The 115,343-nt window shown below is 64.2% G+C and carries 100 protein-coding genes and 8 tRNA genes (2 of these 108 cut by a window edge); 29 read left to right on the top strand and 79 right to left on the bottom strand.

What is annotated here, in order from left to right:
* Positions 1-592 carry the beginning of a DNA repair protein RadA gene (radA, locus tag F4827_RS06775; RefSeq protein WP_183723077.1) on the bottom strand. The gene continues 785 nt to the left of window position 1, outside the view, so 592 of the gene's 1,377 nt are visible here — the first part of the coding sequence; it begins with the start codon at positions 590-592; its stop codon lies beyond the left edge, outside the window.
* A gap of 101 nt (positions 593-693) precedes the next feature.
* A complete protein-coding gene (gene alr / locus F4827_RS06770; protein ID WP_183723075.1) occupies positions 694-1,764 on the bottom strand; it encodes an alanine racemase in 1,071 nt (356 codons plus the stop codon).
* A 218-nt stretch (positions 1,765-1,982) separates the two neighbouring features.
* Between alr and lplT (F4827_RS06765) the strand changes: the two genes are divergently transcribed.
* Complete coding sequence (gene lplT / locus F4827_RS06765; RefSeq protein WP_183723073.1) at positions 1,983-3,293, top strand: lysophospholipid transporter LplT; 1,311 nt, start codon at positions 1,983-1,985, stop codon at positions 3,291-3,293.
* 133 nt (positions 3,294-3,426) lie between these two features.
* Positions 3,427-4,233 carry a bifunctional hydroxymethylpyrimidine kinase/phosphomethylpyrimidine kinase gene (thiD, locus tag F4827_RS06760; RefSeq protein WP_183723071.1) on the top strand — a complete coding sequence of 269 codons (807 nt, stop codon included), beginning with the start codon at positions 3,427-3,429 and terminating at the stop codon, positions 4,231-4,233.
* A gap of 10 nt (positions 4,234-4,243) precedes the next feature.
* Here thiD and F4827_RS06755 read toward each other — a convergent pair whose 3' ends face one another.
* From F4827_RS06755 to tsaB, 4 genes are read right to left on the bottom strand one after another with little or no spacing between them, the layout of a single operon-like run.
* Positions 4,244-5,311: a DUF1853 family protein gene (locus F4827_RS06755; protein ID WP_183723069.1), complete on the bottom strand. Its 1,068-nt coding sequence runs from the start codon at positions 5,309-5,311 to the stop codon at positions 4,244-4,246.
* Complete coding sequence (locus F4827_RS06750; RefSeq protein ID WP_183723067.1) at positions 5,308-6,294, bottom strand: uracil-DNA glycosylase family protein; 987 nt, start codon at positions 6,292-6,294, stop codon at positions 5,308-5,310. The genes F4827_RS06755 and F4827_RS06750 overlap by 4 nt, the downstream gene beginning before the upstream one ends.
* Positions 6,281-6,775, bottom strand: a complete 495-nt coding sequence (gene rimI / locus F4827_RS06745; RefSeq protein ID WP_183723065.1) for a ribosomal protein S18-alanine N-acetyltransferase — start codon at positions 6,773-6,775, stop codon at positions 6,281-6,283. The genes F4827_RS06750 and rimI overlap by 14 nt, the downstream gene beginning before the upstream one ends.
* Entirely contained in the window at positions 6,772-7,614 is an 843-nt protein-coding gene (tsaB, locus tag F4827_RS06740; RefSeq protein ID WP_183723063.1) for a tRNA (adenosine(37)-N6)-threonylcarbamoyltransferase complex dimerization subunit type 1 TsaB, read from the bottom strand. The genes rimI and tsaB overlap by 4 nt, the downstream gene beginning before the upstream one ends.
* Positions 7,615-7,799: 185 nt before the next feature.
* Here tsaB and F4827_RS06735 point away from each other — a divergent pair, with 185 nt between their 5' ends.
* The 3 genes from F4827_RS06735 to aceA all read left to right on the top strand — a co-directional run bounded on the left by F4827_RS06735 (position 7,800) and on the right by aceA (position 12,061).
* Positions 7,800-8,069, top strand: a complete 270-nt coding sequence (locus F4827_RS06735) for an acyl-CoA-binding protein (protein ID WP_183723061.1) — start codon at positions 7,800-7,802, stop codon at positions 8,067-8,069.
* A 457-nt stretch (positions 8,070-8,526) separates the two neighbouring features.
* The gene (locus F4827_RS06730) at positions 8,527-10,293 is read left to right on the top strand and encodes a DEAD/DEAH box helicase (protein ID WP_183723059.1); all 1,767 of its coding nucleotides are present in this window, start codon (positions 8,527-8,529) and stop codon (positions 10,291-10,293) included.
* 442 nt (positions 10,294-10,735) lie between these two features.
* Entirely contained in the window at positions 10,736-12,061 is a 1,326-nt protein-coding gene (gene aceA / locus F4827_RS06725) for an isocitrate lyase (RefSeq protein WP_183723057.1), read from the top strand.
* Positions 12,062-12,208: 147 nt separating this feature from the next.
* Here the strand turns inward: aceA and F4827_RS06720 are convergent, their stop codons facing one another.
* Positions 12,209-12,643 (bottom strand): universal stress protein, encoded by a 435-nt coding sequence (locus tag F4827_RS06720; protein WP_183723055.1) that lies wholly within the window; start codon positions 12,641-12,643, stop codon positions 12,209-12,211.
* A 127-nt stretch (positions 12,644-12,770) separates the two neighbouring features.
* Positions 12,771-13,679, bottom strand: coding sequence for a LysR family transcriptional regulator (locus F4827_RS06715; RefSeq protein ID WP_183723406.1), 909 nt, complete (start codon positions 13,677-13,679; stop codon positions 12,771-12,773).
* A 144-nt stretch (positions 13,680-13,823) separates the two neighbouring features.
* Between F4827_RS06715 and F4827_RS06710 the strand changes: the two genes are divergently transcribed.
* A complete protein-coding gene (locus F4827_RS06710) occupies positions 13,824-14,612 on the top strand; it encodes a haloacid dehalogenase type II (RefSeq protein ID WP_183723052.1) in 789 nt (262 codons plus the stop codon).
* A 71-nt stretch (positions 14,613-14,683) separates the two neighbouring features.
* Positions 14,684-16,276, top strand: coding sequence for a malate synthase A (aceB, locus tag F4827_RS06705; protein ID WP_183723050.1), 1,593 nt, complete (start codon positions 14,684-14,686; stop codon positions 16,274-16,276).
* Between the two features lie 92 nt (positions 16,277-16,368).
* Here the strand turns inward: aceB and F4827_RS06700 are convergent, their stop codons facing one another.
* The gene (locus tag F4827_RS06700; RefSeq protein WP_183723048.1) at positions 16,369-16,770 is read right to left on the bottom strand and encodes a gamma-glutamylcyclotransferase; all 402 of its coding nucleotides are present in this window, start codon (positions 16,768-16,770) and stop codon (positions 16,369-16,371) included.
* 146 nt (positions 16,771-16,916) lie between these two features.
* On the opposite strand from F4827_RS06700, the gene F4827_RS06695 reads away from it, so the two are divergent.
* Positions 16,917-17,804 carry a helix-turn-helix domain-containing protein gene (locus F4827_RS06695; RefSeq protein WP_183723046.1) on the top strand — a complete coding sequence of 296 codons (888 nt, stop codon included), beginning with the start codon at positions 16,917-16,919 and terminating at the stop codon, positions 17,802-17,804.
* Between the two features lie 34 nt (positions 17,805-17,838).
* Here F4827_RS06695 and F4827_RS06690 read toward each other — a convergent pair whose 3' ends face one another.
* The 9 genes from F4827_RS06690 to gltX form a co-directional block, all read right to left on the bottom strand.
* Positions 17,839-18,303 carry a GNAT family N-acetyltransferase gene (locus F4827_RS06690; RefSeq protein WP_183723044.1) on the bottom strand — a complete coding sequence of 155 codons (465 nt, stop codon included), beginning with the start codon at positions 18,301-18,303 and terminating at the stop codon, positions 17,839-17,841.
* Positions 18,304-18,490: 187 nt separating this feature from the next.
* A tRNA-Asp gene (locus F4827_RS06685) sits at positions 18,491-18,567 on the bottom strand.
* Between the two features lie 80 nt (positions 18,568-18,647).
* A tRNA-Glu gene (locus F4827_RS06680) sits at positions 18,648-18,723 on the bottom strand.
* Between the two features lie 56 nt (positions 18,724-18,779).
* Positions 18,780-18,856, bottom strand: a tRNA-Asp gene (locus tag F4827_RS06675).
* A 52-nt stretch (positions 18,857-18,908) separates the two neighbouring features.
* Positions 18,909-18,984, bottom strand: a tRNA-Glu gene (locus F4827_RS06670).
* Between the two features lie 75 nt (positions 18,985-19,059).
* Positions 19,060-19,136 (bottom strand) — tRNA-Asp (locus tag F4827_RS06665).
* A gap of 75 nt (positions 19,137-19,211) precedes the next feature.
* Positions 19,212-19,287 (bottom strand) — tRNA-Glu (locus tag F4827_RS06660).
* 55 nt (positions 19,288-19,342) lie between these two features.
* Positions 19,343-19,418: transfer RNA gene (locus F4827_RS06655), tRNA-Ala, on the bottom strand.
* A gap of 224 nt (positions 19,419-19,642) precedes the next feature.
* Positions 19,643-21,064 (bottom strand): glutamate--tRNA ligase, encoded by a 1,422-nt coding sequence (gltX, locus tag F4827_RS06650; protein WP_183723042.1) that lies wholly within the window; start codon positions 21,062-21,064, stop codon positions 19,643-19,645.
* Between the two features lie 561 nt (positions 21,065-21,625).
* On the opposite strand from gltX, the gene F4827_RS06645 reads away from it, so the two are divergent.
* Positions 21,626-22,540 carry a patatin-like phospholipase family protein gene (locus F4827_RS06645; RefSeq protein WP_233178467.1) on the top strand — a complete coding sequence of 305 codons (915 nt, stop codon included), beginning with the start codon at positions 21,626-21,628 and terminating at the stop codon, positions 22,538-22,540.
* A gap of 107 nt (positions 22,541-22,647) precedes the next feature.
* On the opposite strand, the gene F4827_RS06640 is transcribed toward F4827_RS06645, so the two are convergent.
* The 5 genes from F4827_RS06640 to F4827_RS06620 form a co-directional block, all read right to left on the bottom strand.
* Positions 22,648-23,367, bottom strand: a complete 720-nt coding sequence (locus tag F4827_RS06640; RefSeq protein WP_183723038.1) for a C40 family peptidase — start codon at positions 23,365-23,367, stop codon at positions 22,648-22,650.
* Positions 23,368-23,527: 160 nt separating this feature from the next.
* Complete coding sequence (locus F4827_RS06635) at positions 23,528-25,159, bottom strand: ABC transporter ATP-binding protein (RefSeq protein WP_183723036.1); 1,632 nt, start codon at positions 25,157-25,159, stop codon at positions 23,528-23,530.
* Positions 25,156-26,262 (bottom strand): ABC transporter permease, encoded by a 1,107-nt coding sequence (locus F4827_RS06630; protein ID WP_183723034.1) that lies wholly within the window; start codon positions 26,260-26,262, stop codon positions 25,156-25,158. The genes F4827_RS06635 and F4827_RS06630 overlap by 4 nt, the downstream gene beginning before the upstream one ends.
* A 1-nt stretch (position 26,263) precedes the next feature.
* Positions 26,264-27,301, bottom strand: coding sequence for a microcin C ABC transporter permease YejB (locus F4827_RS06625; RefSeq protein WP_183723032.1), 1,038 nt, complete (start codon positions 27,299-27,301; stop codon positions 26,264-26,266).
* A 25-nt stretch (positions 27,302-27,326) separates the two neighbouring features.
* Positions 27,327-29,273, bottom strand: a complete 1,947-nt coding sequence (locus tag F4827_RS06620) for an extracellular solute-binding protein (RefSeq protein ID WP_183723030.1) — start codon at positions 29,271-29,273, stop codon at positions 27,327-27,329.
* A gap of 126 nt (positions 29,274-29,399) precedes the next feature.
* Between F4827_RS06620 and fabI the strand changes: the two genes are divergently transcribed.
* Positions 29,400-30,191 carry an enoyl-ACP reductase FabI gene (fabI, locus tag F4827_RS06615; RefSeq protein ID WP_183723028.1) on the top strand — a complete coding sequence of 264 codons (792 nt, stop codon included), beginning with the start codon at positions 29,400-29,402 and terminating at the stop codon, positions 30,189-30,191.
* A gap of 156 nt (positions 30,192-30,347) precedes the next feature.
* Here fabI and F4827_RS06610 read toward each other — a convergent pair whose 3' ends face one another.
* From F4827_RS06610 to cysS, 7 genes are all read right to left on the bottom strand, one after another.
* Positions 30,348-30,701 (bottom strand): hypothetical protein, encoded by a 354-nt coding sequence (locus F4827_RS06610; RefSeq protein WP_183723026.1) that lies wholly within the window; start codon positions 30,699-30,701, stop codon positions 30,348-30,350.
* A gap of 599 nt (positions 30,702-31,300) precedes the next feature.
* A tRNA-Ser gene (locus F4827_RS06605) sits at positions 31,301-31,394 on the bottom strand.
* 180 nt (positions 31,395-31,574) lie between these two features.
* Positions 31,575-32,825, bottom strand: a complete 1,251-nt coding sequence (locus F4827_RS06600) for an aspartate kinase (RefSeq protein WP_167055995.1) — start codon at positions 32,823-32,825, stop codon at positions 31,575-31,577.
* 491 nt (positions 32,826-33,316) lie between these two features.
* Positions 33,317-34,789, bottom strand: a complete 1,473-nt coding sequence (tilS, locus tag F4827_RS06595; RefSeq protein ID WP_183723024.1) for a tRNA lysidine(34) synthetase TilS — start codon at positions 34,787-34,789, stop codon at positions 33,317-33,319.
* Between the two features lie 48 nt (positions 34,790-34,837).
* Positions 34,838-35,809, bottom strand: a complete 972-nt coding sequence (locus F4827_RS06590; RefSeq protein WP_183723022.1) for an acetyl-CoA carboxylase carboxyltransferase subunit alpha — start codon at positions 35,807-35,809, stop codon at positions 34,838-34,840.
* A 195-nt stretch (positions 35,810-36,004) separates the two neighbouring features.
* Positions 36,005-36,985 carry a DNA-3-methyladenine glycosylase gene (locus tag F4827_RS06585; RefSeq protein WP_183723020.1) on the bottom strand — a complete coding sequence of 327 codons (981 nt, stop codon included), beginning with the start codon at positions 36,983-36,985 and terminating at the stop codon, positions 36,005-36,007.
* 47 nt (positions 36,986-37,032) lie between these two features.
* Positions 37,033-38,433, bottom strand: a complete 1,401-nt coding sequence (cysS, locus tag F4827_RS06580) for a cysteine--tRNA ligase (RefSeq protein WP_183723018.1) — start codon at positions 38,431-38,433, stop codon at positions 37,033-37,035.
* A 293-nt stretch (positions 38,434-38,726) separates the two neighbouring features.
* Between cysS and F4827_RS06575 the strand changes: the two genes are divergently transcribed.
* The 4 genes from F4827_RS06575 (at position 38,727) to F4827_RS06560 (ending at position 41,603) form a co-directional block, all read left to right on the top strand.
* On the top strand, positions 38,727-39,428 hold the full coding sequence (locus F4827_RS06575) for a M48 family metallopeptidase (RefSeq protein WP_183723016.1): 702 nt from the start codon (positions 38,727-38,729) through the stop codon (positions 39,426-39,428).
* 99 nt (positions 39,429-39,527) lie between these two features.
* Positions 39,528-40,115, top strand: a complete 588-nt coding sequence (locus F4827_RS06570) for a peptidylprolyl isomerase (protein WP_183723014.1) — start codon at positions 39,528-39,530, stop codon at positions 40,113-40,115.
* 123 nt (positions 40,116-40,238) lie between these two features.
* Positions 40,239-40,733 (top strand): peptidylprolyl isomerase, encoded by a 495-nt coding sequence (locus F4827_RS06565; RefSeq protein WP_183723012.1) that lies wholly within the window; start codon positions 40,239-40,241, stop codon positions 40,731-40,733.
* 57 nt (positions 40,734-40,790) lie between these two features.
* On the top strand, positions 40,791-41,603 hold the full coding sequence (locus F4827_RS06560) for a UDP-2,3-diacylglucosamine diphosphatase (RefSeq protein WP_183723010.1): 813 nt from the start codon (positions 40,791-40,793) through the stop codon (positions 41,601-41,603).
* An 84-nt stretch (positions 41,604-41,687) separates the two neighbouring features.
* Here F4827_RS06560 and cysE read toward each other — a convergent pair whose 3' ends face one another.
* The gene (cysE, locus tag F4827_RS06555) at positions 41,688-42,509 is read right to left on the bottom strand and encodes a serine O-acetyltransferase (RefSeq protein ID WP_183723008.1); all 822 of its coding nucleotides are present in this window, start codon (positions 42,507-42,509) and stop codon (positions 41,688-41,690) included.
* Between the two features lie 205 nt (positions 42,510-42,714).
* Positions 42,715-43,584 carry an RNA methyltransferase gene (locus tag F4827_RS06550; RefSeq protein WP_409258774.1) on the bottom strand — a complete coding sequence of 290 codons (870 nt, stop codon included), beginning with the start codon at positions 43,582-43,584 and terminating at the stop codon, positions 42,715-42,717.
* Between the two features lie 374 nt (positions 43,585-43,958).
* Between F4827_RS06550 and F4827_RS06545 the strand changes: the two genes are divergently transcribed.
* The 4 genes from F4827_RS06545 (at position 43,959) to F4827_RS06530 (ending at position 50,529) form a co-directional block, all read left to right on the top strand.
* Complete coding sequence (locus F4827_RS06545; protein ID WP_183723004.1) at positions 43,959-44,768, top strand: inositol monophosphatase family protein; 810 nt, start codon at positions 43,959-43,961, stop codon at positions 44,766-44,768.
* Positions 44,769-44,983: 215 nt separating this feature from the next.
* Entirely contained in the window at positions 44,984-46,282 is a 1,299-nt protein-coding gene (lplT, locus tag F4827_RS06540; protein ID WP_183723002.1) for a lysophospholipid transporter LplT, read from the top strand.
* Positions 46,283-46,445: 163 nt separating this feature from the next.
* On the top strand, positions 46,446-49,142 hold the full coding sequence (mutS, locus tag F4827_RS06535) for a DNA mismatch repair protein MutS (protein ID WP_183723000.1): 2,697 nt from the start codon (positions 46,446-46,448) through the stop codon (positions 49,140-49,142).
* A 208-nt stretch (positions 49,143-49,350) separates the two neighbouring features.
* Positions 49,351-50,529: a hypothetical protein gene (locus tag F4827_RS06530; protein WP_184123781.1), complete on the top strand. Its 1,179-nt coding sequence runs from the start codon at positions 49,351-49,353 to the stop codon at positions 50,527-50,529.
* Positions 50,530-50,616: 87 nt separating this feature from the next.
* On the opposite strand, the gene F4827_RS06525 is transcribed toward F4827_RS06530, so the two are convergent.
* Positions 50,617-51,162, bottom strand: a complete 546-nt coding sequence (locus F4827_RS06525; protein ID WP_183722996.1) for a peptidylprolyl isomerase — start codon at positions 51,160-51,162, stop codon at positions 50,617-50,619.
* Between the two features lie 32 nt (positions 51,163-51,194).
* Here F4827_RS06525 and F4827_RS06520 point away from each other — a divergent pair, with 32 nt between their 5' ends.
* Positions 51,195-52,430 carry a cupin domain-containing protein gene (locus tag F4827_RS06520; RefSeq protein ID WP_183722994.1) on the top strand — a complete coding sequence of 412 codons (1,236 nt, stop codon included), beginning with the start codon at positions 51,195-51,197 and terminating at the stop codon, positions 52,428-52,430.
* 232 nt (positions 52,431-52,662) lie between these two features.
* The gene (locus F4827_RS35130) at positions 52,663-52,938 is read left to right on the top strand and encodes a hypothetical protein (RefSeq protein ID WP_103703960.1); all 276 of its coding nucleotides are present in this window, start codon (positions 52,663-52,665) and stop codon (positions 52,936-52,938) included.
* A 221-nt stretch (positions 52,939-53,159) separates the two neighbouring features.
* Here the strand turns inward: F4827_RS35130 and F4827_RS06510 are convergent, their stop codons facing one another.
* From F4827_RS06510 to F4827_RS06500, 3 genes are all read right to left on the bottom strand, one after another.
* The gene (locus F4827_RS06510) at positions 53,160-55,334 is read right to left on the bottom strand and encodes an ATP-dependent DNA helicase (protein WP_409258772.1); all 2,175 of its coding nucleotides are present in this window, start codon (positions 55,332-55,334) and stop codon (positions 53,160-53,162) included.
* Between the two features lie 159 nt (positions 55,335-55,493).
* Positions 55,494-55,727, bottom strand: a complete 234-nt coding sequence (locus F4827_RS06505) for a DUF465 domain-containing protein (RefSeq protein WP_027814891.1) — start codon at positions 55,725-55,727, stop codon at positions 55,494-55,496.
* Between the two features lie 117 nt (positions 55,728-55,844).
* Positions 55,845-56,834, bottom strand: a complete 990-nt coding sequence (locus F4827_RS06500) for a colicin transporter (protein ID WP_409258771.1) — start codon at positions 56,832-56,834, stop codon at positions 55,845-55,847.
* Between the two features lie 194 nt (positions 56,835-57,028).
* Here F4827_RS06500 and F4827_RS06495 point away from each other — a divergent pair, with 194 nt between their 5' ends.
* On the top strand, positions 57,029-59,380 hold the full coding sequence (locus F4827_RS06495; RefSeq protein WP_183722986.1) for a Tex family protein: 2,352 nt from the start codon (positions 57,029-57,031) through the stop codon (positions 59,378-59,380).
* A 133-nt stretch (positions 59,381-59,513) separates the two neighbouring features.
* Here F4827_RS06495 and F4827_RS06490 read toward each other — a convergent pair whose 3' ends face one another.
* The 17 genes from F4827_RS06490 to ndk all read right to left on the bottom strand — a co-directional run bounded on the left by F4827_RS06490 (position 59,514) and on the right by ndk (position 79,091).
* A complete protein-coding gene (locus F4827_RS06490; RefSeq protein ID WP_183722984.1) occupies positions 59,514-61,400 on the bottom strand; it encodes a potassium transporter Kup in 1,887 nt (628 codons plus the stop codon).
* Between the two features lie 262 nt (positions 61,401-61,662).
* Positions 61,663-62,235: a phosphoribosyltransferase gene (locus tag F4827_RS06485; RefSeq protein ID WP_183722982.1), complete on the bottom strand. Its 573-nt coding sequence runs from the start codon at positions 62,233-62,235 to the stop codon at positions 61,663-61,665.
* A 24-nt stretch (positions 62,236-62,259) separates the two neighbouring features.
* Positions 62,260-63,606, bottom strand: coding sequence for an adenylosuccinate synthase (locus tag F4827_RS06480; protein ID WP_183722980.1), 1,347 nt, complete (start codon positions 63,604-63,606; stop codon positions 62,260-62,262).
* Between the two features lie 168 nt (positions 63,607-63,774).
* Positions 63,775-64,929: an ATP phosphoribosyltransferase regulatory subunit gene (locus F4827_RS06475; RefSeq protein ID WP_183722978.1), complete on the bottom strand. Its 1,155-nt coding sequence runs from the start codon at positions 64,927-64,929 to the stop codon at positions 63,775-63,777.
* Positions 64,930-65,073: 144 nt separating this feature from the next.
* Positions 65,074-65,265: a DUF2065 domain-containing protein gene (locus tag F4827_RS06470; RefSeq protein WP_103703968.1), complete on the bottom strand. Its 192-nt coding sequence runs from the start codon at positions 65,263-65,265 to the stop codon at positions 65,074-65,076.
* Positions 65,266-65,309: 44 nt separating this feature from the next.
* On the bottom strand, positions 65,310-66,209 hold the full coding sequence (gene hflC / locus F4827_RS06465) for a protease modulator HflC (protein ID WP_183722976.1): 900 nt from the start codon (positions 66,207-66,209) through the stop codon (positions 65,310-65,312).
* An 11-nt stretch (positions 66,210-66,220) separates the two neighbouring features.
* A complete protein-coding gene (gene hflK, locus F4827_RS06460) occupies positions 66,221-67,681 on the bottom strand; it encodes an FtsH protease activity modulator HflK (RefSeq protein WP_183722974.1) in 1,461 nt (486 codons plus the stop codon).
* Positions 67,682-67,773: 92 nt separating this feature from the next.
* Positions 67,774-68,946, bottom strand: a complete 1,173-nt coding sequence (hflX, locus tag F4827_RS06455; protein WP_408585415.1) for a GTPase HflX — start codon at positions 68,944-68,946, stop codon at positions 67,774-67,776.
* 74 nt (positions 68,947-69,020) lie between these two features.
* Positions 69,021-69,257 (bottom strand): RNA chaperone Hfq, encoded by a 237-nt coding sequence (gene hfq, locus F4827_RS06450; protein WP_027814901.1) that lies wholly within the window; start codon positions 69,255-69,257, stop codon positions 69,021-69,023.
* A 173-nt stretch (positions 69,258-69,430) separates the two neighbouring features.
* On the bottom strand, positions 69,431-70,768 hold the full coding sequence (gene der, locus F4827_RS06445) for a ribosome biogenesis GTPase Der (protein ID WP_183722972.1): 1,338 nt from the start codon (positions 70,766-70,768) through the stop codon (positions 69,431-69,433).
* A 366-nt stretch (positions 70,769-71,134) separates the two neighbouring features.
* Complete coding sequence (gene bamB, locus F4827_RS06440; protein WP_183722970.1) at positions 71,135-72,280, bottom strand: outer membrane protein assembly factor BamB; 1,146 nt, start codon at positions 72,278-72,280, stop codon at positions 71,135-71,137.
* Between the two features lie 60 nt (positions 72,281-72,340).
* Entirely contained in the window at positions 72,341-72,970 is a 630-nt protein-coding gene (locus tag F4827_RS06435; RefSeq protein WP_183722968.1) for a tetratricopeptide repeat protein, read from the bottom strand.
* A gap of 126 nt (positions 72,971-73,096) precedes the next feature.
* Positions 73,097-74,434 (bottom strand): histidine--tRNA ligase, encoded by a 1,338-nt coding sequence (hisS, locus tag F4827_RS06430; RefSeq protein WP_183722966.1) that lies wholly within the window; start codon positions 74,432-74,434, stop codon positions 73,097-73,099.
* Between the two features lie 87 nt (positions 74,435-74,521).
* Positions 74,522-75,841 carry a flavodoxin-dependent (E)-4-hydroxy-3-methylbut-2-enyl-diphosphate synthase gene (ispG, locus tag F4827_RS06425; RefSeq protein WP_183722964.1) on the bottom strand — a complete coding sequence of 440 codons (1,320 nt, stop codon included), beginning with the start codon at positions 75,839-75,841 and terminating at the stop codon, positions 74,522-74,524.
* Positions 75,842-75,964: 123 nt separating this feature from the next.
* The gene (locus F4827_RS06420) at positions 75,965-77,131 is read right to left on the bottom strand and encodes a helix-turn-helix domain-containing protein (RefSeq protein WP_183722962.1); all 1,167 of its coding nucleotides are present in this window, start codon (positions 77,129-77,131) and stop codon (positions 75,965-75,967) included.
* A 232-nt stretch (positions 77,132-77,363) separates the two neighbouring features.
* The gene (gene rlmN, locus F4827_RS06415; RefSeq protein WP_183722960.1) at positions 77,364-78,524 is read right to left on the bottom strand and encodes a 23S rRNA (adenine(2503)-C(2))-methyltransferase RlmN; all 1,161 of its coding nucleotides are present in this window, start codon (positions 78,522-78,524) and stop codon (positions 77,364-77,366) included.
* A gap of 141 nt (positions 78,525-78,665) precedes the next feature.
* Entirely contained in the window at positions 78,666-79,091 is a 426-nt protein-coding gene (gene ndk / locus F4827_RS06410; RefSeq protein WP_183722958.1) for a nucleoside-diphosphate kinase, read from the bottom strand.
* Positions 79,092-79,407: 316 nt separating this feature from the next.
* Here ndk and F4827_RS06405 point away from each other — a divergent pair, with 316 nt between their 5' ends.
* Complete coding sequence (locus F4827_RS06405; protein ID WP_183722956.1) at positions 79,408-80,106, top strand: Bax inhibitor-1/YccA family protein; 699 nt, start codon at positions 79,408-79,410, stop codon at positions 80,104-80,106.
* Positions 80,107-80,234: 128 nt separating this feature from the next.
* Here the strand turns inward: F4827_RS06405 and F4827_RS06400 are convergent, their stop codons facing one another.
* From F4827_RS06400 to F4827_RS06355, 10 genes are all read right to left on the bottom strand, one after another.
* A complete protein-coding gene (locus F4827_RS06400; protein ID WP_183722954.1) occupies positions 80,235-81,011 on the bottom strand; it encodes an MBL fold metallo-hydrolase in 777 nt (258 codons plus the stop codon).
* A 7-nt stretch (positions 81,012-81,018) separates the two neighbouring features.
* Positions 81,019-82,161: an outer membrane protein assembly factor BamC gene (gene bamC, locus F4827_RS06395; protein ID WP_183722952.1), complete on the bottom strand. Its 1,143-nt coding sequence runs from the start codon at positions 82,159-82,161 to the stop codon at positions 81,019-81,021.
* A 97-nt stretch (positions 82,162-82,258) separates the two neighbouring features.
* Positions 82,259-83,164: a 4-hydroxy-tetrahydrodipicolinate synthase gene (gene dapA / locus F4827_RS06390; protein ID WP_183722950.1), complete on the bottom strand. Its 906-nt coding sequence runs from the start codon at positions 83,162-83,164 to the stop codon at positions 82,259-82,261.
* Between the two features lie 44 nt (positions 83,165-83,208).
* A complete protein-coding gene (locus tag F4827_RS06385) occupies positions 83,209-83,877 on the bottom strand; it encodes a class I SAM-dependent methyltransferase (protein WP_409258769.1) in 669 nt (222 codons plus the stop codon).
* A gap of 4 nt (positions 83,878-83,881) precedes the next feature.
* A complete protein-coding gene (locus tag F4827_RS06380) occupies positions 83,882-85,084 on the bottom strand; it encodes a tryptophan--tRNA ligase (RefSeq protein ID WP_183722948.1) in 1,203 nt (400 codons plus the stop codon).
* Between the two features lie 4 nt (positions 85,085-85,088).
* Complete coding sequence (locus tag F4827_RS06375) at positions 85,089-85,754, bottom strand: site-2 protease family protein (protein WP_183722946.1); 666 nt, start codon at positions 85,752-85,754, stop codon at positions 85,089-85,091.
* Positions 85,755-85,872: 118 nt separating this feature from the next.
* The gene (locus tag F4827_RS06370) at positions 85,873-86,508 is read right to left on the bottom strand and encodes an L-threonylcarbamoyladenylate synthase (RefSeq protein ID WP_183722943.1); all 636 of its coding nucleotides are present in this window, start codon (positions 86,506-86,508) and stop codon (positions 85,873-85,875) included.
* Positions 86,509-86,693: 185 nt separating this feature from the next.
* On the bottom strand, positions 86,694-87,524 hold the full coding sequence (locus F4827_RS06365; RefSeq protein WP_183722941.1) for a 3',5'-nucleoside bisphosphate phosphatase: 831 nt from the start codon (positions 87,522-87,524) through the stop codon (positions 86,694-86,696).
* A gap of 94 nt (positions 87,525-87,618) precedes the next feature.
* A complete protein-coding gene (locus F4827_RS06360) occupies positions 87,619-88,518 on the bottom strand; it encodes an alpha/beta fold hydrolase (RefSeq protein WP_183722939.1) in 900 nt (299 codons plus the stop codon).
* Positions 88,519-88,587: 69 nt separating this feature from the next.
* Entirely contained in the window at positions 88,588-89,460 is an 873-nt protein-coding gene (locus F4827_RS06355) for a ferritin-like domain-containing protein (protein WP_183722937.1), read from the bottom strand.
* A 172-nt stretch (positions 89,461-89,632) separates the two neighbouring features.
* Between F4827_RS06355 and F4827_RS06350 the strand changes: the two genes are divergently transcribed.
* The 3 genes from F4827_RS06350 (at position 89,633) to F4827_RS06340 (ending at position 91,645) form a co-directional block, all read left to right on the top strand.
* Complete coding sequence (locus F4827_RS06350; RefSeq protein WP_183722935.1) at positions 89,633-90,157, top strand: gamma carbonic anhydrase family protein; 525 nt, start codon at positions 89,633-89,635, stop codon at positions 90,155-90,157.
* A 65-nt stretch (positions 90,158-90,222) separates the two neighbouring features.
* Positions 90,223-91,185 (top strand): Hsp33 family molecular chaperone HslO, encoded by a 963-nt coding sequence (gene hslO / locus F4827_RS06345; RefSeq protein ID WP_183722933.1) that lies wholly within the window; start codon positions 90,223-90,225, stop codon positions 91,183-91,185.
* Positions 91,186-91,237: 52 nt separating this feature from the next.
* Positions 91,238-91,645: a hypothetical protein gene (locus F4827_RS06340; RefSeq protein WP_183722931.1), complete on the top strand. Its 408-nt coding sequence runs from the start codon at positions 91,238-91,240 to the stop codon at positions 91,643-91,645.
* 90 nt (positions 91,646-91,735) lie between these two features.
* Here the strand turns inward: F4827_RS06340 and ftsB are convergent, their stop codons facing one another.
* The 9 genes from ftsB to F4827_RS06295 form a co-directional block, all read right to left on the bottom strand.
* A complete protein-coding gene (ftsB, locus tag F4827_RS06335) occupies positions 91,736-92,155 on the bottom strand; it encodes a cell division protein FtsB (protein WP_183722929.1) in 420 nt (139 codons plus the stop codon).
* 100 nt (positions 92,156-92,255) lie between these two features.
* Complete coding sequence (gene eno / locus F4827_RS06330) at positions 92,256-93,539, bottom strand: phosphopyruvate hydratase (protein WP_027814923.1); 1,284 nt, start codon at positions 93,537-93,539, stop codon at positions 92,256-92,258.
* Between the two features lie 391 nt (positions 93,540-93,930).
* Positions 93,931-94,785, bottom strand: coding sequence for a 3-deoxy-8-phosphooctulonate synthase (gene kdsA, locus F4827_RS06325; protein ID WP_027814924.1), 855 nt, complete (start codon positions 94,783-94,785; stop codon positions 93,931-93,933).
* Positions 94,782-96,443 carry a CTP synthase gene (locus tag F4827_RS06320; protein WP_183722927.1) on the bottom strand — a complete coding sequence of 554 codons (1,662 nt, stop codon included), beginning with the start codon at positions 96,441-96,443 and terminating at the stop codon, positions 94,782-94,784. The genes kdsA and F4827_RS06320 overlap by 4 nt, the downstream gene beginning before the upstream one ends.
* A gap of 174 nt (positions 96,444-96,617) precedes the next feature.
* On the bottom strand, positions 96,618-97,421 hold the full coding sequence (locus F4827_RS06315; RefSeq protein ID WP_183722925.1) for an alpha/beta fold hydrolase: 804 nt from the start codon (positions 97,419-97,421) through the stop codon (positions 96,618-96,620).
* A gap of 102 nt (positions 97,422-97,523) precedes the next feature.
* Positions 97,524-100,088 (bottom strand): ComEC/Rec2 family competence protein, encoded by a 2,565-nt coding sequence (locus F4827_RS06310; RefSeq protein WP_183722923.1) that lies wholly within the window; start codon positions 100,086-100,088, stop codon positions 97,524-97,526.
* 102 nt (positions 100,089-100,190) lie between these two features.
* A complete protein-coding gene (locus F4827_RS06305; protein ID WP_183722921.1) occupies positions 100,191-100,979 on the bottom strand; it encodes a TatD family hydrolase in 789 nt (262 codons plus the stop codon).
* A gap of 30 nt (positions 100,980-101,009) precedes the next feature.
* Positions 101,010-101,741, bottom strand: coding sequence for a lipoprotein-releasing ABC transporter ATP-binding protein LolD (gene lolD, locus F4827_RS06300; RefSeq protein ID WP_183722919.1), 732 nt, complete (start codon positions 101,739-101,741; stop codon positions 101,010-101,012).
* Positions 101,734-102,987, bottom strand: coding sequence for a lipoprotein-releasing ABC transporter permease subunit (locus F4827_RS06295; protein ID WP_183722917.1), 1,254 nt, complete (start codon positions 102,985-102,987; stop codon positions 101,734-101,736). The genes lolD and F4827_RS06295 overlap by 8 nt, the downstream gene beginning before the upstream one ends.
* Before the next feature lie 1,500 nt (positions 102,988-104,487).
* Between F4827_RS06295 and recJ the strand changes: the two genes are divergently transcribed.
* The 4 genes from recJ to F4827_RS06270 all read left to right on the top strand — a co-directional run bounded on the left by recJ (position 104,488) and on the right by F4827_RS06270 (position 110,228).
* Positions 104,488-106,194 (top strand): single-stranded-DNA-specific exonuclease RecJ, encoded by a 1,707-nt coding sequence (gene recJ / locus F4827_RS06285; protein ID WP_183722913.1) that lies wholly within the window; start codon positions 104,488-104,490, stop codon positions 106,192-106,194.
* 140 nt (positions 106,195-106,334) lie between these two features.
* Positions 106,335-107,439 (top strand): peptide chain release factor 2 gene (prfB, locus tag F4827_RS06280; protein WP_183722911.1). Its coding sequence is split into 2 segments (ribosomal slippage): positions 106,335-106,415 and positions 106,417-107,439, totalling 1,104 coding nucleotides; the frame shifts between segments, so codons are not numbered across the junction.
* A gap of 132 nt (positions 107,440-107,571) precedes the next feature.
* On the top strand, positions 107,572-109,116 hold the full coding sequence (lysS, locus tag F4827_RS06275; protein ID WP_183722909.1) for a lysine--tRNA ligase: 1,545 nt from the start codon (positions 107,572-107,574) through the stop codon (positions 109,114-109,116).
* Between the two features lie 368 nt (positions 109,117-109,484).
* Positions 109,485-110,228, top strand: coding sequence for a glycine zipper 2TM domain-containing protein (locus tag F4827_RS06270; RefSeq protein ID WP_183722907.1), 744 nt, complete (start codon positions 109,485-109,487; stop codon positions 110,226-110,228).
* An 84-nt stretch (positions 110,229-110,312) separates the two neighbouring features.
* On the opposite strand, the gene iscX is transcribed toward F4827_RS06270, so the two are convergent.
* The 7 genes from iscX to F4827_RS06235 form a co-directional block, all read right to left on the bottom strand.
* The gene (gene iscX / locus F4827_RS06265; protein ID WP_167056143.1) at positions 110,313-110,510 is read right to left on the bottom strand and encodes a Fe-S cluster assembly protein IscX; all 198 of its coding nucleotides are present in this window, start codon (positions 110,508-110,510) and stop codon (positions 110,313-110,315) included.
* Positions 110,511-110,536: 26 nt separating this feature from the next.
* Positions 110,537-110,878 carry an ISC system 2Fe-2S type ferredoxin gene (gene fdx / locus F4827_RS06260; protein WP_027814937.1) on the bottom strand — a complete coding sequence of 114 codons (342 nt, stop codon included), beginning with the start codon at positions 110,876-110,878 and terminating at the stop codon, positions 110,537-110,539.
* Positions 110,879-111,046: 168 nt separating this feature from the next.
* Positions 111,047-112,918, bottom strand: a complete 1,872-nt coding sequence (gene hscA, locus F4827_RS06255; protein WP_183722905.1) for a Fe-S protein assembly chaperone HscA — start codon at positions 112,916-112,918, stop codon at positions 111,047-111,049.
* Positions 112,919-112,994: 76 nt separating this feature from the next.
* The gene (hscB, locus tag F4827_RS06250; protein ID WP_183722903.1) at positions 112,995-113,540 is read right to left on the bottom strand and encodes a Fe-S protein assembly co-chaperone HscB; all 546 of its coding nucleotides are present in this window, start codon (positions 113,538-113,540) and stop codon (positions 112,995-112,997) included.
* Positions 113,541-113,617: 77 nt separating this feature from the next.
* A complete protein-coding gene (iscA, locus tag F4827_RS06245) occupies positions 113,618-113,941 on the bottom strand; it encodes an iron-sulfur cluster assembly protein IscA (RefSeq protein WP_311672849.1) in 324 nt (107 codons plus the stop codon).
* 179 nt (positions 113,942-114,120) lie between these two features.
* Positions 114,121-114,522 carry a Fe-S cluster assembly scaffold IscU gene (gene iscU, locus F4827_RS06240; RefSeq protein WP_183722901.1) on the bottom strand — a complete coding sequence of 134 codons (402 nt, stop codon included), beginning with the start codon at positions 114,520-114,522 and terminating at the stop codon, positions 114,121-114,123.
* A gap of 97 nt (positions 114,523-114,619) precedes the next feature.
* Positions 114,620-115,343, bottom strand: partial view of an IscS subfamily cysteine desulfurase gene (locus tag F4827_RS06235; RefSeq protein WP_183722899.1) — the 3' portion only. The gene runs 500 nt beyond the window's last position; 724 of the gene's 1,224 nt are visible here — the last part of the coding sequence; its start codon lies beyond the right edge, outside the window — the gene reads right to left on this strand; it ends in the stop codon at positions 114,620-114,622.

Raw genomic sequence — 115,343 nt, 5'->3', positions numbered from 1 at the left:
CGCATTCGCGCACCTGCGCAACCGAGCCGGGCGCGGAAGTGAGCGCTTCGGAGTAGATCGTCTGGATCGAGTCGATCACGGCGACATCGGGCTTTTCGGCCTCGATGGTCGCCTGGATCTTCTCCAGCTGGATTTCGGCGAGCAACTGCAGATCGTTCATCTTCGAGCCCTGCTCCAGCAGCCCGAGACGTTGCGCGCGCAACGCAATCTGCGCGGCGGATTCTTCACCGCTCACATAGAGCGAGCGGCGCTCGGCGGCGATTTCCGCGAGCGATTGCAGCAGCAGCGTCGACTTGCCGATGCCGGGATCTCCGCCGATCAGCACCACGCCGCCGGCGACCAGACCGCCGCCCAGCACGCGGTCGAATTCACCGATCCCGGAGGTGAAGCGCGGCACATCGGAAGCTTCGATATCGGCCAGACGTCGAACCGGCGCGCTCTTGGCGAGCGCCTGAAAACGGTGATTGCCAGCCGGCTCGACAACGCTTTCCACCAAGGTGTTCCACGCATTGCACGCGGGGCATTGCCCTTGCCACTTATGCGTCTGTCCACCGCATTCGGTGCAGATATAGACCGTCTTCGCCTTCGCCATGCTTGTTGTCTTGTTGCGCCGTGACGCGCGTTTGTCTGGAGATTGATCCGGAAAAGCGAGCCGGAATATTGGGCCGGAATATTGTGCCGAAAGCGCCGCGCCTATTCCGCGCGCACCGGCACGCGCGGCGCAACCGCGCACATCAATTCGTAGCCGATGGTGCCGCAGGCCGCAGCCACGTCGTCGATCGGCAGTTTCGCGCCCCACAGTTCGACGCGCGTGCCGATGCCCGCTTGCGGAACCGGCGTGAGATCGACGGTGATCATGTCCATCGAGACGCGTCCGACGATGCGCGTGCGCACGCCGTCGACGATCACGGGCGTGCCTTCGGGCGCGACGCGCGGATAGCCGTCCGCGTAACCGCAGGCGACCACGCCGATACGCATGGTTTTGCGCGCCGTAAAGGTCGAGCCGTAGCCGACCGTCTGCCCTTCCGCCACCGTCTGCGTGCCGATGATTTCCGAGGCAAGCGTCATGGCCGGTTGCAGGCCGGTGCCATCGATCGCGGTGGCCACGCCCGAAGGCGACGCACCATACAGAATGATGCCGGGGCGCACCCAGTCGAAGTGCGATATCGGATGCCAAAGCGTGGCCGCCGAATTCGCGAGGCTGCGCGTACCCGCGATGCCTTGCGCGCCGCGCTCGAACGCCGCCATTTGTTCAGCGATGCCGCGCGGCGCGTCGGCGTCCGAAAAGTGCGTCATCAGCGTGATCTGGCCAATGCCGGGACAGGCGCGCGCGCGCTCCCAGGCCGCACGGTACTTCTCAGGCGAATAACCCAGCCGGTTCATGCCGCTATTCATCTTGAGATGCACATTGACCGGCTTCGACAGCCGCGCCATTTCGAGCATGCGCATCTGCTCGTCGCAATGCACGACCGTCGCGAGGCTGTAGCGGTCGATCACGTCGATGTCGGTGGGACGGAAAAAGCCTTCGAGCAGCAGGATCGGGCCGGCCCAGCCCAGTTCGCGCAGTTTCACCGCTTCTTCGAGATCGAGCAGACCGAAACCATCGGTCGCGCGCAGGCCCGGAAAAGCGCGCGCGAGCCCGTGGCCGTAGGCGTTGGCCTTGACCACTGCCCAGATTTTTGATTTTGGCGCGTATTTCCGGACGACGGAGAGATTATTGGCGAGAGCGGTGGTATGGATCGTGGCTGAGAGGGGGCGCGGCATGGGATTTTTTTCGCAAAGACGCTTTCGAATCAGGAGCTTACAGGGTGTTTTCAGCGCCCGGCAGGCCCGCCGGGTGGGCGGTCAAGGAATGTGCTAGTCCGAATACCGCTATTTTCATGATATAAAGCCCTGCGCACAACCCATTTCGAACGTAATAAGCCCGGATGCCTCCACCCGTCCGGGGCGGACGGACCGCAGCGAGGACAGCATCGCATCAGATGAAAAAAGGCTTTTACACCATCATGGCCGCGCAGTTTTTTTCGTCGTTGGCCGACAATGCGCTCCTCATCGCTGCGATTGCACTGCTGAAAGACCTCCACGCTCCGAACTGGATGACGCCGCTGCTCAAGCTGTTCTTCGTCCTGTCCTACGTCGTTCTTGCCGCCTTCGTCGGCGCCTTTGCCGATTCGCGTCCCAAGGGGCGCGTCATGTTTATCACCAATACCATCAAAGTCGTCGGCTGCGGCCTAATGCTGGCCGGCACGCATCCGCTATTGGCCTATGGCGTGGTGGGTTTTGGCGCAGCGGCCTATTCGCCGGCCAAGTACGGCATTCTTACCGAACTGCTACCGCCTGAGCGCCTCGTGGCTGCCAATGGCTGGATCGAAGGCACCACGGTCGGCTCGATCATTCTTGGCACCGTCCTGGGCGGCGCGCTGATCAGCCCGCACATCGCCGCGCACGTGATCCGCCACACGCCCGCCTCGGTCAACACGCCCGCCGAAGCCGCGATGCTGGTGATCATGGGCATCTATGTGATCGCCGCCCTCTTCAATCTGCGTATTCCCGATACCGGCGCGCGCTATCCGCGCCAGGAACACGGGGTATTTCGCCTCATCACCGATTTCGCCGACTGTTTCAACACGCTCTGGCACGACAAGCTCGGTCAGATCTCGCTCGCCGTCACGACGCTGTTCTGGGGCGCAGGCGCGACACTGCAATTCATCGTGCTCAAATGGGCCGAAGTGTCGCTGGGCATGTCGCTGTCCGAAGGCGCAGTGTTGCAAGCCGTGGTGGCCGTGGGCGTGGCGGCCGGCGCGATGATCGCCGCCGCGCGCATTCCGCTGAAGAAATCACTCTCGGTGCTGCCCGTGGGCATCATGATGGGTATCGCCGTGATGATCATGGCGTTCTATACGCGCAATCTGTTTCCGCAGCATTGGGGCCTGCATATCGGCCATATGCGCGTGCCCGCCTATCTGCTGCTCGCCTATCTGTTCCTGATGGTGGTGGGCGCGCTCTCCGGTTTTTTCGTCGTGCCGATGAATGCGCTGCTGCAGCATCGCGGCCACGTGCTGCTTTCCGCCGGCCACTCGATCGCCGTGCAGAATTTCAACGAAAACCTCTCGGTGCTCGTGATGCTGTGCCTCTACGCCGTGCTGGTCTGGCTCGACGTGCCGGTGGCCATCGTGATCGTGCTGTTCGGCACCTTCGTCTGCCTCATGATGTGGCTGGTGATGCGCCGTCATCAGGCCAATCAACGCGCGTTCGACTCCGTCGCGCTGATCGGCGAAAATCACCGGCATTGATCGCGGCGGCGCGCGCCGCAAGCCCGCGCGCGCCGACGTTCATCGCTCATTCGCCAACCCGATACTTTCCAGCGCCTGCGCAGACGCGGCCTCGCCACCGAAGCCCCGCGCGCGGCGCGTTCGCGACGCTGACATGACCTCTCCGATTCCCAATGTCCTCACCATCGCCGGTTCCGACTCCGGCGGCGGCGCAGGCATCCAGGCCGACCTCAAGGCGTTCTCCGCGCTCGGCGCGTATGGCGCGAGCGTCATCACCGCGCTCACGGCGCAGAACACGCGCGGCGTCACCGCGATTCACGCGCCCGATCCCGCTTTCGTGACGGCGCAGCTCGACGCCGTGTTCGACGATATCCGCATCGACGCCGTGAAGATCGGCATGCTCGCCAACGCGCCGATCGTACGCGCGGTCGCGGATGCGCTGCGCCGCCACAAGCCGACGCGCATCGTGCTCGACACGGTGATGATTTCGAAGAGCAATCACGCACTGCTCGCACCCGAGGCCGTGGCTGCGCTGCGCGAGGAACTGCTGCCGCTCGCGGGCATCGTCACGCCGAATCTGCCGGAAGCGGCGGCGCTGCTCGGCGTGGCGCCCGCCACCGACGAAACCGCGATGGTCGAGCAAGGCGAAGCACTGCGCGCGCTCGGCGCGCAGGCGGTGCTGATGAAAGGCGGCCATCTGGGTAGCGCCGACAGCCCCGACTGGCTGATCGAGGCCGCTGGCACCTTGCGGCTGGGCGGCCCGCGCATTCCGGTGACGAACACGCACGGCACGGGCTGCACGTTGTCTTCGGCGATCGCCGCGCTGTGGCCGCAGCAGCCGACGCTCGCGGATGCGCTTGCGCAGGCGAAGACGTATCTAACGGGTGCACTCGAAGCGAGCGACAAGCTCGACGTGGGCCATGGCGTTGGCCCCGTGCATCACTTCTGGCGTTGGTGGTAAGCCGCTCGCTTCAGTGGCGTGCGTAGGTCCGGGCGCGCTCTGGCCAGTCGTCGGGGACGATGAAACCGCGCGAGCGCTCGACGTAACCGCCCGCCTCGCCGGCGGCAAATGCAGCAACCATCACCGGCTCATGCGGGCGCGCGAGGTTTGCGAAAAGCGTGGCGGGATCGGCGGGGACATCCACCTCTGTGAGCGAAGCTCGGGCAGCTGCATCGCAGCCGTTTTCCTCGGCTTCGCTGATTTGGCTGTTAGTTGCGATCGAAGGGATTGAAGTGTGTGAAGGAAGGCCTCGCGGAGCGAGCCAGGCCAGCCTCGGCAACACGCTCCAGCCATCGACGTTCGAACGCTGCGCAAAGCTCATCCAGTCGGCGTGCGTCACCCACCAGCCGCGGCCGTGGTCTTGCGTCAGCTCCGGCGCAGCCACCGAATGCCCATCGGACCGGTAGAACAGCCATCCTTTGATGAACATCTGCGCATGCCACGGCCCCGCAAAGCCAAGCGACGCAAACTCGGGCCGCTCGCTCAACCGCAGCTGGTGATCGCGCAGATGCGCAAACTTCAGATCCAGGCGGTCGCGCAGATTCGGTCCGACGTAATCCGCGAGCCGCGACACGCCTGCGTCTGGCGCGCCGGCATGGAGAAAGCACTTCACCGCCAGCTCCCAATGCAGGCGCTCGCCCGCTTCGGTCTCAAGCAGGAAATCGCACTCGCCTATCGTTCTGCCCTCGCCGCGCAGCGCTACATTCGCGGCGATCAGGCGGGATCCAGGCGCGTTTCCCAGATACCAGGCGAGCAAGGTTTCGGCATAACGGCCAAGGCGGGTCATGCGCGCGCTGGCCAGCGCTTCATGCAGCCGGGAAGGATCGCGATCGAGTTGCGCAAGCCACGCGATGACGCAAGCCATGCCCGCGTCGCTCGACCACGGCTGGGCGAGCGGCATATGCGGCTGGGCGCGCAACAGGTCGGCGCTCAATAGCAGCCATGCTAGATCGCGCACGGCTGGATCGGCATAACGGTCAAGCACCGATGCGGCCAGCGGCCCGCCTCGATCGGCTCGCACGGGCCGCACGGCGCTCATTGGCCGCCGCCCGCCGCGCGCCACGTATCGCGCGCGAGGCACAGATCGGTCCAGGCCTTCGACTTGTCCTGCAGACTGCGCAGCAGATACGCCGGGTGATAAGTGACGATCACCGGCACGCCTTCGTACTCATGCACGCGCCCACGCAGCGACGCAATGCTGTTGCTGGTCTTGAGCAGGCTTTGCGCCGCAAAGCGCCCCATCGCGACGATGATCTTCGGCTTCACTAACGCGACCTGGCGCTGCAGATACGGCTCGCAGCGCGCCACTTCGTCCGGTTCCGGATTGCGGTTGCCGGGCGGGCGGCACTTGATCACGTTGGCGATATAGACGTTCTCGCCGCGCGCCAGCGCGAGCGAACGCAGCATATTGTCGAGTAGCTTGCCCGCCTGGCCGACGAAGGGCTCGCCCTGGCGATCCTCGTTCTCACCGGGCGCTTCCCCGATCACCATCCATTCGGCTTCGCGGTCACCCACGCCGAACACGGTATTGGTGCGCTTTTCGCACAGGCGGCAGAGCGTACACGACGCGACGCGCTCCGCGAGCGGCTCCCAGTCAAGCGTGGCGACGTCGTTGCGAGGCGCGCGGGCCGGTTCGACGTCATGCGGCAGCACCGCTTCGGAGACAGAATCGAACCAGGCGAAATCGTCTTCGGTGAACGCAGGCGGTTCTTCGGAGGCGGCCGGCGCGGGCTTTGCCGGCGCGACGCGTTCCGGCTGCACGAACGGCGCGTCTTCTGGCGCAAACGCGTCTTCGGCGCGCGCTTTTGGCGGAGCTGCGCCCTCGATGAGCGGCGCGGGCGCGCTGGCCTCGCGAGCGACCACGGGCGGCGCGGCGACTTCAACCTCAACCTCGGCTTCGACCGCGACGGCAACGCTCGCGGCAGCCGCGATCGCCTCTTGCGGCGCAACCGCCGCCACGCCCTTGCGCACCCAGCGCGGCGCGAGGCCCAACTCTTCCAGCGCGATCTCATCGAGCGGCATCCGCGCCCTCCAGTGCAAAAGAAAAACGCATCACGATCGCGTCCTCGCGGCTGTGATGGCGGGCGGGATAGTAATTCTTGCGGCGTCCGATCGTAACGAAGCCAAACTGCTCGTACAGCCGGATCGCCCGATGATTGGACGGACGCACTTCGAGCAGCAAGCCTTCGAGTCCCTGCACACGCGCAATGCGCACGCCTTCGCGCAACAGCGCGAGGCCCGCCCCCATGCCCTGCGCCTGCGGTGCAACGCACAGGTTGAGCAGATGCATCTCGTCGACCACCGGCATCAGCACGCTATAGCCGATCAGCGTGCCCGTCACGTGACGCATGCAAATACCGTAGTAACCATTGCGCAGCGAATCCTCGAAGTTGCCGCGCGACCACGGGAATTCATAGGCGGACTTCTCGATGACAACGACCTCGTCGAGATCGCTCTCCGTCATCTGCGAGAGATAGCGGTCGGTCATCAGCACGCCGCTCATCGACCGCCCTCTTGAGCGTCGCTGCGTGCGTCTTTTTCGGCCTTGGCCGCCATGCGTTCGGCGGTGGTCTGCGCGACCTTGTTGCGCACGTATTCGGGCGCGGCCTGATCGGCGGGCAGCGTGCGGCCCGCGCGGAACGCGCGCAGCGCAACATGGGCGAGCGGCACGGCGTGGGGCAACGCTTCGGCGTCGATCGTGCGCGCCGCGGTTGCAGCCGCCAGCCGTGCACCAAATGCCGCTGCGGCGTTGCCGGCCAGCGTGAACGGCTGATCGGGCGCGACGATCGCCTCGGGCGCGTCGAGTGAGGCGCCCTGCAAGGTGCGCCAGTCGCCCGCAGCGCCCGCCGAGGCATCCCACGCGTAATCGGCCCAATAGGCTTCGTCCATGCGCGCATCGAGTGCCGACAGCACGCGAGTCGCCGCAGGATCACGCAGACGCGCGCTTTCCGCGCACACGAGCAGCGTGCTCACCGGCACCACAGGAATATCGAGCCCGAACGCCAGGCCTTGCGCCACGCCGGTCGCGGTCCGCAGCCCGGTGAAGGAGCCCGGGCCGGAACCGAAGGCAATCGCGTCGCAATCGGCGAGCGCAAGGCCCGCTTCCGCGAGCAGTTCGCCGATGGCGGGCAGCAGGCGCGTGCTGGAAACCGCGCCGGTGGCTTCGTGGCGCATCCAGACCCGCGGTTCCGGCAGTGCCGGCGACGATTGAGCAGATTGAGCAGATTGAGCAGATTGAGCAGATTGAGCGGATTGAGTGTCTTGGGGCGCTTCGGCGCGAAGCAGCGCGACCGAGCAGTATTCGGTCGAAGTATCGAGGGCAAGCAGGACGATTTCAGTCATGACCGCTATTGTAATGCGCCGCTCCCACTCAGTCGCCGCTCAGTCGACGCCCGGCAATGCCGCGCGCCCTGACGGCGCGTGCCTGACTAGAGTGGAGGAATCGTTCCAGCCCTGTGCGGGATGATGGCGACGCTGCGCTGGTAGGATCGATGGGCTGAATCGATACCCAAGCGGAGGAAATAACTATGAGCGATGTCAACGCCCAATTCGTGCAAGCCCAAGAAGATGTCCAGCAACTGACGGAGCGTCCGGGCAACCTGACGCTGCTGCGCCTGTACGCCCTGTTCAAACAGGCCACCGAAGGCGATGTTCACGGCGACAAGCCGGGCTTCACCGACATCGTCGGCAAGTATAAGTACGACGCCTGGGCCGCACTCAAGGGCACCGCCGAAGACACGGCGAAGACGCAGTACGTCGAACTGGTCGAATCGCTCAAGAGCGGCGCGGCGAGCTAGTCGCTTAGCCTTCCGATCGATCCCTGATTTTATCGCCGAGGCCGTTTGCGACGCCACACGCGCCGCCGGCACGGCCTCACCCACCCTCGTACCTTGCGTCAGGCTGTCGCAGGGTACGAGGGATAGCATTAGCTGGCGCGGCGCAACAAAACGAGATATAATCCCTGCTGCGTTGCGCTCCGGTCGCATGTGCGATCAGCAATACGCCACGTAGCGTTAAGCTCCAATCCAGTTTAGAACCTGTCCCCCCCTGCCGTGGCCCTGTTTTCGGGCCGTCAAGTATCAGGCTGGCGACTGGCCAATCCCGGCTAAAGTCGCACCCAAAACAGCTTCTAACGAAAAAATCCGCCCTTCCGTGGTGCGGATTGCCCCCGTTTTTCGATTTGTTCGCAAAATCAGACGACTTGGGTATGCCGATTGGCGCCGACGTTCTATTTCCTGTGTACCAAGGATTTTCATGACTTCGAGCAATACCCAAAGCCCCCTCGACGCGATCGCTAACGACGCCCTCGGTCTCGACGCTGCTGCCTCCGCTTCCACGGAAGCCCCCGCGCAAGCCGCCGACGCACCCGCAGGTCCGACGTTCGAATCGCTCGGTCTGTCGCCGGAGATCGTCTCCGCGCTGATCGCAGCGGGCTATAAGGCTCCGACGCCCGTGCAGGAACGCGCCATTCCTGCCGGCATCGCGGGCCGCGACCTGCTGGTCTCCAGCCCGACCGGTTCGGGCAAGACCGCAGCCTTCATGCTGCCGGCGATCGAGCGTTTCGCGCAGATCCAGAAGGCACAAGCCGCACAACCGCGCGAGCCGCGCCCGCAAGGCGCAGCCGCTCAAGGCCAGCAAGGCCGCTCGCGCCGTCCGCAACAACCGGTCGCCCGTCCGGGCCTGCTCGTTCTCACGCCCACGCGTGAGCTCGCCATGCAGGTGACGACGGCCGCCGCAACCTACGGCAAGCATCTGCGCCGTCTGCGCACCGTCAGCATTCTGGGCGGCGTGGCCTACGGCCAGCAGCTGATGCTGCTCGCGAAGAACCCCGAGATTCTCGTGGCGACGCCCGGTCGTCTGCTCGATCACCTCGAACGCGGCCGCATCGATCTGTCCGAACTCAAGATGCTCGTGCTCGACGAAGCCGACCGCATGCTGGACATGGGCTTCATCGACGACATCGACACGATCGTCGCCGCAACGCCGCAAACGCGTCAAACGATGCTGTTCTCGGCCACGCTCGACGGCAAGATCGCTTCGGTTACCGGCCGCCTGCTGAAGGATCCGGAGCGTATCGAGATCGTGCGCAAGGTCGAAGCAGCCTCGAACATCGCGCAAACCGTTCACTACGTGGACGACCGCGATCACAAGGATCGTCTGCTTGACCATCTGCTGCGCAACGAGACGCTCGACCAGGCGATCGTGTTCACGGCCACCAAGATGGACGCCGACCAACTGGCCGGCAAGCTGGCCGACGCAGGCTTCGAATCCGCCGCCCTGCACGGCGACCTGCCGCAAGGCGCGCGTAACCGCACGATCCGTGCGCTGCGCGAGCGTCGCGTGCGCGTGCTGGTGGCAACGGACGTCGCCGCTCGCGGTATCGACATCCCGGGCATCACGCACGTGTTCAACTACGATCTGCCGAAGTTCGCGGAAGACTACGTGCACCGTATCGGCCGTACGGGTCGTGCAGGCCGTTCGGGCACGGCAGTGAGCCTCGTGCACCACGCCGAGCAAGGCGCGCTCAAGCGCATCGAGCGTTTCGTGCGCGGCACGCTGCCGGTGAACGTGGTTGAAGGCTTCGAGCCGCGCAAGGCAGCGCCGGCAAACCGTGGCTTTGGCGGCCGTGGCCGTCCGGGCGGCGGCAACGGCGGTGGCCGTCGCTTCGGCAACGGCGGCGGCAAGCCGGGTGGCTACGGCAACAACCGTAGCGGCGAGCGCAGCTTTGGCGATCGCAGCGGCAACGGCGGTAATGGCGGCAATGGTGGCAATGGCGGTGGTTACGGCGACCGCACCAACAACGGCGGCGAGCGCAACGGCAACAGCTGGGGCAATCGTTCGGAAAACTCGCGCGGCGGCTTCGGCCAGCGTGAAGGCGGCTACGGCGCACAGCGTCGCGAAGGCGGCGATCGTGGCGGCTACAGCCAGCCGCGCGGCGAAGGCTTCGCTAACCGTCCTCGTGAAGGCTTCGGTGGCGGTGCTCGCCGCAACGACGGCCCGCGCGTTCGTCGCGACAGCTAAGCCCTTCAACGGCCCGACGATGCAGGCGCAATGAAGATTGCGCCTGTCTCACCCGAGTCATGATCGGCAGATAGAAAGACCGGTGCCCAGGCACCGGTCTTTTTTTGTCTGCCCGCCTCGTTTCACGATGCGGGAAATTTTTTTGCTTGGTAAAAAATCGTGCTGCGGGGCACAAAGGCCGGTGTTGCAGGATGGAAAATGGCGTTTCCCAATGCGGAATGCATCAAATAAACACTTGAATTTATTGAATTAAAAAACAAACAATTGTTCCATTGCCGGTCTGTTGCATAGCGATCGATTTGCCTAGACTCTTATATAAGAGTTCGCGAACTGACACGCCCAACGTAACATGCCGCGTCGCAGGCTTCGCGAAGTTCAACAGCTCAGCAGTTCCGATCCGCGGTTCACCTATCCGGTAATCAGCACACAGAAGGAGCTCACCATGTCGACGCGTCAACAGCAAGCACAGCAGCTTCAACAGCAATGGGATACCGATCCGCGCTGGAAAGGCATCCAGCGCAACTACACGGCTGACGACGTGGTGCGCCTGCGCGGCTCGATCCAGCCCGAGCACACGCTCGCCAGGCTTGGTGCAGAAAAGCTCTGGCAGGGCGTGAACAACGAGCCCTTCATCAACGCGCTGGGCGCCCTCACTGGCAACCAGGCGATGCAGCAGGTCAAGGCCGGTCTCAAGGCGATCTATCTGTCGGGCTGGCAGGTCGCGGGCGATGCGAATCTGGCTGGCGAAATGTATCCCGACCAGTCGCTCTACCCTGCGAATTCGGTGCCGCAGGTGGTCAAGCGCATCAACAACACGCTCACACGCGCCGACCAGATCCAGTGGTCCGAAGGCAAGAATCCCGGCGACGAAGGCTACGTCGATTACTTCCAGCCGATCGTGGCCGATGCCGAAGCCGGCTTCGGCGGCGTGCTCAACGCGTTCGAGCTGATGAAGGCGATGATCGAAGCCGGCGCGGCTGGCGTGCACTTCGAGGACCAGCTTGCTTCGGTGAAAAAGTGCGGCCACATGGGCGGCAAGGTGCTGGTGCCGACGCGCGAAAACGTCGCCAAGCTGAGCGCTGCGCGCCTGGCCGCCGACGTCTGCGGCGTGCCGACCGTTCTGCTGGCCCGCACCGATGCCGAGGCCGCCGACCTCGTCACCTCCGACATCGACGACAACGACAAGCCCTTCCTGACCGGCGAGCGCACGGTCGAGGGTTTCTTTCGCACCCGCAACGGGCTCGAACAATCGATCTCGCGTGGCCTCGCCTACGCACCGTACGCCGACATGATCTGGTGCGAAACGGGCAAGCCGGATCTGGCCTTCGCGAAGCAGTTCGCCGATGCGATCCATGAGGAATTCCCAGGCAAGCTGCTCGCGTACAACTGCTCGCCGTCGTTCAACTGGAAGAAGAACCTGGACGACGCGACCATCGCCAGATTCCAGCGCGAGCTGGGCGCGATGGGCTACAAGTTCCAGTTCATCACGCTGGCCGGTTTCCACTCGCTCAATTACTCGATGTTCAACCTCGCGCACGGCTATGCGCGCCAGAACATGAGCGCCTTCGTCGAGTTGCAGCAGGCCGAGTTCGCCGCCGCGGAAAAGGGCTTCACCGCGGTGAAGCACCAGCGCGAAGTGGGCACCGGTTACTTCGACGCGGTGACGCAGACGGTCGAGCGCAATGCGTCGACCACGGCGCTGCACGGTTCGACCGAAGACGAACAGTTCTTCGACCATAAGGACGCGCAGAACCAGAAGGTGGCGTAAGTGCAGTAAGGAGCCGATGCGGGGGCGCGTGTTCCCGCGCAGGTTCCGGGCGGTGCTGTTTCATCGTGGCAGGCGGCAGCGGTGGCCGGCGTGCGGTCCTTGGCGGGACGCGACGGTTGCCGTTGCCGCTGTAGTAAGCCCCCGCCGTCAGCGATACACGATCACCGGAATCTTCGTATGGGTGAGCACGCGCTGCGTCTCGCTGCCGATCAGCAGGCTGCCCAGCCCGCGCCGCCCGTGCGAGGCCATGAAGATCACGTCGCAACCGCAGTTTTCGGCAGCTTCGATGATGCCGAGGTATGGCGAGGGATGCACGCTGACGCAACTGTCGCAATCCACTCCGGCACCGCGCGCGGCCACCTCCACCTCGTCCAGATGCGCACGTGCTTCCCGCTCACTGCGCGTCTGGAAATCGCCGGGCAACTCGATCACGACATCGGCGTAAGGCGAGTACGGGTATTGCGGCAGGCAGGCGTAGGCCGTGATGCGCGCGCCGACCGTGCGCGCCAGATCGATCGCGCCGTCGATGGCCTTTTTCGACAGATCCGAGCCGTCGGTCGGAACGAGGATGTGCTTGAACATGGCGCCCTCCGTGTTCGTCCGGGACTGTGGGCCGGCTTCCTTTCGATTGTAGTGCGCGAAGAAGTGCCGCAAGACCGGCCTACGGGCTTCTCCGCATAGTGAAAACGCGCGGTTCCGAACGAACCCCTCAGTCCTGCCCCCAGTAACCCGGTTGGCCGTAGGTATGTTTGAGATAGTCGAGAAAGAGGCGCACGCGCAGCGGCAAATGGCGGCGTTGCGGAAACACGGCATGGATGCCGATGGGCGGCGCGGCGTAGGCGTCGAGTACGCTCGCGAGCCGGCCCGCCGCAATATCGTCGCCGACTTCCCACCACGAGCGCCACGCGAGTCCGTGACCTTCGAGGCACCACTCGTGCAGCACCGCGCCGTCCGAGCACTCCATCGTGCCGGACACGCGGATCTGCACCACCTTGCCGTCCTCCTGAAAGGTCCAGCCGCGCTGCTGGTTCAGGCTCGCGCCAAACGCAAGGCAGTTATGGCGCGCGAGATCGGCGGGCGTGTCGGGCGCGCCGCGCCGCGACAGATAGGCGGGCGACGCCACCACCACGCGCCGGTTCTCGCCGAGCTTGAGCGAGACCAGCGACGAATCGGGCAACTCGCCCAGCCGCACCGCGCAATCGAAGCCTTCGTTGACCAGGTCGACGAGCCGGTCGGACAGGTCGAGCGTGATAGTCACATCCGGATGCGCGGTGGTGAAATCGGGCACGAGCGGCGCGACATGGCGTCGCCCAAATCCTGCCGGCGCCGACACGCGCAAGTGCCCGCTCGCCTTCACGCCGCCCGCCGAGACGCTCGCCTCCGCATTCTGCAGTTCGTGAATGATGCGCTGGCAATCCTCCAGGAAAGCCGAGCCTTCAAAGGTGAGCGTGAGGCGCCGCGTGGTGCGAACCAGCAATTTCACGCCGAGGCGCTCCTCCAGCGCGTCGATGCGCCGGCCAATGATCGCGGGCGCGACGCCCTCGGCCTGGGCTGCGGCGGAAAGGCTGCCTTTCGCGGCAACGGTGGCGAAGGTTTCAATCTGTTTGAAGCGGTCCATGAGCGCGCCTGCGGCGTAAAACACGAGTTCGGCGCCCAGATTAGGTGGGTAAAAGTAAAAGATCAAGTGATCGTTGCCGACTTTTTCCACCATTGCACTCATGAATACAATGTTCCTCGACCTCTGATGATGGAGTGCAAGGCTATGTCGGCCACAACGACAATCCACAATCCCAAGGCAGTGATCTTCGACGCGTACGGCACGCTTTTCGACGTGCATTCGGTCGTCGCCGCCGCCGAACAGATGTTCCCCGCCCACGGCGAGGCACTTTCGTTGCTCTGGCGTCTCAAGCAGATCGAGTACACGCAGCTGCGCACGTTGTCTGACACGGCAGGCGCGCGCTACAAGCCGTTCTGGGACATCACGCTCGACGCGCTGCGCTATGCGGCACGCCGTCTGAACCTGCCGCTCACGGGCGCGGGCGAAAAGCGTTTGATGGACGAATATGCCTGCCTCTCCGCCTTCCCCGACGTGCTGCCCGTGCTGCGCCGCCTGCGCGAGCCGCGTCAGGACGGCACGCGCCTGGGCCTCGCGATCCTCTCCAACGGCAATCCGCAGATGCTCGACATCGCCGTGAAGAGCGCGGGCATGAACGGTCTGTTCGACCACGTGCTGTCGGTCGATGCCGTGCGCGCCTATAAGCCCGCCGCTGCGGCCTACTCGCTCGGTACTCACGCATTCGATGCCGCCCCGCGCGACATCGTATTCGTGTCGTCGAATGGCTGGGACGCCGCGGGCGCCGGCTGGTTCGGCTACACCACCTTCTGGATCAATCGCCAGCGACTGCCCGCCGAAGAACTCGGCGTCACGCCGCACGGCACGGGCGGCGGCATGGCAGAGCTTGCCAGCTTCATCGCCACGATTTCCGCTTCACCCTCCGACACCGCAGCAACCGCCGAACGAAGCCGCCCCCGCCCCAGCCCGGGCCCATGACGACAGCGTTCAGCCAGCACGGTAATAACAACACCCAAGCATTTCAATCTGACCGACCAAGGAGTTAGCAAATGGCGAACACGTTGCAACTGCCGCAAGGCATGCAGATCACGGCCGAAATTCAACCCGGCTTCGAACAGATCCTCACGCCCGAGGCACTCGAACTCGTCGCGAAGCTGCACCGCGCCTTCGAGCCGCGTCGGCAGGAATTGCTCAAGGCGCGCGTCGAGCGCACGAAGCGCCTCGATGCCGGCGAGCGTCCGGATTTCCTGGCTGAAACGAAGTCGATCCGCGAAGGCGACTGGAAGATCGCGCCGCTGCCGAAGGATCTCGAATGCCGTCGCGTGGAAATCACTGGCCCGGTCGAGCGCAAGATGATCATCAACGCGCTGAATTCGGGCGCGGATTCGTACATGACCGACTTCGAGGATTCGAACGCGCCGAACTGGGACAACCAGATCACCGGCCAGATCAACCTCAAGGACGCGGTGCGCCGCACGATTTCGCTGGAGCAGAACGGCAAGTCGTACCAGCTGAACGACAAGATCGCCACCTTGATCGTGCGTCCGCGCGGCTGGCATCTCGACGAAAAGCACGTCACGGTCGACGGTGCGCGCGTGTCCGGCGGCATCTTCGACTTCGCACTCTACCTGTTCCACAACGCGAAGGAACTGATCTCGCGAGGCAGCGGCCCGTACTTCTATCTGCCCAAGATGGAAAGCCACCTCGAAGCGCGTCTGTGGAACGACATCTTCGTCGCGGCCCAGGAAGGCGTGGGCATCCCGCGCGGCACGATCCGCGCGACGGTGCTGGTCGAGACGATTCTCGCCGCGTTCGAGATGGACGAAATCCTTTATGAACTGCGCGAGCATAGCTCGGGCCTCAATGCGGGCCGTTGGGACTACATCTTCTCGGCGATCAAGAAGTTCAAGAAGGACGCGGACTTCTGCCTCGCGGACCGTTCGCAGATCACCATGACGGTGCCGTTCATGCGCGCCTACGCGCTCGAATTGCTCAAGACCTGCCACAAGCGCAACGCGCCGGCGATCGGCGGCATGAGCGCGCTGATCCCGATCAAGAACGATCCCGCAGCCAATGACAAGGCGATGGGCGGCGTGCGTTCGGACAAGGCGCGCGATGCGGGCGACGGTTACGACGGCGGCTGGGTGGCGCACCCGGGTCTCGTGCCGATCGCGATGGAAGAATTCGTCAAGGTGCTCGGCGACAAGCCCAATCAGATCGGCAAACAGCGTCCCGACGTCAACGTGACCGGCAAGGATCTGATGGACTTCCGCCCGGAAGCGCCGATCACGGAAGCCGGCCTGCGCAACAACATCAACGTCGGCATCCACTACCTGGGTTCGTGGCTCGCGGGTAATGGCTGCGTGCCGATCCACAACCTGATGGAAGACGCCGCGACCGCCGAAATCTCGCGCTCGCAGGTGTGGCAGTGGATCCGCTCGCCCAAGGGCAAGCTCGAAGACGGCCGCAAGGTCACGGCGGAACTCGTGCGCGAGCTGATCCCGCAAGAACTGGACAAGGTGAAGGCTTCGGTCGGCGGCGATACGCAGCCCTACGACCGCGCGGCGCAGATCTTCGAAGAGATGTCGACTTCGGAGAATTTCGTCGAATTCCTGACGCTGCCGCTGTACGAGGAAATCTGAGCGTTAGCAGCCTGAAGCGTTAAGGCGCAAAAAAAGCCCGGCGGATGCGAGTCCGTCGGGCTTCTGTTTTTTGCAGCGTTTTCAGTGCGATCTCAGCGCGCGAGCCGGTGTGCGATCCAGTCGCCGCCGTCGATCTGAGGCAGGCCTTCGGACGCGCGATGGGTAATCGGGTAGTAGAGGCATTCGATCTGCTCGCCCTGCACTTCCACGCTCACCTGGCGCGACACGAACTGGCCTTCCACGCCAGGATAGACCTCTTCGATCTCGTCGAGCACGGGTACGAGCGCTTCGTCAATTTCATAGACATCGCCGAACACCGGCGCGGCCTGAGTATCGGCAATCATGCCGGGATAGCGGCCGAAGTCGAACAGCCGTCCCGCCACGCTCGACTGACCGACGAGGCGCGGCTGGCGGATCGCATGGCGCGCCGCCGCGAGATTGATGTCGTTGATCTCGCCCGCGCGCAGCGTGCCGTAGACGAATACGTATTTCATGCCTTGCGCTCCCTCGCCGCCCGTATCTGAAAATGACCGGCAGCATTATGCGCCAGCCGCACACGCGTTGCGTGCATTCTTGCAGTGCTGTCCGCGTCGCGCCACACCCGCCTAAAATGGTGCCGACAACATCGCCCGGATCCGTCATGCCTTCCGCCACGTTCTTCTCGCTGCCCGATCCCTCGCCACCGGCCGAACTCGCCGATATTCCGCGCGAGTTCGAGCCGACCAGCGAGCACCCGATTCGCGTGCGCTCGCGGCCCATGGCAGCGGGCGTACGCATCGCTCGTCACACGCACGCCTGGGCGCAACTCGCCTACGCGTCGCGCGGCGTGCTGCGTATGGCCACGCCCGGCACGACCTGGATGGTGCCGCCGTCGCGCGCGATCTGGGTGCCGCCGCATGTGACGCACGAAGTGTCCATCGTCGAGGATGCGTTTTTGCGCACGCTCTATGTCGACGCCTCGGTGATTCCGCCGGGGCTCGATGCGTGCCGTGTGGTCGAGGTGTCGGGGCTGCTGCGCGAAGCGATTGCCGCTTTCGACCAACGTGCCATTGGGCCTACGCGCGAACGTCTGCTCGGCGCGGTGGCGTTGGACGAGATCACACGTTCCGCGCCCTTGCCGCTCGCCGTGCCGATGCCCGAGGAAAAGCGCCTGCGCTCGCTCTGCGAAGCCTTGATCGCCGATCCGGCCGGGCCGGGTTCGCTCGAACATTGGGCCGCGCAGGTGGGAGCCAGCACACGCACCATCGCGCGGCTGTTCCGTCAGGAACTGGGCGTGAGTTTTTCGCAGTGGCGACAGCAGGCGATCCTGGCGCGCGCGATTCCGCTACTGAATCAGGGCAAGCCGATGTCGGTGGTCGCGCAGGAACTGGGTTATCAAAGTCAGAGTGCGTTTTCGGCGATGTTCCGCCGCGCGTTTGGCGAAAGCCCGCGAGCCTTCATTGCACGTGGCACGGGCGAAAGCGAAGACGATCAGCGCGAAGAGGACGTGACCAACGGCGAGCCGATAGCGGCGCCCCATGACGTATAACGCGCGATCGCTTCGAAGCCCGGAAAATGGCGGCTCAGACCGGCCGCGTCATGTGCCGGATCGAGCCCAGCCGCGCCAGGCGTGGCCCCGCTACGCGATAACCCATGCGCAGATAAAGCCGCGCCGCAGGATTATCGACGAACACACGCAACTGCAGTTCGCGCAAGCCACGCTCGCGCGCCCAGCGGTGGGAAATGTCGAGCAGAAATGTGCCCGCGCCGTTGCCGCGATAGCCTTCGGCGATCTGCACGTCGCGGATGTGCAGCGAATCGTTCTCCTGCGTTACGCGCAGCACGCCAATGTCCTCGCCATCGAGTTCGAGAATAAAATTTTCCGATTCGCGGTAGCTGGCAAGAAAGAGATCGCCGCGCCAGATCAGATGATGCCGCTGATAGTAGCCGCCCATGTTGCGGCGCGTGAGCGCCTCCGCGAACTCGAAGTCGTCCATGGAGGCGTGGCGCAGCTGGAAGCGCGATGGAATGTCGTTCGGAGCGAACATGGCGGTCAGACGGCAAATAAAACGGCAAGCATGGCGGCGAGCGCGAAATTCGAGGTTTCGACAACGCTACGATAACGCGCGGGCGCAGGCAATGGCCGTTTGTCCGTACAGACCGGGGGAATCGGCAGGAGGCAAAAAGAAAGAGAAATAGAAAAAGCCCGCTGGTTTGACCCAGCGGGCTTTGATCTGGCGGAGCGGACGGGACTCGAACCCGCGACCCCCGGCGTGACAGGCCGGTATTCTAACCGACTGAACTACCGCTCCAGCTTGCTGCATCACCGGCGGGCGTCGGTTAGATCCCGCTGGCGGCGTCGCCTTGACTGCTTGTGGCGCCACTTTGAATTTGGCGTCCCCTAGGGGATTCGAACCCCTGTACTCACCGTGAAAGGGTGATGTCCTAGGCCTCTAGACGAAGGGGACAACACAGGCTTGCGCCTTGAACTACATGCTACCCGAAACTGCCGGATAACTAAATCTGGCGGAGCGGACGGGACTCGAACCCGCGACCCCCGGCGTGACAGGCCGGTATTCTAACCAACTGAACTACCGCTCCAGTACTGCTTGACTGCCCGCGTCGCCTTACTGCTCTGGCGCCGCTTTAAATTTGGCGTCCCCTAGGGGATTCGAACCCCTGTACTCACCGTGAAAGGGTGATGTCCTAGGCCTCTAGACGAAGGGGACAACACAGGCTGACGCCTTAAACTTTTACCACTACAACTAAAAAGCCCACTCACGCTTTCTGAGCGGGCTTCTATCTGGCGGAGCGGACGGGACTCGAACCCGCGACCCCCGGCGTGACAGGCCGGTATTCTAACCAACTGAACTACCGCTCCAACTTATGACATGACAGATGGGTGTCAGTTAGCCCCACCTGCTGCTGCGTCAACCACGTTGACGACGCCTATGTCTGGCGTCCCCTAGGGGATTCGAACCCCTGTACTCACCGTGAAAGGGTGATGTCCTAGGCCTCTAGACGAAGGGGACATAATCTTTTCAGATAATGCCTTGCTACACTTTACTGCCAAACACTCTGCTTTGTTGGTGGAGGTAAGCGGGATCGAACCGCTGACCTCTTGCATGCCATGCAAGCGCTCTCCCAGCTGAGCTATACCCCCTTGCAAAACAGAAGCGAAATTTTAAACTGCATTTTTTCGCTTGTCAAGCACTTTCGAATCATTTTTTTGCTACGCTTTGAAGCTTTGGCGAAACTTCGTTGCTTGATTCGAGGTACTTTCCGCAAGATCTGCTGCTTTTCTTGCGTTCCCCGTTCAGAGGAGACCGAATACTACAGGACTTCTTGCTCTGGCGCTAGTGCCAGAGCAAGAAAAATTTCAGTTTTTTATAAAGCCGCAGAAATACCCTTTTCGATGCGGTTGACCACCACGTCACGGCCGAACAATTCGAGTACCGCGTCGATGGCTGGCGTGTGCGTCGTGCCCGCCACGAACAGACGCACCGGCATCGCCAGTTGCGGCATCTTGAGCTTGTGCGTGGCAAGCGTTGCCTTGAATGCTGCCGAGATCGCGGCCTTTTCCCAATCCGCCGCCTTGAGCGCCGTCAACAGATCGGCCAGCGCCGGGCGCACCACGTCCGTGACGTGCTGGGCAATGGCGTCCGCTTCCGGCTGCGGCTCGCGGTAGAACATTGCTGCGCTTTCGGCCACTTCCTTGACGGTGTTGGCGCGGTCCTTGAAGAGCGCCACCACGCCTTCGAGCGGCGCCCCACTGCTGAGCGCCGCTTCGTTCACGCCCAGTGCGGCGAGGAACGGCTTGGCCAGTTCAGCCAGACGCGCGTTATCGACGCTCTTCAGGTAGTGGTTATTCAGCCAGTTGAGCTTGTTGTGGTCGTACTGCGCCGGCGACTTGCCGAGGTGATCCAGATCGAACCAATCGACGAACTGCTCGCGGGTGAACACTTCCGCGTCGCCGTGCGACCAGCCCAGACGCGCCAGATAATTCAGCACCGCTTCCGGCAGATAACCGGCGTCGCGATAGCCCATCACGCTCATCGCGCCGTGGCGCTTGCTCATCTTCTCGCCCTGCTCGTTGAGCACGGTCGGCAGGTGGGCGTAGACCGGCGGCTCGCCGCCCAGCGCGCGCAGGATGTTGATCTGGCGCGGCGTGTTGTTCACGTGGTCGTCGCCACGGATCACGTGCGTGATTTTCATGTCGAGATCGTCCACCACCACGCAGAAGTTGTAGGTGGGGGTGCCGTCCGGACGCGCGATCACCAGATCGTCGAGTTCTTCGTTGGAGATTTCGACACGGCCCTTCACGGCGTCGTCCCATGCGACCACGCCCGTCAGCGGATTGCGGAAACGCAGGACCGGCTGCACGCCCTCGGGCGGCGTGGGCAGCACCTTGCCCTGTTCCGGGCGCCACGTGCCGTCGTAGCGCGGCTTCTCGCCGGCTTCACGCTGGCGCTCGCGCAACGCGTCGAGTTCTTCGGTCGACATGTAGCACGGGTACACGAGGCCCTGCTGCTGCATTTGCGCGAGCACTTCGCGGTAACGGTCCATGCGCTGCATCTGGTAGAACGGGCCTTCGTCGAAATCGAGGCCGAGCCACGCCATACCTTCGATGATCGCGTCCACGGCTTCGGAGGTCGAACGCTCGACGTCGGTGTCCTCGATCCGCAGCACGAAGGTGCCCTTGTTGTGGCGCGCGAAGGCCCACGGATAAAGCGCGGAGCGAATATTGCCGAGGTGAATGAAGCCGGTCGGGCTCGGCGCGAAACGGGTACGGACGGGAGTTGTGGTCATGGGCGAATACTCTAGGACGGTGCAATCGCGCGGCCGGCTCGCATTGCCTCACGCTGACGAAGGGCGCAGATGCGGGCGACGGCGGACAGCGTAGGTTCGCGGCGCAGGGCGTGTGACCGGCTTGCAGCTGGCACAGCGCGGCGCCGAAAGCGAACGAAAAACCGGGAAAATCAGAGACGCGATTATACCCGCCGCCGGGCGCTTCGGCCGCCCCTGGACGCGGGGGGGCAAAGGCGTGGCCAATGGCTTGCGCAATGACCGCCGCCATTCACACGCATGACGGTGTTTCGGAGCGAAATTCATGTCGCATTGAGCGTCACATGGCGTTACACGCACAAGCCGTGCGCGCGGGGCGCTTTGCCTTATGATGTCGGCGCGCTGGTAACCTCGCCGGCCTGAAGCGGCCCGCCCACGCGGGTCGATAGAACAAACGCGGCGCGGCCGCTACACGCCTGGCACGCTTGTCCGCACGCCGCCTGGAGAAATTGCTTGAAGCCCAGTTCGAAGTCCGATTTTGCATCCACTGCGCAGTCCGGTTCCGATTCGTCATCCGCGTTTTCGCTGCGCCGCCGCCACTTTTCGCTCGCGGCCGCTTCCAGCGTGCTCGCCGCCTGCACGACCGGCGCTCAATCGCCCGATAACAAGCCGCAGGTCGTTGCGCCCCCCGTCGCGCGTACGCAGCGCCCGATCCGCGTGGGGCTGGCGCTCGGCGGCGGTGCTGCACGCGGGTTTGCGCACATCGGCGTGATCAAGGCGCTGGAAGCCCGCAATATCCAGGTCGATCTGGTGACGGGCACGAGCGCCGGTTCGGTGGTCGCGGCGCTCTACGCCTCAGGCATGAACGGATTCGCGCTCAACAAGCTCGCGCTGACGATGGACGAAGCCTCGATCAGCGACTGGGCCATGCCGTTCCGCACGCGCGGCATCCTGCAAGGCGTGGCGCTGCAGAACTTCCTCAACACCACCTTGCACGACCGACCGATCGAGAAGATGAACAAGCCGCTCGGGGTCGTCTCCACCGATCTGCAGACCGGCCAGCCGATCCTGTTCCAGCGCGGCAATACCGGCATCGCCGTGCGCGCCTCGTGCAGCATTCCGTCGATTTTCGAGCCGGTGAAGATCGGCGGCCACGAATACGTCGATGGTGGCCTGGTGAGCCCGGTGCCCGCTTCGTTCGCAAAGAAAATGGGCGCCGATTTCGTGATTGCAGTGGATATTTCGTCGCGACCGGAATCGGCTTCGACATTGAGCCAGTTCGACGTGCTGATGCAGACCTTCACGATCATGGGCCAGTCGATCAAAACCTACGAACTGGACAAATACGCCGACGTGGTGATCCGCCCGAGCCTGAATGCGATGTCGAGCAGCGACTTCACGCAGCGCAACGCCGCAATCCTCGCGGGCGAGGAAGCCGGTGCACGCGCCGCGGCGGAAATCGAACGCAAGCTTGCCGCGGCACGCAGCGCCCAAGCCTGAGTGCTGGCGGTGCGCTTTAAGCACTCCAGACGCAAAAAAGCCTGCTCCAACGAAGCAGGCTTTTTTTTGGGCACAGGCTTTGCGACTACCGAATCATGAATCGGAAATCAGTTACCGCCGGTGGTATCAAACTGCGCGCTCACGCGCTGCTTGAAGCTTTGCTGCTGGTCCGGCGTGAACGAGGTCTCGATACGGCGAGCGCCCGTGAAACGCTTTTCCCAGTAACCGTCGTCCAGATCGTCGACACGGATCGTGCTGCCGGTGGACGGCGAGTGCACGAACTTGTTGTCGCCGATGTAAATGCCAACGTGCGAGAAGGTGCGGCGCATTGTATTGAAGAACACGAGGTCGCCCGGCTTCAGGTTGCTCATGCTCACCTTTTCGCCAACCCGGCTCATTTCTTCAGCGCGGCGCGGCAGGTTCATGCCCAGCGTGTCCTGGAACACGTAGCGCACGAAGCCGCTGCAATCGAGACCCGAATCCGGCGTGTTGCCGCCCCAGCGGTAACGCACACCGATCATGTTCAGGGCGCCAACAACGACGTCGCCTGCCTTGCCGGCCATGCCCGAAAGAAATGCGCGCGCGCCGCCTTCGGACGGTGCCGGTGCGGATTGCGTGCCTGCGGGTGCGGAAGGAGCGTTTTGAACGGCCGCCTGGGCCGAGGGAAGCGACTGCGAATTCGCCTGGCTGGAGGGGGCGAATGAGACATTCTGGTTAAAGCTGCTGGCTTCGTCGGCAAATGCGCCGTTAGCTGCTGCCATCAGTACGCCGATGAACATGCCGGCGACGACTCGCGTGCAAGCCTGGGTCAGGTATCGGTGCTGCATGGGTCGGTAGAAATTGCCCGTAAATCAGGGAGTTAGAAGAAAAGTTTGGACGATACTAGCCAGATAGTATTTGTGTGTCAAAACAAATAGAAAAATTCAATCGCGACGCGCACCTCATTGGTGAATTTCACCAAAAATCCCCCTAAAGTTCTCAGGACGTTCAGCGAACGAAGGCAGCTTTCAGCAACTTTCGCGTGTAAGCATGACTGGGGTCGTCAAAGATTTTTGTTACATCTCCGGCTTCGACGATTTCGCCGTTCTGCATCACGGCCACGCGATGCGCCATTGCCCCGATCACCGCCAGGTCATGGCTGATGAATACGTAGCCCAGGTTGTATTTGCGTTGCAATTCCGTCAACAATCGCAGCACCTGCTGCTGGATCGAGACGTCGAGCGCGCTGGTCGGTTCATCCAGCACGATCACGCGCGGCTCCAGCACCAGCGTGCGCGCAATGGCAATGCGCTGACGCTGCCCGCCGGAAAACTCGTGCGGATAGCGTTGCAGCGCCGTGCGGTCGAGTCCCACTTCGCGCAGGACCGCGACGATGCGCTTGCGGCGCTCGTCGGCGGACAGCTCGGGCCGATGCAGCGCCAGCCCCTCCCCCACGATGCGCTCGATGGTCTGGCGCGGTGAAAGCGAACTGAACGGATCCTGAAAGACGACCTGTAGATGCGAGCGCAGTCCGAGCCGCTCGCGACCCTGATAGCTCGCGATCGGCCGCCCCTGAAACTCGACGCCGCCGCCTGCGGTCCGTTGCAGACCCAACAAGGCCATCGCCAGCGTCGATTTTCCCGACCCCGATTCGCCAACGATGCCCAGCGTCTCGCCCTGGCGCACCGACACGCTCGCGTCGTTGACCGCGCGAAAGCGCCCGCGCCGCCACCAGCCCTGGAAGCCCGGCAGCTTCGTGGCGAAATCGACGCTTACGTCTTTCGCTTCCAGCAGTATCGGCGCGAGCGGCAGCACGGGCAGCACGTTTCGTTCAGGACGGCTGGCGATCAGCCGCTGCGTGTACGCATGCTGCGGCGACTCGAAAATCTGCTCGACCGGGCCCGTTTCCACCAGCCTGCCCTTCTCCATCACCGCCACGCGCTGCGCGAAGCGGCGTACGAGGTTCAGGTCGTGGGTGATCAGCAGCACGGACATGCCGCGCCGCTCGGCCTCCTCGCGCTGCAATTCGAGCAGCAGATCGACAATCTGGCCGCGGATCGTCACGTCGAGCGCCGTGGTGGGCTCGTCCGCCAGCAGCAGACGCGGACGGCACGCGAGCGCCATCGCGATCATCACGCGCTGCCGCTGCCCGCCCGAAAGCTGATGCGGATAGCTCAACAGCCTGCGGCGCGGCTCGGGAATGCCGGTACGCTCCAGCAGCCCCACCGCGCGCTCGTAGGCTTCCTTCTTCGACACGCCGTCGTGCAGCACGATGGTCTCGGCGATCTGCTCGCCGATCGTGTAGAGCGGATTCAGGGCCGTCATCGGCTCCTGGAAGATCATGGCGATGTCGTTGCCGCGCAGGCCGCGCATCGCGCGCTCGTTCTTCGCGAGCAGATCGTCGCCGTCCAGACGGATCGCGCCGTCGATGCGCGCGTCGCGCAGCAGTCGCAGGATCGCCAGCGCCGTGACGGTCTTGCCCGAGCCGGATTCGCCCACCAGCGCCACGCGCTCGCCGCGCCCGATCGCGAGCGCAATATCGTCGACGGCCAGCGTGTCGCCGAATCGCACGCTCAGATGCTCGATGGACAGCAACGGCGCACCGTTGGTCGAACCGACCGTTTCAGACAGCGCGCTCATTGATTGCCTCCGGCCTTCATGGCGTCGGAGATGCGCGTGTCGAGCGCGTTGCGCAGCGCGTCGCCCATGAAGGTCAACAGCAGCAGCGTGACCACCAGCACACCGAACGTCGACATCGAAATCCACCAGGCGTCCAGATTGCCCTTGCCCTGCGCGAGCAGTTCACCGAGGCTCGGCGTAGGCGGCGGCACACCCAGACCCAGGAAATCCAGGCTCGTCAGCGCCAGAATCGACCCGCTCATGCGAAACGGCAGGAAGGTGATGACGGGCGTGAGACTGTTGGGCAACACGTGACGCCAGATGATCTGCCAGTTCGACAAGCCCATCGCGCGCGCGGCGATCACGTAGTCCTGATTGCGATTGCGCAGAAATTCGGCGCGCACATAGTCCGATAATCCGATCCAGCCGAACAGCGACAGCAGCACGATCAGCAGGATGAAGCCCGGCTCGAAGATTGACGCGAAGATGATGAGCAGATACAACTCGGGCAGCGCGCTCCATATCTCGATCAGGCGCTGCCCGAAGATGTCGATACGCCCGCCAAAATAGCCCTGAAACGCGCCCGCCAGCACACCCAGCACGGTGCCGATGGCCGTGAGCACCAGCCCGAACTCCACCGACACCTTGAAGCCGTACAGCAGCCGCGCGAACAGGTCGCGCCCGCTCGCATCGGTGCCGAGCCAGTTCTGCCGCGACGGCGGTGCGGGATTGGGCACCTTCGAGAAGTAGTTGAGCGTATCGTAGTAGTACGGGTTCGGCGGATAAAGCGCGAAATTGCCGGGGGCGTCGAAGCGATGGCGGATATACGGATCGAGATAGTCGGCGGGCGTGGGGAAGTCGCCGCCAAAGGCCGTTTCCGGATAATCCTTGATGAGCGGGAAATACAGATGGCCGTCGTAGCGCACGACGATGGGCTTGTCGTTGCACCAGAGCGGGCCCGCGAGGCTCGCCACGAAGGCCACGATGAAGATAATCAGGCTCCAGTAGCCCAGACGCTGCTGCTTGAAGCGCAACCAGACGCGGCGCGCGGGCGATGGCGACTTGAAGGCGCGCACGCTCTCGGTGCGCAGTTCGGCTTCGGCGCCGGTGCGGACTCGGTTCAACTCAGCGCTCCAGTTGTTCGAATTGGATGCGGGGATCGACCCACACGTAGCAAAGATCGGAGATCAGCTTGGTCAACAGGCCGATCAGCGTGAAGAGATACAGCGTGCCGAGCACGACGGGATAGTCGCGCCGCACCACCGACTCATACGAGAGCAGGCCCAGACCGTCGAGCGAAAAGAGCGTCTCGATCAGCAGGCTGCCGGTGAAGAACGCGCCGATGAACGCCGCCGGAAAACCCACTACGAGCGGCAGCAGCGCATTGCGGAAGACGTGTTTCCAGAGCACGGTGCGCTCGGACATACCCTTCGCGCGCGCGGTCAGCACGTACTGGCGGCGAATCTCTTCGAGGAACGCGTTCTTGGTGAGCATGGTGGTCACCGCGAAGCTGCCGACCACTGAAGCCGTCACCGGCAACGTAATGTGCCAGAGGTAATCGACGATCTTGCCACCGAGCGAAAGCGTGGCCCAGTCGTCCGAGGTGAGATTGCGCAGCGGGAACAGTTGCAGGAAGCTGCCGCCGCCGAACAGCACCAGCAGCAACACGCCCAGCACGAAGCCCGGGATCGCATAGCCGATCAGCACGATCAGGCTCGTGACCAGATCGAAGCGCGAGCCGTTGCGCACCGCCTTGGCGATGCCCAACGGCACCGATATCAGATACGTAAGAAAGAACGTCCATAAGCCGATGCTGATCGACACCGGCAACTTGGAGACGACCAGCGACCACACGCTCTGGTGATGGAAATAGCTCTGGCCCAGATCGAAGCGCGCGAAGCGGCCAAGCATCAGGAAATAGCGCTGCAGCGGCGGTTTATCGAATCCGTAGAGTTGCTTGAGTTGCGCGATCTGCTGCTTGTCCACGCCCGAATGCGCGCGCATGCCGAAGGGCATGCCCTGCTCCGCGCCGCGTCGCAGATCGCGTACCGCCTGCTCGACGGGACCGCCCGGCACGAACTGGATCACGGCGAAAGTCAGCGTGAGCACGCCAAGCAGCGTCGGGATCATCAGCAGCAGGCGTTTGACGATGTAGCTCCACATGATTCTGTGCTCGCTTCGAAGATGATCAGTGCTGCGGTTGCGGCGAGGCCTGCGCTGGCGCCCGGGTTGGCATCGATGTCTTTAGCCACCACGTCGAGATGATCCAGTCGATCGCGCCATAGTACAGCGGCAGCGTCGCCGGATACGCGAGCGTGTTTTTGTAGGCCACGCGATGCGTCGCGCTGTACCACTGCGGCACCACATAGTAGCCGTGCATCAACACACGGTCGAGCGCGTGGGTAGCGTCGAGCAGTTGCTCGCGGGTCTGCGCCTGCATCAGCGCCTTGATGATGGCATCCACCGCGGGCGACTTCAGGCCGATCAGATTGCCCGAGCCGGATTCGCCCGCCGCCTTGCTGCCAAAGCGGTCGAGCTGTTCCGCGCCCGGCACCTGTACATCGGGAAACTTGATGGTGGTGAGGTCGAAATCGAAATCGTCCAGACGCTTTTGATACAGCGCAAAATCCACCGAACGATAGTTCACACCGATACCCAGACGCGCGAGCGCCTTGGTGTACTGCGCCATGATCGGCGCCCATTGCGCGGACGCCGCCGTATCGTCGAGCACTTCGATCACGAACGGATCGCCCTTCGCGTTACGCAGCGCGCCGTTGCGATACGTCCAGCCCGCATCGGCAAGCAGCGCGCGTGCCTTGAGCAGGTTCGCGCGCAGGGAACCTGGCGGATCGGTATCGGGCTGCGCGGGCAGCGCTCCGAACACGGCAGGATCCAGTTGCTGGCGCAACGGTTGGAGCAGGGCCAATTCGCCCGGCGAGGGCGGCCCTTTGGCCTGCAGATCGGTATTGACGAACCAGCTGTCGATACGACGATACTGGCTATAGAACAGCATGCGGTTGAGCCACTGGAAGTCGAGCGCGAGATCGAGCGCCTGGCGCACGCGAACGTCCTGGAACAGGGGCTTGCGAACGTTGATCACGTAGCCCTGCATGCCGGTGCCGTTGTGCTGCGGGAATTCACGCTTCACAAGCTCGCCGCTATCGAATTTCTTGCCGATATCGCGACGCACCCAGTTGCGCGCGACGTATTCGACCAGCGCGTCGTATTCGCCGGCCTTGAACGCTTCGAGCCGCGCGACGTCGTCCGAATAGAGCTTGTAGACGACGCGATCGAAATTGTTCTGCCCCACGCGCACGGGCAGATCGCGGCCCCAATAGTGCTCGTCGCGCTGATAGGTGATGGTGCGGCCGTTCGAGTAACGCTCGATCACATAGGGACCGCTGCCGATGGGCTGCTCGAACGCCAGCTGGTCGAACGCGATGCGCGTGCCGTCGGCGCGCAATCCCCACTTGTGCGAAAACACCGGCAGGCCGCCCGCGATCAGCGGCAACTCGCGATTGTTGTTGCGGAATTCGAAGCGGATCGTGGCCGCATCGACCACCACGGCGCGCAGGATATCGCTGTAATAGGCCTGCATCGACGGCGCGGCCTGGCGGCTCTTGAGCGTATCGAGCGAGAACTTCACGTCTGCTGCGGTGACCGGATCGCCGTTCGAAAAGCGTGCACGCGGATTCAGATGAAACGTCACGGACAGGCGATCGGGCGCGATGGTGATATCGTCGGCGAGCAAGCCGTAGGCCGAGGCCACCTCGTCCATGCTGCCTGTCGTCAGACTCTCGAACAGCATGCCGATACCCGGCGCAACATTGCCGCGCAGCGTGAAGGGGTTGAACTTGTCGAAGCTCGTCGAGCGGTCCGGGTTCGCGAGCACCAGCGTGCCGCCGTGCGATGCATCCGGGTTGACATAGTCGAAGTGTCTGAAATCCGCGGGGTATTTGGGCTCGCCGTATTGCGCGATCGCGTAGACCGCGTGCGCGGCGGGCATCGTGATCCACATCAGCGCAAAGGCGGCGGTGATGGCGGCGAAGGCTCGCCCGACATAACCGGCGCGATCGGCACGTCTTGCGCTTCTGGCGGTTAGCCCCACTGTGCTGCCTCGCGTTCCTGTCGTCATAGATCGGGGTGTCCGGTGTGCCAGGTCTGGTGTGAGAGAATTCTACCCAAACCGCGTCACGACGCACGCGGCATCGGCTGCGCTGAACCTGCATTGAACCTGCATTAAACCTGTTCGGGAGCAATCATGGGATTTCTCGCTGGCAAACGCATTCTGCTCACCGGCCTGCTGTCGAACCGGTCGATCGCCTATGGCATCGCGCAAGCGTGCAGGCGCGAAGGCGCCGAACTCGCCTTCACGTATGTGGGCGAGCGCTTCAAGGAGCGCATCACGGAGTTCGCGCAGGAGTTCGGCAGCGACCTCGTATTGCCCTGCGACGTGGCCGACGATGCGCAGATCGACGCCCTCTTCGTCGATCTCAAACAGCATTGGGACACGCTCGACGGTCTGGTGCATTCGATCGGCTTTGCGCCGCGCGAAGCAATTGCGGGAGATTTTCTTGACGGCATGACGCGCGAGAATTTCCGCATTGCCCACGATATTTCGGCCTACAGCTTTGCCGCGCTCGCCAAGGCCGCGCAGCCGATGCTCTCTTCCGACGCGGCGCTGCTCACCCTGACCTATCTCGGCGCGGAGCGCGCGATTCCGAACTACAACACCATGGGTCTCGCGAAGGCATCGCTCGAAGCGAGTGTGCGCTACCTCGCGGTGTCGCTCGGCGCGAAGGGGATCCGCGTCAACGGCATCTCGGCCGGCCCGATCAAGACGCTCGCGGCGAGCGGCATCAAGAGCTTCGGCAAGATCCTCGAATTCGTCGAGCGCAATGCGCCGTTGCAGCGCAATGTCACGATTGAACAGGTTGGCAATACGGCCGCGTTTCTGCTTTCGGATCTGGCCGGCGGCGTGACGGCAGAGATCGTGCACGTCGATGCGGGTTTCAACGCCGTCGTCGGCGGAATGGCGCATCTGGGCGAGTAGTACCGATATTTCGACGCCTCGATGCTTCGTTGCGCATGCAACGGTCACAAGCAACGGTCACAAGCAACAAAAAAGCCGCCCAGGGGCGGCTTTTTCTTATCCTGCGCGACGCGTGCGATGCGATGAAAGACAGGCGCGGCGCCGATTGACTCTGGCTTAGTGCCAATGTCCCGGGGGCGGCCCACCGTGATCCCAGCCACGGCCCGGACCGCCCGGACCACGACCGTAGCCGCCATGATGGCGATACCAGTCATCACGGCCCCAGTAGCGGCGGCCATCCCAGTAACGGTCGCCGTGCCAGCCGATCACGATCGCCGGCGCGGCATAGTACGGCGCGGGCTGATAGACGACCGGCGGCGGAGGCGGCGGAGCGTAGACCGGCGCGGGCGCCACATAAACCGGGGCCGGAATACCGATGTTGACACCGACGCTCACGCCAGCGAAGGCCGCGCTCGACGCACCGATAGCCAAGCCCCCGAGCAGCATTGCAACAACACGAGCGAACTTCATGGACTCACCTTTTGGGGTTGATGTTTTGTTGAAGCCAATATAGCGCAGGCTCCCCAGCCCGCGTATTTCAACTTTGTAAGAACTGATGCACAAAAGCACGCCATCGATAGCTGCGTAACGTCCCGTTACATCGAATGGAGCATTGCACTGGAGGGCCTTTAAAAAGGCATCGGAAGCAACCGTTTGCGCAAACAGAAAACGAAGCCCCTTACACGGCGACCGCGAGGATATCATCGCTGCGCATCAGCGGTGAGCGTGCGCGCAGCACGTTTTTGCGGGTGTCTCATCGAGACGTCGCCGAACCCTACGGTCGCATGCGATATGCCTGCCGAATCACTTACAGCACGCCTTGCAACTTGTTTCGCCGATCGTCAAACACCCGGCGATTTCATTCGGATTCCCGATTAAATTCAGGCAATCGAAAATCTTCAGTCGCGCAAACTGCGCGTGGCGTCAAAACCAGGAGGGGTGAAAAAGCATCGTTGTCAGCTCGGAGCGCATTGGATCGCGCATCGACATCGATCTGGAAACCAGAAAACGGCGCGGAAAAAGAAAAACCCCGCAAGCCGAGACTTGCGGGGTTTCCACCGCCATTTTACTGGCGGAGACGGAGGGATTCGAACCCTCGATCCAGGTTTTGGCCCAGATGCTCCCTTAGCAGGGGAGTGCCTTCGACCTCTCGGCCACGTCTCCCGAAAACCTCGTTGGCGCCAGGGAGGCAGCGCAACGAAGCCAAGATAATAGCGGGTTAAATCCGATCGGTCAATTCATAAGACGCTTTTTTGCTAACTTTTTTCAGCAAGCATTCTGAGGGTCGCAAAACGCAGCATCTCAAAACCAAACGACCGTCACACCGCCTTCATCATCAAGGCATCAAGCCTGTTCGAGTTCGAACGCCTTATGCAGCGCGCGCACGGCGAGCTCCATGTACTTCTCGTCGATCAGCACCGAGATCTTGATTTCCGAGGTCGAGATCATCTGGATGTTGATGCCCTCTTCCGACAGCGTACGGAACATCTTGCTCGCCACGCCCACATGCGAGCGCATGCCCACGCCGACCACCGAAACCTTCGAGACCTTCGCGTCACCGAGCACCTTCTCCGCGCTCACATGGCCCTGCACGGTGTTCGTGAGGACGTCGACAGCGCGCTGGTAATCGCCGCGCGGCACCGTGAACGTGAAGTCGGTCTTGCCGTCCACGCTCTGGTTCTGGATGATCATGTCGACGTCGATGTTCGCGTCCGCCACCGGGCCGAGGATCTGATACGCGATGCCGGGCTTGTCAGGCACGCCCGCCACGATGATGCGGGCCTCGTCGCGCTGGAACGCGATACCCGAAATGACTGCTTTTTCCATGGTCTCGTCTTCTTCAAAAGTGATCAGGGTGCCCGACTTCATTTCCGCGTCGAGGTCCATCATCGGGTCGGTCAGGCTGGAGAGCACGCGCGTCTTCACCTGATACTTGCCCGCGAATTCGACCGAGCGGATCTGCAGCACTTTCGAGCCGAGGCTGGCCATTTCCAGCATCTCTTCGAAGGTGATGCGGTCGAGGCGCCGTGCGTCGTCCACCACGCGCGGGTCGGTCGTGTACACGCCGTCCACATCGGTGTAGATGAGGCATTCGTCGGCCTTGAGCGCGGCCGCCACGGCAACCGCCGAGGTGTCCGAACCGCCGCGGCCGAGCGTGGTGATGTGGCCTTCCGGGTCAATGCCCTGGAAGCCGGTGATCACAACCACCTTGCCGGCGTCGAGATCGGCCATCACGCGTTCGCCGTCGATGTCGTTGATGCGCGCCTTCGTGAAGGCGCTATCCGTTTTGACGGGCACTTGCCAGCCGGTGTAGCTGATGGCGTCCACGCCCGCTTCCTGCAGCGCGATCGAGAGCAGACCGACGCTCACCTGTTCGCCGGTCGACGCAATCATGTCGAGCTCGCGCGGGTTCGGTTGCGGCGAAATCTCTTTCGCGAGACCGAGCAGACGATTGGTTTCGCCGGACATCGCCGAGGGCACGACGACCATCTTGTGGCCGGCCTTGTGCCATTTGGCAACGCGCTTGGCAACGTTCTTGATGCGCTCGACCGAGCCCATCGAGGTGCCGCCGTATTTGTGTACGATGAGTGCCATTGTCGTTCTGAACTGGAGATGTTACCGCGCTGGCGCGCCGTAGCTGGCGCTGCCTGAAAGGACGGCGAGGCCGGGTTGCATACGCGCAGTGGCATACAAGACGACCAGCGAACCGGACTGCGGCAGCGGCTTGGCGCGTGCAGCACACGCGGAATTTGCCCCGGAACCGCGAAGCCAGGGTGGTTCACGAATTCCGCCCGCACACCGCTACGACGTCCTTGCAATCGTCGGATACCGCTGGAAGGAAAAATCGCGCTTTCAACGGGAAGCGCCGCTTTTGACGGCGTCCGTGAACGCGAAAAAGCGGGCTGGACAAACAACTTACCCTACCCGATCAAGGTCGAAATTACAAGACCAAAGTAACCGCCAGGCCGCCAAAAAGGCTTGTGCGGCAAGGATTTGCGGCTTTCGCGTCACGCTTTGCGCCTGTGAGCAAGATGCGCCGAAGGCAGGCTCAGGACAGTTCGGCAAAAATGACCTGAGCGTGTTGTTCAGGCAATCTGCAGGTCTTCGCGCCATTCGATGCGCCGCCAGGGTCCGGGGCGCACCGCCCCCTCCTCGCCCAGCGCCGAACGATTCACGCCGATGCGGGGCACAAACAGCAGCGTCTCGCCGCTATAAAGCAGCGGCACGTCGCGCTCCCATGCCGGTATGCCGCGCGACTGGAACAGGTTCTTGAGCGTGCGGCTCAGATTCGCGGCCTCGTCGCGCAGACGCTCGCCGCCTGCACGTTCGCGCGCCACCAGCGGCGCGCGCTGCAGCACGGATTCTGGCACTGCATCGGGATCGCTTTCGTCGGCGGGCGCGAAAACATAGGTGCCGCGCCAGCCCGGCAGACGCCAGATTTCCTCGCCGCGCCAGTTCAGTTGCACGGCTTCGCGCAGCGCGCCCTCGCCCGTCGGCGGCGTATCGGCGGCGCCTGGCGCCATGTCCCAGAACACTTCGCCGCGATAACAGCGCAGCGTGCGTCCAGCGTGGTCGACGCGCAGTGCGTGGCCATCGCGGCCATCGTTGCCATCTTTACCATCGCGTGCGCGCGCGATCTCGCGCAATTGGCGCAGCGCATCGGCGAGCCGCGCGGTGGAAGCCGCAGGCAAGCGGAGCGTGCGCATCCAGTAGCGCAACAGATTGAGCGCGCGCGCATCGTCGAGAGCGACGAGCGCGGCATGCGAGAGGGCGTCGGGTGTCGTAGCGCAAGCCGCCAGCAGATCGCCTCGCGCAAGCTCGTCAAGCAGACCTTGCGCGGATGCGGCATGCGCCGCCGTGCGCGCAAGCGCCTCGCGAAAGCCCGGGAAATGCGCGGACAGCGCGGGCATCACGTCATGGCGCAGCGCATTGCGCGCGTAGCGCGTATCGGCGTTCGATTCGTCTTCGATCCAGCGCAGGTCGTGCGCGTGCGCGTAGCGTTCCAGTTGCACGCGCAACAAACCCAGCAACGGCCGCACGCGCGTCACACCGCCCGCTACCTCGCGCGTGCTCGCCATCGCGGCGAGTCCCGCGAGACCTGCGCCGCGCAGCAATTGCAGCAAGACGGTTTCGGCCTGATCGTCGGCGTGCTGGGCGAGCCAGAGCGACGTCACACCGTGCGCGGCACACATTGCGTCGAGCGCACGATAGCGCGCGTCGCGTGCCGCCGCTTCCACGCCTGCCGCACCGTCGGGGGCTACGTCTACACGGCGCGCGTCGAAGCTCACGCCATACGCCCGCGCCGTCGCTTCGCAATGCGCAAGCCAAGCATCGGCATTCGGACTCAGGCCGTGATGGACATGAAACGCGTGCAGCCGGTCCGAGCCCGCCAAACGCACGGCCGCATCGAGCAGCACCGAGGAGTCGAGGCCGCCGCTATACGCGATCGCAATGCGCGCACCGGCTGGCAGCGCAGAAAGCACAACGCCGAGCGCATCGCGAAGGATGCGCCCGGCGTCGGGACCGGCGCTATGGCCGGAATCGGGATGGGCGTTCACGTTTTGACGGCGCTCGCGCGCCGGCTGACAGTGATGACGTCGTGCGCCTTACGCGCCCGGCGTCGTTTCCTTGAACTTGCCGTACGCCATCAGGCGCTCGAAGCGGCGCTCCTTGAGTTCGGCGATGCTCATGCCCTGGAACTGGCGCAGCGAATCGGACAGCGCGCGGCGCAGCAGTGCAGCCATGCCCTTCGGATCGCGATGCGCGCCGCCCAGCGGCTCGTTGACGATCTTGTCGATCAGGTTCAGCGCCTTCAGGCGATGCGCCGTGAGGCCCAGCGCTTCAGCGGCGTCCGGCGCCTTCGCAGCGCTCTTCCACAGGATCGATGCGCAGCCTTCCGGCGAAATCACCGAGTACGTCGAGAATTGCAGCATCATCACCGTGTCGGCCACGGCGATCGCGAGCGCACCGCCCGAACCGCCTTCGCCGATGATCGTCGTGATGATCGGCGTCTTCAGCTCGGCCATCACGTAAAGGTTGTGGCCGATCGCTTCCGACTGGCCGCGCTCTTCCGCGCCGATGCCAGGGTACGCGCCCGGCGTGTCGACGAAGGTGAAGATCGGCAGGCCGAACTTCTCGGCCAGACGCATCAGGCGCTCGGCCTTGCGATAGCCTTCCGGACGCGGCATGCCGAAGTTGCGCGCGGCGCGCTCCTTGGTGTCGCGGCCCTTCTGGTGGCCGATGATCATGCAGGCCTGACCGTTGAAACGCGCCAGACCGCCCACCACGGAAAGGTCGTCCGCGAACGAGCGGTCGCCATGCAGTTCGTGGAAGTCGGTGAACAGCTCGTGCACATAGTCGAGCGTGTACGGACGTTGCGGATGACGTGCGATCTGCGAAACCTGCCACGGGGTGAGGTTCGCGTAGAGGTCCTTGGTGAGCTGCTGGCTCTTCTTCGACAGGCGATCGATCTCTTCCGAAATATCGACGGCCGAGTCATCCTGAACGAAGCGCAGTTCTTCGATCTTCGCTTCGAGTTCAGCGATCGGCTGTTCGAAATCCAGAAACGTGGTTTTCATGTGTTGGAATCCTTGCACTTTGCGGCAGCGCGTATTCTAACCGCGCCAGCCGAAGTCGAAATCGGAGCGGAACTATCGAATACAGGTAACGATAGAAATATTCTTATCAAGCTGAAAGACTTCTGAGAACAAGGGCCGGACCGCCGCGCCCGCCGCTTCGCGCGGCGCGCACCGAAGCCCGCGTTCCCCTTTTACTCAAGCGTGTTCGAGACTGCGCCACATATACCATGTTGCGACGGTTCGCCACGGCTCCCAGTTGGCCGCCACTTCGCGCGCTTCGCTGCGCGTGACGGGTTCGCCGCTGAAGTAATTGACGCTGATCGCCTGGATAAGACCGAGATCGTCAAGCGGCAGCACGTTCGGGCGCGCGAGATTGAAGATCAGGAACATTTCGGCGGTCCAGCGGCCGATGCCGCGGATGGCGGTGAGTTCGGCGATCACGTCCTCGTCGTCCATCGTGGTCCACTTGCCCACGTGGAGCGCGCCCGAGACGAAATGCTGGGCGAGATCGAGGATGTATTCCGTCTTGCGCTTCGACAGCCCGCATGCAGCGAGCTTCTCGTGACCCAACTTGATGAACTGCTGCGGCACGAGCTTCGGGCACGCGGCTTCGACGCGCTTCCACAGCGCCTGCGCCGCCGCCGTCGAAATCTGCTGGCCAACCACGGAACGCGCGAGCGTGACAAAGGGATCGTCGCGGCTCATGAGATGAACCGGGCCGAACTTCGGGATCAGCTTCTTGAGAATGCGGTCGCGCTTGACGAGGTCCGCACAGGCGCGGTCCCAGTAATCGGGGCGCACGACTTCGTGCTCCGCGCCGCTCGCAGGCGCGGCTGCGGCTTGCGCGGCGTCGCCCTGGGCAGCTTCGGGCTGCGCGGCGGGCATGATGCCCGTACCGTCGATGGCCGCGCCATTGATCTTCGCGCGCGAAGGCTTCGCCGCGCCATTGAGCGCGTGCGCGTCGTCATCGGCTTGCGGCTGCGCTTTCGCACCGCGAGCGGCCCCCGCCTTCGCCGTGCCCTTCTTCGCGCCGGCCGCCTTGGCGCCTTCGGCTTCCTGTTGCGCCGTGAGCGCGCCACCGCGCGCCGCACGTCGTGCGGCCGGGCTCGTTTCGTCGCCCGCCGCGCCCGTTAGCGACACAGGCCGCCTGGCCTGCGTCTTCGTGGCCGTTGCCATCCTGCCTCCTGCCTCGCGAATCGATCAGTGGAAACTGGACAGCCCGCTTAAACGCGGCGCCACTCGGTCAATCCGCCGGGTTTGTCTTCGAGCGCGACGCCGGCATCGAGCAGTTCGGCCCGGATCCGGTCCGCCTCCGCATACTGCTTCGCCTGCTTCGCGGCCGTGCGTGCGGCGATCTTCGCTTCGATCGCGGCGCTGTCGAGCGCACCCGCGACGTCGAGCGCGCCTGCGCCTTGCTGAAGGAACGCACGCGGCTCGCGCACCAGCACGCCAAGCACGCGCGCAAGGCGCTGCAACTGGCGCGCCAGCACGGCGTCGCCCGTGCGATTGACTTCACTGGCCAACTCGAACAGCACCGACATGGCGACCGGCGTGTTGAAGTCGTCGTTCATCGCCGCGCCAAAACGCTGCGCATGCGCTTCGTTCCAGTCGAGCGCGCCCGCATCCGGCGTCACATCCTTGAGCGCCGTATAAAGCCGCGTAAGTGCATTGCGCGCATCGTCCAGATGCACGTCGCTGTAATTCAGCGGCGAACGATAATGCGCGCGCGCCATGAAAAACCGCACCACTTCGGCGTCGTACTTTGCCAGCACTTCGCGGATCGTAAAGAAGTTGCCGAGCGACTTCGACATCTTCTCATTGTCGATATTGACGAAACCGTTGTGCATCCAGTAATTGACGAACTTCTCGCCGGTGGCGCCTTCGCTCTGCGCGATTTCATTCTCATGGTGCGGGAACTGCAGATCCTGGCCGCCGCCATGAATGTCGAAACGATCGCCGAGCAGCGTGCAACCCATCGCCGAGCATTCGATGTGCCAGCCCGGACGGCCGCGACCATACTTCGAGTCCCAGCTCGTATCCGCCGGCTCTTGCGGTTTTGCCTGTTTCCACAGCACGAAGTCAAGCGGATCCTGCTTGGCATCGTTCGCGGCCACACGTTCGCCCGAACGCAGGTCTTCGAGCGACTTGCCCGAGAGCGCGCCGTAATGCGCGAACTTGCGCACCGCGTAATTCACATCGCCGTCCGAACCCTGATACGCGTAGCCGTTCTTTTCCAGCATGCCGATCATGTCGAGCATCTGCGGAATGAATGCCGTCGCGCGCGGCTCGTGATCGGGACGCTCGACGCCGAGCGCATCCGCATCTTCATGCAGCGCCGCGATGTAGCGGTCGGTGAGCGCCTTGATGGTTTCGCCGTTCTCCACCGCCCGACGAATGATCTTGTCGTCGATGTCGGTGATATTGCGCACATAGGTCACCTTGTAACCGAGCGTGCGCAGCCAGCGCTGCACAATATCGAACACCACCATCACACGCGCGTGGCCAACGTGACAATAGTCGTACACCGTCATGCCACAGACGTACATGCGTACGACGCCGGGCTCAAGTGGCACGAAATTTTGCTTGTCACGCGCGAGCGTGTTGTAGATGCGCAGTGATTCCATAAAGACGGTGGATACGTGGGTCGAAAGAAATCCGCAGCAGCGCCGACAGCAGCCCGTGGGTGCAAGGCACCGCATTGATCGAGGCTGCATACAGTCGCGCTCATTCAGTCATCAGGGCGGAGACGACCACGAGTGGCGAAAGAAAGCCGGGCATTTCGCGGGAGCCGACCGTCCGGAATCGGAACTGCAACGAACCGGAACAGGCGCTCAACCTGCGCGCAGCCAAAGCGCGCGACGAAACGCACAGACCTTTTGTTAGAATGGCTCGGAGTATAACACCGCGACCTCACCCTATGAAATCTTCCAGCGGCCGCGCGCCTCGCGCTGCGACCTTTGCCATGGCGGCTCTCGCGAGCGTCGCGATCGTTCTGAGCGGCGCTCGCGCAGCCCATGCAGCGCCTCCCGCGACGACCGACGGCACGCCCGGCGCAGACAGTGCAATTGCCCAGCACAATTGGGCCACTGCGCTCACCGAACTGGATACACGCATCAAGTCGAACCCGCGCGACGTGCAGGCGAAATTCAAGCGTGCGACCATCCTCGCACGCCTGGGCCGCGACGACGACGCCATCGAGGCGTTCACCGAACTCACGCAGACCTACCCCGAATTGCCCGAGCCGTACAACAACCTCGCGGCGCTCTATGCGAAGCATGGTCACTACGACGAAGCGCGCATCGCGCTGGAGACGGCCACCAAGGCCAATCCGTCGTACACGCTCGCGTGGGAAAATCTCGGCGACCTGTATCTGCGTCTGGCTTCCGCTTCGTATCGCCGCGCGAGTACGCTCGGCCACACGAGCGGCGCGACCCAGCAGCGCCTGGCCGATATCGACAAGATCGTCAATCCGCCGGCCGCGACCAGGGCCGCACGCGCCGCCGCAGAAGCCGGCGCGAGCGCCACACGGGTGGGTCCGATGCTCGACAATCCGGTGTACCAGTTCGGCGGCCCGACCGGGTCGCTGGCGATGCCGCCCTTCATGGCACCGTCAAATTAAGTCGTCGATTCAAGTCGTCGAACCAGGCCGCAGCGCGCCATCGCCATTAAAACAAGCGGCGCGCTTCGACACGTTTTTCCCGTACTTCCGAGGATACAAATGAAATGGTTGATGTTGGCGCTTGGCAGCGCCGCCCTGATCGCGAACGCCCCCGCTTTCGCGCAGTCGGCCCCGCAAGGCCAGGCCGCGCATCCGCAGGTGCTGCTCAAGACCAGTGAAGGCGACATTCGCGTCGAGCTCTATCCCGAGAAAGCGCCGAAGACCGTCGACAATTTCCTCCAGTACGTGAAGGCCGGCCAGTACAACGGCACGATCTTTCATCGCGTGATTCGCGGCTTCATGATCCAGGGCGGCGGCTACACCACGAGCTTCGTCGAGAAGCCTACGCGCGTGCCTATCGCGCTCGAAAGCAAGAACGGCCTGAAAAACCAGGCCGGCGCGCTGGCGATGGCGCGCACCAGCGACCCGAATTCGGCGACCGCGCAGTTCTTCATCAACACGGTGGATAACGCCAACCTCGACTATCCGAATCCGGATGGCAACGGTTACGCGGTGTTCGGCAAGGTCACCCAGGGCATGGACGTCGTGAAGAAGATCGAAGCGGCGCCCACCACCTCGCGCGGCCCGATGTCCGATGTGCCGCAAAAGGAAATCGTGATCCAGTCGGCTACGCTCATCGGCAAGTAATCAGCGCTGCGTCACCCCTCATTCTCCGCGCGGCGTGGCGCCGGTACACGCGAAGGCAGACGTCCCGCCTCGTACCGGCACTGCGCCGCCCCACTCCCCCAGCCACAGACAAAGGATTCCATCATGGTCGAACTGCATACGAACCACGGCGTCATCAAGCTCGAACTCGACGCCGCGAAGGCACCGAAGACGGTCGCCAACTTCCTCGAATACGTCAAGAGCGGCCACTATGACGGCACGGTGTTCCACCGCGTCATCGACGGCTTCATGATCCAGGGCGGCGGTTTCGAAGCCGGCATGAAGCAAAAGCCGACCCAGGCGCCGATCGAAAACGAAGCGAACAACGGCCTGAAAAACGTGCGCGGCTCGGTCGCCATGGCACGCACCAATGATCCGCACTCGGCATCGGCACAGTTCTTCATCAACGTCGCCGACAACGACTTCCTGAATCACTCGTCGCCGACGCCGCAAGGCTGGGGCTACGCTGTGTTCGGCAAGGTCGTCGACGGCCTGGACGTGGTCGAGAAGATCAAGTCGGTCAAGACCGGCTCGAAGGGCTTCCATCAGGACGTGCCGGTCGACGACGTCGTGATCGAAAAGGCTGTCGTCGTCGAGTAATCGCGACGCACGCTTGAACGATCGGCTTGAATTAACGTAACGGCGCACGCTTCATCGATGCTGCAGGAAAAGACACGGGGATTGGGGATGGCCGCCGCGGGCGTGCCCGGCGAGGGCAAACGCCCGCACGCGGCGCGTCCCTTCCTGTTCATTTCCGACCTGCATTTGAGCGAAGCGATTCCGCGCACGGTCGCCGCGTTTGAACATTTCATCCGGGTCTCGGCCGACCAGGCCGACTCGGTCTTCATACTCGGCGACCTCTTCGAATACTGGATCGGCGACGACATGCTCGTCGAACCGTTTGTCGCGCGCATGGCCGCGCTGATGCATACGCTCTCCGAGCGCGGCATCGCGCTCTACATCATGCACGGCAACCGCGACTTCCTGATGGGCAAGCGCTTCATGAAAGCCGCGGGCGCGATCTGGCTGCCCGACCCGATCGCCATCACCGCGTTCGGCACGCGCATCGCGCTCGCGCACGGCGACGCGCTGTGCACCGACGACCGCGGCTATCAGTTGTTTCGCACGCTCGCGCGCAACCGCGCGGCGCAAATGCTGTTTCTGGCATGGCCGTTTCGCTGGCGCCGGGCGCTGGCCGAGCGCATGCGGCGCAAGAGCGAAGCCGGGCGCGAACGGCCCGTTTCGCCCAACGATGCGAAATACGACGTCACCGCCAAAGGTGTCGCGGCGCTTTTCAAACGCGCACGCGCAAACATGATTATTCACGGGCACACGCACCGGCCTGCGCGTCATGCCGAACCCGGCGGCACGCGCTGGGTGCTGCCCGACTGGGAACTCGACCACGGCACGCCGCGCGGCGGTTATCTGCGCGTGGATGCGGAGGGCTTCAGGATGTTGCCGCTCGATTGAGACAATCAGTTCTCACGGATCATGAAATGAAAACAGCCGCTCAGCGGCTGTTTTTTTCTATCCCGAGATGCAGCAGATAAACGATCAAACGTGTGCTGACACGTCTGCCTCAGCCCTGACGGATTCCTGCGCCACCGCCCCGCCCTCCAGGCCCGCCGACAAGCGGCGCAACTCCACAAGCGCCGCATCCGCGCCATGCAGTGCCTCCAGGCGCGCGCCCAACCGCTCAAGCGCCGCCACGATCGCATCCACGCGCTGCGTTTGCGTGGATGCGTGGTCGATCAGGCCATGAATGGCGAGCGAAACAGGATCGTCCGCGTTCGGCGTGAGGCCATACGCGCAGAAACCCTCGCGCGCGGACGCAGGCTTGGCCTGCGCCGGTTCGCTCTTCGCCGGTGCGATGATTCGCGCCGGATTACCGACGGCCGTACCGCCCGCCGGCACCGGCTTGACCACCACAGCGTTCGAGCCGATCTTCGCCTGCGCACCCACCGTGAATCCGCCCAGCACTTTGGCGCCCGCACCCACGATCACGCCCGGCCCGAGCGTCGGATGGCGCTTGGCGCCGCGCGTGAGCGAGGTGCCGCCGAGCGTCACGCCTTGATAGATGGTGCAATCGTCGCCGACTTCGGCCGTCTCGCCGATCACGACGCCCATGCCGTGATCGATAAACACGCGCCGTCCGATCGTCGCGCCGGGGTGAATCTCGATACCGGTCAGAAAGCGCGCAAGCTGCGAGACGTAGCGCGCAAGCCAGCGGCGTTTGGCCCGCCAGCAGGCGTGCGCGAAGCGATGCAGGACGAGCGCATGCAGACCCGGATAACAGGTCAGGACTTCCCAGGCGCTGCGGGCGGCGGGATCGCGCTCGCGGATCGTGGCGATGTCTTCGCGAAGTCTCTTGAACATGGCTGTCAGACGCTGGACGTGAGGAACATGGGGATGGCACGGCCACGCTTCGCGCACGCCAGTCCGGTGCGCGGCTCGGGCTCGCGCTCGGCCTTAGCAGCCGCGCCGATTTGCTTATGATGTGCAAGCGATTGTAGGCGAAAGGCGCGCGGCGGCCTGCAAGCCCCCGCAGGCAGCAAGGTTGGACGCTGCGTGGCCTCGCCGCCTATTTGCCGCTATCCGAGCCCTTGAGCATCAGGATGTGTTTGGCGATGCCGCGCACGATATTGACTTCCTCGCGTTCGAGCCCCGAGCGCGCAAAGAGCCGCCGCAGACGCGACATCAGCTTCTTCGGATTGGCCGGATCGAGAAAATCGAGCGCGATCAGCGCGTTTTCGAGGTGCACGTACATGCGCTCGATGTCGTCGCTGGTGGCAAGCGGCGTGGCCGTGCCGGGCGCGCCCCGCAGAGCAGCATCGGCGGCACCGGCGGCACCGGCCGCAGGCAGAGCCGTACCCGCACCGCTGTCGTCGAGATACGCCATGCGCAACTCGTACGCGAGCACCTGCACCGCCTGGGCAAGATTGAGCGAGCTATAGGCCGGATTGGCCGGAATATGCGCAAGCGCGCTGCAACGCTCGACATCCTCATTCGAGAGCCCCGTGCGCTCGTTGCCGAACACCAGCGCGATTTCGCCGTGCGCCGCGACCTGGCGGCAGGCGTCCTGCACCGCATGGCGCGGCGCGGCGGGCGGCGGCCCGTATTCGCGCGTGCGCGCCGTGAGCGCCAGCGACCATTGCGTGCCTGCCAGCGCGTCGGCGAGGGTCGGGACGACGTGGACGGCAGCGAGCACGTCGTCGGCGCCGCTGGCCATGGCGATCGCTTCGGGATCGAGCTGGACCTGCGGCACGCGCGGCGCGACCAGCACCAGGCGGGAAAAACCCATGGTCTTGATCGCGCGCGCCGCCGCGCCGACGTTGCCGGGATGGCTCGGCTCGACCAGCACGAAGCGCGTGGAAGTGAAACCGCCACGCAGCGGTTCGTGGGCGTCCGGGGAATGAGCGGCGTGGACGGAATGTGAATCGGGGAGCTGCACCAAGATGAATCTCGAAGAACGGCGGATAGAAGAGCGTATGTTATCGCGCCTTGCATCCCTGGCCTATCCGGTCCGGCGGCAAGGCCACTGCGACGGGCTTTCGAGCTTTCCCGCTCAGCGTCAGCCCAGAAGCCCAAGACTCGGGTAAAATGCGAGGTTCGCGCGCGTTTTGTCGTCCTGTTTTGGGCCGATATCTGGCCAGCCGGCCGCCGCGCCCCGCTCTTATCCAATTCGTCTCCGTTGGCGGGACAGGACCGCCCCGGCCGCGCAGCTAAAACGCGCGGCTCGCGCCCTGTCCAATCGTTAGACGCTTTTATCTTCGCCCCCCGTGCGCCGCGTCGCCCGCGCGCGCCGGACAACAAGGATCCAGGCTCATGCATCCCATGCTCAACATCGCTGTCAAGGCCGCGCGCCGCGCCGGACAGATCATCAACCGCGCGTCGCTCGATCTCGACCTCGTGCAGGTCGCGAAGAAGCAGCACAACGATTTCGTCACGGAGGTCGACAAGGCCGCCGAAGCCGCCATCATCGAGACGCTCAAGACCGCCTACCCGGATCACGCGATCCTCGCCGAAGAATCGGGCGAATCGGACAACGAATCGGAATACCAGTGGATCATCGATCCGCTCGACGGCACCACCAACTTCATCCACGGCTTCCAGTACTACTGCGTGTCGATCGCGCTGGTGCACAGGGGCGTCATCACGCAGGCCGTCGTCTATGACCCGACCCGCAATGACCTGTTCACCGCCTCGCGCGGCCGCGGAGCGTTCCTGAACGACCGCCGTATCCGCGTCGGTCGCCGCGACCGCCTGGCCGACGGCCTGATCGGCACGGGCTTCCCGTTCCGCGAAAAGGACGGTCTGGACAGCTATTGCGAACTGTTCGCCGACATGACCAACGCCTGCGCCGGCCTGCGCCGCCCGGGCGCCGCCGCGCTCGATCTGGCGAACGTCGCCGCGGGCCGCATGGACGGTTTCTTCGAACAGGGCCTCAACCCGTGGGACGTCGCCGCAGGCGCGTTGCTCATCACCGAAGCCGGTGGTCTGGTCGGTAACTACACGGGCGATTCGGACTTCCTGCACATGGGCGAAGTGGTCGCCGGCAACCCGAAGATCTACGCGCAAATGGTGCCGATCCTCTCGAAGTACACGCGTGTGAAGAAGGAAACGAAGGAAGCCTGACTTCGGGCCTGAAATAACACGTGACACGGCGCCGCTGCAGCACGCGGCCGGCCATGTCACAATCGCCGGGAGCGTGGCCGATGTCGCAGCCCGCCCCGATGCGTCAAGCGGCTTCGGCCGCTTTTTTGTTTCGCGCGCCGATTTCACCTGTCAGGTCTGTTGCGCCGGTGGCTCCCGTAACGCGCCGGCCCGATCCATCCCTCGGTCCATCCGCGATGAAAAAAGGCTTTTACACCATCATCGCCGCGCAGTTCGTTTCGTCGCTCGCCGACAACGCGCTCCTGATTGCGGCAATCGCGCTGCTCACGGTGATTTCTTCACCAGCCTGGGTCACGCCGCTGCTGCAGATCTTCTTCACGATTTCCTACGTACTGCTCGCGCCGTTCGTCGGTGCCTTCGCGGATGCGCTGCAAAAGCGCCACGTCATGTTCGTCTCGAACGCGCTCAAGGCCGTCGGCTGCCTGATGATGATCGCGGGCGTGCATCCGATGCTGGCCTACGGCGTGGTGGGTTTCGGCGCGGCGGCCTACTCGCCCGCAAAGTACGGAATCCTCACTGAATTGCTGCCCGCCGAAAAACTCGTGGCCGCCAACGCGTGGCTCGAATCGGCGACGGTGCTCTCCACCATCGTGGGCACGATGATGGGCGGCGCGCTGGTCTCGACTTACGCCGACCGCATTGTCGCGCATCATCCGATGCCGTTGATCCATTCGGCCGCCGACCTTGCGATGCTCGCGACGATGATTACCTATGCGATCGCCGCGCTCATCAACATCGGCATTCCCGATACGGGCGCGCGCTACGAAAACCGCCTCAAGCAACCCGGCAGACTGGTCTCCGATTTCACGCACTGCTTCAACGTGCTGTGGGCCGACAAGCTCGCGCAGATCGCGCTGTGGGTGACGACCCTGATGTGGGGCGCGGCCGTCACGCTGCAGTTGCTGGTGCTCAAATGGGCGGATGCGAATCTCGGCCTCTCGCTTTCGAAGGCAGCCGTGATGCAAGGCGTGACGGGACTGGGCATTGCAGTGGGCGCAACCGCCGCGGCCGCGTGGGTGTCGCTGCGCGCTTCGTTGCGCGTGTTGCCCGTGGGCGTGCTGTGCGGCGTCGTGTCCGTAGCGATGGCGTTTTACAGCAAGAATCTCTTTCCAGCGGGCGAAGGCGTGCGCCTGGGCACCTTCATCATGCCCTTCTATCTGCTGTTCGCGTATCCGTTGATGATTCTGCTCGGCACGCTCGCGGGCTTTTTCATCGTGCCGATGAACGCCCTGCTCCAGCATCGTGGCGCGACCCTGCTTTCGGCGGGACACTCGATTGCCGTGCAGAACTTCAATCAGAACCTCGCGGTGCTGCTGATGCTCGGTGCGTATGCGCTGCTGCTCACGGCGAAAATGCCGGTGCAATGGATCATCGTCGTGTTCGGGATTTTTGTTTCCGGGATGATCTGGCTCGCCATGCGGCGCAGTGCCGCTAACGCCCGCACGGTCGATCTGCAGGCGCTGGTGGACGAGTAACGCTCACGCGCTGCCAGCGCACCCTACACGCAATCTCCATCAATCTGGCGCGCATTGCCGTGCTATCCGGCAAGGATTTGCACGCCGCCTGGCCATTCGGCCAGGTTCATGCGCGCCCGGCGCGGGTTAAACTCACGCCCTGAACCTTAGCAAGACTCCGAGGATGGCTACACACACCGCCAGCGCCGGCGACATCGCGCAACACACCCCCATGATGCAGCAATATTTGCGCATCAAAGCCGAGCATCCGGACACCCTCGTGTTCTACCGGATGGGCGACTTCTATGAGCTGTTCTTCGGCGATGCCGAGAAAGCCGCGCGCCTGCTCGATCTGACACTCACGCAACGCGGCGCATCGGCCGGCAATCCGATCAAGATGGCGGGCATTCCCCATCATGCGTGCGAAGGCTACCTCGCCAAGCTCGTGAAACTGGGCGAATCCGTGGCTATCTGCGAGCAGATCGGCGATCCAGCCACCTCGAAAGGCCCGGTCGAGCGCAAGGTCGTACGCGTGGTCACGCCCGGCACGCTCACTGACGCCGCCCTGCTATCGGACAAAAACGACGTCTACCTGATGGCGGTCTGCCCCGGTCACAACCGGCGCGGCGTGACCGTCAACGTTGGCCTCGCATGGCTCAATCTGGCGAGCGGCGCACTGCGTCTGGCCGAAGTCGCGCCGGAGCAGGTTGCCACGGCCTTCGAGCGCATTCGTCCCGCTGAAGTGCTGGTCGCCGACATGCCCTCGGAATCCTCAGGCTGGTCGCCGCCTGCGGGCGTGGGTGCGCTCACGCGCGTGCCCGCCTGGCACTTCGATCTCGCCTCGGGCAAGCAGCGCCTGTGCGATCAGATGGATGTGGCGAGTCTCGACGGCTTCGGCGCGCACACGCTCACGAGCGCCTGCGGCGCAGCCGGCGCGCTGCTGCTGTATGCCGCGGGCACGCAAGGCCAGCAGTTGCGTCACGTGCGCAGCCTGAAGGTGGAGGCGGAGACCGAATACATCGGCCTCGACCCAGCCACGCGCCGTAACCTCGAACTCACCGAAACGCTGCGCGGCACCGAATCGCCCACGCTCTGTTCGCTGCTCGATACATGCAGCACGACCATGGGCAGCCGCCTGCTGCGTCACTGGCTGCATCATCCTCCGCGCGACGCAGGCATCGCGCAAACGCGGCAGCAGGCTATCGGCGCGCTGCTCGATGCGCCGCCCCCGGCGAGCGTCGACGCACTGCGCAGCGCGCTGCGCCAGATCGCCGACGTCGAACGCATCACGGGTCGCCTCGCATTGCTGTCAGCGCGTCCGCGCGATCTTTCGAGCCTGCGCGACACCTTCGCTGCACTGCCGGCGCTGCGCGAGCAGGTTGCCGCCGCGGGTGGCGCGTCGGCGTCGCTGGCGCGCATCGTCGACGCGCTGGAGCCGCCCGCCGGATGCGCCGATCTGCTGCAACGCGCGGTCGCGCCCGAACCCGCCGCGATGATCCGCGATGGCGGCGTCATTGCACGCGGCTATGACGCGGAACTCGACGAGCTGCGCGACATGTCGGAGAACTGCGGCCAGTTCCTTATCGATCTGGAAGCGCGCGAGCGCGCGCGTACCGGCATCGGCAATCTGCGCGTCGAATACAACAAGGTGCATGGCTTCTATATCGAAGTCACGCGCGGCCAGACCGACAAGGTGCCCGACGACTATCGTCGCCGCCAGACGCTCAAGAACGCCGAACGCTACATCACGCCTGAGCTGAAGACCTTCGAGGACAAGGCGCTGTCCGCCCAGGAACGTGCGCTCGCGCGCGAGAAGGGTCTGTACGATGCGCTGCTGCAGGCGCTCTTGCCCTTCATCGGCGATTGCCAGCGCGTAGCCGCGGCGCTCGCGGAACTCGATCTGCTTGCCGCCTTCGCCGAACGTGCGCGCGCGCTCGACTGGAATGCGCCGGAGTTTTCCGAAGCGCCCGGCATCGAAATCGAACAGGGCCGCCACCCCGTGGTGGAGGCGCAGGTCGAGCAATTCATCGCCAACGACTGTGCGCTGCACGCCGATCGCAAACTGCTGTTGATCACCGGCCCGAATATGGGCGGTAAATCGACCTTCATGCGTCAGACCGCGCTGATCGCCCTGCTCGCCTATGTGGGCAGCTACGTGCCCGCACGGCGCGCGCGCTTCGGCCCGATCGACCGCATCTTCACGCGTATCGGCGCGGCCGACGATCTCGCCGGTGGTCGCTCGACCTTCATGGTCGAAATGACGGAAGCCGCCGCGATTCTCAACGACGCCACGCCGCAAAGTCTTGTGCTGATGGACGAAATCGGGCGCGGCACCTCGACGTTCGACGGTCTCGCGCTGGCGTGGGCAATCGCGCGCCATCTGCTGTCTAGTAACGGCTGCCACACGCTGTTCGCGACTCACTATTTCGAACTCACGCAGTTGCCGGCGGAATTCGCGCAGGCGGCCAACGTGCATCTTTCGGCGGTCGAGCATGGGCACGGCATCGTGTTCCTGCACTCGGTGAGCGAAGGCCCGGCGAACCAGAGCTACGGCCTGCAGGTCGCACAGCTCGCGGGCGTGCCGAATGCGGTGATCCGCGCGGCGCGCAAGCATCTGGTGCATCTGGAGCAGCTCTCGGCCGGTCAGCCGACGCCGCAACTCGATCTGTTCGCCGCGCCGGCGATGTCGATCGACGAGATCGAAGATGGCGATACGCAGACCTACGCGCAAGACGCGGTGTCGCTTCCCGAAGATCCGGCCGCCGCGCGGGTCGCCGAGCGTCTGCGCGCGCTCGATCCGAACGAGCTGCGCCCGCGCGAGGCGCTCGACCTCCTGTACGAACTGCATGAGCTGGCCAACGCGCCGGACGCCAAACGCTAGGCGTCGCTTCGCGACGCCGCCGTGGCCATCTATACATGGCCGCGGCGGCTTTGCGTGGCGCCGCACTGTCCGCACGTATCGGCTATTGCGCGCGCTCGCGTGGCTGCTTGCGATGTGCGCGACAGCCACGTCCGGCGTTGCTTTCGCCGCTCCGGCGAAAGCCGCGCAGCCAGCACAAACTCCCGCCTGGCGCTATGCATTCGCGGTAGTGGCCAACGTCGTCACCGAACCCGGCGACGAAACCACGCTGCAACGTCTGATCGACGCCATCGGGCGCGATCCGAAAATCGCCTTTCTTGTCTACGACGGCAACCTCAAAGGCCCGCGCGAATCGTGCGTGGACCATCTCTACGAGCGTCGTCGCGATCTGCTCGAAGCGTCGCGCGCGCCCGTCGTGTTCGTGCCGGGACAACGCGACTGGGTCACTTGCGGCACCAGCGGCGCGGGCGGCTACGACCCGGTCGAACGGCTCGATTTCCTGCGCCAGAACTTCTACAGCGATGCCAGCGCCCTGGGCGAAACCCCGCTCGCACTCACGCGCGAAAGCGAAGTCTCGCGCTTTCGCCCTTATCGTGAAAACGTGCGCTGGCAGGTCGGCGATACGGTGTTCGTCACGCTCAACGCGCCCAACGGCAACAATCACTTCCTGAACGCGGGCGGACGTAACGGCGAGTTCGAGGACCGCGTGATCGCCAATGGCTTCTGGCTCGAACACGCTGCCGAATTCGCGCGCCGGCGCAACGCGCGCGCCATCGTGATCTTCATGCAGGCCGATGCCTTGCCCGATCGCGATGACCGCTCCGACCGCTTTTCGTGGCTGCGTTTTCATCGCGCGCCGCGCGACGGTTACGCGGAATTGCGCCGCAGCCTCGTGAAGCTAGCGGACAGTTTTCGTGGCCCGATCATCGTCGTACACCCGGACGAAGCAAAACTCCCACGCGGCTTCTCGATCGATCAGCCTTTGCGTAACGAAAAAGGAATCAGGATTGCTAACGTAACGCGCGTGGCCTTTTCGCTGCGCGATCCGCTCACGCAATGGTTGCAGATCGACGCCGACATGGCGCGCAATACGCCGCTGCGCGTGAGTGTGCACGATGTGCCAAAACACCTGCCCCTTCTGCCGCAGCAGCAGCCCGTGATGCCGGAAATGCCGGAAATTTCGTCGATGCCCGACGTGACGGAGATTCCAGGCATGCAGCAAGCACCCGATCTGAACGCCGTGAGTGCGGCTAGCGCAAGTGCTGAAGGCAGGGCAGGATCCGCGGCGTCACCGGCCGCGGGTGGCTCGGGCGCATCGCAAACGGTTGCACCATCGCGGCCGCTGATGCCGCCGCCATGGATTCAGCAGCAGTATCAGCAACAAGCGCCCGCCGGGACTCCGGATTGACTGCTTGAAGACGTCCTGGGTCCGGAAAGAACCCACTGAAATGAAATGCGCCGGCACCGGCTATCCCGGGCCGGCGCATCGTCATGCTTAGTGCAGGGTCGGCTTCGAATCGGCTTCCTCGCCGTCTTCGTCATCGTCCTCATCGAGGATTTCGAGGCCGTCCGCGCCGTGCGCGTGCTCATGCTCGATTTCGTCCTCGGTCGCCTGACGCACTTCCTTGACGGTCAGTGCAAAACGCAGCGACATGCCCGCGAGCGGGTGATTGCCGTCGAGCACGACCTTGTCTTCGGCCACGTCCGTCACGGTGTAGATGAGCGAGTCGAGATCGTCGTCGCCCTCTTCCGGCGTGCCTTCGAACTGCATGCCGACTTCGAGCGGCTCCGGGAAACGGCCACGCGGCTCGATCTTCACGAGTTCCGGATCGTACTCGCCGAAAGCGTCCGTCGGCTCAAGCTGGATCTGGGTCTCGAAGCCCGGCTCCTTGCCGTCCAGCACTTCCTCGATCTTGGGGAACGTGCCATCATAGCCGCCGTGCAGATAGACCATCGGCTCGTCGCTTTCCTCAATCAGATTGCCCTGCGCATCCGATAGCTTGTAAGCGACCGACACGACGGTGTCCTTTGCGATTTTCATTCGATTCTCCAGATTACAGACCACATTATACGATGCCCAAGCGGTCCCCTGACCACCCGGAGGACGCTCGCAAGCAGCGCGCCTCCGCTTCCCTGGCATGCCCTGCACCCGATACGCCCACGCCGCTGCTTGGCGGCCTGAGTCCGGCGCAGTTCATGAAGAAATACTGGCAGAAAAAGCCATTATTGATCCGCCAGGCGATGCCCGGCATCGAAGCGCCGCTCTCGCGCGACGAACTCTTCGCGCTGGCCGATAGCGACGATGTCGAGTCGCGTCTCATCACGCATTTCCGCAAGCGCTGGGCGCTCGAACACGGCCCTTTCGCCCCCGACGAACTGCCGACGCCGAAAACGCGCCAGTGGACCCTGCTCGTGCAAGGCGTCGACCTTCACGACGATCGTGCGCGCGCGTTGCTCGAACGTTTCCGCTTCGCACCCGACGCGCGTCTGGACGATCTGATGATCTCCTACGCGAGTGACGGAGGCGGTGTTGGCCCGCATTTCGACTCCTACGACGTGTTTCTGCTTCAGGTGCATGGCAAGCGGCGCTGGCGCATCGGCGCGCAGCGCGATCTGTCCTTGCAGGAAGGCTTGCCGCTCAAGGTGCTCGCGAACTTCGAGCCGGAGGAGGAATGGGTGCTGGAGCCGGGCGACATGCTGTACCTGCCGCCGCATATCGCCCACGATGGCGTGGCCGAAGGCGAGTGCATGACGTGCTCGATCGGCTTTCGTTCGCCTTCCACCGACGAACTTACGAGCCAGTTTCTCTACTGGCTTGCCGAGCGAGGCGCGCAGATCCCGGCGGCGGCCAATCCGACGCTCTATCGCGACCCCGATCAGCCCGCAGTGAAGCATCCCGCGCAGCTGCCCCCGGCACTTGTGGAGCGCGTCTCGTCAGTGCTTGCTAAAGTGCGCTGGAACGATGCGGATGTATCGTCTTTCGTGGGCTCCTGGCTTTCAGAACCGAAATCCAATGTGGTGTTCGACGCCCCCGAAAAGCCCCTCGACGAGGCCCGTTTTGTTGCGCGCGCCGCGAAAAGCGGGATAAGACTCGACCGCAGGACAATCCTGCTTTACGATGCGCGGTCGTATTACCTGAACGGGGAACAGTACTTGCTCAAAGAGGCAAGGAAGTGGTTGCCGGAACTTGCCGATAACCGCTTGCTGGATGGGAAACGCTTTGTAACACTCTCACACGATTCGAGTGTGACAGTGTTGCTACACGAGTGGTATTGTGCGGGCTGGTTACGACTTGGGGCGCTTGCCTAAGCGCTTCGGGCTGATATACCGTACTAATATAGTGCTTGTATGAGAAAGACAACGTATTGTCCCCGGATTTGTCGACGGTCGATACGAAAGTGCCTATAATTTCCGCCCAGGCCGTAGGGAAGATTCACGCTCTTGCAGTGCATCTCCACCAGCGGCTCAAGGTCGGTGTTGGGGCACATTACCGGTTTTATTTTGCGCTGTTGCTTACCTTTAACCATAAAAGGACGTGATCATGAAGAAATCCCTCCTCGTAGCATCCCTGCTGGCAGCTGTTGCACTGGCTGCATGCAACAAGAGCAGCGACCAAGCTGCTGCGCCGGCTAGCGATGCGACCGCTGCTTCGGCACCGGCTGCTGCTGCTTCGGATTCCGCAGCTGCTGCTTCGGGCGCTGCTGCTGCTGCGAGCGACGCTGCTGCTTCGGCTACGGCTGCTGCTTCGGACGCAGGCGCTGCTGCTTCGGACGCTGCTGCTTCGGCTGCTGCTCCGGCATCGGGCGCAAGCCAGTAAGCTGCATTCGCGCATTGCCCGCGCGGAGCCTCGGCTTCAGTGGGCATCGAAGCGAAACGCCGTGCAGCCTGACGTCAACGTCAGACGCACGGTGGGCAAACAAAAAAGCCACGAACGCAAGTTCGTGGCTTTTTTGTTTCGCAACGCGCATTCATCGAACTGAACAGGATGGATTTCATGCTGGTTGCATGTAACCCATTCTTCTCAACTGCAAGCGCGTATTACGCGCCTTCCTGCGCCTCTTGCTCGCCAGAGAAAAACGCCTGCACGACTTCGATCTCACGCGTGCGTTTGAACGGCGGCAGACTCTGCCAGATGCGACGGCCATAGGGCTTATCGACAAGACGCGTATCGCAGATCATCAGCACGCCACGATCGGTTTCCGCCCGGATCAGACGCCCTGCGCCCTGCTTGAGCGTAATGACGGCCTGCGGCAATTGATGAACCGCGAACGGGCTCAAGCCTTTTTTGGTCAGCGCATCGAGCCGCGCAGCCAGCACGGGATCGTCAGGCGGCGCGAATGGCAGCTTGTCGATCACGACGAGCGACAAGGCATCGCCGCGCACGTCCACGCCCTCCCAGAAGCTCTGGCTACCCACCAGAATCGCGTTGCCATAGGCACGGAAGCGTTCGAGCAGTTCGGTGCGGCTTGCGTCGCCCTGCACCAGCAGCGGCGTATTCCAGCCGCGCGATTCGATCGTGTCGCGCAGCCGGTCGGCGATCTTGTTGACGGCACGCAGCGTCGTGCACAGCATGAATACGCCACCGCCGGATGCCTCGATGGCCGGCAAAGCGGCGTCGAACACGGCATCGGTGAATTGCGGCGACGACGGCTGCGGCATGTTGCGCGGCACGTACAGCAAGCCCTGTTGCGGATAGTCAAACGGGCTGGGCAGGGTCATCGAGCGACGCGAACTCAGGCCCATTTGCGCCGCATAGTGCGTGAAGTCACCCTTCACCGAGAGTGTCGCCGACGTGAAGATCCACGTACGCGGCACACCGGCGCGCTGCTTCGCAAAAATCGGCGCGACCGACAGAGGCGTTTCGTGCAGTTGCACCGTGTGCGAAAAGACCTCGACCCAGCGGACCTTTTCGTCGTCGGCGTATTCGCGGGTCTCTTCGCCCTGGGCTTCGCGCTTGCCGTCCGTCGCCTTGACTTCAGCCACGGCGCCCTGCACCGTCCAGCCGTTGAGCACACCCTGCAACTCGCGCGCGCGACGCAGGCATGCGCCCAGCGACTCCGCCCGCTCGGCCTGTCCCGCAAGCGCATTGGCCAGCGTGCCCAGTTCCGTCTGCAAGGCATCGAGCGAATCGAATAGCGGGTGATCCTCGGGCAACTGCGTGATCGAAACACGCAGCGAGTCTTCCTTGAATGCGAGGCGCACGTCGCGCGCCGCACGTTCGAGCCCGGCCGCGAGCTTGACCCACTCGACCGCATCGCGCGCGTGGCTCAAACCTTCGGCGACGCAATCACGCGCGAGTTCGAGGAACTGCGTGGTCGACAGCGTCTCACCGAAAAATAGCGTAGCGGTTTCAGGCAACTGATGCGCTTCGTCGAAGATGATGGTGTTCGCGCTTGGCAGCAACTCGGCCATACCGGTGTCGCGCAGCATGATGTCGGCGAAGAACAGATGGTGGTTCACCACCACGATGTCGGCCTGCTGCGCCTCGCGGCGCGCCTGCATTACGAAGCAGTCCTTGTAATTGGGACATTCCTGGCCCAGGCAGTTATCGCGCGTGGACGTGACCATCGACCACACCGCAGCCGTTTCCGGCACGCTCGCAAGCTCGGCCTTGTCACCCGAGCGCGTGATCTTCGCGAAGCGGATGATCTCCTGCAGATACGAGGTTTCCTGGCGCGACGGCAAGCGGCCGTTATCGGCGGTGCGCTGCAGGTAGTAATGGCACAGATAATTCGAGCGGCCCTTGAGCATCGCGATGCTGACCGGCACGGCGAGCGCATCGCGTACGGTCGGAATGTCGCGCGCGAACAGCTGATCCTGCAAATGCTTGGTGCCCGTGGAAACGATCACCTTGCCGCCCCACAACATGGCCGGGACCAGGTACGCATAGGTCTTGCCGGTACCCGTGCCGGCTTCGACGATCAGCGTGTTGTCGCCAGAACCGGCAGCGGCCTCGGCCGCTTCTTCGGCCTGCGGCGCGACGGCTGTCGGCGCGCCGCGTTCGAGACGGCGCGCAGGACGCGACTGCAACTCGAACGCAGCCGGCTCGGGCTGGGCCTGCGCAGCGGCTTCCATGGCGGCCGCCACGGCGCGTGCCATTTCGATCTGCGCCGCGCGCGGACGATAGCCATCAATCTCGCGTGCAAGCAGGCCGTCGGCGGCGAACAGGTTTTCGAGTTCGGCTGCGCGGCGCGCGCTCAGGGCGGGCGCCAAGGTCGTTTGCGCAGCGCGCGCGTCATCTCTGCGCGCGCCATCGTCGCGTGCAGATCCGGATCGGGAAACGGTCGTTGAATTCAAGGCAAGCGGTTCCTGCTCGATCCTCGGGGCGCGGCCCGATTGCGGCCGCGCCCCGGCGCCTGCCGGGACCCGGAATCAGGCGTGCCCGTTCGAGGTCTTCGGTAAATCGGGGTCCAGCTGCAATTGCAGCAAGAGTATGTTGTCTTTCAGCTTGAGCTTGCGCCTCTTCAGCTTCTGCAATTCGAGATCGTCGAAGTCCGACGTCTCGCACATCCGCTCGATCACACGGTCGAGATCGCCGTGTTCCGATTCCAGTTGCAGAATGCGGTCACGAAGGACCTCGCTCTTGACTTCACGTTGCTCGCGCATGCTCGCCTCCTCGTCATGAACGGCGTGCACCTTGCGAAGGGCCGCACGCCTGAGGTTGCTGTCTGGCTGAAAAAGCGTGGTGTTACGTGATGTTGCCGGGTACGGGTACTGCTGGCATTACTGGCCCTGCTGCTGTTGCTGTTGCTGCTGCTTTTGCTGTTGCTGCGCCTTCTCGGCGGCCTGCTTCTGACGCGCTTCGACGTCGGACGCGTGCTTCGCCGCGTCTGCCTGCTTCTGCTCGAACTTCTGCGCCTTCTCGGCACGCTCCTGAGCCTTCTGCTGGCCTTCGCGGCGCGCCTGATCCAGCTTGCTCTGGAAGTCCGACTGCTTCTTGTCGTACGCTGCCTGGTTGGCGTCGCGCTGCGACTGCGCCGCCGCGCCGTCGCGCTGCGCCTGGTCCAGTGCGTGCTGCTGCTGCTTTTGCTTGAACGCCTGCTCGTTCGCCGCACGTTGCGGAGCTTCCGCCTGACGCTGCGCCTGATCGAGCGCGTGCTGCCGTTGCTTGTCCTCGAATGCCTGCGCGCTAGCGGCTTCGTTGGCGGCGCGTTGAGGCGCATCCGCCTGTTCGCGCGCGCGCTGCAACGCGGCCTGCTCGTCGCGGCGGCGCGCGTTATCGGCACGCTGCTCTTCGTCGAGCGCCAGCTGCTGGTGGCGGATGTCCGCCTGCACCACGCGCATCGCATCGCGCGCCTTACCCAGACAGTGATTCACGAAAAACGTGTCGTAGCAGTTGTGCTGCGCCACGCCGTATTGATAGTTGTTTTCCGCCGTACGACGATCAAGCACCTTCTGGCGTGCGGCGAAGTCGTTCTGAATGGCCGCGTTGCTGTCGCTCTCGTTCGCCCGCACGTCAGATGCAGCGGGCGGCACGAGCGCGCCGGACGCCGGGCGTGCGCCTTGCGCGCCACCTGCCGTCGCATCGACGCCGGAAACCACCCCGGGGGCTGCTGCCTCCTGCGCGAGGGCCGGAACACTCGCCGCAGCCAGCATGGCGACAGCACAAGCCGCCGCGCGGGCGGTGGTCCGCCATGCCGCGCCTGCGCGCGCACGGGACCTGACAGAAACAAAGCGGGATGGGTTCAACGTCTTCTGAGGGCAGCGGAACATGCCGCAAATTCTAACACCCCGCGAGTTGAGCGCCCCGCCATTTATGGCAAAATGCCCCGCTCCACTGGCCGGCGGGCGCGCTCTCCCAGCCCTCTCCCGCCGGTTGCCGCGCCGCCTGCCGTGCCGATATCGTAGAAGTTTCCGGCAAGCCGGGCCGCACCGCAAACCGATCCTCGCAGGAATATCCAGACCCTATGACGGAAACCGTAGCACTCAAGATCGTCCAGCGTATCGCCAGCGAACTGACCGTACAGCCGCGTCAGGTGGCGGCCGCCGTCCAGCTTCTCGACGAAGGAGCGACCGTTCCGTTCATCGCCCGATACCGCAAGGAAGTCACGGGCAATCTCGACGATACGCAACTGCGCACGCTCGAAGAGCGGCTGATCTATCTGCGCGAGCTCGAAGACCGCCGCGCCGCGATCCTCGCGAGCATCGAAGAGCAAGGCAAGCTCACCGACGAGCTGCGCAACGCCATCGAGACCGCCGACAGCAAGCAGGTTCTCGAAGACCTCTATCTGCCCTACAAGCCCAAGCGCCGCACGCGCGCGCAGATCGCGCGCGAAGCTGGCCTCCAACCGCTCGCCGACGCACTACTGGCGAATCCGCTGCTCGACCCGCAGACCGAAGCCGCGCAATACGTGGACGCCGAAAAGGGCGTCGCCGACATCAAGGCCGCGCTCGACGGCGCGCGCGACATTCTCTCGGAGCAGTTCGGCGAAACCGCCGAGCTGCTGGGCAAGCTGCGCGACTGGCTGCACAACCAGGGCGTGGTGATGTCGAGCGTGGTCGAAGGCAAGGAAAATGAGGAAGGCGAAAAGTTCCGCGACTACTACGACTACTCCGAAACCATCAAGACCGTGCCGTCGCACCGCGCGCTCGCCCTGTTCCGCGGCCGTAACGCCGGGGTGCTGATGGTGAAGCTGGGCCTTGGCGGCGAACTCGACACGCAGACCCCGCATCCGGGCGAGGGGCTTATCGCACGTCACTTCGGCATCGCCAACCAGGGCCGTCCGGGCGACAAGTGGCTCTCGGATGTGTGCCGTTGGTGCTGGCGCGTCAAGGTGCAGCCGCATCTCGAAAACGAACTGCTGACCAACCTGCGCGAGCAGGCCGAAAACGAAGCGATCCGCGTGTTCGCGCGCAACCTCAAGGATCTGCTGCTGGCCGCGCCGGCTGGTCCGAAGGCCGTGATCGGCCTCGATCCGGGTCTGCGCACGGGCGTGAAGGTAGCCGTGGTCGATCGCACCGGCAAGGTGCTGGCAACCGACACAATCTATCCGCACGAGCCGCGCCGCGACTGGGGCGGCTCGCTCGCCAGGCTCGCGCGCATCGCCGCGCAGACGCAGGCGGAGCTCATCAGCATCGGCAACGGCACCGCCTCGCGCGAAACCGACAAGCTCGCCAGCGAACTGATTGCGAAGCATCCGGAACTGAAGCTGCAAAAGATCGTGGTGTCGGAAGCCGGCGCATCGGTTTATTCGGCGTCCGAACTGGCGGCGAAGGAATTCCCGGACATGGACGTCTCGCTGCGGGGCGCGGTGTCGATCGCGCGCCGCCTGCAGGACCCGCTCGCCGAACTCGTGAAAATCGAGCCTAAGGCGATTGGCGTGGGCCAGTATCAGCACGATGTGAACCAGCGCGAACTGGCGCGCTCGCTCGATGCGGTGGTCGAGGACTGCGTGAACGCGGTGGGCGTGGACGCGAACACGGCTTCCGTGGCGTTGCTCGCGCGCGTCTCGGGTCTGAACTCGACGCTCGCACGCAATATCGTCGATTACCGTGACGCGAACGGTCCCTTCCCGTCGCGCGAGCATCTGAAGAAGGTGCCGCGCCTGGGCGACAAGACCTTCGAGCAGGCCGCGGGCTTCCTGCGCATCAACAGCGGCGACAATCCGCTCGATCGCTCGTCGGTTCACCCGGAAGCGTATCCAGTCGTCGAACGCATGCTCGCGAAGATCAAGCGCTCCATCGGCGACGTACTGGGCAATCGCGAAGCGCTATCCGGACTTTCGCCCGCGGAATTCGTCGATGAACGTTTCGGTCTGCCGACCGTGCGCGACATTCTCAGCGAACTTGAAAAGCCGGGCCGCGACCCGCGTCCCGAGTTCAAGACGGCGACCTTCCGCGACGGCGTCGAGAAGGTCTCGGATCTCGTGCCAGGCATGGTGCTCGAAGGCGTCGTGACCAACGTGGCCGCATTCGGCGCGTTCGTCGACGTGGGCGTGCATCAGGACGGTCTGGTGCACGTTTCAGCGTTGTCGACGAAGTTCATCAAGGACCCGCACGAAGTCGTGAAAGCCGGCCAGGTCGTGAAAGTGAAGGTGCTCGACGTCGACGTGAAGCGCCAGCGTATCGCACTCACCATGCGTATGGACGATGATCCGGCCAGCGCCGCGCAGCGTAGCGGCGGCGCGGGTGCGGGTGGCGCGGGCGGAAACCGCGATCGCAATGATCGCGGCGGCAACGCGAATCGCGGCGGTCAGCGTTCGCGCGACGCGGAACCGGCCGGCGCGATGGCGGCCGCGTTCGCCAAGCTCAAGCGATAAGCAGGTGAGCCGCGAGCCTCGGGGCTCGCGGCGTGCGCGTACTCCGTTGTTGACGCAACGAATTCACGCAACGAAAAAAGGCGCCTCACGGCGCCTTTTTTACGTCTGGCTCCGGCACGCGCCGAAGCCATTTTTAAATCTCGATCTTCGTCCCCAGCTCCACCACGCGATTGGCGGGAATGCTGAAGAAGTCGGTCGGCTTCGCGGCGTTCTGGTGCATCCACGCGAAGATGCGCTCGCGGAAGATCGACATGCCGGGCAGTTGAGTCGGCACCACGGTCTCGCGCGCGATAAAGAACGACGTGTCCATCATCTCGAACAACAGGCCCTGTGCGCGGCCCACCTCTTCGAGCACGGCCTTCACGTCCGGCGTCTCGTTGAAACCGTAATCGGCCTTCACGAGATAAAGTCCGCCGCCAATATCACGCACGTTCAAACGCTCGGCATTCGACACATAAGGAATGTCACGGATCCTGAAAGTGAGGAAGATCGTGCGCTCGTGCAGCACTTTGTTGTGCTTGAGGTTGTGCAGCAGGCTCACCGGCACGAGCGTGTCGCTACCCGTGAGATAGATGGCCGTGCCCGACACGCGATGCGGCGGGTGCGCCAGCAGGCCCTGCAGGAACGGCATCAGCGGAATACCGTCGGCAGCCGTGCGCTCCTTGACGATCATGCGCCCCTTGAACCAGGTCATCAGCAGGAAGAACAGCAGCGCGCCGATTCCCAGCGGCAGCCAGCCACCCTCTTCGACCTTTAGCAGATTCGCGCCGAAGAAGCCCAGATCGACGGCCAGCAGCACCGCGATGATGCCGGCGACCAGAGCGCGGTTCCACTTCCACACCTTCGTCATGACGACGGCGACCAGCACGGTGGTAATCACCATCGTGGCGGTCACGGCGATACCGTAGGCGGCCGCCAGATTATCCGAACTCTTGAAGGCCACCACGATGCACAGGATGATGAAGAGCAGCATCCAGTTCACGACCGGCACGTAGATCTGGCCAATCGCCATATCCGACGTGTGCAGCACCTTCATGCGCGGCACGTAGCCCAGCAGGATGGCCTGGCTCGTAAGCGAATACGCGCCCGAAATCACCGCCTGCGAAGCGATCACCGTCGCCACCGTCGAGAGCACCACGAGCGGCAGCAGCGCCCAGTCCGGGGCGAGCAGGAAGAACGGATTTTCGATCGCGTGATGGTCCTGCATCAGCAGTGCGCCCTGACCGAAATAGTTGAGCACGAGCGAGGGCATTACCAGCACGTACCAGGCGAAGCGGATCGGCTTCGCGCCGAAGTGGCCCATATCGGCGTAGAGCGCTTCCGCGCCGGTCAGCACCAGCACCACCGAGCCGAGCACCACGTAGGCCTGCAGCAGATGCGCGCCCATGAAGGTAATGGCGTAGTACGGATTGAGCGCGGCAATCACACCCGGCTGCTGCACGATCCGCGAGAGGCCGAGCACGGCGATCGTCACGAACCACAGCACCATGATCGGGCCGAACAGGCGGCCCACCAGCGAGGTGCCGTGGCGCTGGATCCAGAACAGCGCGATCAGGATTACCATCGTGATCGGCAGAACCAGATGCGTGAGTTTGGGCGCGGCAAGCTCCAGGCCTTCAACCGCCGACATCACGGAGATCGCGGGCGTGATCACCGCGTCGCCGTAGAACATACAGGCGCCGAAGATGCCGAGCGCCGTCAGCACCACGGCCGCCCTGCTCCTGCGGTCGAACGAGCGCAGCGCCAGCGCCATCAGCGCGAGCACGCCGCCTTCGCCGGCGTTGTCGGCGCGCATCACGATGAGCACATATTTGACGCTGACGACGATCATGATCGCCCAGAACAGCAGCGAGATGACGCCGAGGATCGACGTGTCGTTGAGGGGAATGCCGTGGGCGGGGCTGAACGCTTCTTTGAGCGAGTACAGCGGACTCGTCCCGATGTCGCCGAACACCACGCCGATGGCCGCTACGGCGAGCGAGGGTAGCGGCTGTTTTGCCACGTGCGTGCTAGTTGTCATATACGCGGAGATCCGTTTGAGGCGGAAAAAACGAGCGCTATTCTAAACCGGCTCGGGGGCGGAACCCAGAGGGATTGCTGGATGTTCGTTGTGGCCCCGTCACGTTTCCAGTCCCGCGCAGTTTAGCATTCGCCTTGGACACCGTCTGCCCGCATGGTGCGACATCGGTGCGATGGCCCTGCAAACGCGGGTGCGCAAAGGCTTCGCGCCGAAAAAAAACGGAGCCTCGTAAGGCTCCGTTCGATTGCGCTGGACAACGCAATTACTTCTGCGAATCCTGCTGCGCCTGCTGCAGACCGCGCTTGATCCATGCGCCAAGGTTGTGCGGTCGCACCGTGTCCCATTCCTCGAAAGGCTGGTGGATCCACGGATTGGTCGGCAGATGCTGGACGAAATAGTCCGGCGTCACCTTCGAGCAGCCCTTGTACCAGAGCACCGCGGAGCGCACGCCGGTCACCGCCGGGTAGCGCGCCTTGAGGTGCTCCTGCACGCGCGCGAGCGTGACGCCCGAATCGACCAGATCGTCGACCAGCAGCACGTTGCCCGAGAGTTCGCCGCGCGTCATCGTGATGTACTGCGCGATGTCCAGTTCACCCTGCTCCGTGCCCGCGGCTTCGCGGTACGAGCTGGTAGCGAGGATCGCCAGCGGCAGATCGTAGATGCGCGAGAGCTGGTCGCCCACGCGCAGACCGCCGCGAGCCAGACACAGGATCTGGTCGAACTTCCAGCGCGACTCGTGCACCTTGAGCGCGAGCAGTTCGATCAGCCGGTGATACTCGTCCCAGCCTACCCACAGATGTTTGTCGTCGTTGCGCGGGTCCGTCATTTGAATCATCTTATGCTTCTACCTTCTTGCCACTTAGACCTTGAACGGATGACGCAGCAGGATCGTTTCGTCGCGATCCGGGCCGGTCGAAACCATGTCGATCGGCACGCCAGCGACTTCCTGCACGCGCGTGAGGTAGGCCTGGGCGCTCTTCGGAAGTGCGTCGAACTGTGTCACGCCGATCGTGCTTTCCTTCCAGCCTTCGAACGTTTCGTAGACCGGCTCGCACGCTGCAACCTGAGAAGCGCCGCGCGGGAGGATGTCGACATCCTTGCCATCGACCTTGTAGCCGACGCACAGCTTCACTTCTTCGAGACCGTCGAGCACATCGAGCTTGGTGATGCACAGGCCCGTCACGCCGTTGATCTGGATCGAGCGGCGCAACGCGGCGGCGTCGAGCCAGCCGGTGCGGCGCGGACGGCCCGTGACCGAACCGAATTCCTTGCCGACCTTCGCAAGCGTAAGGCCCACTTCTTCCTGGCGATCGGCGTTGTCGGCGTCATACAGCTCGCTCGGGAACGGACCCGAACCGACGCGCGTGCAGTACGCCTTGGTGATGCCGAGAACGTAGTTCAGCTTTTGCGGACCAACGCCTGCGCCTGCCGAAGCCGCGCCAGCGACGCAGTTGCTCGACGTGACGAACGGATACGTGCCGTGGTCGATGTCGAGCAGCGTGCCTTGCGCGCCTTCGAACAGCAGGTTGCCGCCTTCGTTGTTCACGTCATAAAGACGACGCGAAACGTCCGTCACCATCGGCTTGAGACGGTCGGCGTACGACAGCATCGTGTCGAGCGTCTGCTGATAGTCGACAGCCGGCGCGCCCAGATACTGAGTGAGCACGAAGTTGTGGTAGTCGAGGTTTTCGCGCAGACGGGCAGCGAAGTTTTCCGGCTCGAACAGGTCCTGCACGCGCATGCCGCGGCGCGCCACCTTGTCTTCGTAAGCCGGGCCGATGCCGCGACCGGTCGTACCGATCTTCGCGGCGCCGCGCTTGGCTTCGCGCGCCTGGTCGATGGCAATGTGGTACGGCAGGATCAGGGTGGTGGCTTCGGAGATGAAGAGGCGCTTCTGGACGTCGATGCCCGCTTCTTCGAGTTCGCCGATTTCCTTGAACAGGGCCTCGGGCGAGAGCACCACGCCGTTGCCGATGTAGCAGGCGACGCCGGCGCGCATGATGCCCGACGGGATCAGTCGGAGGATGGTCTTCTTGCCGCCGATGATGAGAGTGTGGCCGGCGTTATGACCGCCCTGGAAACGCACCACGCCTTGCGCGTGGTCCGTCAGCCAGTCGACGATCTTGCCCTTGCCTTCATCGCCCCATTGGGTGCCCACGACGACGACGTTGCGTCCCGGGGTTACATTCACTGCGCTGGCAGACATGGTGTTTCGTTAGCTGGTTAAAAACGTATTCTACCTGGGTTCAGCGGCGAGGCCGCCATTTTTTCCCGAAATTCGCGGAATTTCCGTTTGCACTCAACGGCATGCAGGTTGGCGACGCATCTTGTCTGCCGCCTTCGCGCTCCGTTTTTGCGCCATTCAGCGGGCATTTCAGGCGCTGCGCGCTTCCACCACCCAGGCGCCATCACGCTCGACCAGCACGCGGTCGCAGGCAAATTCGTCCATATCGTGTTCGTGCCCCGGCAGCGCCTGGATCACCACTTCGCCCCCGTTGCGCAGGGCCACGACCGCGGCGCGCAGCGCCTCGTCGTGACGCCACGGCGCGAGGATCGCGCTGCTGCGCGCTTCGACCGGCGAAATACGCGCCACTTCGCGCAGATCGAGCGAGAAACCCGTCGCCGCGCGTGCGCGGCCATAGGCCTCGCCCACCTTGTCGTAGCGGCCGCCGCGCGCGACCGCGTTCGGCACCCCATCGACATACGCGGAAAACATCACGCCGCTGTGATAGGCGTAGCCGCCCAGATCGGCGAGGTCGAGCATCAGTTCCGCGCCTTCGATTTCGCCCATCAGGAACGAGAGATCGTCGAGTGCGCGGGCGATGCCCGGCAGCGCCGGCAGACGCTCGCGCGCTTCGTCGATCACGCTCGCGTCGCCGTAGAGCGACGGCAGCGCGCGCAGCGCGTCGCGCGAGACCGGCTGCAGCCTGGCCGTGAGTTCGGCCAGACGCGGTACGTCCTTTCCTGCGAGCGCTTCATACAGTGCGTCGCCGAGCGCGGCGGCCGCCGGATCGGCTTCGAAGATCGCCGCGAGCACGCCCGCGTGCGAGAGGTCCAGACGCACCTTCGTGAGGCCCGCGAGACGCAGCGCGTCGAGCAGCAGTTGCTGGATTTCGAGGTCGGCTTCAAGACCGGCATGGCCGTAGATTTCAGCGCCGATCTGGATCTGCTCGCGCGTGGCGTGCAGGCCGCGCGGGCGCGTATGCAGCACATTGCCCGCGTAGCACAGGCGCGTCACGCCCTGACGATTCAACAGGTGAGCGTCGATGCGCGCCACTTGCGGCGTCATGTCGGCACGCAGGCCGAGCGTTCGGCCCGACAGCTGATCGACCAGCTTGAAGGTGCGCAGATCGAGATCGCGCCCGCTGCCGACCAGCAGCGACTCGATGTATTCGAGCAGCGGCGGCATGACCATTTCGTAGCCGTAAGCGCGGAAGCGGTCCAGCAGGCGGCGGCGCAGCTCTTCGATCTTGCGCGCCTCGGACGGCAGCACGTCGGCGATATTCTCGGGGAGTAACCAGGTCGACATCGGGGAAATCCTACGACGATAAGGGCCGCGCGAAGGCTGCAACGGTAATGCAGCGTTAAAACGCAACGACAACGCGCGCGAACGCACGCCCTGCGCGGGCCGGACGATAGAAACGGCGAACGCCTCGCGGCGCACGCCTTGAATTCAGGTGGCGAGCATCAGCAGCACGAGACCGAGTCCCATCACGATCAGCCCGCCGATCCGGATGTGATGCGGCGGCCGTTCCGCAATTCTACGGAAAGTGTCGCGCCACGCCGTCGGGAAGACGAACGGGAACATGCCCTCGATAATCAGCATCAATGCGATCGCGAGCAACAGGGAGCCGGCTATGTCCATGCGATGAAAATGCGCCGCGCACGCGCGCGACGCCTGTGTCTCGTTTAGTGTTTGCGCGGTGCGGCGGGAGCCGACGGCGCGTCTGCATTGGGACTGCGCATGAAGCGGAAGAAGTCGCTCGACGAATCGACCACGACGACGTCGCCCGGCTTGAAGCTCTCGCGGTATGCCTGCATGCTTTGGTAGAAGCGGTAGAAGTCCGGATCGCGGCCAAACGCCTGCGCTGCGATCGAGGCGGCCTTGCCATCGCCTTCGCCCTTGATGGCCTGCGCCTGGCTGTACGCATCGGCGATCGCGCCTTGCTGCTTGCGCTGCGCATCGTCCTTGATCTGCTGTGCTTCGGCCGCGCCCTTGGCGCGCTCGTCGGCGGCAGCCTGCTCGCGCGCGGCGCTCATGCGTTTGTAGACCACGTCGGCGAGTTCGCTCGGATAGTCGATGCGCGTGAGTTCGATATCGATCACCTCGATGCCCAGCGGCGCGGCAGCGGCCTTCAACTCGTCGCGGGCGCGGCTGGCGATGGCTTCTTGCTGCGCGAGCGCGTCGGTGAGCGTGACCTTCGAGAACGCGTCGGACAGTGCGTCGCGCGACAGCGAAGCGAGACGATCGGCGAGCGTCTGCGGATCGCCCTTGGTGGCCGCGAAAAGCTTGAGCGGCTCGCCGATGCGATAGCGCACGACCGGGTTCACCAGCAGTTCGGTCTTGTCCGAAGTCGTGTAGCGGTCGGCGTCAGGCGCATCGAACGCCTGGATGCGGGTGTCGAGCAAAGTCGCGGTCTGGAACGGCGGCGGCAGCTTCACATGCAGGCCCGGCTCGGCAAGCGAGGCCTTCGAGCCGCCCGACGACGACACCACGGCCACGTGGCGCGGATCGACGACGAACACCGACGACGACGCCACCAGCACCACCACCACGAAGGCAACGACGAACGCAATGATCTTGTTCATGTCGGCGCCCCTTATTGCACGTCGTCTTCGCGACCGCGCGAACGCAGCGCGTCGCGCGAACGGAAGGCGTCGCTGGCAGCCTGCGCGGCGTCGCTGGCCGAAGTCGCCGGCGCAGCGCCCTGCTGCTGTGCGCCTTGTGATGCGCTCTGCGGCTGGGCGTTCTGCTGCGAATCGTTGTTCGAGCTATTCACCGCGGGTGCGGAAGCCGCATTGCCGTTCGCGTCGCTTGCGCCGTTCGCCGCGGGCGCACCGGCAGTCGCTGCACTCGACGCCGCCACCGCTGCGGCCGCGCGCTGACGCGTCGCGTCGACGATCTTGTCGAGCGGCAGATAGATCACGTTATTGCCCGACTTGCTGTCGACGAACACCTTCGTCGTATTCGAGTAGATATGCTGCATCGTATCCAGGTACATGCGCTCGCGAATCACGGCCGGAGCCTTCGCGTACTGCTCGTAGACGCTGTTGAAGCGCTGGGCGTCGCCCTGCGCCTGCTCGACCACGCGGTCGCTATAGGCCCGGGCGTCGTCGATCAGTTTGGCGCCGTCGGCTTGCGCGCGCGGCAGGAGTTGATCGGCATAAGCCTGCGCGTCGCGCTTCGAGCGTTCGCGGTCCTGATGGGCTTTGGCTTCGTCGTCGAAGGCGGCCTGCACGCGATCGGGCGCGGCCACGCTCTGGATCGTCACGCCCACCACGCCAAGCCCCGTCTTGTACTGATCGAGCGCGTGCTGGATCGTATCGGCGAGTTGCGCGCGGATCGGTTCGCGGTCCGCGTAAAGCAGATCGTTGGTGCTATGCGCGCCCACCACCGAGCGCACGGCCGCCTGTGCGGCCTGGCTCACGGTGAGATCGGGATCGACGCTGCGGAACAGGTAATCGGTAGGCTGTTTGACCTGGTACTGGACGATCAGACGCACATCGAGAATGTCGCCGTCATGCGTGATGACGGACGCGTCTTTCACGCCGGACGGACGCACCGGATTGTTGCGGCCGATCTCGACGCTGCGGATCTGACCAACGTTCACGATGTCGTGCGCCTGGAACGGGAACGGCATGCGCCAATGCACGCCGGGACCGACGCTGTGGCGATACTGGCCGAACTGCAGCACCACGCCGGCCTGGCCGTCCTGAACGATGAACACGCCGCTGCCCACGTAAATGGCGATCAGCACGCCCAGCACGATGCCCACGCCGATGCGTGCGCCATGACCGTTGTCCGGACGCGGACCGAGGCCGCCAGGCCCCTTGCCCTTCTTGCCGAAGAACGACGACAGGCGGCGATTGAACTCGCGCCACATTTCGTCGAGATCAGGCGGACCGTCGCCCTGGCCGCCACCGTTGTTGCCGTTATTACCTGGGGGACGCCGTGTGTCGTCGTTACGCTGGCCATTGCCCTCGCCGCGGCCCCATCGCGGGTCGTTCAGCGAGAAAATGGCACGCGTGCGCCAGCCAGTCCGCTTGTTGTAATCGTTCACCTGTGTTCGTTCACCAGAGTAGACAGCGGGTCATGTGCGTGGAAGTGCGCCCGCGCGCCCCAAGGGCGACGCCGGGCGCTGCCGGTTTGGGTTCAGCGGCCGTGCTCGGGTTCCCTGCTGGGTTCGTGCGACAGCGGACTCCAGTCGGCGGCGGCCTGCGGCTGCGACGGCTCGACGAGCGGTTCGGCAGTCGCGATTTCGGCAATGGCGGCGCGCAGCGCATCCAGTCCGACGCCCGTGCGCGCGCTCAAAAAGACGCGCGAAATATTACCATACTCGTCCCGCTCGACCGTCCCGCCTCGGGCCGCCAGTTCGGGCACGGCGTCGATCTTGTTGAACACCAGCACCTGACGGATGGTATCGGCGCCGATCTCGTGCAACACGTCGTTGACCTGATCGATCTGGTCCAGACGCACCGCGCTCGACGCATCGACCACGTGCAGCAGCAGATCGGCCTGCACGGTTTCCTGTAGCGTCGCGCGAAAAGCCGCCACCAGTTGGTGAGGCAGTTCGCGGATGAAACCCACGGTATCGGACAGCACGATCTGGCCGACTTCGTCGCCGAGCCACACGCGCCGCGAGGTCGTGTCGAGCGTGGCGAACAGCTGGTCGGCGGCGTAGGCCTGCGCCTTGGTGAGCGCATTGAAGAGCGTGGACTTGCCCGCGTTCGTATAGCCGACGAGCGACACGCTCATGGTGCGCGTGCGTTCGCGCTGACGACGCTGCGTGCCGTGCTGACGGCGCAGTTTGGCGAGCTTGCCCTGCAGCATCTTGATGCGCTCGCCGATCAGTCGACGGTCGGTTTCGAGCTGCGTTTCGCCCGGGCCGCGCAGACCGATACCGCCCTTCTGACGCTCAAGGTGAGTCCAGGCGCGCACGAGGCGCGTAGCGAGGTATTGGAGCTGGGCGAGTTCGACCTGCAGCTTGCCTTCGTGGCTGCGTGCGCGTTGCGCGAAGATGTCGAGAATGAGGCTTGTGCGGTCCACCACGCGGCGGCCGAGTGCGCGCTCCAGATTACGTTGCTGGGCGGGCGACAGCGCGTGATTGAAAATGACGATTTCGATGTCGTTCGCTTCACAGGCGAGACGCAGTTCCTCGGCCTTGCCGCTGCCGATGAACATGGCGGCGTCGGGGCTGGAACGGCGTCCGGTGAGCGTGACAGCGGGCGTGGCGCCCGCGCTTTTGGCGAGCAGGCTGAGTTCTTCGAGGCTGGCTTCGAAGTCGGTCTTACCGAAGTCGATGCCGACAAGTGCGGCGTTGATCAAATTAGCTGGTATCAAAATGGAAACGGCCGGTCTCGAAGCGCCTGCGAGGCACCCCGGACCGGCCGCGTCATGGGTCAGGACGCTTCCGAATCCGGGTGGAAATTCACCGGACGGGCCGGGACCACCGTGGAAATGGCGTGCTTGTAAACCATTTGCGTAACCGTATTACGGAGCAACACGACGTACTGGTCGAACGATTCAATGTTCCCCTGAAGCTTGATGCCGTTGACCAGGTAGATCGAAACAGGCACGTGCTCCTTGCGCAGCGCGTTCAGAAACGGGTCTTGTAACAGTTGCCCTTTGTTGCTCATAGCAAACTCCGTATTTTTTTGCAGGTTTAACTTATATTGGGGTGAAGAAAAAGAAATCCACCACCAATCGCTACACTATAGCTGATTCTCGTTACCCCGCGACGCTGGCGGCGGCCCGGCCAGACGGCCTGATCGCGCCATTATGTGCGTCAATGCGCGGTAGCGGACACAGCTCAGTTCTTTTCGGTGTAGGGGTTCGTCGAAGAACGAAACTCTATGCGCAATGGAGTGCCCTTCAGCGAGAAAGTTTCCCGGAAGCGGTTCTCCAGATAGCGTTTGTAGGTTTCCGTGACCGCGTCGAGCGCATTGCCGTGGACCACGATAATCGGCGGGTTCTGCCCCCCCTGGTGCGCATAGCGCAGCTTCGGACGAACCGGGCCGCGACGGCGCGGCTGCTGGAATTCGACTGCCTCGATCAGCGCGCGCGTGAGCTTCGGCGTCGGCAGCTTGGCCATCGCGGCGGCATAGGCGTCGTCGACCGAGCGCATCAGCGGGCCAATACCGAACTTTTCCGTCGCCGAGATAAAGCGCATTTCCGCGAAGTCGAGGAACTTGAGCTTGCGTTGCAGGTGATGCTTGGTGCGTTCACGCGCGTGATCGTCCATGCCGTCCCACTTGTTCACGCCCACCACCAGCGCGCGGCCCTGCTCGACCACGAAGCCCGCGATATGCGCGTCCTGGTCCGAGATTTCCTGGTGCGCGTCGAGCAGCAGAATCACCACGTTGGCGTCGGCGATCGACTGCAGCGTCTTCACGACCGAGAACTTCTCGATCGCTTCGAACACCTTGCCACGGCGGCGCAGACCGGCCGTGTCGATCAACGTGTATTTCTTGCCGTTGCGCTCGAAGTCCACGTAGATCGAATCGCGCGTCGTGCCCGGCATGTCGAACGCGATCACGCGGTCTTCGCCGATCAGCGTATTGACGAGCGTGGACTTGCCCACGTTCGGACGGCCAACGATGGCGATCTTGACGCCATGCTTGCCGACGTCGTCCTCGTCCAGTTCCGGACGATCGGCGTAGGCCTGTTCGAGCGCCTCGTTGATCATTTCCGTCACGCCGTCGCCGTGCGCCGCGGAGATCGCGCGCGGATCGCCCAGACCGAGTTCATAGAAGTCGGCAGCCACCGTGCTGTACTTCATGCCTTCGGCCTTGTTGACCACCAGGAAGATCGGGCGGCCGGTCTTGCGCAGGTAATCGGCGATGTGCTTGTCCTGCGGCGCGAGGCCGTTACGGCCGTCGCAGATAAACACGACGATGTCGGCTTCCTCGACCGCCTGGCGCGTCTGGCGCGCCATTTCGTGCAGGATGCCATCCTTGGCGACCGGCTCGAAACCGCCGGTGTCGACCACCAGATAGGCGCGATCGCCCGTGCGTCCTTCGCCATAGTGGCGGTCGCGCGTGAGACCGGGCAAATCAGCCACCAGCGCATCGCGCGAACGCGTGAGCCGGTTGAAGAGCGTGGATTTCCCCACATTGGGGCGCCCGACGAGGGCGATTACGGGTTTCATCTGATCTTTTCTACAGTAAGGCGCGGCGCCGGGACGTCCGGCGCGCTGCGCGGCAAGCGTCTGCTATGAGTGCCCGCAGATGCTGCAATAGTTGCAAATTATCACGAATCGGGCCGAGCGCCCGATTGCCGGCCCCAGTGCGATAGCTTATTTCGCACCGACCAGCCCGAAGCGGCCCATGCGCTTCGGCGTTCGACTGGAACACCGGGTGTAGCCGCCCCGGCCATCCGTCGTCTCATGGGGTTCGCGGGCGGCATGCAGCAAGACTCCACCGATGCACGCCGGAAAAACACAAGAGGCCGCCGCCCGCGGGCGCGGCCCCTCGAAGCGACACCCGGCGGCGCACCGCCGGGTGTCAGGGTTCGATCAGCGCGGACGCAGACCGTAGAGGTCGCCGTCCTTCGTCTGCACCACCAGCGTGTTGCCGGCCAGCACCGGCGCCGCCGTGATCGGGCTGCCGTCGGTCTTCACGCGCGAGACGAAGCTGCCGTCGTCGAGCGAAAGGAAGTGCACGTAGCCCTGGTAGTCGCCCACCGCCACCGCGTGGCCCAGCATCGCCGGGACGCTGACGTCGCGGTTCTTGAGCTTGTCGGTACTCCACGTCTGCGCGCCGGTTGCGACGTTGTAGGCCTTCACCACCGACCAGTCGTCGCCGCCGACCACCGCGGTGTCGTCCTGGGCGATGCCGCTCGTGCTCGAGAACGGCTTTTCCCACATCGGACGGCCCGAGTTGGCGTCGAAACAGCCCAGCTGTCCCTGGAACGTGACTGCGCAAGTCGTTGCGCCGATCAGCGTGGGCGGACCGCTCACGTCATTGATACGCTCGACTTCCGTCACGCCCTTCGGATACGAGACCGGCGTTTCCCAGAAAGCGTCGCCGCTTTGCAGGTTGATCGCCGAGAACGCGCCGCCCGGGAAGCCCGCGAGCACCGCCTGGTCGCCCGCGAAGGTCATGCCGGCCGAGACGCGCAGATTCAGCGGCACGGCGCGGTTGCGATACGCCCACTTCTGCTCGCCCGTCTGAGCGTTGAACGCGACCACCTGGCCGTCGATCGTGCGCACCACCACGAGTCCGTTGCCGACCAGCGGCGGCGAGATGATCTCGCCCGGCGCCCTGGCTTGCCACGAGAGCTTGCCGTTCGAATCGAGCACGTACACATCGCCCTTCAGGCCACCGACGGCCGTCAGGTTGCCGTCGCTGCCCACGCCCGCCGACAGGTCGTCCTTGAGCTTGACACTCCAGACTTCCTTGCCCGTTTGCGCGTCGATCTTCGCGACCGAGCCATTGGCGCCTGCAGCGTAGACGTTGTCGCCCACAGCAACCGGCGAGAACAGATAGCGGCCGGCCTTGCCGACGCTAGCCTTCCACACCTGCTGGACGTCCAGCACCGGCTTGAACTCGGTCAGCGGCACCGGCACGCGGCGCTCGTCTTTGGTCGACGAGCAAGCCGCCAGTGCGAGAACGGTCATCGCGCAAGCGAGGGGCACAACGGATCGTTTCAGCAGATTCATCGGTGAGCGAAGCATGAATGGAGTTGATTGAATGATGTTGCGTTCAACGGCAGCAGCGCGTTAGCCGCCCAGCGCGTCGAGCTTGAACTGGACCAGTTGACGCTCGGAGGCGTCGGTCTTGGGCAGGCTGTCGAGCGCGAGCTTGTAGGCCGTGCGCGCGTCGTCGCGCTTGCCGGCCGCCGCGAGCAGGTCGCCGCGGCCATCGGCCACGACACCCTTGAACGGACCCGAATCCGGTTGCGGAATCAACGCGAGACCCTGATCGTAGGCCTTCTCGTCGAGCAGCACCGATGCAAGGCGCAGCTTGGCGATCTGGCGGAATTCCTCGTCCTTCGCGTGGTCGGCGGCCCATTGCAGTTGCGCCTTCGCGCCCGCCGTGTCGCCCGCCATATACAGCGACTTCGCAACCGTGAGCGCGGTCATCTGCGCGTACGCCGTACCGCCGAAGCGGTCTTCCATGTCGCTGGCAACGCGCGTAAGCAGTGCCTTGTCGCCGCCCGTGGAAGCCTGCTGGACCTGGTCGTACAGCACAGCCGCTTCGGCTGCCTGACGGCGTTGCCAGAAGTTCCAGCCATTCCACGCCGCGAGCGCGAGCAGAACGATCAGCACGAGCCACGTGGTCGCGTTGCCCCACTGCGTCCACCATGCCTTGAAACTCTCGATCGATTCCTGTTCGTCGTGGTAACTCATCGCGTAGCGATTCCTCGTTTATTTTGAAGCCTGTTTTCGGGCGCGCCACGCCGGTCAATGCAGGGCAATGCGGACAAAGCGGCGCGCCACCAACTTGATCAAATACGCCCGATCTGCGCGGTGCGATCAGTCCTCGCCGTCTTCGGCGGATGCAACCATCGCATTGATCAGATATTCGGTCAAGTCCTCAAAGGCTACCGTTTGTTGCTCGCTGCGGGCCTCTGCGGCACTGCCACGCAGCGCCTTCACACCGGCCACGCCCTGCGCCACTTCGTCGTCGCCGAGCACCACTGCGAACGCCGCGCCGCTTGCATCCGCGCGCTTCATCTGCGATTTGAAGCTGGCCGACTGGCCGTCCGCGCTGCAATGGAGGATGACGTCCAGACCCGTGTCGCGCAGACGCTCCGAGACGATGAACGCCTGCTCGCGCGCGGCTTCGCCCTGATGCACGACGTACACGTCGCAGCCTTCGGCTTCCGGTACGAGGTTCTCTTCCTTGAGCAGTTCGAGAATGCGCTCGATGCCCATCGCCCAGCCGCACGCGGCCGTGGGCTTGCCGCCCAGCTGCTCGATCAGCGGATCGTAACGGCCGCCGGCCGCCACCGTCCCCTGCGCGCCGAGCTTGTCGGTCACCCATTCGAACACGGTCAGATTGTAATAATCGAGACCGCGCACCAGACGCGGATTGATCTTGAACGGAATGTTGTTCGACTTCAGGATGCGCTGCAGGCCTTCGAAGTGCGCCTTCGATTCCTCGCCGAGGAAGTCGATCAGTTTCGGCGCCTTGTCGGCCATTTCCTGAAGCGCGGGGTTCTTGGTGTCGAGCACGCGCAGCGGGTTCGTATACAGGCGACGCTTGCCGTCTTCATCGAGCAGATCGACGTGCTGTTCGAGGTACTTGATGAGTTCGACGCGGTGCGCGGCGCGCTCTTCGGCCAGACCCAGCGAGTTGATCTCCAGCTTGATGCCGGTCAGACCGAGGTCGTCCCACAGACGCTGGCACATCAGGATGATTTCCGCGTCCGCATCCGGGCCCGCGAAGCCCAGCGCTTCCACGCCCACCTGATGGAACTGGCGATAGCGGCCACGCTGCGGGCGCTCGTGACGGAACATCGGGCCGATGTACCACAGACGCTTCGGACCGTCGTAGAGCATGTTGTGCTCGATCGACGCGCGCACGACCGCCGCGGTGTTTTCCGGGCGCATCGTGAGCTGTTCGCCGTTGAGCGCGTCGGTGAAGCTGTACATCTCTTTTTCGACGATATCGGTCACTTCACCGATGCCGCGCGTGAAAAGCTGCGTGTGCTCGACGATCGGCGTGCGGATGTTCTGGTATCCGTACGAACGGAGCATGGACTTCACGGTCGTTTCGAAGAAGTCCCACAGCCCTGCGTCCTGCGGCAGGATGTCGTTCATGCCCTTCACACCGGTGAGCTTTTCGGGCTTTCTTTTCTGTTCAGTCATTGCGATACGTTTTGTGCGAATGTCGATGGTCGGTTGTCCGTATCAAGCGCGCGCGTCACGCGGCGGCGCCCGATACGCGGCGGGCGCTCAGGCCGAGGCTTGTGCCTTGCCGTACTTGCGCGCGACGTAGTCGCTCACGATCTGCTGGAATTCTTCTGCGATGCGTTCGCCGCGCAGCGTCTTGACCTTTTCACCGTCGATGAAGACCGGTGCGGCCGGGTTTTCGCCCGAACCCGGCAGGCTGATGCCGATGTTCGCGTGCTTCGATTCGCCCGGGCCGTTGACGATGCAGCCCATCACGGCCACGTTCATGGTTTCGACGCCCGGATAGGCCTCGCGCCACACCGGCATCTGCGCGCGCAGATAGCCCTGGATTTCCGAAGCGAGTTCCTGGAACAGCGTGCTGGTCGTACGGCCGCAACCCGGGCACGCGATGACCATCGGCGTGAACGAGCGCAGCCCCATGGTTTGCAGGATTTCCTGGCCGACCACCACTTCGCCCGTGCGGGGACCGCCCGGTTCCGGCGTGAGCGAGATTCGGATGGTGTCGCCGATGCCCTGCTGCAGCAGCACCGAAAGCGCAGCCGTCGATGCGACGATGCCCTTCGAGCCCATGCCCGCTTCGGTGAGGCCCAGATGCAGCGCGAAATCGCAACGCTTCGCCAGTTGCTGGTACACGGCGATCAGATCCTGCACGCCGCTGACCTTGCACGACAGAATGATCTTGTCGCGGCCGAGACCCAGTTCGACCGCACGTTCCGCCGAGCCGATGGCCGACTGGATCAGCGCTTCGTACATCACGCTCTGCGCTTCCCAAGGCACGCTGCGCGCCGCGTTTTCGTCCATCATGCGCGCGAGCAGGTCTTGATCCAGGCTGCCCCAGTTCACGCCGATGCGCACCGGCTTGTCGTACTTGATAGCCGCTTCGATCATCTGCGCGTACTGCGTGTCGCGCTTGGCGCCCTGGCCCACGTTGCCCGGATTGATACGGTACTTCGAGAGCGCTTCCGCACAAGCCGGATGGTCGCGCAGCAGCAGATGGCCGTTGTAGTGGAAGTCGCCGACGAGCGGCACCATCACGCCCATGCGGTCGAGCTGGTCGCGCACGTGCGGCACGGCTGCTGCCGCTTCCGGCGTATTGACCGTGATACGCACGAGTTCCGAGCCGGCCTGTGCGAGTTCCTTGATCTGGATCGCGGTACCGATCGCATCAGCGGTATCGGTATTGGTCATCGACTGCACGCGCACCGGTGCGTCGCCGCCGATGGTCACCAGTTGACCGCCCCAGCGCACGTGCACGGCGTGCGACTTGCGGCGCAGCGCGTGGCCGCCGAGGATCGGTTCATTGGACACGATCTGACTATTGCTGGTCGGGGATTGCGTTTCGCTTTGCATCGAAAAACCCATTTACACCTCGCGCGCGCCGCCGCTCACAACGAACGGCTACGCTGCACGAATTGAAAAAGCGTCGCGGCCGGCAAATTTGTCTTCGCCGGCCGCGACGCATGCCATGTCTCTATCCGGCCAACATCAGGGCAGTACGAAGCGCGCGACGTTGCCGCGCGCCGACGCGTACTTCGCCGCGTCGACCGGCTGACCGTCGAGCGTCATCGACTCGATGCCGGCCTTGTTGCCCACCGTCACCTTCAGTGGTCCCACTCCGGTGATTTCACGGGCGTCGCTACCGTGGATCAGGCCGGAGAAGACCTCTTTGCCATCTTTCTGGCGCACGTTGACCCAGGTGTCCTGCGTCACGCGAATCGCGAACGTCGAGGTATCGCCTGCTGCCGCCACGGGTGCCGAAGCGCCCTGTGCAACCACCACCGGCGTACTGGCCGCCGGAGCCGGAGCCGCTACCGCGCTGGCCACCCTCGGCGCTGCGCTGGCCGCTACCGCGGGCGCAGCCGTCAAAGCCGTCACAGCCTGAGCCGACGCCTGGGGCGCCTGCGTCGCGCTAGCCGCGCCTTCCACGCCGGCTTGATCGGTGGCCGCCGCCGCTTGCGCGGTTGCCTGCTCTTCGGCCTGGGCGTCCGATGCGCTTGCCGTCGCACCGGCGGTCTGACCTTCGGTCACCGTCGCCGACGAGGCGCCCGCATCACCCGGGCCACTGCTCGCCGTGCTGCTGCCCACGCCATTCGCTATCGACTTGATGCGAGCAAACCATGCCGATGAATCGCCGCTATTGGTGTGCCACATGCCGATCGCAATCACCGCGATAACGACGAGGGCGACACCCCAAAGCCACGATGCACGACGGCGCGGCGCGCGCGCGCCGCCTCCACCGCCTAGCGAGAGCGACACACGGCCGCGCGGCAGATCGGCGCCCGCCGAAGCCGGCATCGACAGATCCTGCTGCGTCTCGCCGCGTTCACGGCGCAGCGCCTGCGTGAACGGCGCGGGATCCGCGCCCAGCAGCTTCGCATAGGCGCGCACCACGCCCGTCGCAAACGTGGCGTCGGGCAGATGGCTGATATCGCCCGCTTCGAGTTCGCGCAGCTTGGGCACCGCCACCTTCAGGCGCGCCGAGACATCCTCGACCGACCAGCCCTTCGCCTGGCGCAGTTGCGCGAGGCGCGCGCCCACTGCGCCGAGCGTCTCAGGCACGGCCTGCACCGGCGACGGCGCACTCTCGTGTGCCGAACGGCCTGCGTTGGTCTCTGTCCCGTCTGTCCCGAAAGGGTGCTGCGGCTCGCTCATCCCAAAGTCCTTGCGTCGATTCTTTTCTAACCCACGACCGGCGGGCGCACCGCGCCCCGTCCCGAATCGCAGACCGTTTATAACAAAATGCGCGGCTTCTGTGCCGCATCCGATCGCTTCTGCAACGTTTCTTGTCAAACTGCCGTCAGCGCTGCGTCTTCCCCCGCGCAGCCGCTGCGGCCAGGCGCTGCCCAAACCTTCAGCGCCCTTCAGTGTCCGCCAGCCTTCCCGCTCAATGCTGGACCGGACGGACTTCGATGACCTTGTGGCCAGCGCGCTGGGTGCGCTCGGCCAGACGCGTGCGGTCTTTCACCTCGCCGGCGAGCTGACCGCAGGCCGCGTCGATGTCGTCGCCGCGCGTCTTGCGGATGGTCGTCACGACGCCCGCATCCATCAGAATCTGCGAGAAACGCTTGATCTGCTCGTTCTTCGAACGCAGCAGACCCGATTCCGGGAACGGATTGAACGGGATCAGATTGAACTTGCACGGCACGTCGCGCGTCACGGCGAGCAGCTGACGAGCGTGCTCTTCCGTGTCGTTGACGCCGTCGAGCATGCAATATTCGAACGTGATGAAGTCGCGCGGCGCCACCTTCAGATAGCGCTGGCACGCCGCCATCAACTCGCGCAGCGGATACTTGCGGTTGAGCGGCACGAGTTCGTCGCGCAGCGCGTCGTTGGGCGCGTGCAGCGAGACAGCAAGCGCCACCGGCAGATCCGCGCCGAGGCGATCCATCATTGGCACCACGCCCGAGGTCGAGAGCGTGACGCGACGGCGCGACAGGCCGTAGGCGTTGTCGTCGAGCATCAGGCGCATCGCGGGCACGACCGCGTCGTAGTTGAGCAGCGGCTCGCCCATGCCCATCATCACGACGTTGGTGATGGCGCGCTCGCCCTTGCCTTCACCGCCGTTGGCGCGGCCGCCGGCCTCGCCAAGCAGGGCGCGCTGGGCGAATTCCGCCATGCGCAGCTGGCCGATGATTTCGGCGGTGGTGAGATTGCGTGAAAAACCCTGCTTGCCAGTGGAACAGAACCGGCAATTGACCGCGCATCCCGCCTGCGACGACACGCACAGCGTGCCCCGCGTTTCTTCAGGGATGAACACGGTTTCGACCGCGTTGCCGTTACCGACGTCCACGAGCCATTTGCGCGTGCCGTCGGAGGAAACGTTGTCGGAAATGATATCGGGCATGCCGATCGTGGCGCGCCCTTTGAGCTTCTCGCGCAGCGATTTGGCCAGATCCGTCATACCGTCGAAATCGGCGGCATTGTATTGGTGAATCCAGCGCTGAAGCTGTTTGGCGCGAAACGGCTTTTCGCCCAGGCTTTCGCAATATGCGACGAGCCCTTGGGCGTCGAGATCGAGAAGGTTGACGGTGGAGCTGCTCGTCATGTCGAATCCTGCCATTTCAGTGCGAGAGCGCGCTCACCGCCGGTTTTGGGAATGCCCTGAAGCACAACCGCTGCCGGGCGGCAAGCGTGATCGCCGTTCGCGACCTTATGCTACTGTGAACTGCCGCTTACCGCGCGCGAATTAACGCGAGTAAACGTTGACTTCCGGGAAGAAGAACGCGATTTCAACGCGTGCCGTTTCCGCTGCGTCCGAACCGTGGACTGCGTTTGCATCGATGCTGTCTGCGAAGTCAGCGCGGATCGTGCCCTTTTCCGCCTTCTTCGGGTCCGTTGCGCCCATCAGATCGCGGTGCTTCAGGATGGCGTTCTCGCCCTCCAGTGCCTGGACCACGACCGGACCCGAGATCATGAATTCAACGAGGTCCTTGAAGAACGGACGCTCTGCGTGAACAGCATAGAACTTCTCTGCATCAGCGCGCGAGAGTTGGACCATGCGCGAGGCAACGATCTTCAGGCCAGCGTTTTCGAAGCGGCTGTAGATCTGACCGATCACGTTCTTTGCCACTGCGTCCGGCTTGATAATCGACAGGGTGCGTTCGATCGCCATAAAAACTCCAGAAAATTAAGAGGTTACAGATCCAAATGAATCCGCAATTGTAGCATGTTCCCATGTATGATTGCGATTGAACCCTGTTAGGCCGGAGAACTGGCTCAGGATGCGCCCAAACAGGTGCAAAAGAGGTGCAAAAGCCGCGCCGCCGGGGCTTTCAGCGGGGTTTAAGAATCCCGGCATACGCTCTGCCACGATAGCTCAAAGCGTGTGGCAATCCGTTGAAACTCTGGAGCGCCGCGCATATCTTACGAGGAGTGGTGCGCGCATGAGCCGCGCGCCGCGAACCACGCGTCTCACGCAAGGAGAAAGCATGAACGAGTATCCCTACAACTTCGGCCGCGGCGGCAGCGTCACCTCGGCGGAAACCCGCAACCGCGTACTGCGTAACACCTACTGGCTGCTCGCGCTGTCGATGGTGCCAACGGTGCTTGGCGCGTGGGTGGGCGTCACCACGGGCTTCTCGCTTTTCGCCGCCACCAGCCCCGCCATGAGCCTGCTCGCATTCTTCGCGATCGCCTTCGGCTTCATGTTCGCCATCGAGCGCACCAAGAACAGCTCCATCGGCGTGTTCGTGCTGCTCGGATTCACGTTCTTCATGGGACTGATGCTCTCGCGCCTGCTGTCGTTCATCCTCGGCTTCTCGAACGGCCCGTCGCTCATCATGCTCGCATTCGGTGGCACCGGCGTGATTTTCGCCGCGATGGCCACCATCGCCACGGTCAGCAAGCGCGACTTCTCGGGCCTCGGCAAGTGGCTGTTCATGGGCGTGATCGTGATCCTGCTCGCCAGCGTCGCGAACATCTTCCTGCACCTGCCCGCGCTGATGCTCACGGTGTCCGTGATGGCAATCGTGATCTTCTCGGCTTATATGCTGTTCGACGTGCAACGCGTCGTCAACGGCGGCGAGACCAACTACATCTCGGCCACGCTAGCGATCTACCTGGATCTCTACAACGTGTTCACGAACCTGCTGGCGATCCTCGGGATTTTCGGCGGCAACCGGAATTAAGACCTGAAGGGTCGGGTCGGGTCGAATCGAAATCGATCCGCTCCGGCAAGCAAAAAGCCCATGACAACAGTCATGGGCTTTTTTTCGTCATCGGGGCCGCAAGGCTTGCCGTTAGAGATGGTGACAGCTTAGAGCTCCAACCAGTCGAACCCCTCGGCCTGCGTTGCCACCCCGATTTCCGTAGCCGCGTTGCCCAGCACCGCCGCCATGGCCGCACGCGCCAGTTCCGGCGTGTTGTTCTGCTGGCTCAGGTGCGCGGCAATCAGATGACGTAGCTTCGAGCGGTCGAGCGCCGCGAGAATCTCGCCTGCCGCGTCGTTGTTCAGATGCCCGTACGAGCCGCTGATGCGCGCCTTCAACGAAGCCGGGTAACGGCTCGTCTCCAGCATGTCGAGATCGTGATTGAATTCGAGCACCAGTGCATCACAGGCGCTCAGAACGGCGTTGATGTGCGGCGTCGATTCGCCCACGTCCGTCAACACGCCCAGACGGCTCGCACCGTCGTTGAAAACGAACTGCAGAGGCTCGCGCGCATCGTGCGGCACCGTGTAAGGCAGCACGCCAAGCTCGCCGATTTCAACGGCTTCGTCGCCCCACAGAACATTGAGTTCGACGCCTGCCGCATCGTCTGCGCCGACCGCGCGGGCCGTGCCCCAACTCATATAGAGCGGAATCGACCAGCGGCGCGCCAGCGTAAGTGCGCTGCCGATGTGGTCACTGTGTTCGTGGGTAATGAGGATCGCGCTGAGGGTGTCGGCGGCGAGACCCGCCCGCGCGAGCCGCCGCTCCACTTCCTTCGCGGAAAAACCGCAGTCGAGCAACACGCGCGTGAGCGTCGTGCCGCCGCCTGCTTCTACCACCAGTGCGTTGCCTTCGCTACCGCTACCGAGGCTCGCAAACCGCACGGCCGGATCAGTTCAGTTGCGCGTGCAGCGCGGTCACGATGCGCTGCGCGTCCGACGAGGTATCCACCTGGCCGTTCTGGTCGAGAACCGCAACCTGGGTTTGGGTATCGCCCTTCGCGCGGACCGCGACGAGGAATTCCGGCCCCTGCTTCGTGCTGTCCTTCTTCGGGTTGTAGAACAGCTTGCCGAACAGGCCGTCACCCTTGAGTTCCTGCATCGAATCCGCGTAGCGCACGTAGTAGATACCCTTCGAGCGATCGCGGTTGTCCACCGTGAAGTTGGTACGGTCGAGCGCAAGGCCCACACGCAGCCATGCGCTGTCGAACGATTCCGGCAGATCGAGCGTGGTGCCGTCCGAACCCGCTGCAACCTTGGCCGCTACCGACGACGGACGTGCATCCGTCAGCAGTTGCTTCGACTGCGCGTCGGTCAGGCCGAACTTCTGCATGATCTTCGACAGGAACGCGGCTTCGAGGGCCGGATCGCGCGGACGCTCGACCCACTTCGAACCGGTCTTGTCCTGGCCCGTCAGCACTTCTTCCATCGCGCTGTGCGTGACGGAAATATCGGTCTGGCCGTCCGGACCGCGCGACACCAGCGTGCGGAAACGGTCGCGCGTGCCTGACGAGTACGCGAAATCGATCACGCGGCCGATCGTGCGGCGGAACCAGTCGTCCGGAATGTTGGCGCGGTTTTCCGCCCAGTCCGTCGTCATGATGCCGGTGGCCGGCGAATTGGTCGTGAGCGTGAAGCCGCTTTCCGACCAGAATTCCGTCAGTTGCGGCCAGACGTCGTCGGGCGTGCGGCCGTCGACCACGAGCCAGCGGTGATCGCCGTCACGCTCGACGTGCATGCCCAGCGGATCCTGCGCGCCCGGCACGCCCAGCGTGGCGTTGCCCGCCGAGGTCACGGTGCGCTGCGCGGCGCCGCCCAGCGTCAGCGTGGGAGCGGGCGCGACGTACTTCTGGCCGGCAGGCGCCGACGACAGATCCTGCGGCACGGCCAGCGGCGGTGCGCTCGGCGTGTCCTTGTAGTTGACGCGATCCGACGCAAACATGTCGTTCAGCGACTCGCAGCCAGCGAGCGAACCGATTGCGAGCGCCAGCACCGCCATGCGGGTTGCGTGGAGGGAAAGAACGGAACGTTTCATGTGGACCTTCGTAATACGGGAACGCTAAGCCTTGAACTGCCGAAGTCTGTCAGCGGTTGGGCGATGGCGACGTCGATTGAAAATACGGCGCGTCGGCTTAGCCGATCAGGCCGGCCTCGCGCAGCGCCGAGCGCACCACGTCGTGGTAACGCGCGTCGAGCGGCGTGAGCGGCAGACGGATACCGCCTTCGATGCGGCCCAGTTCCTGCAGCGCCCACTTCACCGGAATCGGGTTCGATTCGATGAACAGGTTCTTGTGCAGCGACAGGAGATTCAGGTGAATCTCACGCGCCGTCTTTACGTCGCCGGCGATGGCAGCCTTGCACAGGTCGCTCATCTGACGCGGCGCGACGTTGGCGGTCACCGAAATATTGCCGTGGCCGCCCAGCAGCATCAGCGCGATCGCGGTGGGATCGTCGCCGCTGAAAATCTTGAAGCCTTCCGGAGCGTGCTTGATCAGGTGAGCGGCGCGGTCGATGTTGCCCGTGGCTTCCTTCACGCCGACGATGCCCGGCACCTGCGCCAACCGCAGGATCGTCTCGTTGGACATATCGGCGACGGTGCGGCCCGGCACGTTATAGAGGATCACCGGCAGATCGACGGCTTCGGCGATCTTCCTGAAGTGCAGGTACTGGCCCTCTTGCGTGGGCTTGTTGTAGTACGGCACCACCTGCAGCGAAAACTGCGCGCCGACTTCCTTGGCGTGCTTCGTGAGTTCGATGGCTTCGGCCGTGGAGTTGCCGCCCGCGCCCGCGATGATCGGCATGCGGCCGGCGGCGTGTTCGACGGCCGTCTTGACCATCAGGATGTGTTCTTCGACGTCCAGCGTAGCGGATTCACCGCTCGTGCCGACCACGACGAGGGCATCCGTCCCCTCTTCGACGTGCCAGTCGATCAGTTTGCGAAAGGCCGGCAGATCGAGACTGCCGTCTTCGTGCATGGGGGTGACGATCGCGGGAATGCTGCCGCCAAGCTTGATGCCGTCCTGAGTGCCGTTAGCCATGAAACGTCAAGAAAATGAGTACGTTAAACCGCGATTGTAGCGGATTAGGCGGTCAGAACGTAACGCGATACGGGTAGTACCTTAGACGTCTGTGTATGACCGGGTATTTCCGATACGGCATCCGACCCCGCCGTTGCGCGCTGCGGCGCAAGATTTTCCGCTGCTGCGGGCGCTTCGCGCACCGCGCAGATGCGCTGCACGAATGCTTCGCGCGGACGCAGGATAAATCCATCCTGATAGGCGATCACGCGCAGCGCGGGCGCGCAAACCGCCAGCAATTCACCCGGCGCCAGCAGAAACGCGGGGTTCGACGGCTTGCCCACCGTCTCGTTGCCTCGCGCGAAAGTTTCGTAAATAAGCACACCGCCTGGCGCGAGCGCGTCGAGCAGTCGCGGCATCAACGGACGATGCAGATAATTTGTGACAACGATAGCGGCAAAGCGCGCGTCGTCGGGCAGCGGCCAGGGCGCACCTTCGAGGTCGCACTCCAGTACGCCGATTCCGGGCACGCCGTTCAGGGTGGCGAGCGCGGCGGCGTCGCGGTCGAGCGCCGCCACCGGATGGCCGCGCTGCGCCAGCCAGCGCGCGTGACGGCCGGCACCCGAGGCGAGGTCGAGTACCGTGCCGCCAGGCGCGATCAGGTGCGCCCACTGGCGCACCCATTCGGACGGCTCGCCCAGCCCGTGCAGCGGCGCAGTCTGGACCATCGTCATCGGCTTAGTTGTACGAGAGGCCCATCGCCTCGCGCACGTCGCGCATCGTTTCCGTGGCGTACTTGCGGGCGCGGTCGCAACCATCGGCGACGATGGCGCGCAGCAGCGAAGGATCGTCCATGTACTTCTGCGCGCGTTCGAGCATCGGCTGCTGCTCGCGCAGGATCCCTTCGATCACCGGCTGCTTGCACTCCAGACAGCCGATGCCCGCCGAGCGGCAACCCTTCTCCACCCACGCGTGCGTCTCGGCATCCGTGTAGACCTGATGCAGTTGCCACACCGGGCACTTGTCAGGATCGCCCGGATCGGTGCGGCGCACGCGCGCCGGGTCGGTCGGCATGGTGCGAACCTTCTTCTCGATCGACTGCGCGTCTTCGCGCAGCGCAATGGTGTTGCCGTACGACTTCGACATCTTCTGGCCGTCGAGACCCGGCATGCGCGAGGCTTCGGTGAGCAGCACCTGCGGCTCCGGCAGGATGATCTTGCGCGAACCTTCGAGGTAGCCGAACAGGCGTTCGCGGTCGCTCATCGACAGGCTTTGCGACTCAGACAACATCGCCCGCGCCTGTTCGAGCGCTTCCTCGTTGCCTTCCTGCTGATAGGCGTTGCGCAATTCGTGATAAAGCTTCGAGCGCTTGCCGCCCAGCTTCTTCGCGGCTTCGTTGGCCTTCTCTTCGAAGCCAGGCTCGCGGCCATACATGTAGTTGAAGCGGCGCGCCATTTCGCGCGCCATTTCGACGTGCGGCACCTGATCTTCGCCCACCGGCACGAGCGAGGCGCGGTACAGCAGGATGTCGGCGGCCATCAACACGGGGTAGCCGAGGAAGCCGTAGGTGCCCAGATCCTTGTCGCGCAGCTTTTCGATCTGTTCCTTGTAGGTCGGCACGCGTTCGAGCCAGGACAGCGGCGTGCTCATGCCGAGCAGCAGCGCCAGTTCGGCATGCTCGGGCACGCGGCTCTGGATGAACAGCGTGGCCTGGTTCGGGTCGATGCCCGAAGCGAGCCAGTCGATCAGCACGTCCCAGACGTTCTTCTCGATCACATCCGGCGTCTCGTAGTGCGTCGTGAGCGCGTGCCAGTCGACCACGCAGAAGAAGCACGGGTACTCGGACTGAAGCCGGACCCAGTTTTTCAGCACGCCGTGATAGTGGCCGAGGTGCAGCGAACCGGTGGGCCGCATGCCGGAGAAAATACGGTCTGGGAACATGATCTTATGAGAATAGCGATACAAGGGGAGTAAGCACTGCCGTCACCACGTCGTAGCCGATCGACACGAGCGGGCGCAGCCAGAATCGGGTGAAGACGCCGGAGACCAGCAGCGCCATCACGATGATGAAACCATAGGGCTCAAGGCGCGAGAGCGCAATGCTCGCGCGCGTGGGCAGCAGCGCCGCGAGCACCCGGCCGCCGTCCATCGGCGGCAGCGGAAAGAGATTGAGTACGCCGAGCACCAGATTCACCCCCACGCCGGCAGCGGCCATGCGCGTGAAGAAGGCTTCGTCGACGCCCGTTACTGCGAGCGCCACGCCGAACACGCCCCACACGAGCGCCTGCACGAAGTTACAGGCGGGCCCCGCCGCCGCGACCCAAAGCGTGCCCCAGCGCGGATTGCGCAGATTGCCGAATGAAATCGGCACCGGCTTGGCGTAGCCGAACACGAACGCGCCGCTCGTGAGGAAATAAAGGATCAGCGGCATGGCGATCGTGCCGACCGGATCGATATGGCGCATCGGATTGAGCGAAACGCGCCCGAGCACGTAGGCGGTGTTGTCGCCGAGCAGGCGCGCGACATAGCCGTGCGCGGCCTCGTGCAACGTGATCGCGAAGATGACGGGCAAGGCGTAGACGACGAGCGTCTGAATGATCGTGGCTTCCATGGCGGCGTATTGTAACAACGCGCTGGCGCTGCGCTGCTTCGTGGGCGTTTGTGGGGGGCTGACGGCTTAAGGGCTTAGGGAGCTTAGGGGGCTTGGCACTGAAAGACGCACGCGCGCATCACGCCTGCCCTGCCAGCCCGAATGGCGCGAGCGAGCCGCGTCCCGCGCGCACCAGCACGGGCTCCGGGCCGCTCAGATCGACGATGGTCGACGGCTCCCAGGGACACGCCCCGCCGTCGATCACCAGATCGAGTTGTTTTTCCAGGCGCTCGCGGATTTCATCGGGATCGTTGAGCGGATCCGTGTCGGGCGGCAGGATCAGCGTCGAGGCGAGCAGCGGCTCGCCCAGTTCTTCGAGGATCGCCAGCGGAATCGGATGCCCCGGCACGCGCAGCCCGATGGTCTTGCGCGACGGATGCGAGAGGCGGCGCGGCACTTCCTTGGTCGCTTCGAGCACGAACACATAGGGCCCCGGCGTCACCGATTTAATGAGCCGGTACTGGCGGTTGTCCACCATCGCGAAATTGGCCAGCTCCGACAGATCGCGCACCATCAGCGAGAGCAGCGCTTTTTCATCGAGATGACGGATGCGGCGCAGGCGTTCGGCGGCCTGTTTATCGTCGATACGTGCGGCGAGCGCATAACTCGAATCGGTGGGCAGCGCGATCACGCCGCCATCGCGGATGATCTGCACCGCCTGCTTGACGAGGCGCGGCTGGGGATTTTCTGGGTGAAGCCGAAAAAACTGTGACATGTCAGTAATCAGGCAACCAAGGCGAAGCGGATTGGGAAGCGAGCCGGGCGCTCGCCGGACTCGACCAGGCCCGTTATACCGCGAAGCGGCGGCAAGCCGACGCTGGAACGCCGACCCGGTGAAAGCGCGATGAGACTCGAAAACGACGAGGATGGGCCGCGCCGGTCAGGTGGCACGCATAACGCCTACAGCCATCGCTGCCAGACAGGCTTGAGATCGGACGGCAGCGGCGGCAGCGTGCCCGGCTCGATCGAATCCGGGCCTTTGGCGTGGAAATCGGAACCGCGCGACGCCTCGAAGCCAAAGCGGCGCGCCACCGCAGCATACTCGCCGTATTGATCGGGCGTATGGCTGCCGGTGACGACTTCGATGGCCTTGCCGCCCAGATCGATGAATTCGCCGAAGAAGGCGTCGAGTTCGAGCTGCGTGTAGCTGTAGCGCCCGGGGTGCGCGACCACGGCTTCGCCGCCGGCCGCCTTGATCCAGCCCAGCGCATCGGCGAGTTTGGCCCAGCGGTGCGAGACATAGCCGGGTTTGCCGTCGCCCAGCCAGCGCGTGAAGGCGTCCTGAGTGTTCTGCGCGCGGCCCGATTCCACCAGGAAGCGAGCGAAGTGCGTGCGCGAGATCAGATCGGGATTCGAGACGTACTGGAGCGCGCCCTCGTAGGCGTTCGGAATGCCGAGTTCGTCCAGCCGTTCGCCAATCGCTTCGGCGCGCGTGGCGCGGCCGTCGCGGGTGCGCGCCAGACCGTCGACCAGCGTCGGACATTCGGGATCGACATTCAGACCGACGATATGCACTGTACGCGAGGCCCACGTGACCGAGATTTCGACACCGCAGAGGTAACGCATGCCGAGCGCTTCGGCCGCCTCGCGCGCTTCGCGCTGGCCGCCGAGCTCGTCGTGATCGGTGAGCGCCCATAGCTGCACACCGCCTGCCTTCGCCAGCTGCGCAACGGCAGCCGGGGCCATCTGGCCGTCGGAAACAGTGGAGTGACAGTGGAGATCGGCGTTCATTGCGGGCGTCTTGGGAGTCAGCTTCCATTTTACTGCAATGCGGCGAAGCCGTCCCGGCACGCCCGGCCGCGCAGCCTTTGCCCGACGGCGTGCGTCAGGCGGCGCAAAACGCCTCGATCAGGCGCGCCACGGCCTCGGGCTGATCGTGATGGACCATATGGCCGGCGTCCTCGATCAGGCGCTCGCGCCAGTCGGGAAAGGCCTCAAAACGCTTTTTAAAATCGTCGATGGGCACCTTGCCGGCGATGCGCGCCAGCGTTTCGGAATTCGTTGCCTCCACGTGCAGCACTTTCGCACTCACGCAGGCCCACACGGCCATGATCTCTTCGAGCCGGTACAGCACCGGGTTCACCATCTTGTGTGCGGGATCGCCGAGCAATATGTAGCCGCCCTCGCCGCTTGCTCCGGTCACGGGTTTCGACCAGTGCTGCGCGAGAAAACGCGCCCGGGCAGGGAGCAGGCGCGGATTGGTCTTCGTGAGCCGCGCAGCCACGTCGTCAAGCGTCGCGTAGGGGCGCAACTGGGGCGGCGAACGCATTTCGTCGAGCCAGTCGCGCACACGCCTGGGCGCTTGCGCGGGCACGGCCGCAGGCAGGCCGAAGCCTTCCAGGTCGACCACGCGCCGCACGCGCTCGGGCCGCACGCCCGCGTAGAAGCACACCACATTGGCGCCCAGACTATGGCCCACGAGGTTGACCTCGCTTTCGGGCGCGTAATGATCGAGCAGCGCGTCGAGATCGGCGACGTAATCGTGGAACCAGTAGCTGCCGCCGCCCTGCTGCGCCACCGGCCAGTCCGACAGGCCGAAGCCGCGCATATCCGGTGCGATCACCTGCCAGTCGCCGCCCAGCGCGTCGACGACGAACTGGAACGAGGCCGCCACGTCCATCCAGCCGTGCAGCATGAAGAGCACGGGCGCGTCTTCGGCGCCCCAGCGGCGCACATGCAGGCGGATGCCGTTGACCGCGACGAATTCGGATCGGGAAAGGTTCATTGCGCTCGCAGAAAAAAGAATGATCGTTCGATTATATCGACACAATCTGACAGAGAGGCCGCCGCGATGTCACTTTTCGGCGGCGTCCTGGGCGATCAGCGCATCGAGTTCGGCTTCGTCGAAGCCCGCCGAGCGTCTGGCTTCGACATTGAACGGGCCGCGCATCTTCGGCGCGTGATAGCGCGCGGCGAGTTCGAGCCACGCCGCATGCGGGTCCAGCCCGCGCTGATCGCACAGGAAGCGGAACCAGTGATTGCCGATGCGCACGTGCCCCACTTCGTCTCGCAGGATGATGTCGAGGATCGCCGCCGATTCGCGGTCGCCCGCCTGCGTCAGACGTGCACGGATGGGCGGCGAGGCGTCCAGGCCGCGCGCTTCGAGCACGCGCGGCACCAGCGCCATGCGCGCGAGCACGTCGTCGCAGGTGCGCTCGCACATTTCCCACAGGCCGTTGTGGGCCGGGAAATCGCCATAGTCGTGTCCGTAGTCGGCCAGGCGCTGGCGCACCAGCGAAAAGTGATATGCCTCCTCGGCCGCGACCTTGAGCCAGTCGGCGTAGAAGGCATCGGGCATCCCGCTGAAGCGCCAGACCGCATCGAGCGCGAGATTGATCGCGTTGAACTCGATGTGCGCGAGCGCATGCATGAGCACCACGCGCCCTTGCGGCGTGCTCATGCTGCGGCGCTGCAGGCTGCGCGGCTCGACCGGTTCGGGCCGATCGGGACGGCCGGGCAGATCGGCGGGCGCATCCAGCAAGCGGGCAGCATCCCAATGCGCATCGCCACGGCGCGCCGCATCGAGCGTGCGTGCATGCAGTGCGGCGACGGCTTCGGTTTTGGCGAGCGGATCGCGCTCGCGCAGCGCGGAGAGCGCGGCGGCGCGCCAGCCGGCGTGGGCCGGGAGCAGTTGAGTGGAGTCGGCGGCGGAAAACACGGAACTCATCGGAAAACGTGTGGAAGCGGAAAAATGCGCCCCCGGAAGCATTGGGCGCAACCGTTTACAATACGCGATTCACCCGCACTGCGCCGCCCCGCCTTTTTGCCGGAATCGCGCCGAAAGCACGCGGAACGCAGCCATTGCAAGAACACCGCAAGAAAACAGGAGACGCAACACCGTGGCCATCTACAAGCTTGGAGAAGCAGCGCCCAGCATTCACGAAAGCGTGTTTGTGGCGGAAAACGCCACCATCGTCGGCAAGGTCGAACTCGCCGAGGACTCAAGCGTCTGGTTCGGCGCTACGCTACGCGGCGACAACGAGCTGATCTCGGTCGGCCCGCGCAGCAACGTCCAGGAAGGCGCGGTGTTGCATACCGACCCCGGTTACCCGCTCACGGTGGAAGCGAACGTGACGATCGGCCATCAGGCCATGCTGCACGGCTGCACGGTCAAGGAAGGCGCGCTGATCGGGATTCAGGCGGTGGTCTTGAATGGCGCGGTGATCGGCCGCAACTGTCTGGTTGGTGCGGGCGCGGTGGTCACCGAAGGCAAGGTATTTCCCGACAACTCGCTGATTCTCGGCGCGCCCGCCAAGGTGGTGCGCGAGTTGAGCGAGGCGGACATCGCCGGCCTCAAGCGCAATGCGGATGTCTACACCGAGCGCCGGCAGTATTTCAAGGCGCAGCTCGTACGCATCGGCTAAGCCTTGGGCTTGAGCCGCTGTGCGTCACGGAACGCGCCGCCAGGAACGAAACGAAGGAAAAGATTGTGAACGACCAGTTGCAAAAATTCATGTTCAGCGCCGCGCCGGTGCGGGGCGAGATCGTCTCGCTGCGCAACACGTGGCAAGAGGTGCTCACGCGCCGGCAGTACCCGGCGCCCGTGCGCACCGTGCTCGGCGAGATGATGGCGGCCTGCGCCCTGCTCTCGGCCAACCTGAAGTTCGACGGCACGCTGATCATGCAGATCCTGGGCGACGGCCCGGTGCGCATGCTGGTCGTGCAGTGCAGCTCGGATCTCTCGATGCGCGCGACCGCGCGTCTGTCGGACGGCATCGACGCTAACGATGCTTCGGTGTTCCCGGACGATCTCGCGCTCGACCAGCTCGTCAACGCCAGCGGCCAGGGCCGCTGCGTGATCACGCTCGATCCGGCCAACAAGCAGCCCGGCCAGCAGCCCTACCAGGGCATCGTGCCGATGAACGGCGAAGACGGCCCGCTCACCTCGATCGCCGAAGTGCTCGAACACTACATGCATCACTCCGAGCAGCTCGACACGCGCCTGTGGCTCGGCGCGAACGAGGACCGCGCGGTCGGCATGCTGCTGCAGAAGCTGCCTGGCGATGGCGGCATCGTGCCGCACCCGCACGAACTCGACGCCGATACGTGGGAACGCGTGTGCACGCTCGGCGGCACGCTCTCGCGCGAGGAACTGCTCGAACAGGAACCGGAAACGCTGTTCCGCCGCCTCTTCTGGCAGGAGAACGTCCAGCACTTCGAGCCCACGGGCACGCGCTTCTCGTGCAGTTGCACGCGCGAAAAAGTGGGCGCAATGCTCAAGATGCTGGGCCGCGAGGAAGCTGAGAGCGTGATCGCCGAGCGCGGTCACGTGGAAGTGCATTGCGATTATTGCAACCAGCGCTACGAGTTCGATCCCGTCGATGTGGCGCAACTTTTCGCCACGCCGCGGCTCTCAGAAGGTGTGTCCCCCGCTGCGGACCAGCGTCATTGATGTTGGCTTCCCCGGACGAACGGGATACGCCGTCTGAATGGGGAAGAAAAACATGAACAAGCGTTTCGGGCCTGATTCACCAAACTCGCTGGCACACGCGCGGCTCTGCTCGCTGATCGCCGTCGCGGCGCTCGGCACGGGCGTCGCACTGACGAGCGGTTGCACGATGGACCCGCCCGGTCCATCACCGATCTACAGCCGCCTGCCCGCCAGTCAATCGGGTGTGGCCGCGGCGACGCCGCGGCTGTCTCCGGAAGAACTCAAGCGTTACGACGCCATCGACCAGCAGGCGCTCAACGAGCAATCGCAGGCAATGGCGGCCGAAGCCGCTGCGCAGGCCTGGTCGCGGGCTTACGCGCCGCCTGTCAGCGTCTACGGCAGCTATTCGAGCGGCGGCTGGGGCCGGGGCTGGGGCGGCGGCGTCGGCTACGGTTATCCGGGCTGGGGTTGGGGCTGGTAAGCGGCGCGCTCGCGGCAAATAAAAAAGCGCGGCATCCTTGCGGATGCCGCGCTTTTTTATCGTCTATCGCCTCGCCACCAATTGGTCGGATCAGCCCGCCTTTTTCGCTTCCCTGCTATGTCCGTGGCGCTTTTCCGGCACGCGTGACACCGGGTTCGGCACCACCTTGACTGGCGTGGACATCTCACCGCGCGTCGAGGTGTTCGACGATCCCGCAGGCGTTGCCGGCAAGGGCTGGTTCGGCGAAACGAACTGCACGAACACCTCGCCGTCCTTGACCATGCCCATCTCGTAGCGCGCGCGCTCTTCGACCGCGGCAGTGCCGTTCTGCAGATCCTGCACTTCGCCCGCAATGCGTTCGTTGCGCAGTTTCTCGTCGTCGTTCTGCTTCTGCTGCTTCGCGAGCTCGCCTTGCAGTTCGTGAACGCGCAGCCAGCCGCCATGGCCCCACCAGAGCGGATACTGGATCAGCGCAAGCAGGATGATCAGGACGACAGTGACAAGCCGCATGAGTAGTGCCGGATAAATACACGCCGCCCTGCGCTTAACGCAGGGCGGCGGAAGGGATAACGAAGTGTGACAGCAAGGCCGCTGCCGGGCTCAGATCCGCTTAGCGCAGGTTATAGAACGCCGACTTGCCCGGATAGCTGGCGATATCACCGAGGTCTTCCTCGATGCGCAGCAGCTGGTTGTACTTCGAGATACGGTCGCTGCGCGAGAGCGAACCGGTCTTGATCTGACCGGCGTTCAGGCCGACGGCGATGTCCGCGATGGTCGAATCTTCGGTTTCGCCCGAACGGTGCGAAATCACGGCCGTGTAGCCGGCGCGCTTGGCCATTTCGATCGCTGCGAAGGTTTCCGTCAGCGTGCCGATCTGGTTGATCTTGATCAGGATCGAGTTGGCGATGCCCTTCTCGATGCCTTCCTTCAGGATGCGCGTGTTAGTGACGAACAGATCGTCGCCCACCAGCTGGACCTTCTTGCCGAGCTTTTCGGTCAGGAGCTTCCAGCCGGCCCAGTCGGACTCGTGCATGCCGTCTTCGATCGAGACGATCGGGAATTTATCCGCCAGCGTGGCCAGATAGTCGGCGAATTCAGCCGACGACAGTTGCAGGCCTTCGCCCGCCAGCTGGTACTTGCCATCGTGGTAGAACTCGCTGGCTGCGCAGTCGAGCGCGAGCAGCACGTCTTCACCGGCGCGGTAGCCTGCTTTCTCGATCGCTTGCAGGATGGTCGAGAGGCATTCGTCGTTGCTGCCGAAGTTCGGTGCGAAACCGCCTTCGTCGCCCACAGCCGTGCTCATGCCGCGATCCGACAGGATCTTCTTGAGCGCGTGGAAGATTTCCGCGCCGCAACGCAGCGCTTCGCGGAACGTCGGCTGGCTCACCGGCACGATCATGAATTCCTGGATGTCCAGGCTGTTGTTGGCGTGCGCGCCGCCGTTGACGATGTTCATCATCGGCACCGGCAGTTGCATCGCGCCCGAACCGCCGAAGTAGCGATACAGCGGCAGGCCGGCTTCTTCAGCGGCAGCCTTCGCAACGGCCATCGAGACCGCCAGCATCGCGTTCGCACCCAGGCGCGACTTGTTGTCGGTGCCGTCGAGTTCGAGCAGGGTCTTGTCGAGGAAGGCCTGTTCCGACGCGTCGAGGCCCATGATTGCCTCGGAGATTTCGGTGTTGATGTGCTCGACGGCCTTCAGCACGCCCTTGCCGTTGTAGCGGCCGGCTTCGCCGTCGCGCAGCTCGATCGCTTCGCGCGAGCCGGTGGATGCGCCCGACGGCACTGCCGCGCGGCCCATCGTGCCCGATTCGAGCAGCACGTCGCATTCGACGGTGGGATTGCCGCGCGAATCCAGAATCTCGCGACCGATGATATCTACGATTGCACTCATGGTTTCCTCAGGAAATGACAGTAATTCTTGCGAGACAACACGCCTTCTGCATCGTCGCGCGCGACGCAGCTTCTGCGCACGGGCGGGACACACCGTCGGGTTACAGCACCCAAGGGACAGGCGGCGCGGTCGTCGGATTCAACTTGTTGCGGTGCAAGGGTTACGTACTGCCGTAACCGCTGCGCCGCCACGCTGCCTTGTACATCTGGCGCGGCGCGCTTGCCCTCCTGCGCAGCATGGCATCGCTTCATGACACCTGCCGCTGCGGCGGGCCGCTCGCCACGGCTCCTCCATCGCGCCGCTCATGCAATCGAAGCGGCGCGTACAAACACAAAGCGAAACATCAAAGCACACGACGCACATGAAGTGCGTCGCGGCGTTACTGCGGGAGTCAGTTGAAGTCGTTCTCAAGGAACGGCGTGCGCTTGACCGCCTGGTCGAGCGTCACGAGCGTTTCGAGCAGGTCGGCCATGCGGTTCAACGGCACCGCGTTCGGACCGTCGGACTTGGCCTGCGCCGGGTTCGGGTGCGTCTCCATGAAGAGACCCGCCACGCCCGTCGCGACAGCCGCGCGCGCGAGCACCGGGACGAATTCGCGCTGGCCGCCCGAGCTGGTGCCCTGGCCGCCCGGCAGCTGCACCGAGTGCGTGACGTCCATCACGACCGGCGCTGCCGTCTCGCGCATGATCGCAAGCGAGCGCATGTCCGAAACGAGGTTGTTGTAACCGAACGAGACGCCGCGTTCGCAGGCCATGAAACGGTCTTCGGAAAGACCCGCTTCACGCGCCGCGTCGCGCGCCTTGTCGATCACGTTCTTCATGTCGTGCGGCGCGAGGAACTGGCCTTTCTTGATGTTCACCGGCTTGCCCGAACGCGCGCAAGCGTGGATGAAATCAGTCTGACGGCACAGGAACGCGGGCGTCTGCAGGACGTCCACGACCGATGCGACCGGCCCCACTTCCTCTTCCGTGTGCACATCCGTCAGCACGGGCAGGCCGAGCTGGCGCTTCACTTCGGACAGGATGCGCAGACCCTCGTCCATCCCCAGACCGCGGAACGACTTGCCGCTCGAACGATTGGCCTTGTCGAACGACGACTTGTAGATGAACGGGATGCCGAGCTTCGCGGTGATTTCCTTCAGGCGGCCCGCCGTGTCGATCGTCATCTGTTCGGATTCGACGACACAGGTGCCTGCAATCAGGAAAAACGGCTTGTCGAGACCTACCTCGAAACCGCACAGATTCATGCTTTCTCCTCAGCGCGCGCCTGCTGGTGCGCGACTGCCGCTTCGACATAGGCCTTGAACAGCGGATGGCCGTCGCGCGGCGTGGACGTGAATTCCGGGTGGAACTGGACGCCGACGAACCACGGGTGCATCTCGCGCGGCAGCTCCATCATTTCCGGCAGATCTTCGCTCGGGGTACGGGCGCTGATGATAAGGCCGCCAGCCTCAAGCTTGGGCACGTAGCCGTTATTGACTTCATAACGGTGACGGTGACGCTCGTTCACGTCCTTGCCATAGATCTCTGCCGCGAGCGTGCCGGGCTTGATCGGGCAACGCTGCGAACCCAGGCGCATGGTGCCGCCGAGGTCCGAATCTTCGCTGCGCTTTTCGACCTTGCCTTCGCGGTCGGCCCATTCGGTGATGAGCGCGACCACGCGATCCGGCGTGTCTGCGTCGAATTCCGTGCTGTTGGCGTGCTTCAGGCCCACGACATCACGTGCAAATTCGATCACGGCGAGTTGCATCCCCAGGCAGATGCCGAGGTACGGCACCTTCGCTTCACGGGCGTACTGGATCGCCTTGATCTTGCCTTCGGTGCCGCGACGGCCAAAACCGCCCGGCACGAGGATCGCGTCGAGGTGCTTGAGGCTGTCGACGCCCTGCTCGTCGATCACTTCCGAATCGATGTACTCGATGTTGACCTTGGTCGAGGTCTTGATCGACGCGTGGCGCAGCGCTTCGATGAGCGACTTGTACGACTCGGTCAGATCGACATACTTGCCGACCATGCCGATGGTGACTTCGTGCTGCGGGTTTTCGAGCTTCTCGACCATTTCCGACCAGATCGACAGATCGGCGGGCTTGGCGGAGAGCTTCAGTTCGTCGCAGACGATCGAGTCGAGGCCCTGATCGTGCAGCATCTGCGGAATCTTGTAGATGCTGTCGGCGTCCCACACCGAAATCACGGAGTCTTCCGGCACGTTGGAGAACATCGAGATCTTCGCGCGCTCGTCGTCCGGAATGCGGCGGTCGGCGCGGCACAGCAGCACATTCGGATAGATACCGATTTCGCGCAGCTTCTGCACGCTATGCTGCGTGGGCTTGGTCTTGAGTTCGCCGGCCGTGGCGATGAACGGCACGAGCGTCAGGTGCACGAAGCAGCAGCTGTTGCGACCGAGGCGCAGGCTCATCTGACGTGCGGCTTCGAGGAACGGCAGCGATTCGATGTCGCCGACCGTGCCGCCGACTTCGACGATGGCCACATCCGGCTCGCCACACGTCGCGGAAGCCGCGCCGCGTTCGACGAACGCCTGGATTTCATTGGTGATGTGCGGAATGACCTGCACCGTCTTGCCGAGATAGTCGCCGCGGCGTTCCTTGCGGATCACCGATTCGTAAATCTGGCCCGTGGTGAAGTTGTTGGCCTTGCGCATCTTCGTGGTGATGAAGCGCTCATAGTGGCCGAGGTCGAGGTCGGTCTCCGCTCCGTCTTCCGTCACGAACACTTCGCCGTGCTGGAACGGGCTCATCGTGCCGGGGTCGACGTTGATGTACGGATCGAGCTTGAGGAGGGTGACTTTCAGACCGCGCGATTCGAGGATCGCGGCGAGGGAAGCGGCGGCAATACCCTTGCCGAGGGAAGATACTACGCCGCCGGTGACGAATACATATTTGGTCATCGCTGGATGCTCGCGGGAAAAACGGATTATACCGTAAAGCAAGGGCTAACCCTGAATTTTGCTTGGGCGCGATGCACAAATCCTGTGCCCCGCCGCCATGCGTCCCGCGCACAACTTGTCAAGATCTGGTCGGGCGATCGCGCCCTTTGACTGGACGCGCGCCCTGGCCGATTTTCAGCCGCCGTTCTCCATCGCGTAGAGCATGCGCTGCACGGCGCGGGCGGTCTCGATGGGCCGCTCCATCGGATAGAGGTGGCTGCCTTCGATCCATTCAAGCCGCTCGCCCGCCAGCCGCCGCGTCGCCGCGATGCCGACCTGGCGCATCTCCTTCGATTGCGTGCCGGCGATGAAGCTGACCGGCACCGGCGAGCCGTGGGCGAGACGCGTGCCGAAGGTGTGCGGCAAGGTGCGATAGATCAGGTATTCGGTGCGGCGATCGAAAGCGAGCGTGCGCGTACCATCGGCTGAAGTCTGAGGAATACCGTGATCGATATAGTCGGACAACACACGCTCGTCCCAGCGCGCGAACGCCGGTTTCGAGTGGAAGTGCCGCCACGCCTCGTCGCGGCTCGCCCATTGGGTGCGACGGGTGCGCGTGGCCGCCGCGGGCGACAGCCGCTCGTCGAGCCCGGTCCATTGCGACACCTTGAGCATGCTGCTGCGCCAGCCCGCGATCACGGGCGAATCGAGCATCACCACGCCCCTCACCCACTGCGGTTTCCTGAGCGCCGCCATCAGCGACAAATAGCCGCCCAGCGAATGGCCTATCAGCCAGACCGGCGACTCGTAACGGCGGCCGATGTCTTCCAGCAACTGGTCGACGAGGTGCGGCCAGTCGCGCGTCACCGGAAAGCGCGTGTCATGACCGATGCGCTCGATGTAGCGCAGCTCGTAGGTATCGCCGAGTTCGGCGAACAGCGTGCGGTAGGTCGAGGCCGGAAAGCCGTTGGCGTGAGAAAAGTGGATGACGTTCTTCAATGTCTTGTTGTCTCCGTTCCTGATGGCGGGTGCGCCGGGGTATGCCGCGGCTTTGCGCCTGCTCCCTTTGTTTGTCTCGTTCTGTTGCGCCGCGGTCTTGAGCTACTCGCTCGCCGTATCCATCCAGTAACGCCGCTGGGTGTCGCGAAAGCGCTCGACGCTGAGCGTGCCGGGCGCGGCCTCGATGCGCACCGCGCCATCGGCGTCGCTGCGCGCCAGCACGATATGGCGCGAGGCGTAGCGCGCATAGACGCCCGGATGCGGATGATGAAAACGGTTCAGGTAGCCTACCTGAAATATCGCGACGAGCGGCCAGACAGAATCGAGGAACGGTTCAGTCGACGACGTGCGGCTGCCGTGATGCGGCACCACGAGCACCTGCGAGCGCAGTCCAGCGGCGTCGCGGGCGACCAGCGTGCGCTCCGTGCCCGCTTCGATATCGGCGGCTAGCAAGGCGGACACCGCGCCCACCCCGCCTTGCGCCGTGGCGACCCGCAGCACGCAGCAATGCGCATTGGGCTTGCCGGTGAGCGGCCCGGGGTCGGGCCAAAGCACCTCGAACGCCACGCCGTCCCATTGCCAGCGCTGCCCTGCCGCGCATTGCACGGTTTGCGCACCCCGCGTGCGCGCGCTCGCCCAGAGCGGATGAGCCGGCAGGATGCCCGCCACGAACGCGCCCACCGGCACGGCATCGAGCACGGCGGGCGCGCCGCCCGAATGATCGGAATCGTCGTGGCTGATCATGAGGGTGTCGAGGCGCATCACACCGTGCGTTTGTAGATAAGGCGCAACGATGCGCTCGCCCGCATGGGTCGACTCGGGCCCCGGCCCGGCGTCGAACAGCAAGGTGTGACGCGAGGTCTCCACCAGCACCGAGGTGCCCTGCCCGATATCCAGCGCCGTAAGCCGGAACGCGCCGGGCGGCGGTCCATGCGCAGAGGGTACGAGTAGCGGCAGCCAAGTAAAAGGCGCGAGCCAGCGCAACGGCCAGCCGCGCGGCGCAAGCAGCCAGGCGACACCGACGCCCGCGCAACACAACGCGAACACACCAGGCTGCGGCAGGCGCAGCAGCGCCCACGGCCAGCCTTCGAGCATGCCGAGCGCGTCGATCAGCCAACTGAGCATCGCATGCGCCGACTGCCACGCGAAAGCATCGAACGGCGCAGGCAGCGCCACGCCGGCCAGCACCATTGGAGTCACGAACATGCTCACCCACGGAATGGCACCCGCGTTGGCAAGCGGACCGATCAGCGGGATCTGCATGAACCAGTATGCAGACAATGGCGCGAGCGCCAGCGTGACCGCCCATTGAACGCGCGCGCTGTCGGCCAGCCTTCCTGCGAAGCGACGAATGAATGCGCGCCAACGCGCAGAGATACGGCTGGAAAAGACGCGTAGGCACCCCACACGCGGCGGCGCTGCATCGTGCTCGCGCATGGGATCGAGTTCGTCCGGCGAAAGCGCGGCGTCATCTTCGCGCCGCACGCGTGGCACGCCGCTCGCGGCAAACAGAATTGCCCCAACCGCGCCGAACGATAGCCAGAAACCGGGGGCCGTCACCGCCCAGGGATCGCGCAAGAGGACGAGTCCAAGCGCCCACGCCAGCACATGGCTTCGCGATACCTCGCGCGAGCGCCACAGTGCGATCGCCGTCACCGTGAGCATCCACAACGCGCGCTGCACTGGCACATTGAAACCCGCGAGCGCCGCATAGGCCGCCGCAGCCACCACCGCCCCCGCGACCGCCACCTGCTGCGCCGGGACGATCAGCGGCGCTTCGATACCTCGCCAGCGCGCCCGCCGCCAGAGCGCCCCCGCGATCCAGCCCGCGAGCCCGGCAACGAAAGCCAGATGCAAACCGGAGATCGCGACGAGGTGACTCGTTCCGGTATTGCGCAATCGCCGCCAGTCGTCGTCGCTGACAGCGTCCTGCGCGCCGGTCGCGAGCGCGACGACGATGCCCCGATGCGGCGCATCTGCGAGCGCCGCATCGATTCGCGCACGCACTACGGCGCGTGAGCGCTCGATCTGCACGCTCAAACTGCGAGCATCCGGTAGCAGCCGCTTTGCGCGCCGTTCATCGCTGACGTAACCGGTTGCACGCACGCCACGCGAAAGCAGCGTCGCCTCGGCATCGCGCAAACCGAAATTGCCTTGCGCATGCGGGCGTTTGAGCCGCACGTCAAGCCGCCAGCGTGCGCCGGGCACAAGCGGCGGCAAAGGCACATCGCGAGCGACCCAACTCAATTGAATGAGATCGGGCAGTGCTTGCGATTGAGAAGCCGGAATACGCCAGGACTCCACCGAGAAAAGAAAACTTGCGGCTCCCCGGTCTTGCGAAATCATGCGGGCGATATGGCCGCTCACTTCGACATCGCGTTTTTGCCACGAAGCAGGCAACGTCTGCGCGAGCCGCAGTTCCGCGCGCCACGCCGCATAACCCAGACCGATGCACACCGCGGCGATCCAGATCGCCAGCCACGCACCAGCATGCCGAGCCGCCTGCCAGCCGCGTGCGCTGTCGTGCCCGCGCCATGCCCAAACCGCCCACGTCAAGGCAAGCGACACACACAACAGCAAGCCGAGCCACGCGCCCCAACCCGGCAACTTCGCCAGCCGCTGCAACACGATCACACCCAGCGCAAATCCGCACCATACAGCCCGCATCGCCCCTCCCGAGAAGAGGCAAAACGAAGCCCGCGCGACCTTGCCCAAGCAACGTCACGTCGCCGACGCCAGACGCACAACGCGCCTCACCTCACGAGGAAATTATGCAGACGAAAGTGCGAGCCGCGGCAGCGCCGCCGCAGCGTTGGCCGTTGTGCCAAGGGCGAGTTCCTCGGGCGTCAGGCCACGCAAGGCCGCCAGTACGGCGCCGATGCGCGGCACCTGATCCGGGGTATTGCGCTGCTTATAAAGCCAGGACGGCGAGATATCGGGGGCATCGGTTTCCATCACGATCGCCTCCAGCGGCAATTCCTGTGCAAGCCGCCGGATCTGCAACGCACGCTCGAACGTCGTATTGCCGCCGAAACCCAGATGCATGCCGTGATCGATGAAGGCCTTCGCCTGCTGGAAACTGCCGTTGAACGCATGCGCGATGCCGCAGCGCACGCCATTGCGACGCAGGCCCGCCAGCACCTTGTCCTGCGCCTTGCGCACATGACAGATGGCGGGCAGTTCGAACTCGCGCGCAAGCTTCAGTTGCGCGTCATAAAAGTGCTGCTGGCGCGCCTCGTCGAGTCCCGGCACGAAAAAATCCAGACCGATTTCGCCGATGCCGACGAACTTCGGATCGTCGAGACTCGACGCGATCTGCGCGCGCAACGCCGTGATGTCCTCGTCGCGCGCGTCCGGCGTATAGAGCGGGTGAATCCCCAGCGCGTAGACCGCGCCGGGCGTGCGATGCGCGAGCGCGCGCACCGTGTCGAAGTTCCAGCGCGCAACGGCCGGAATCACGATGCGCGCGACGCCCGCCTCGCGTGCGTTCGAGGCCACCGCGCCGCGGTCCGCGTCGAACTCAGCGGCATCGAGATGGCAATGCGTGTCGATCCACATGAAGCGCGCTCCGCAGCAAGACCGCAGCCCTTAAACCGGCACGACCGGCTCTTCGTGCAGCATGCCGTCGCGCAGGCGCACGGTCCGGTCGCAACGCGCGGCGATCTCCTGATCGTGCGTGACGATCACGAAGCTCGTCTGGAACTGGTCGGACAGCTCCATCATCAGGTTGAAGACGTTATCCGCCGTGCTGCCGTCGAGGTTGCCGGTCGGTTCGTCGGCGAGCACGCAGGCCGGTCTGGTCACCAGCGCCCGCGCGATCGCCACGCGCTGGCGCTCGCCGCCCGACAACTCGCCCGGACGATGTTTCGCACGGTGCGCGAGACCCACGCGATCCAGGATCGCCATGGCTTCGGCGCGCGCGGCTTCCTGCGGCATGCGCCGAATGCGCAGCGGCATCGCCACGTTGTCGAGCGCCGTGAATTCGGGCAGCAGATGATGGAACTGATAGACGAAGCCCAGCGCGCGATTGCGCAGATCGTTGCGGTTGCGCTCGGAGAGTTCCGTAAACGGCTTGCCGAGCAGTTTGACGTTGCCGGTGCCCGGCTCGTCAAGGCCGCCCAGCACGTGCAAAAGCGTGCTCTTGCCCGAACCCGACGCGCCCACGATCGCCAGTTTTTCGCCGCGCTTCACCGTAATGTCGGTGTCGTGCAGCACCTGCACCGAAAGCGCGCCCTGACCGAACACCTTCGAGATGCCATGCGCTTCGATCACGTAGGGGTAATCGGGCGCCGCGGCCTGAATCGATTGACGCTCATTCATAACGCAGTGCCTCCGCGGGACGTACCTTGGCCGCGCGCCAGCTGGGATAGAGCGTCGCCAGCGCGGACAGCACGAACGCAATCAAGCCGATGCGGATCACGTCGCCGGCGACGAGTTCCGAAGGCAGCTCACTGATGAAATAGACCGAGGGCGGCAGGAACTGCACGCCAAGCAGATGTTCGATCATCGGCACCAGCCACGGAATGCTCCACGCGATCAGACAGCCGAGCGCGACGCCGATGCCGGTGCCCACGAAACCGATCGTCACGCCCTGCACCACGAAGATCTTCATGATCGAGCCAGGCTGCGCGCCGAGCGTGCGCAGGATCGCGATATCGGCCTGCTTGTTGGTGACCGTCATCACCAGCGACGACACCAGATTGAACGCGGCCACCGCGATGATCAGCGTAAGAATGATGAACATCATGCGCTTTTCGATCTGCACGGCGGAGAACCAGGTCTTGTTCTGCTGCGTCCAGTCACGGATATAAAGATCGCCGGAAAGCGTATGCACCAGTTGCCGCGCGACTTGCGGCGCGCGCTGCATGTCTTTGAGGCGCAGACGCACGCCGCTTGGCGCTGCAAGGCGATACAGCACTTCGGCGTCGCGGATGTTGACGAGCGCGAGCGTACTGTCGTATTCGTAATGCCCCGATTCGAACACGCCCGCCACGGTGAACTGCTTCAGGCGCGGCAACATGCCGGCCGGCGTGATAGTGCCTTCGGGTGCGACCAGCGTGACCTTGTCGCCCGTGGTGACGCCCAGACTCACGGCCAGATCCGCGCCCAGCACGATGTTGAAGCTGCCCGGCGTGAGGTCGTTCATGCTGCCGGCCTTCATTTCCTTGTCGATATCCGACACCTGCGGCTCTTCGGACGGCTCGATGCCGCGCAGGGCCACGCCGCTGACGCTGTCACCGCGGGTGAGCAGCGCCTGGGCGTCCACGTAGGGCGCCGCGCCGATCACTTCGGTATTGGTTTTGGCTTCCTTGGCCGTGAGCTGCCAGTCGGGCATCGAACCCGTCGGCGAAAAGATCTCGACGTGTGCGAGCACGGAGAGCATGCGGTCGCGCACGTCGCGCTGGAAGCCGTTCATCACCGACAGCACGACGATCAGCGCCGCCACGCCGAGCGCGATGCCCGACATCGAAATCAGCGCGATGAACGAGATGAAACCGTTGCCGGTCGTGCGCTTGCCGGCGCGCGTATAGCGCCAGCCTATCTGCCATTCGTAGGGAAGTTTCAAGCGAATCCTTTTGTGCTTCGTTGCTTCTGCTTCGTTTCCGCTCCGAATATGCGCAGTGAATACGCAATATTACGTGCCGGAGCAGATCGGCGATCAAGCGCGAAGTTTGCCACACTACGGCCCCCCGAAGGACTTTGCGGCGTCGCGTACGGCCCATCGCGCTTTGAGGATTGGACGCGCAAACCGCGCGCAGGTGCCACGCAGTTTGGTATCGGCGCATCCGCGATGCCGCATCGATCCGCACCGATCCGCACGTAAGTAGCTGATTTATAAGATGCGCGGCCTGGGCATGCCGATCCGCGGGGCGACCACCGCCCCGAGTCCCCGGCCTCGCGCGCCCGGCGCCGAAGTACAATGCCCCCCATCATGCCTGCTGACCGTCTCCATCTTCTCGTCCCGTTCGCGCTGCCCTCGGCGGCCGTGGCGTCCACCGCCCTTGCCGGCCTTCAGTACCCTGCGCTGTCGAAGCTGGTTTCGCGCGCGCGCGTCGGCGAAAAGGTGATCGGCGAGGACTTCCAGCGCACCTTGCCGCACGAGCGCTGGGTCGCACGGGCCTTCGGCGCGGCCGGCGCTGCTGCCGCCACGCACAACGGCGCAGCCGCCGACGACGAAGCGCCGCTCGCGCCGTGGATGCTGCTCGCCGACGGCGGCACGCCCGGCGACGCCACCTGGGCCTGTATCCAGCCCGTGCACGTACGCATCGCGCACGATCATCTGGTGCTGATCGATCCCGCCTCGCTCGAATTGACCGACGCCGACGCCGCCGCGCTTTACGCGGTCGCAAAGCCGCTGATCGAAGAACTGGGCATCCGCATCGAAGCGCCCACGCCGCAGCGCTGGTATCTGTCGAGCGATCAGTTCGGCACGCTCGCGGGCGCGTCCCCTTTGCGCGCGAGCGGCCGCAACATCGAAATCTGGCTGCCGCACGAAGCCCATTCCGGCCAGCGTTCGCGCGCCTGGATGAAGGTGCAGAACGAAGTGCAGATGGCGTGGTTCGAACATCCCGTCAATGAAGCGCGCGAGGCGCGCGGCCTGCCCGCCGTCAATTCGATCTGGTTCCATGCGCAGGGCGCGTTGCGACCGGTGCAGCGCGCCTTTGCGCGCGTGCACTCGGACGCCGCCGCCACGCGCGGCCTCGCGCTCGCCAGCGGCGCGGAACTCGGCGCGGTGCCCGCCACGTTCAAAGCGCAGAGCGCCGCGAACACGAATGCCAGCGCCAATGGCCAGGGCGCCACGCTCATCGAACTCGATCCATTTTCCGCCGCCTACATCCAGCAGGACTGGGGCCGCTGGAACGCCGCCTTCGCCCAACTGGAGCGGGACTGGTTCGCGCCCGGGCTCGCCGCGCTCGAAAGCGGCGAACTGGCCGAACTGGGCGTCACGCTATGCGGCGACACCGGATCGGTGACGCTCAACGCCACGCGCGGCGACCTGCGCAAATTCTGGCGACGCCGCGAATTCGCGTCGCTTTTCATCGAATAAATTCTGAAGCCGCAAAGCATGACCCGAATCGTCACCCGCGCCTGTCCCCCCGCCGATACCGAAGCGCTGATCCGTCACGGCCTGCATCCGGTGCTCGCGCGGCTCTACGCCGCGCGCGGCGTCTGCCAGCCCGACGACATCGAAACCGGCCTCGCCCGTTTGATCCCGCCCGCCGGCATGAAGGGCATCGATGAAGCCGCCATGCTGCTGGCCGACGCGCTCGAAGCCGACTGCCGCATGCTGGTGGTCGCCGACTACGACTGCGACGGCGCGACCGCCTGTGCCGTGGCCGTGCGCGGCCTGCGCATGATGGGCGCGCAGATCGACTATCTGGTGCCCAACCGCTTCGAGTACGGCTATGGCCTGACGCCCGAAATCGTCGCACTCGCCGCGCAGCGCAAGGGCGGCCCGCCCGACGTGCTGATCACCGTGGATAACGGTATCGCCAGCGTGGAAGGCGTGGAAGCGGCCAACGAACTCGGCATCGAAGTGCTCGTGACCGATCACCATTTGCCCGGCGACACGCTTCCCGACGCGCGCGCGATCGTCAATCCGAACCAGCCGGGCTGCGAGTTTCCGAGCAAGTGCATCGCGGGCGTGGGCGTGATGTTCTACACGCTGCTCGCGCTGCGCGCCGAAATGCGCCGGCGCGGCGCGTTCAACGAGGAGCGTCCGGAGCCGCGTCTGGACGGCCTGCTCGATCTGGTCGCGCTCGGCACCGTCGCCGACGTCGTGAAGCTCGATGCCAACAATCGCGTGCTGGTCGCGCAGGGCCTGCAGCGCATTCGCAACGGCCGCATGCAGCCGGGCATCGCCGCGCTCTTTCGCGCCGCGGGCCGCGAAGCGAAAAGCGCCTCGGGCTTCGATATGGGCTTTGCGCTCGGGCCGCGCCTGAACGCGGCGGGACGACTTTCGGACATGTCGCTGGGCATCGAGTTGCTGACCACCGACGACGCGGGCCGCGCCTGGGAACTCGCCCAGCAGCTCGACGGAATGAACCGCGAACGCCGCGAGATCGAAGCGGGCATGCAGCAGCAGGCGCTGGCCGATCTCGCCGATGTCGATCCGCAGGGTAACGCCACGATCACGCTGTTCAACGAGGGCTGGCATCAGGGCGTGATCGGTATCGTCGCGGGTCGGTTGAAGGAGAAGTTCCACCGCCCGGCCTTCACCTTTGCGCCGGCGGACGACAACGGCGAACTCGTCAAGGGTTCGGGCCGCTCGATTCCCGGCTTCCATCTGCGCGACGCCATCGACCTGATTTCCAAGCGCGAGCCTGGTCTGATTCACAAGTTTGGCGGCCACGCGATGGCCGCGGGCATGACGCTCGCCGCCGCCGACGTGCCGCGATTCGCCGAAGCGTTCGAGCGCGTGGGCCGCGAATGGCTGAGCGCAGAAGCCCTTTCGCGCACCGTGGAAACCGACGGCGATCTGGAAGATGCCTATTTCACGCCCGATTTCGTCGAAATGCTCGACGCGGCAGTGTGGGGCCAGGGCTTCCCGGCGCCGGTGTTTTCGGGCGAATTCGAGGTCGCTTCACAGGCGCTCGTGAAGGACAAGCACCTGAAGCTGCAGCTGCTGCGCGGGCGCCAGCGCTTCAACGCGATCTGGTTCAACCACACCGAAACGCTGCCGCAACACACCACCGTCGCCTACCGGCTCGTGCGCGACACCTGGAACGGCGTGTCGCGCGTGCAACTGGTGGTGGAGCACGCGGCGCTCTGACCCTGTCACAAGTCGCGCCGCTCTGATCCGCTCACGTGCCAAAACGCGGCCGCGCCCTGCGCGGCGCGGGCCTTTAGGCAGGGCGAAGCCATGCCCGATCGGCTATAATTGCGTGCTTTACAAGCCGGATCACGACAAAAATGGAAGCGGAACGTCTCAACGCGATCGAAGCCCTTTTGGCGGACCTGCGCTCACGCGCAGGCGAGCTACGGGGGTATCTTTGACTACGACGTAAAAGCCCGACGGCTCGTCGAAGTCAATAGCGAACTCGAAGACCCCAACGTCTGGAATGATGCCAAGCACGCACAGGGTCTCGGCAAGGAAAAGAAACTGCTCGAAGGCGTCGTGCACACGCTCGACGGTATCGAGAACGACACGCGCGACACCCAGGATCTCTTCGAGATGGCACGCGAAGAAGGCGATGAGGACACCCTCGTCTCCATCGAAGCCGATGCCCAGGAGATCGAAAAGCGCGTGGCCGACGTCGAGTTCCGCCGCATGTTCGCGAACCCGGCCGACCCGAACAACGCCTTTATCGACATCCAGGCCGGCGCCGGCGGCACCGAAGCCTGCGACTGGGCGTCCATGCTGCTGCGCCAGTACGTGCGTTACTGCGAGCGCAAGGGCTTCAAGACCGAAGTGCTGGAAGAATCGGAAGGCGACGTCGCCGGCATCAAGAGCGCGACGATCAAGGTCGAAGGCGAATACGCCTACGGCTTCCTGCGCACCGAAACCGGCATTCACCGCCTCGTGCGCAAGTCGCCGTTCGACTCGTCGGGCGGGCGTCATACGTCGTTCTCGTCGGTGTTCGTGTATCCGGAAATCGACGATTCGTTCGAGATCGAAGTCAATCCGGCCGATCTGCGTATCGACACCTACCGCGCTTCGGGCGCGGGTGGTCAGCACATCAACAAGACCGACTCCGCCGTGCGTATCACGCACGTGCCGTCGGGCATCGTCGTGCAGTGCCAGAACGACCGCTCGCAGCACCGCAACCGCGCCGAAGCCATGGCCATGCTCAAATCGCGCCTCTATGAAGCCGAAATGCGCAAGCGCCAGAGCGAGCAGGACAAGCTCGAAGCGGGCAAGTCGGATGTGGGCTGGGGTCACCAGATCCGCTCCTACGTGCTCGATAACAGCCGTATCAAGGATCTGCGCACCAACGTCGAAATCAGCAACACCAAGGCCGTGCTCGACGGCGATCTCGACGCCTTCATCAGCGCAAGCCTGAAACAGGGCGTGTAATTTATTGCGCGCCACGGCGGCGCTGCCGCTCAGTAGCCGCCCAGCCGCCGCCCTCTCCCGCAGCCCGGCATCGTCGAGATTGCCCGCGATGCCCGGCGCTGCCGGAATCGAACTCCAAGAACCCGAGCCATCATGACCGAACCGACCCAGCAGAACGCGCAGAACACGCCCAGCGCCGCGCCTGATATCGACGACAACCAGATCATCGCCGAGCGCCGCGAGAAACTGCGCGCGCTGCGCGAGGCAGGCGTCGCCTTCCCGAACGACTTCCGCCCCACCCACCACGCCGCCGACCTGCAGCGCGATCACGCCGACACCGACAAAGACGCACTCGAAGCGAATCCGCTCGAAGTGAAGATTGCCGGGCGCATGATGCTCAAGCGCGTGATGGGCAAGGCGAGCTTCGCGACGGTGCGCGACGGTTCGGGCCAGATCCAGTTCTTCATCACGCCCGCCGATGTGGGCGAAGCCACCTACGACGCCTTCAAGAAGTGGGACCTGGGCGATATCGTCGCGGCCACCGGCGTGCTGTTCCGCACCAACAAGGGCGAGCTGTCGGTGCGCTGCACGGAACTGCGCCTGTTGTCGAAGTCGCTGCGCCCGCTGCCGGACAAGTTCCACGGTCTCGCCGACCAGGAAATGCGCTATCGCCAGCGCTATGTCGACCTGATCGTCACGCCGGAATCGCGCGACACGTTCGTGGCGCGCACCAAGGCGATCTCGTCGGTGCGCCGCTTCATGGCGGAGGCGAACTTCATGGAAGTCGAAACGCCGATGCTGCACCCGATCCCGGGCGGCGCGGCGGCCAAGCCGTTCATCACGCACCACAACGCGCTCGATATGCAGATGTACATGCGTATCGCGCCCGAGCTGTATCTGAAGCGCCTCATCGTGGGCGGCTTCGAACGCGTGTTCGAAATCAACCGGAATTTCCGTAACGAAGGCGTTTCGCCGCGTCACAATCCGGAATTCACGATGATGGAGTTCTACGCCGCGTACACGGATTACCGCTGGCTGATGGACTTCACGGAACAACTGATCCGCCAGGCGGCTATCGACGCAAGCGGCAGCGCCACGCTCGAATACCAGGGCCGCGAACTCGATCTGGCGAAGCCGTTCCACCGCCTCACGATCGTGCAGGCGATCCAGAAGTACGCGCCGCAGTACACGAACGAACAACTCGCCGATGCCGCATTCCTGCGCACGGAACTGAAGAAGTTCGGCGTGGATGCCGAGCAGCCGCAGTTCCTGAACGCCGGCGTGGGCGCGCTGCAACTGGCGCTGTTCGAAGAAACGGCTGAATCGCAGCTGTGGGAGCCGACCTTCATCATCGATTACCCCGTGGAAGTGTCGCCGCTCGCACGCGCATCGGACACGATGCCGGGCATCACCGAGCGCTTCGAGCTGTTCATCACGGGCCGCGAGATCGCCAATGGTTTCTCGGAGCTGAACGATCCGGAAGACCAGGCCGCACGCTTCAAGAAGCAGGTCGAGCAAAAAGATGCGGGCGACGAAGAAGCCATGTTCTACGACGCCGACTACATTCGCGCGCTCGAATACGGTATGCCTCCGACGGGCGGTTGCGGTATCGGCATCGACCGTCTTGTCATGCTGCTGACCAACAGCGCGACGATTCGCGACGTCCTGCTCTTCCCGCACCTGCGCCGCGAAGACTAAGTCGCTGACGGATTCAGCCCGAACGGGGCGCATGCGGTTCACGCCGCATGCGCCCCGTTTCTTTTTGGCGAGCGGCTGGTGATCGGCAGCGCGAAACAGGCAATTATTTGTAACCTGAGGTAAAAGATGCCGCGTGCAGACGGGCGCGCGGCGGGCATGTCCTTTGCGCATATGGATGGAAAACCGCGCCGTGCAAGGCTGGGCAATGCTCCGACGTGAAGCCGGTCAAGCCCGCGCGGTTTCGGACGCGCCGCCCTGCGCAAGAGGTTACAGATTGAAACGCCCGGATCGCAGGATTGGCTCACACTGATTTGACGAGATTTACCGAATTTTCTTTCGAACCAACTCTGCAAAAGACGGAGCCTGTCATGAACTCTCCTGATCCGAAACTGACCACACAGACCACACCGGCATCGAATTCGACCACCAATCGTCGGATTCATCCGCTCATTGCCACCGCGGCTGGCGCAGTGATCGTAGCGAGCCTGGCGGCGACCGCGGCTATTACCGGCGTGTTCCCGAAAGCCTCCAGCAACCCCGAGCAAAGCGCGCAGAGCCAGACCGGCCAGACGACCGTGATGGCTTCGCAGCCGGTGGTCGATTCCACGCACGCCGCCACACCGGCGACGAGTGCGCAATATGCACAGAACACCGCGCCTGCGCAGCCCACGCCAATCCAGCAGCAGCAGGCACAGACCGCACAGGCGCCCGCCGCCCCGCCGCCGCAATACACGCAACAACAACAGTACGCCCAGGAAGCGCAGCAACAACAGCCGGCGTGCGCCGCGTGCGGCGTCGTCGAAAGCATTTCCGCTACGCGTCAGGAAGGTCACGGCACCGGCATCGGTGCGGTGGGCGGCGCAGTGGCGGGCGGCGTGGTCGGCAACCAGTTCGGCGCGGGTGGCGGCCGCACGGCCATGACGCTGCTGGGCGCACTGGGCGGCGGTCTGGCCGGTAACTCGGTGGAAAAGCATCTGCGCAGCACCACCGCGTATTCGGTTCGCGTGCGCATGGATAACGGCAAGACGCGCTACTTCACGTATCACGAAGCGCCGCCGTTCCAGCAAGGCCAGCGCGTGCGGATCGAACACGGCACGCTCGCTGCGGCTTAACTGCGTCAGCGCACCCAACAAAAAGGCGATTCACCGTGCAGGTGAATCGCCTTTTTCATTGTCTAAACGCGGAATCGACGTGAATCAATACGCCGCGTCGTCAATCCATGCCGCCTGGATCGCTTCGAGAATCTTCTCGTTCGAACGCTCGGGATCGTCGTCGAAACCTTCGAGTTCGGTGATCCAGCGATGCAGATCGGTGAAGCGCACATACTGCGGGTCGACATCCGGATGGGTATCCGTCAACGCCACCGCGATGTCCTGCGTATCGGTCCATTTCATGTCTGCGCGCTCCTCTTTGGGATGGATCAGTGGTTTTCCTTCGCGTGATTGATCGAGTAACGCGGAATCTCGACCACGAGGTCATCCTCGGCCGGCACGAGCGCCTGGCACGACAGTCGCGAAGTGGGCTCCAGACCCCATGCCTTGTCGAGCAGGTCGTCTTCGAGTTCTTCCGACGGTTCGAGCGCGTTGAAGCCTTCGCGCACGATCACGTGACAGGTCGTGCAGGCACACGACTTTTCGCAGGCGTGTTCGATTGCGATGCCATGTTCCAGCAGCGCGTCGCACACGCTCTCACCCGGCTTGGCGTCGATCACCGCACCTTCAGGGCACAGTTCGACATGGGGCAGCACCACGATTTGAGGCATTCTGATTTCCGTAATCCAAAACTTGTCATATCGGGCACGCCCCGTCAGCCGACGGCGGCACACCCATTTTACTAACGTCGCGCCCTTCGCTGCATCGGGAAAGCACGCAGAGCGCGGGTTCAGACCGATGCGCCTTGAGGCGCGCGGGCCGCCCGTCTAGCCACGCTTTCAACCGATCTCGTCGAGCTTCTTGCCCGCCAGCGCGCGCTTGATGCCCTTGTTCATGCGGCGGGCCGCGAACTCATCGGTGCCTTCGGCCAACGCCTTGGTGGCCGCTTCGATGCCGTCGGTGTCCTCGCTCTGCGCGATCTGCGCCAGGGCCGCCACCAGCTTGTCGAGTTCCACGCGCTCGTCGTCGTCGAGCAGTTCGCCGTCGGCGGCCAGCGCCGATTGCGTCGCTTCGATCACGCGCTGCGCTTCGACCTGCGCTTCGACCTGCGCACGTGCACGCATGTCGATATCTGCGGTCTTGAAGCTGTCTTCGAGCATCTTCGCGATGTCGTCATCGGCGAGACCGTAGGACGGCTTCACCACCACCGACGCCTCGACGCCCGACAGCTGTTCGCGCGCAAACACCGACAGCAGGCCGTCCGCGTCCACCTGGTACGTCACGCGGATGCGCGCCGCGCCCGCCGCCATCGGCGGAATGCCGCGCAGCTCGAAACGCGCCAGCGACCGGCAGTCGGAGACGAGCTCGCGCTCGCCCTGCACCACGTGGATCGCCATGGCCGTCTGGCCGTCCTTGAAAGTCGTGAAGTCCTGCGCGCGCGCGACCGGAATGGTCGAATTGCGCGGAATGATCTTCTCGACCAGACCGCCCATCGTTTCCACGCCCAGCGACAGCGGGATCACGTCGAGCAGCAGCCAGTCGTCGTCGCCGCCACGATTGCCCGCGAGCAAATCCGCCTGAATCGCCGCGCCGAGCGCCACGACCTGATCCGGGTCGAGATTGATCAGCGGCGGCTGGCCGAAGAACTGCTCGACCGCACGGCGGATCACCGGCATGCGCGTCGCGCCGCCCACCAGCACCACGCCCTTGACGTCCTGCGCGCCGACCTTGGCGTCGCGCAGGGCCTTCTTCGTGGGCGCGAGCGTGCGCTGCACCAGCGCCTGCGTGAGCGCTTCGAAGCGCGCCTCGTCGATCGTCACGGCAATCGCCGCGCCATTCGAAAGCGTGAGTTCGATACGCGCTTCGGGCGCCGAAGACAGCGCTTCCTTGGCGTCGCGCGCGCGGTCGAGCAACAGTCGCACGTCCTCGGGCGCGAGCGCCGCGCGCTCGATACCCGCCTGCTCCAGCACATAGGCGAACACTGCCTGGTCGAAATCGTCGCCGCCGAGCGCCGAGTCGCCGCCGGCTGCCAGCACCTCGAACACGCCCTTGGTGAGCTTGAGGATCGACAGGTCGAAGGTGCCGCCACCGAGATCGTAGACCGCGTAGAGTCCTTCCGAACCGTTGTCGAGGCCATAGGCAATCGCCGCTGCGGTCGGCTCGTTGAGCAGGCGCAGCACGTTCAGGCCGGCCAGACGCGCGGCGTCCTTGGTTGCCTGGCGCTGCGCTTCGTCGAAATACGCGGGCACGGTGATGACGGCGCCGACCAGATCGTCGCCGAGCGAATCTTCGGCGCGCTGACGCAGCGTCGCGAGGATTTCCGCCGAGACTTCGACCGGGCTCTTCACACCGTCCACGGTCTGAATCTGCACCATGCCCGGCGCGTCGATGAAGTCGTAGGGGGCATTGGCCGCGCCTTCGACATCAGCCTTGCCCCGGCCCATGAAGCGCTTGACCGAGACAATGGTGTTGCGCGGATCGGTAGCGGCTTCGGCCTTGGCGGCACGGCCGATGCGACGGCCGCCGTTCGCCAGATAGCGCACGACGGAGGGCAGCAGCACGTGGCCGTCCTCGTCGGGCAGCACGTCGGGCACGCCGCTGCGCACCGCGGCGACCAGCGAGTTCGTCGTGCCGAGGTCGATGCCGACAGCCAGCCGCCGCTGATGCGGCGCCGGCGCCATGCCGGGTTCGGAAATTTGCAGTAGTGCCATCTGAGTGTTCTGTTAGCGGCCGCAGGCGTCGCGCGAAGCGCGCCATCCGTGGCCCTTGTATCCGGGGTTCTACGCTTTAGCCTTCCAGCCGCTCGATCTGTGTTTCGACTTCGGCCGCCACGCGCTCGATGAACATCAACTGGCGCACGGCTTCGGCCGCCGGCTGGTTCGAGCCGCTGTCGAGCAGCGCGCCAAGCTTCGTCAAACGCACGCGTTCATCCTCGCGCAGGTCGCGGGCGAGCGCATCGAGCGCATCGACGTTCTTCGCGCCCACCGCGTCCTCGATCTCCTCGCGCCACTCCATCTGCTGCATCAGGAAGGCGGGTTCCATCGCCGTGTTGTTCTCGGCGCCGACGTCGATGCCGCGCAGATGCAACATGTACTTCGCGCGCTTGAGCGGGTCGCGCAGCGTCTGATACGCCTCGTTGGCGCGCGTGGCCCATTGCATCGCGACGCGCTTTTGCGCTTCGCCCGCCGCCGCGAAGCGATCGGGGTGCACCTGCGCCTGCACGGTGCGATAGGCGTGATCGAGCGCGTCGGCATCGAGCGCGAACTGCTCGTTCAGGCCGAACAGCACGAAATGGCTGTCGTTCAGCGAGGAAAGCGAAGAGAGCGAGGCCATCGGATCGAACGTAGTGTGTGGGGCTTTGAAAAATCAAAAAGGCGGCACAGGCCGCCTTTTCACCGCAATGCGCGGACTTACACGCGGAAGGACTCGCCGCAACCGCACTCGTCCTTCACGTTCGGGTTGTTGAACTTGAAGCCCTCGTTGAGGCCTTCGCGCACGAAGTCGAGCTGCGTGCCGTCGATATACGACAAGCTCTTGGGATCGACGATGACCTTCACGCCATGGCTTTCGAACACGTTGTCCTCCGCCGCCAGTTCATCGACGTATTCCAGCTTGTACGCCAGACCCGAACAGCCCGTGGTGCGCACGCCCAGGCGCAGGCCGACGCCCTTGCCGCGACGGGTCAGATACTTCTGCACGTGCTGTGCCGCTTTTTCAGTCAACGAAATTGCCATAACGTTCTCGCCTCGTTTCATGCCGTGCGCTTCCAGCTTGCGCCCGCAGACTTGCGCCTGCATCGTCTCGACATGGCGCAGGCTGCCTGCATCCAGATCGTTCATCCGCAACGGCGCACCCCATGGCGCACCGTTGTCCCGCCCGCGCGGACCGTGCCGCGCGCTCGCCTGCCGACGTTTCAGGCGTCGACCTTCGCGTCTGCCGTGTGGCGTTGCTTGTAGTCGGCGACCGCTGCCTTGATCGCGTCTTCCGCGAGGATCGAGCAGTGGATCTTCACCGGCGGCAGCGCCAGTTCTTCGGCGATCTGCGTGTTCTTGATCGAGAGCGCCTGATCGAGCGTCTTGCCCTTGACCCATTCCGTGACGAGCGAGCTCGACGCGATGGCCGAGCCGCAGCCATAGGTCTTGAACTTCGCGTCTTCGATCACGCCGTCCGCGCCCACGCGGATCTGCAGCTTCATCACGTCGCCGCACGCCGGCGCGCCGACCATGCCCGTGCCGACTGCGTCGTCGTCTTTCGCGAACGAGCCGACGTTACGCGGGTTTTCGTAGTGGTCCAGAACCTTGTCGCTATATGCCATGATCAAACTCCTTCAATTCGTTGGCAGCGCTGCATTTCAATGTGCGCTGCGGCCGGGTCGAGATTCGCTCTTAACGGCGCGTTGCTTAGCGGGCCGCTTAGTGGGCTGCCCACTGGATCGTCGAAAGATCGATGCCATCCTGATGCATCTCCCACAGCGGCGACAGTTCGCGCAGCTTGGCGATCTTCGTCTTCAGCAGGTTGATGACGTAGTCCACATCCTGTTCGGTGGTGAAACGGCCCACCGTGAAGCGGATCGAGCTGTGCGCCAGTTCGTCGTTGCGGCCGAGCGCGCGCAGCACGTACGACGGTTCCAGCGAAGCCGAAGTACAGGCCGAACCCGACGACACCGCCACGTCCTTGACCGCCATGATCAGCGACTCGCCTTCGACGAAGTTGAAGCTGATGTTCAGGTTGTGCGGGACACGCTTTTCCATGTCGCCGTTCACGTAGGTTTCTTCGATTTCCGAGAGACCCTTGAGCAGGCGGTCGCGCAGCATGCGCACCCGCTCGTTTTCCGTGGCCATCTCTTCGCGCGCGATACGGAACGCCTCGCCCATGCCGACGATCTGGTGCGTCGCCAGCGTGCCCGAGCGCATGCCGCGCTCATGACCGCCGCCGTGCATCTGCGCTTCGATACGGATACGCGGCTTGCGGCGCACGTACAGCGCGCCGATGCCCTTCGGGCCGTAGGTCTTGTGCGCCGAGAACGACATCAGGTCGACCTTGAGCTTTTGCAGGTCGATGGGCGCCTTGCCCGTCGATTGCGCAGCGTCGACGTGGAAAACGATGCCCTTTTCGCGGCAGATCTCGCCGATCGTT

The sequence above is a fragment of the Paraburkholderia bannensis genome (assembly GCF_014200455.1).
Classification (GTDB): domain Bacteria; phylum Pseudomonadota; class Gammaproteobacteria; order Burkholderiales; family Burkholderiaceae; genus Paraburkholderia; species Paraburkholderia bannensis_A.
This window is presented reverse-complemented; position numbering and strand designations above follow the sequence as displayed.

Coding starts and splice junctions, on each gene's coding strand:
- F4827_RS06755 (WP_183723069.1), bottom strand. CDS start 5,311: ATGAGCGCCGTGCGGCCCGTGCGAGCCGATCGAGGCGGGCCGCTGGCC.
- F4827_RS06545 (WP_183723004.1), top strand. CDS start 43,959: ATGCATCCCATGCTCAACATCGCTGTCAAGGCCGCGCGCCGCGCCGGA.
- ftsB (WP_183722929.1), bottom strand. CDS start 92,155: ATGCGGCTTGTCACTGTCGTCCTGATCATCCTGCTTGCGCTGATCCAG.
- F4827_RS06715 (WP_183723406.1), bottom strand. CDS start 13,679: ATGGACCGCTTCAAACAGATTGAAACCTTCGCCACCGTTGCCGCGAAA.
- F4827_RS06695 (WP_183723046.1), top strand. CDS start 16,917: ATGCCTTCCGCCACGTTCTTCTCGCTGCCCGATCCCTCGCCACCGGCC.
- iscX (WP_167056143.1), bottom strand. CDS start 110,510: ATGAAATGGACCGATACGCAGGACATCGCGGTGGCGTTGACGGATACC.
- F4827_RS06560 (WP_183723010.1), top strand. CDS start 40,791: ATGCTGCAGGAAAAGACACGGGGATTGGGGATGGCCGCCGCGGGCGTG.
- F4827_RS06500 (WP_409258771.1), bottom strand. CDS start 56,834: ATGTTCCGCTGCCCTCAGAAGACGTTGAACCCATCCCGCTTTGTTTCT.
- ndk (WP_183722958.1), bottom strand. CDS start 79,091: ATGGCGATCGAACGCACCCTGTCGATTATCAAGCCGGACGCAGTGGCA.
- ispG (WP_183722964.1), bottom strand. CDS start 75,841: ATGGGTTTTTCGATGCAAAGCGAAACGCAATCCCCGACCAGCAATAGT.
- F4827_RS06525 (WP_183722996.1), bottom strand. CDS start 51,162: ATGAAAATCGCAAAGGACACCGTCGTGTCGGTCGCTTACAAGCTATCG.
- F4827_RS06305 (WP_183722921.1), bottom strand. CDS start 100,979: ATGTGGATCGACACGCATTGCCATCTCGATGCCGCTGAGTTCGACGCG.
- F4827_RS06690 (WP_183723044.1), bottom strand. CDS start 18,303: ATGTTCGCTCCGAACGACATTCCATCGCGCTTCCAGCTGCGCCACGCC.
- eno (WP_027814923.1), bottom strand. CDS start 93,539: ATGAGTGCAATCGTAGATATCATCGGTCGCGAGATTCTGGATTCGCGC.
- rimI (WP_183723065.1), bottom strand. CDS start 6,775: ATGAGCGGCGTGCTGATGACCGACCGCTATCTCTCGCAGATGACGGAG.
- F4827_RS06270 (WP_183722907.1), top strand. CDS start 109,485: ATGAACTCTCCTGATCCGAAACTGACCACACAGACCACACCGGCATCG.
- dapA (WP_183722950.1), bottom strand. CDS start 83,164: ATGGCTAACGGCACTCAGGACGGCATCAAGCTTGGCGGCAGCATTCCC.
- tsaB (WP_183723063.1), bottom strand. CDS start 7,614: ATGACTGAAATCGTCCTGCTTGCCCTCGATACTTCGACCGAATACTGC.
- F4827_RS06575 (WP_183723016.1), top strand. CDS start 38,727: ATGAAATCTTCCAGCGGCCGCGCGCCTCGCGCTGCGACCTTTGCCATG.
- mutS (WP_183723000.1), top strand. CDS start 46,446: ATGGCTACACACACCGCCAGCGCCGGCGACATCGCGCAACACACCCCC.
- cysE (WP_183723008.1), bottom strand. CDS start 42,509: ATGTTCAAGAGACTTCGCGAAGACATCGCCACGATCCGCGAGCGCGAT.
- F4827_RS06505 (WP_027814891.1), bottom strand. CDS start 55,727: ATGCGCGAGCAACGTGAAGTCAAGAGCGAGGTCCTTCGTGACCGCATT.
- F4827_RS06565 (WP_183723012.1), top strand. CDS start 40,239: ATGGTCGAACTGCATACGAACCACGGCGTCATCAAGCTCGAACTCGAC.
- cysS (WP_183723018.1), bottom strand. CDS start 38,433: ATGGAATCACTGCGCATCTACAACACGCTCGCGCGTGACAAGCAAAAT.
- F4827_RS06625 (WP_183723032.1), bottom strand. CDS start 27,301: ATGTGGAGCTACATCGTCAAACGCCTGCTGCTGATGATCCCGACGCTG.
- lplT (WP_183723002.1), top strand. CDS start 44,984: ATGAAAAAAGGCTTTTACACCATCATCGCCGCGCAGTTCGTTTCGTCG.
- F4827_RS06365 (WP_183722941.1), bottom strand. CDS start 87,524: ATGAACGCCGATCTCCACTGTCACTCCACTGTTTCCGACGGCCAGATG.
- der (WP_183722972.1), bottom strand. CDS start 70,768: ATGAAACCCGTAATCGCCCTCGTCGGGCGCCCCAATGTGGGGAAATCC.
- F4827_RS06360 (WP_183722939.1), bottom strand. CDS start 88,518: ATGAACCTTTCCCGATCCGAATTCGTCGCGGTCAACGGCATCCGCCTG.
- gltX (WP_183723042.1), bottom strand. CDS start 21,064: ATGACCACAACTCCCGTCCGTACCCGTTTCGCGCCGAGCCCGACCGGC.
- F4827_RS06600 (WP_167055995.1), bottom strand. CDS start 32,825: ATGGCACTCATCGTACACAAATACGGCGGCACCTCGATGGGCTCGGTC.
- hisS (WP_183722966.1), bottom strand. CDS start 74,434: ATGACTGAACAGAAAAGAAAGCCCGAAAAGCTCACCGGTGTGAAGGGC.
- hscA (WP_183722905.1), bottom strand. CDS start 112,918: ATGGCACTACTGCAAATTTCCGAACCCGGCATGGCGCCGGCGCCGCAT.
- F4827_RS06570 (WP_183723014.1), top strand. CDS start 39,528: ATGAAATGGTTGATGTTGGCGCTTGGCAGCGCCGCCCTGATCGCGAAC.
- F4827_RS06385 (WP_409258769.1), bottom strand. CDS start 83,877: ATGACGATGGTCCAGACTGCGCCGCTGCACGGGCTGGGCGAGCCGTCC.
- F4827_RS06490 (WP_183722984.1), bottom strand. CDS start 61,400: ATGACAACTAGCACGCACGTGGCAAAACAGCCGCTACCCTCGCTCGCC.
- F4827_RS06370 (WP_183722943.1), bottom strand. CDS start 86,508: ATGTCACAGTTTTTTCGGCTTCACCCAGAAAATCCCCAGCCGCGCCTC.
- iscA (WP_311672849.1), bottom strand. CDS start 113,941: ATGGCAATTTCGTTGACTGAAAAAGCGGCACAGCACGTGCAGAAGTAT.
- F4827_RS06405 (WP_183722956.1), top strand. CDS start 79,408: ATGAACGAGTATCCCTACAACTTCGGCCGCGGCGGCAGCGTCACCTCG.
- hflC (WP_183722976.1), bottom strand. CDS start 66,209: ATGAACAAGATCATTGCGTTCGTCGTTGCCTTCGTGGTGGTGGTGCTG.
- F4827_RS06585 (WP_183723020.1), bottom strand. CDS start 36,985: ATGGCAACGGCCACGAAGACGCAGGCCAGGCGGCCTGTGTCGCTAACG.
- recJ (WP_183722913.1), top strand. CDS start 104,488: ATGACCCGAATCGTCACCCGCGCCTGTCCCCCCGCCGATACCGAAGCG.
- F4827_RS35130 (WP_103703960.1), top strand. CDS start 52,663: ATGAAGAAATCCCTCCTCGTAGCATCCCTGCTGGCAGCTGTTGCACTG.
- F4827_RS06435 (WP_183722968.1), bottom strand. CDS start 72,970: ATGAGTTACCACGACGAACAGGAATCGATCGAGAGTTTCAAGGCATGG.
- aceB (WP_183723050.1), top strand. CDS start 14,684: ATGGCGAACACGTTGCAACTGCCGCAAGGCATGCAGATCACGGCCGAA.
- F4827_RS06340 (WP_183722931.1), top strand. CDS start 91,238: ATGAACAAGCGTTTCGGGCCTGATTCACCAAACTCGCTGGCACACGCG.
- F4827_RS06475 (WP_183722978.1), bottom strand. CDS start 64,929: ATGTCGACCTGGTTACTCCCCGAGAATATCGCCGACGTGCTGCCGTCC.
- F4827_RS06520 (WP_183722994.1), top strand. CDS start 51,195: ATGCCCAAGCGGTCCCCTGACCACCCGGAGGACGCTCGCAAGCAGCGC.
- F4827_RS06590 (WP_183723022.1), bottom strand. CDS start 35,809: ATGAAAACCACGTTTCTGGATTTCGAACAGCCGATCGCTGAACTCGAA.
- thiD (WP_183723071.1), top strand. CDS start 3,427: ATGACCTCTCCGATTCCCAATGTCCTCACCATCGCCGGTTCCGACTCC.
- fabI (WP_183723028.1), top strand. CDS start 29,400: ATGGGATTTCTCGCTGGCAAACGCATTCTGCTCACCGGCCTGCTGTCG.
- iscU (WP_183722901.1), bottom strand. CDS start 114,522: ATGGCATATAGCGACAAGGTTCTGGACCACTACGAAAACCCGCGTAAC.
- bamC (WP_183722952.1), bottom strand. CDS start 82,161: ATGAAACGTTCCGTTCTTTCCCTCCACGCAACCCGCATGGCGGTGCTG.
- F4827_RS06320 (WP_183722927.1), bottom strand. CDS start 96,443: ATGACCAAATATGTATTCGTCACCGGCGGCGTAGTATCTTCCCTCGGC.
- F4827_RS06310 (WP_183722923.1), bottom strand. CDS start 100,088: ATGCGGGCTGTATGGTGCGGATTTGCGCTGGGTGTGATCGTGTTGCAG.
- F4827_RS06640 (WP_183723038.1), bottom strand. CDS start 23,367: ATGCAGCACCGATACCTGACCCAGGCTTGCACGCGAGTCGTCGCCGGC.
- lysS (WP_183722909.1), top strand. CDS start 107,572: ATGACCGAACCGACCCAGCAGAACGCGCAGAACACGCCCAGCGCCGCG.
- alr (WP_183723075.1), bottom strand. CDS start 1,764: ATGCCGCGCCCCCTCTCAGCCACGATCCATACCACCGCTCTCGCCAAT.
- rlmN (WP_183722960.1), bottom strand. CDS start 78,524: ATGACGAGCAGCTCCACCGTCAACCTTCTCGATCTCGACGCCCAAGGG.
- F4827_RS06710 (WP_183723052.1), top strand. CDS start 13,824: ATGTCGGCCACAACGACAATCCACAATCCCAAGGCAGTGATCTTCGAC.
- F4827_RS06720 (WP_183723055.1), bottom strand. CDS start 12,643: ATGTTCAAGCACATCCTCGTTCCGACCGACGGCTCGGATCTGTCGAAA.
- F4827_RS06420 (WP_183722962.1), bottom strand. CDS start 77,131: ATGAGCGAGCCGCAGCACCCTTTCGGGACAGACGGGACAGAGACCAAC.
- F4827_RS06735 (WP_183723061.1), top strand. CDS start 7,800: ATGAGCGATGTCAACGCCCAATTCGTGCAAGCCCAAGAAGATGTCCAG.
- F4827_RS06355 (WP_183722937.1), bottom strand. CDS start 89,460: ATGAGTTCCGTGTTTTCCGCCGCCGACTCCACTCAACTGCTCCCGGCC.
- F4827_RS06480 (WP_183722980.1), bottom strand. CDS start 63,606: ATGTCTGCCAGCGCAGTGAATGTAACCCCGGGACGCAACGTCGTCGTC.
- F4827_RS06380 (WP_183722948.1), bottom strand. CDS start 85,084: ATGTTCCCAGACCGTATTTTCTCCGGCATGCGGCCCACCGGTTCGCTG.
- F4827_RS06610 (WP_183723026.1), bottom strand. CDS start 30,701: ATGAAGTTCGCTCGTGTTGTTGCAATGCTGCTCGGGGGCTTGGCTATC.
- F4827_RS06470 (WP_103703968.1), bottom strand. CDS start 65,265: ATGGACATAGCCGGCTCCCTGTTGCTCGCGATCGCATTGATGCTGATT.
- lplT (WP_183723073.1), top strand. CDS start 1,983: ATGAAAAAAGGCTTTTACACCATCATGGCCGCGCAGTTTTTTTCGTCG.
- bamB (WP_183722970.1), bottom strand. CDS start 72,280: ATGAATCTGCTGAAACGATCCGTTGTGCCCCTCGCTTGCGCGATGACC.
- hfq (WP_027814901.1), bottom strand. CDS start 69,257: ATGAGCAACAAAGGGCAACTGTTACAAGACCCGTTTCTGAACGCGCTG.
- F4827_RS06700 (WP_183723048.1), bottom strand. CDS start 16,770: ATGAAATACGTATTCGTCTACGGCACGCTGCGCGCGGGCGAGATCAAC.
- lolD (WP_183722919.1), bottom strand. CDS start 101,741: ATGAATGAGCGTCAATCGATTCAGGCCGCGGCGCCCGATTACCCCTAC.
- F4827_RS06620 (WP_183723030.1), bottom strand. CDS start 29,273: ATGACGACAGGAACGCGAGGCAGCACAGTGGGGCTAACCGCCAGAAGC.
- hscB (WP_183722903.1), bottom strand. CDS start 113,540: ATGGCCTCGCTCTCTTCGCTTTCCTCGCTGAACGACAGCCATTTCGTG.
- aceA (WP_183723057.1), top strand. CDS start 10,736: ATGTCGACGCGTCAACAGCAAGCACAGCAGCTTCAACAGCAATGGGAT.
- F4827_RS06635 (WP_183723036.1), bottom strand. CDS start 25,159: ATGAGCGCGCTGTCTGAAACGGTCGGTTCGACCAACGGTGCGCCGTTG.
- F4827_RS06730 (WP_183723059.1), top strand. CDS start 8,527: ATGACTTCGAGCAATACCCAAAGCCCCCTCGACGCGATCGCTAACGAC.
- fdx (WP_027814937.1), bottom strand. CDS start 110,878: ATGCCTCAAATCGTGGTGCTGCCCCATGTCGAACTGTGCCCTGAAGGT.
- F4827_RS06375 (WP_183722946.1), bottom strand. CDS start 85,754: ATGGAAGCCACGATCATTCAGACGCTCGTCGTCTACGCCTTGCCCGTC.
- F4827_RS06495 (WP_183722986.1), top strand. CDS start 57,029: ATGACGGAAACCGTAGCACTCAAGATCGTCCAGCGTATCGCCAGCGAA.
- F4827_RS06750 (WP_183723067.1), bottom strand. CDS start 6,294: ATGCCGCTCGATGAGATCGCGCTGGAAGAGTTGGGCCTCGCGCCGCGC.
- F4827_RS06485 (WP_183722982.1), bottom strand. CDS start 62,235: ATGATTCAAATGACGGACCCGCGCAACGACGACAAACATCTGTGGGTA.
- kdsA (WP_027814924.1), bottom strand. CDS start 94,785: ATGAATCTGTGCGGTTTCGAGGTAGGTCTCGACAAGCCGTTTTTCCTG.